Genomic DNA, 115,343 nt, shown 5'->3' on the forward strand with positions numbered 1-115,343 from the left:
AGGTCTCTAAAGTGCCCACACAGTTTGTCTTCTCTCTTCTTAATGAACCCGCCCCGAAGGCGTGCTGCGTATTCTACTGATTTCACCTGGTATGTCAAATACTTTTTTCATTTTTTTAAAAAAAATGATGACACTCTGTTTATTGTAAATGCAGCTTGGCAATTCTACGTTTGCCAACTTGTATTATATAGGTTTGGCCTGTAGGTAATACAAGAGTCCCGTCCTCAACCTTATCACCATTTATTTTAACCGCACCTTGCTTCACTAAACGAATTGCTTCTGAAGTACTTGGAGTTAAATTCATTTGCTTCAATAGTTGAACTAAAGAAAGTGGTTCTTTCAAAGTTAAGGTTTGTTCTTCTAAATCCTCAGGAATAATACCTTTCTGAAAGCGCTCTATGAATTCTTTGTGTGCTTGTTCTGCTTGTGTTTGATCATGGAAACGTGCCACGATTTCTTTAGCAAAATCAATTTTTATGTCTCTAGGATTTGCTCCCTGAATTACAGATTGCTTTAAAGTCTGTATTTCTTTTCCTGTTTTAAAACTAAGTAAATCAATATAGCGCCACATTAATTCATCGGATATTGACATAATTTTACCAAAAATATCAGCAGCAGGCTCATTGATGCCAATATAATTGTCCAATGACTTAGACATTTTTTTCACACCGTCCAAGCCCTCAATCAACGGCGTCATCATGACTACTTGTGGTTCGAGACCGTAATGCTTTTGTAATTCACGTCCCATTAACAAATTAAATTTCTGATCTGAACCACCCAGTTCAACATCCGCTTTGAGTGCAACAGAATCATAACCCTGAAGTAAAGGATACAAAAATTCATGAATTGCAATTGGCTGGCCTGTGGTATAGCGCTTATTGAAATCATCACGTTCTAGCATTCGTGCAACCGTATGCGTTGCCGCCAGGCGAATTAAATCTACTGCACTAAATTGGGCAAGCCATTGAGAATTAAACACCACTTTTGTTTTAAGCGGATCTAAAATTTTAAACACTTGTTCCTGATATGTTTTTGCATTTTCAAGAACCGTTTCTTGACTAAGAGGCAAGCGTGTTACGTTTTTTCCAGTTGGGTCACCAATCATTGCGGTAAAATCACCAATCAAAAAAATGACCTCATGTCCATATTGTTGGAATTGTCTTAGCTTATTAAGTAATACAGTATGCCCCAAATGCAGATCAGGTGCAGTTGGATCAAAACCTGCTTTTATTTTTAAAGATGTTCCCTTTTGTAATTTTTTTTCCAATTCTTGCTGCGGAAGTACCTCCTCACAGCCTCTTATTAGCTCGGAACATACTGAATCTTCGACTATCATGACATCAAAACCTTTATAAATGATTGACCTATCTTCTCACACCGAGTATCTTAGCCCGGTTGGCAATTTCCTGCCATACCTAAAAGGTGATTTAAGATAATTTGTCAGCCGAAATTTAATAAATGCACACAATAGCATGATTCTGGATGGCAATGTATAGGCAAACGATGGATAAGAAACCTTATATATATATCGAAAAAAGAAAAACGAATAAAAATAATAAATCTAAGCCATCTAAGGTATTAATGGGTTTTGCCTTGATTATTGCCTTTTCGCTGCCCTATTTCCTTGTAAAAAAATTTTCGCATAATCCTCAGCAGGGTCCCACAACTCAATCTGTTGCTCTGCCTGATTTGGATGAGGAGGGATCTGAAGAATATCAAGACGAAGCCTATCAAGAAAACACGTATCCAAATGAAGAAGAACAAGTTGCTGAAGAAGAATCTCCATCGGAACTTACTCAAGAAACAGCTAAAACAGTTGTAGAAAATGTTGTTAACACAGTAAAACCTGTCAAAAAAATCGTCAAGGACAATGAGTGGCAAACCATTAAGCCCAGATCTGGTGACTCTATGGCCACTATATTTAAACGTCTTGGCTTAACGGCACAAAATCTACATTTGGTTATGCAAAAAAATCCTTATGCAAAAGCACTTACTGCAATAAAACCAAGCCAGGAACTGAAATTTTTAATTAGTAAAAATAAGTTAGAAAAATTAGTTATTCCTATAAATACCATACAAACACTGACAGTTTATAGGGATGGAGCAGTTTATAAAACTAAAGTTGACTCCAAAAAAGTAAAAACTCAAGAGCGTTACATTACTGGGGTGGTCAAAGGTTCTTTATACACTACGGCCCAACATTTAGGGATCCCCAGAAAATTAATTCAACAAATGGTCATGATTTTACGCAAGGAAATCGATTTTTCCCGCTCCGTTCGCAGTGGTGATCGATTCTCAATCGCTTATGATACGTTGTATGTGGAAGACAAAATGGTAGGCATTGGTGATGTTGTTGCTGTGAGCTATACCAGTCAGGGCAAGACCGCCCAAGCAATACGTCATATTAGTAGAAATGGCGCTCGGGACTACTACACTCCTAAAGGAGAGAGCTTCAAAAAGGCTTTTTCACGCTATCCGATTAAATTTAGTCACATCAGTTCAACCTTTTCAAATTCCAGATATCATCCAATATTACACTATAAAAGAGCCCATAAAGGCATCGATCTCGCAGCGCCCATTGGCACCCCGATTCAATCAGTCGGTGATGGAACTATTGCCAACATTGGTAGGCATAATGGCTACGGTAATATGATTGAAATAAAACACGATAAAACTTATAGCACTCTTTATGGACATATGCTTCGATTTGCAAAAGGCCTATCAAAAGGCAGCAGAATAAAACGAGGCCAAGTGATTGGTTATGTAGGTCAGACAGGTCTTGCGACAGGTCCTCATTGTCATTATGAACTGCATGTTCATAATCAACCAAGAAATCCAACAACAACCTATTTGCCTACAGCATCTCCTGTTCCTGCGCGAGAAATGGCTCAGTTTAAGGCAAAAGTACGTAATGTATTTGCTCGTTTAAAATCACTTGAAAAAACAGGTTTTGCAGCTAAAGACAAGAGCAAGAAGAAAACAAAAGTTGGATAATCTATATACAACTCATTCTAAACCCTAATGTATTTTGACAGGGGTCGAGCAACTTGCAGAACCATCATTAGTATTGAACGTTGCCGCCTCTTGAATGTCTGAGACGGAGCAGGTAGAAGTGTATAATCCATCTCCGGTTTTGCATTTGTAACTGCCACTTGCTTTTATTGTCAAGAAAGGAACATTATCAAAATTATCTGAAGATCCATTGGCCGGAATAGTATAAGTAGTATGAGGTTTTTTTATCTGTACGCATACGAGCTCCGCTGGGTAAGTGTTTCTTATGCTATAGGCGTATGAAGTTGTCCCATATAAAATAATAGGAACTATGGTCATTAATTGTAGTTGTTTTTTCATTGGATACCTTTCTTGATAAATTGAACACTTATTATTTTGTGAATAACATCAGCCGAATAAATAACGACAAACAATTACTGAAGCAATAATTCCGGCAAGATCCGCAAACAAACCCGCAGGAATAGCATGTCGTGTACGTCGAATTCCTATAGAACCAAAATACACAGCAATGACGTAAAATGTTGTTTCTGTACTTCCCATCATAGTTGCTGCAATTTTGGAAATGAGAGAATCTCCGCCATATTGATGAACCAATTCTGCCATCATTCCTGTTGAGGCACTTCCTGAAAAAGGTCGGATTAAAGCCAATGGTAATACTTCTGGAGGCATGCCAATCATGGCTAGAAGCGGGGCAAGGAGATTTGCTATGAGACTAAAAAAACCCGAGGCACGCAGCATACCTATAGCAACTATCATTGCAATTAAATAAGGAACAATACTCAAAATTGTATCAAAACCTTGTTTCGCACCAACAATAAATGCATCAAACACATTAATTTTTTTAATTGCTCCATATAAAGGAATCCCTACAATAAAAACTATAAGCATCCAATTGGACAATTGGTTGGCGAATCCGATCATAAGCTGTCTTTCCTTCCAACACGAAACATCGGTAATTTTTCTAACTGTTTTACAGAAATAATGGCAACCAAAGTAGAAATAATTGTTGCGATCAAGGAGCTGACTATAACGCTGCTTGGGTTGGTACTGCCATTTGCCGCCAAATATGCAATAGCGGTAGCAGGAATTAACTGCACACTTGAAGTATTAATTGCTAGGAAAGTACACATGGAATTCGTTGCAATTTTTGCATGTTGATTCAGTGCTTGCAGCTCTTTCATCGCTTGGAGTCCAAATGGGGTTGCTGCATTGGCTAACCCTAACATATTCGCAGCAAGATTCATGGTTATAGCTCCCATTGCAGGATGTTCGGTAGGAATATCAGGGAATAGCCGTCTTAAAATCGGCTTAAGCAATTTTCCCAGCAAGTTAACCAAACCTGATTCATTCGCTATAGACATTATTCCTAGCCATAAAGTCATGATTCCTGCTAAACCAAGGGCGATTTCAAAGCCAAGCTTGGCTGATTCAGTGACAGCGCGTGCAACCTCGTCAATACGCCCCTCAATCACCCCAACTATGACAGAAATCAGTATCATCCCTAGCCAAATTAAATTAAGCATTCTTGCCTCCATACTCTGGAACGGGTTAAAATGTAGTTCTTTTTTGGCTTTAGATAGAAAAAACTGATGAAGTACACTCTTACTCCCTTAAAACATCTGGTTTTTATAACCTGTTTTTTCATTTCTTTTCAAAGCAATGCTTTTGATTCAAATAATACTGAAAAACAGGCTAACTCCTCAATAGAGGAACTATACCATAGACTAAGCAGCATGCCGAATAGTTCCATGCCCGACAGAATGGATTGGATCAGTAGCCAATTTTTAGGGGCGCCTTACCTTCTTGGCTCCCTCGGGGAAGGTTCATCAGCACGATACGATCAATTTCCAAAATATCGTGTTGATGCGTTCGACTGTGAGACGTATGTTGACACCGTTTTGTCCTTAGCTGTGACAAATTCCCTTTCATCATTTCAACAATGTATCAATAAAATACGCTATAAAAATGGAACTGTCTCTTACCTATATCGAAATCATTTTACTGGCTTGGATTGGAATCAAAATAACCAGCACAGTGGAATACTGAAAGACATTACTCTAACCATTAAAGACCAAAATAACCAACCGGTGGCCAAAATTGCTGATGCAGTCATTAATAAGCCTAATTGGTATGCCTTTAAAACTGTAGAAACAATTAGACTAGAAAACGCAGATAAAGCGAAAGAAGAGAAACGATTGGCCGAATTAAAAAGAAAAGGTGCCAAATTAGAAGTCACCTCAGAAAAAGTTCCTTATCTTCCTTTTACTGCGTTATTTTCCGAAAACAAACCAAATATGTATTTATTCGCACAAATTCCTCATGGTGCAATTATTGAAATCGTTAGACCAAACTGGGATTTAAGTCAAAAAATTGGCACTGCGTTAAATATTTCGCATTTAGGCTTTGCAATTAGAAATAAGGGGCAATTGTATTTTCGCGAAGCCTCGTCAGAATACGGTAAAGTGGTTGATGTTCCGTTAATTGATTACCTTAATAAAGCACAAAATAGTCCAACGATTAAAGGCATCAATGTGCAAATCATTGTGCCTAAAAATCCATTAATAGACTGTAAAATGCCTGTTTAAAATCAAATTGAGTTTGGGTAAACTACAAAACAAATGTAGCCTGGGTGAAGCGCAGCGTAACCCGGGTTTAATTGGACTAAAATTCCCGGGTTACGCTGCGCTTCACCCAGGCTACATCGGGCATTAGGAATCATTAAAATGAATTATGGATTGACACAAAAACCCTCATTATCGACCAGTGAATGTCTTGTTCTTGGGGTATTTTCTGATGCTGAGTTAACCGATTTTGCTTTGACTCTTGATAAAGAGCTTCATGGCCTAATCAGTAGGCTTATTAAGAAAACCTCTGAAACTGGCGATATACAATGGCATCATGATGTACATGGTAGTATATTCATCATTCAATGTGGCGAACAAACAAAATTTACCCCTTCTCAGCTAAAAAAGAGACTGGGAGAGATTACAGGCGCATTAATTAAACACCGCATCCGAACTGCAACTGTATGCTTACCATTAATAACTCAATATTCTGCGGATTGGCAATTGGAGCAAATGGTTATCCAAATAGATAATCAATGCTATCAATTACTGGATTTTAAAAAGAAAAAGGCAAAACCCCATCAATTAGAAGCCATAACTTTTTATTTGCCCAATGCCAGTGAAGAAGGACTAAAATCAGGCCGGGCAATTGCAGCAGGTGTTGAGTTGACGCGCCATCTGGCAAATATGCCTGCCAATATCTGCACCCCTACTTATTTGGGCGAACAAGCAATACAGCTAGCCAAAGAATTCACACAACATATGAGTTGCAAGGTGATGGGGCCCGATGAAATGCGCAAAATGGGTATGGAGACTTTATTAGCAGTTGCCCAAGGTTCAGCCCAGCCACCAAGACTTATAGACATCCATTACAAAGGGGCTGGTGATTTGCCGCCAATAATTTTGGTGGGTAAAGGAATTACTTTTGATTCAGGTGGATTATCCATCAAACCGGCAAATGCGATGGATGAAATGAAATATGATATGTCAGGTGCTGCCAGTGTATTAGGCGCCTTAAAAGCCTGTGCTTTATTAAAGCTTCCAATCAATGTTATAGGTTTAATCGCCAGTGCTGAAAATATGGTGAGTGGCACCGCAGTTAAATCGGGAGATATTGTCACCAGCATGTCAGGACAAACTGTCGAAATTATTAATACCGATGCCGAGGGCCGTCTGGTCTTAGCTGATGCACTAACTTATGCAGAACGATATCAACCCAAATTTGTCATCGATGTCGCAACACTTACTGGTGGAGTTATTGTCGCCTTAGGGACTGTAGCGTCCGGTTTCATGACCCAGGATGAAGAGTTGGCGCAACTGATTGAGAAAGCAGCTCAAGAAAGCAATGACAGAGTCTGGCGTATGCCTTTAGATGATGAATACCAAGATGCTCTTGATAGCCCTTTAGCAGATATGATCAATGCAGGTTTTGATCGCACTGCAAGCAGTGTCACTGCAGCGTGTTTCCTGTCTCGCTTTACAGAAAAGTATCGCTGGGCACATTTGGACATTGCCGGTACAGCCTGGATTTTTGGTAAAAATCGTAATGCCACAGGTAGACCGGTTCCCTTACTCACTCAAATAATACGCCATGCCGCCAATTCGCGTTGATTTTTATTTATTAGCGAGCGACCAGAATGATGCACGTTGGCTGGTTGCCTGCCGTCTTTTGGAAAAAGCTTATGCTAAAGGCCATAAGGTTTATGTCTTATGCAAGAATAAACAGGATGCAGAGCTTTTAGATGAGTTGTTATGGACTTTTAAAGAAGACAGCTTTATTCCACATCACATACAAGGCGAAGGCCCTATACCCCCGCCACCAATCCAAATTGGTTACGAATACGAGCCCAAAGGGTTTAATGATATTTTGTTGAATCTTTCCAATTCTATTCCATCTTTTTACACTAGATTTAAACGTATTATGGAGTTAGTAATCAATGTAGAAACTGAGAAAGAACAAAGCCGCGTACATTATAGAGACTATAGAGCAAAAGGTTGTGAGTTGCATACACATCAGATTGAGATGAAATAGTTCCAATTATTTGATTCAAATAGTAAATTGTAGCTTGGTAGCCTGGGTGCAGCGTAGCGAAACCCGGGATTAAGAAGTTAATTCATGCTCAGAGACCCCGGGTTCTGCTGCGCTGCACCCAGGCTACAAAAACAATAGCGATGTATTAATCCCAAAGAACATCTTTATCTTTTTTTATTGCTGCTTGGAGTAAGCTGATTAAAGGAACAGCACGTTTTACCAAACTGATTTCCTGTTCATTGTCTTCATCATCTTCGACAACTTGTGTTTCTTTTTTAAGACCAGCCTGCAACCTCTCTAATGCTTCAGGGAGATGTTCGGATTTAATCGCTCCAGGAATGGTACCGCTATGACCCATTAAAGAAAGCAGACGCTTGGCTACATCTGCAAAATAAGTAATATCTTCATAGGCATCTGTATGAAACGTTATTAACATCAAAATCTCCTTTTAAACTCGACATTTTATTACCCATAAACCTTTAGCAAATATTCTGCAACAGTATGTAATCCCATCGCTTCTCCCCCCTCAGGCTTTCCAGGCTTACTGCCTAAATTCCATGCCATAATGTCAAAATGCATCCATGGGATGGATTTTGTTACGAAACGTTGAAGAAATAACCCTGCAACAATTGCTCCTGCAAAGGGGTGATCACTGGAATTAGTTAAATCAGCAACACTTGAGCGAAGCAATTCTTCATAAGCAGCAAATAAAGGCAAACGCCAGACCGGATCGTCTGCTTTATGAGAAGCTGCCATCACTTCTGCAGCCAATTGATCATTATTGGTAAACAGAGCAGCAATTTCGGTACCTACTGAAACCCGAGCAGCTCCAGTTAACGTCGCAAAATCAATGAGTAATTCAGGCTGTTCCTCGCATGCCTTTACCAGAGCATCGGCCAAAACCAAACGTCCTTCTGCATCTGTATTATGCACTTCCACCGTTAAGCCATTACGCATTGTGAGGACATCACCGGGTCTAAATGCATCAGGTCCTATAGAGTTTTCAACTGCAGGAATAAGCATTTGTAAACGAACGGGTAAATTGCGAGTCATAATCCATTGCGCAAGACCTATTACATGTGCTGCGCCACCCATATCTTTTTTCATCAAACGCATACCCGATGCCGATTTAATATCTAGGCCTCCGCTATCAAAACAAACTCCTTTTCCTACCAAGGTAATATGAGGATTTTTCTCATCGCCCCAAGTTAATGACAACAAACGAGGCGCTGATTTGGCAGCACGTCCAACTGCATGAATTGCTGGAAAATTATCTTTTAGCAATTCATCGCCAACCCATTGCCTGAATTGTGCTTTATGTGTTTTAGCTAATTGCTCTACTACTTCAGCTAATTCTCTGGGGCCTAAATCACTTGTTGGTTTGTTGATTAAATCCCTCACCAGAAAATGAGCTTGAGTTAATGCCAAAAGAGAATTTAAATCATCTGGATGAATCATTAAAAGTCGGGGCTTCTGATCGTATTTTTTATATGCTTCAAAACGATATTGTGCCAAAGCCCACCCCATTGCTGCCTCCTGAGTGCACGTACCTTGCACTTGATAAATATTAGGAGGAAGTAATAGTGCTGCATTGGCTAAAGCCTGAACCTGATTCCCATCACCTGTACCAACATAAGCTTTATCAATTAATCCATCAGCGTTTTGAATAAAACAACAGTCACCTATTTTTCCTTTAAATTGATGCAAGGCAAGACAATTTTGTTCTGCTGAAGTAAGTATGCTTAGTCCTTCTTCCCATTGGCTTTGTGACATCAAATAAAGAGGAATAGCTCTATCACTCTGAGTTTCATAAAATAATTTTGCTTGCATATTTTTATTCCTTCACTTGGCCACGAAAATGAGCAGGTCTAAGTCCGGCTAATCCCAGGACTAATAAATAAATGATTACGGCAACTAATACGTGAACAGATAATAAGCCTAAACGCATACCTGGGGGAAAACTCAGCCAATAACTTACTGTACCACGCATGAAAATTAAATAAATACTAATTGCCGCGTTAGCAAAGAGTAATTGTATGCTGTATTTTAACCATCCCGGAGAGGGTTTGAATACCCCTCGTTTAATGAGTAAAAATAATAAAGCGCAGCAATTGACATAACCTGCCAATGCTGAAGCTAAAGTCAAGCCAGCATGAGCAAAATGCCCAACAAAAAGAAAACACAACAACGTATTAACCACCATAGAAATCGCCCCCACCTTAACTGGAGTACTGATATCTTGTCGTGCATAAAAACCAGAAGCCAATACTTTGACCATCATAAAAGCAGGTACGCCTGCAGCCAGAGTGATCAGGCTTTTTTGCGTCTGAATCACATCGTCGACAGTGAACTTGCCATAGGCAAAGCAACTTGCAATTAAAGGCATAGCAAACAAGCACAGCCCCAAACCCGCAGGAACTCCTATAAGTAAAATAGAACGCAATCCCCAATCCAACGCGCTTGAGTATTGGCTTATACTTTGTTCGGCATGTCTTCGAGATAAATGCGGCAGAATCACCGTTGCAATCGCTACGCCAAAAACTCCTAATGGGAAATCTGTTAGACGGTCTGTGTAATACAACCAAGAGACGCTGCCAATTTTTAAAAAGGAAGCAAAAATACTGTCCACCATTAAATTAAGTTGAGCAATAGAAACGCCAAATAAAGCCGGAATCATAAGCTTAAGCACTTTATTCACTCCAGCGTCATTTCTAACCAACTGAGGTTTTACCAATAAATTCCGTTGATGCAAAAAAGGAATTTGAAAAAGCAACTGCACAATACCAGCAATGAGAACCCCCCAAGCTAAACCGACTACGGGTTTTGGCAAGTGAGGACATAAATAGATCGCTGCAAGAATCATACTGATGTTCAGTAATACCGGTGTAAACGCGGGGATTGCGAAATAACCATAGGTATTTAATACAGCCCCAGCCATAGCAGTCAACGACACCAACATTAAAAAAGGAAAAGTAATGCGCAGCATTTCTGTAGCCAATACAGCACGACTACTGTCATGACTAAAACCAGGAGCAAATAAAAAGATGATCACAGGTGCAGCAAACATCCCTATTAACGTGACTACACTAAGAATAGAACCTAAATATCCGGCGATACGTGCAATAAAAACACGTACATCGTTTGGAGAGCGTGTTTTTTGATATTCAGCCAGGACAGGTACAAAAGCTTGAGCAAAAGCTCCTTCTGCAAAGAGACGACGCATAAAATTAGGAATGCGGAATGCGACAAAAAAAGCATCCATACCGGCTTGGGCACCAAAAAAATTGGCAAGAACCATATCGCGCAAAAAACCTACAATACGTGAAATAAAGGTCATTACTGAAACCAGTGTCGTTGAACGCAATAAGCTTTGCCGTTTAGGTACCATAATCTCTGAATCGGTTGTTGACATAATTTTCATGCACAAAGTAAAATACTTTATAATATACTAAATGAATCGGCTGTCATAATCTTAAATGCCCGTGTATCAGTCTTTACATTGAAATAACCCGAACTTGGTAGATATCCTATTCCCTAATGTTCATTTGAGCATAAATAATACATACCGCAATTGAGAGAATCAATTTATACTTTAGAAACAAAGAAGTCTATTGACAAATTCTAACTCATTGTGCATGATCATCATCTTTTTGTACCGTCTGAATGAGTGGAGATTTTTAAGTGGCAAATATTAAATCAGCGATCAAACGTGCTCGCCAAAACGTAAAATTACGTCAACACAACGCCAGTGCACGTTCTATGTTCCGCACTTACATCAAAAATGTAATTAAAGCTGTTGAATCAGGTGATAAAGAAGCCGCTCATGCTGCCTACACCAAAGCTCAACCTGTTATTGATAAGGCTGCTGGAAAAGGTTTAATTCATAAGAATAAAGCTTCTCGTATTAAAAGCCGCTTGGTGGCTCGTGTTAAGGCAATGACCGCTTAATTTTTCAATTCATAAACTTCGAACTGGCAGTGCCAGTTCGAAATCCTTTTTATATACTGATATAACAGTATTTATACTTAAAACTGACCGCAGCTTTTAAGCACATGCCCAAAACGACCTAGTAGCTCAACTCCTCAGTTAATGTTTATTCGAACGGTTGGGTTTGAGTTCAAGTTGTGAGCAAGGTTTTCTAAACAAGCGAAGCATACATTGGCATGTGGGCATTGATAAAATTTTCTCGCAAGATGTGCGCTAAATACAGCCCGTTCCGCCGGCTAGGGACTGAACGCTTAGATTTACCTGGGTTTACTTTGCGACCCCCAGGTTATGATGATTGCTCTTAAAAACGGCATGTAAATGACTGCTGCTTTCAGTTGTAGTCAGGCTAGCCGCCTGGAGAAAAGGACTCCTCACTCATTGCTATTAGCGTGGCTCTTGCATTTAATATCTCTTCCACTAATGATTCATGCAAATTGAATGATTCCAATATAGTGAGAAAATGTCTGTTTTTTTTCAGGACCTCAATAATTTGTTCACTCACTTGCTCGTCTTTTGGATAAGGTAATAATCGCTCTAAAGCGCCATTAAGTAGGTGATTTCTATTTTGGATTTCGTTCTCTATTTCATCAATAGTCTCTAACGAGGTAGCTTCGTGCAGGAGCTCTTTAAAATGATTTTGTTGACTTACAAGCAGCTCTGCAACAGGCTTAAGTTCTTTTAGCTTGTTAATGAAAACAAATAATTCTGTTTGTTGTGTCTCGGATAGATTGAATGATGCTTCCTGCAGGCTTAATAATTCTTTTTTGGCTATAATATTTTTTGTTGTAGTCTCTGTATAATTCAACAAAGTCATTACATTTTTGAACTTAGGAAGGTCAGCCATATATGCCTTCACTTTTGACATAGACTCTTCATTGGTTCCCTTTGTAAGCTCCAATAGAAAGCGATGAACTTTTCTTTCCTCGTTGATTATCATTTGAACAACGTTATCAAACTCGTCTCTATTATTTGCTGTATAGAGCTTATTTTGCAATACATTCAGCGCGTCACAAAAAGCATCAATTTTTATTTTATCCTCAGTAAAATTATCAATAATTTGCTGAGCATTTTTCTTTTTTGCCTGAAAAAGCCTACCCATTTTCTATTTCCTCAATGTAATTAGCATCATGCACTTAAACTGTTAATACTGACAGCACATCAGTTTGCCCCTTCACCTTCTGTGTACTTTCGTTTTCTCTTTGCAATTGACCCAGCAAAGTGGTGCTGCCATGCATACTTAATACCACTTCCAATTTTACTTTCGGCTCAGGAGAGTCTACATGCGTACTTAGTACTCCCACTTGGGGTTTACCTTTTTTAGGTTCCTTATCTTTAGCACTCGCTTTTTCAGGGTCATTGCTAATGCTCTTCGAGCCGCTACTATCAGGCAGCGCAATCTCTTCTTCAGTATCTGCCAATCTTTTTCTCGCATCCTCAAGCATAAATGCTCTTGCTTTCTCTACAGCAGATTGAACGCTGTGCGCCCATTTTGGAACGTCGGGTAATTCTTTTTTAAGTTTATCATCCCTACCCATGCTCCCTGGTTTAGCTAGATATCGTGTTCCTTTAATTTTACTCGGATCAGTTATCTCAGGAGTGAGTCCTCTGCTTCCGCCTGTACTTCTGAACGCCACGAATTCATTATACTCATTATCCACTTTCTCTAATAATGTACTTAGGCTTTCTGTTGTTAGGCCTTCTCTAACAATCCGTTCTATTTCCTTTCTAGCTGCTTGATAATCTACTTTGAGTTCTGTCATGTTAATTCGACAAGGTTCCTGTTGGTGGGCAAATAACTCCAACTCAATCACATCTTCTACTACTAGTTTTTGTGATGAAGAGCCCAAATATTCCTCTTCAAGAGAAGGCTTCGCTCCATCTTTTGCAACCCATTTTACGTAAAATTGCTCGAATTTTTTACAAAGATCTTCGATTTCACCAGCTTCAAAAAACTCTTGATAAACTTCAGTTTTGGCAAGAGCGAACATATGTTGATTAAAGTCTTTTGGTGTATACGCTTTATTATTCTTTAATCGGTAATGATTGTGATTATGTCCAAACTCTAATGGTAGATGATGCATTAACTTACCATGGAGGTCATCACTACCTCTAAGATATAAATCGCATCCATCATCAACTTCTTTATGAGCCGTCGCTGCAGCATTATATAATTTATCTCTGAATTCTTGAGGGTATTGATCCAATCCATCTGGAGCCCAAAAGTACCAAGTTAAAGTGAATCCTTTAACCTGGACAGCAACGCGAACTTCTATTTTTTCACCTTCATCCCTAATTTCATAAACAACTCCTTTGGTCAACCTAAATTTATACCCTTCTTCATTAAGTTCTTGCTCTCTTTTTCTGTATTGTGCTTTATTTCCAGATGCAACAAGCAATTGAAGCTCTTTAGTTTGTTCTGTATTTTGATATGAAGTAAATTTTTTAACGACATGTTTTTTATTTAAAAAAACAAAAAAAGGGTTTGGCATAATGACCACCATCAATTACAAAAAAAATCCCATAGTGGTCGGGAATTTTAACTTATGCTTAAAATATAATCAATGATTATTCATTAAAGACGCCAATAAACTATTGGACATTAACGAAATTTAAACAACGCAAAAGTAAAAAACACGAACTCAAAAGCTGTTGCAAGCAACTTTTTTTTCGCTTACCTCATCTTTGTTTGCCTCACGTCCTTTATCCATAATGCAGCCTTGGAAAAAAAGTTGTTTTTCGAGATTATTTCTTGTCAAAAAAAAACCGGGATCAACGGGAGAAGAATGTGGCTTTTCGCCCGTTTCAAGGAGTCGAGTCATTTCGGCTTGAGTCAAGGAATGAGCGTTTACTACTTTTTTTACAAAAACTAATTTTGGTTCGCCTTCTAAAGAAAATGACATTTCTACTGCTGATTTAGAAGAAGCCAATTTACTAATGGTATTCTGAAGCCTCGTTTCCAGAAATGAATTTTTATTATTACTCAATGCATTTATCAATAGCTGTAAAGGTGAAAGCGTATAATCACTTATAGTACTTTTTGGAGCCTGGTGAGTAAACGCAGCCCCTAAGTCTGCGGGATCACTTTTTATAAAATTATTTAAAAATTCGATAATGGGTGCTATTTGTAGTTGATGATCAATAGCGGCAGTCAATGCACGTACTATCATCATGATACCATTTAAATCAACATGATCACCAGTATGAATTGTTTGCGTTAATGCTAAATTAACTTTGTCATCAAAGTTGCTCTTCCATATCTGATGTACGGCATCAATCAAAGCGCTTAAAGTTTCTGAATTTTGATCAATATATGCAGCCGAAACCAGTGACGTAAGCAGAACATGCAGCGTATGCTCCCCTTTATAAGGACCTACCTCATGAATTTTGCATAAAGAATCAACCAGGCCAGCAGAGCACATCTTATTTACATCAATCAGAATGCGACTAAGAATTTGTACTACTTTAGGATTATCCCCTATTGCATTCTTTATTGCACCGATTAATACATAGATACCACTTTTACCTTTAAAAGAACTATACATAATTTCTTCAGTTAAGGCAGTACTTATAATTCCAGGAGATTTCCTAACAAAACTTCTTAAAAGCTCAGCAATTAATTCAGCTGTTGGCTGGTTATCAGATATTGAAGTAGCATTTGCCAAAGCACGTACAAGTACAAGGATTGCATTTTTTCCTTTTTCACTGCCTTCCTCTATATTTTTTGCAATTACAGAAGAAAGTTTATCACCTGTTTTCTCTAACAGTTGGCTGAAAATATAGTTAATTGCCACAATCGCTGAATTATTTTTGGAATCGAAGGTAGCAGTAAAGAGATTATCCATCCAAGCATAAGCTACAGTTTGTCCCTCAAAAACACCATCAAGAGTCTGAGAAAGGATTGAAACTAGAAGGTCTGGATTTTCATCATCGTATAAATTATATAAAAGTGCACAAATTTGCTGTGCTGCTTTCTCATTATATAGATTCAACGCACGTTGGAGGGCGTACGTTAGCCAGTAACCCAAATTACTTTCTGTTAAAGTTCCAGACGGAGTTTTCTTTATGAAATGATCGAGATGAGCAATCAACAACTCAAGTTCTTCGCTCGAAAGCTGAGGAGCCTTAGCACCTGGATATTGATCAAATGGGGTAGTTAGAAAACCTGTTGGGAAAAGGCTGCCTACGCCTAGAGAATCACCCATGTAAATTGTCCCAAAAAAAGTACAACATTATTTTTTCATTATGATACCAAATGAATTGATACACAAGAAATTTATTGGCATTAAACTAGGTGTTTACAGACCCTATTAATTTTAAAAATCGTAGTCTGGGTGCAGTGAAACAAACTCCAGCTCACTTTTTCGCCTCATCGTTCCCAGACCACTTTCTTTAAAAATTCTTGCTTGCAATCCAAGATACTAGGCCGGAGAGGTTACCAACGAAGTCTCATACGCTTCTTCACTTTCTATATAATTTCTTCCTATTATCTTACATAGATTTTTCTTATCTTCTTTCGACAAATAAGAAGCTACCGCCTCAAGAGGGTTATAATCCTCCGCATCTTCAGGAGCATAAGTCTCAGAAGGATAATCCTTATCGATAATCCATTCATCCACTATTGCCATGTAAATAGAATTGAACAGCATTTTTGCCTGATGAATTTTAGCTTGTAATTTTTTCTCTTCCTTACTTCGAGGTGCAGAAAATAAAGAAAGAGCAAAACCTTTCCAACCTGATATTTTAGTATCTTTTTTAGGCTCAATAGTGGCGAACTCTCTATAACATGTAACAATCAAATCAGCTAAATCATTTTTATATTTAGTGAAATAATCTTTGTCTTCATCTTCTTGGTATTTCTTAGACAAAGATGCATTTCTTATTGCCCATTCTAAACGCTGTAACTTACCGACAATATATTTCACCTCCGTGCGATACTCTGCATCTATGTTAAATAAATCTACGGTATCTTCTGCTAATTTATCAAAACTCTGTGGAGGTACGCTCCAATATAATTTAACATCTTTATCTTTCCAATTGCGAGAGAAAACCTGTTGACCTGATGATTTGGTATGTGGGCGTAATGTTCCTTCACTATGTAATAGAATAGGTTCTAAACCGGGAATAAATCGTGGTAAAGAGGAGTTTTTGAAGGGTGCAAGTTGCTCTTCAGTGAGGATGCCTTCTAAAAGAGAAACTGCCCTAGTTTTGCAGGTATTTGAATTTTCGAGACTGGGTACAGGTAGCCAAAAATCAAACCCTAAGAACCCTATCTTCCTATAACCCAATGATAAATGAAAATCAAAAGGTTTCAATCGAGATGGGCGTCCTTCAATTTTCGCTTTAATTTGCTCAATTTCATAAATTTGTCGGGAATAGACCTCTTCCTTATAAATTCTTCCTTTTTTTTCCGGATCTGTTGTGAAGTTGTTACCATCACCTACCACTTCGCTAATAGCAGCTTTTTGCCCTGCAACTGCTGTGGCACAGCGTCTTTGTACTTCTTCAAATTGCTCTTGAGTAAGCTCAAAAGTATATCCATGTAAACCATGTCCCAGATCCATATAACGAATTTCTTCATTAATTAACATACCGTGGTTACCTTGAAAATCAACATCTAAATGATTTTTGATTTTGAATTTCTCTAAACGACTGTTTTTATCTCCAGTACTGGTAACACCATAAAAGCCCCAAGTCTCAACGACTTCAAGCAACCGTTTGCTTTCATCCAGTTTTGATAGAAAAAAAGAACCATGCCAAAAAGGATTGCCGCCTATAGTATGATCAAATACGCAAAAAGTTACCGTATATTTCATCTCAACACCCCTGTTATTTAAATTAGACATTCCGTTGTATAACTAGATAAAACAGTAGATATTTTGAGTAAAAATTATAAAAGATGCAAGAATTTATCCCAAAAAAAAAGAATAAATCTAAATAAATTTTTTGATTTAGATTCAATAAATTATATTTGGTGGGGTTAATTATAGCGTGAACAATTATAGAGATATGTTGCCCGAGTTATGCGTTTCTTCACCCGGGCTATAGCTTATGATGAATTAATCATTAACCATAAATACTCCCGTTTTGTACCTGGTTCAATTGATAAAACGAACGTTTTGCCGGTACGAAATTAGGAAATTGGGTCACTAAACGTTGTAAAATCATGCGTGATAAAATTTCATCCCCCTGATTCCACTCATTTAATGCTTGCATATACATAAAATCAGCAGATTGTTCTGCAATAATAGGTACTTTATTTATCAATATAGGTTCAATAAAACTGACACGAGCTTGGGTTTGTGCTTCCATTCTTTGTAGGGCTTTTCGAGCCTGGAGACTACCATTGTCACTGGCTTGCTGCAATAATTCCTTGCCTTTAGAAAGAGAACGTTCACCCGCGGTACCTTCCAGATAATAAGTACCTAACTGATATTGTGCATAAGCATTTTGGCGTGCAGCCAGTTTTTCATAAAAACTTGCCGCCATTTTGGGGTTTTTCTCCACACCTAAGCCATAATGATACATTCGTGCTAAAGCCAACATCGCTTTCTCATTACCTTTATCTGCTGATTGCTGGTAGTATTTAAGCGCGCTATTAAAATCAAGTTTGGTGATAAAACCCGTTTCCGACAATAATCCTAATTGATAAAGGGCATTAGCGTTACCTAACTCTGCTGCCTTTTTATACCAAGATAAAGCTTGTTGTGTATCACGAGGCTGACCCAATCCATTGAAATAAATAGCTCCTAATTGATTCATTGCCTCATGAACCTGATGAGTTGCTGCTTCGATAAATAAATCTCTAGCTTTTTGATAATTGACAGGGGTTCCTTTACCGTATAAATACATTAACGCCAAGTCATATATCCCTAAAGCATCTCCTTTCATAGCAGCTTGTTCATAAGCTTTTAATGCCTGAACATAATTGTCGTTGACTGTTTCATCAATAAACCCTAATGCAACAGAAGCTTCAGGTAGGGTTACAGCTGCCTTCTCATACCATTGCTTCGCCAAATTATAATCAGGATCAGCATTATCACCCAACTGGTAAAACTGACCCAATTGATACTGTGCGAGAGGATTTCCTTGTTCTGCAGAAGCAGTATACCAACGTTGTGCACCTGCAAGATCAGGTTCAGACCCTAAACCTTTTTCTAACATATAAGCCAGTTTCAGTTGCGCATACTGATCCCCTTTTTCCGCCAAGCCAGTATAAATTTGTTTGGCTTCTTGCATTTTTTCCGGATCAGAGTTTTCTGCCAAGTAATAATCTGCTAAAACAATTCCAGCATGGCTGTTTCCTAACTTATATGAACGTATTAGATTAGGTAAAAAGTCTTGTCCAGCTTCTTTTTGTAATACCGCTATATTAAAATCTGCATAAGAGAATTGATCGTCCACGGATTGCTGCAATTGCTCCATCCCTTTTGTCTTGTCTTGGGCTACGCCTTTCCCTTCAGAAGCATAAGTTCCTAAAATAAAATTACTCACGGCATTTTGCCCCGCTTGCTGATACCAGGTAATTGCTTGTCCCGGGTCAGCTTTTACGCCAATGCCCCGATCATAGAGTAATCCCATCAATAATGCGGCATGTTCATTACCAGTCGCTGCTTCCTCTTTGGCGATCATGAAAGCTTGTGCCTGTCTTTGTTTATCTTGATCCATAGCATTGTAAAACGCGAGGGGTAGCAACGCTTGAGAAACGCCCCGATCTGCTGCTCCTTGGTACAATTGGCGAATCATAGCTATTTTGTGTTTTCTAACATTCACACTTAAGCCACTGTCATTTTGGCGCGCCAAACTATCTGCCAGCTCATATTCTGCAGGGCCATAATTATTGGCCGCAGCCAGGTATAACATAGAGGTTGCTTGTTCTTGATTGGGCTGAATATATACTGTGCCGTCTGGACCAGTTATCCCCTGTGAAAGAATTCTAGCCAAAACATACTGGGACTTTTTATTTCCTTTAAATGCCGCATCAGTTAAATCATTTAACGCCAACTGATAATCTTGTTTCTCTTTGGCATGCTGCAAATATAAAATACCCAAATTGTATTCTGCGCCCAGATGCTGCTGTTGCGCTGCATTTTGATAAAAAATAATGGCTGAAGAATCACTTTGCGCCACACCAATACCGTATTGAAACATTTGTCCTATTTGAAATTGTGATTGGGCATCACCTAATATTGCTCTAAAGTATAAATGATTAAATACAGACATATAGTTAAGCTGTGCTTGCCAACCCTGAGTCCACAAATCCATAACATGGGCTTGTGAATTATCATCATAATCATAAAAGCTGGCATCGATATAAGGAGTAGGTAAACTAATTCGCGAATATATAGGTGTGTTTATTCTCTCTAAGACTGATAACTGATGATCTAAAGGATAAAGAGGATATGTCCATTGATTCGCCTGGAAACCGGGAGTTTTACTTAAAATCGCATCATAATAACTGGTTATAGGAACATCATTCGGTTGAACTAATTCAAACTGCGGCTGAAAAATAGACTGGCGCACTATATTTTTCAGTTGAGGCCCCTGGTTGTAAGCAAAATCTCCTAATGCTGTGGGGTTATGCCAAGCACTTAATATCCCTTTCATTTGAAAATCAGTTTGCTCTAATTTGTCTGTTGCACCATTACTTAACCACAAGGCTGCCTGTGCCAAAGCTGCTTCCTGATTTTTAGCGCTTTCATCTTGCATCGCCTGACTTTGCCATTGCTTTGCCAAATCAGGATCAGCCTCAACACCTATCCCTTTTTGATACATTTCAGCTATCTCGCGTTTGGCTTGTGGCAATCCATTCTGAGCCGCTTTTAAAGTCCACATATATGCAGTTTTTGGATCGTAAACTGGACTTTTTTGCTGTGAATAAATATGAGCCAGATCCAAATACGCTTCATTATTCTGTTGATTGCTCGCTTTATTAAACCACTGCAAGGCTTGTTCTTTTTGGTTTCGCTCTAAAGCCAACTCTCCTAAAGCAACCATTGCTGGTGCAAAACCTTGAGCCGCAGCTTGGTTTAATAACTGCTCCCCTTTATTTTCGTCTTTATCTAACAGCTTTCCTTTAAGATAAAGCGCTCCTAACATGGTTATTGCTTGAGGGTTGTTATTGGCAACTGCTTTATTTAACCAAATAAGACCTAATTTCTGATTTGATCCATTACGGCTTTCAATAAAGTTTTTCGCTAAGGTAAATTGTGCTATGGCATTACCATTTTTTGCCGCATTAATGTAATAACGAGTTGCTGTATCTATATTTTTCTTTACCCCAACTCCATACATATAAGCCGCTGCCGTAAACATTTGAGCATCTACATCCCCTGCATCTGCCGCCTTTTTAAACCATATAAAGGCTTGTTGCGGATCTTTATCATGTAATAAGGTGTATTTGGCCATAAGCTGAATGGCGGGGAGATATCCTTTTTGTGCAGATTGAGTAAAATAGCGTATCGCTAACAAACTGTTTTTGAGTTGGCCATATCCATAAAGATAAATTCGCCCTAAGTAGTAATCGGCAACCGCATTTTTACCCGACTGATTCATTAAAGGTTCTATCGCTTTATTATAATTCCCTAATCGATAAGCACTGAAATCATCAGCAAAAACGTTTTGCCCAGCTGATGCAACAAATAAACATACCCAAGGTACTAGCGATTTCATGAAAATTCTCCCTCTTTGCATGCCAATTTAACCCGAATTTTTATTGTTATACGTTCAGACTTATGCCCCGGGTATTATGCCATAATGCACTACTTCATTGACGGCCCCATTTCTTGTAGTGCCATCTACTATCCAAAAGTTGCCTTTATTATTTAAACCAAACTTTACATTGACATATTCACATACTTTAATCGTATCAGCACAATCAATGATTTTTCCATAGGAGGTTTTGCCATCGCCTAAGGTGCAAATGAACTTGACTAATGGTTCTCCTGTAGCTAATGCTGCCCATTGACGCCCACCGATTGTATGATTGTATCGAGTAGTATATTGGCTCTCTTCATCACGCATGTGATACAAACTTACAGTTTGTTGTGATTTATTAAAGAAGAAATACAAAGATTGCAAAGCACCTTCTTTACCTGGAAAAAGAGACAAGACCTTTAAACTTTCCTTATATCCTACAGGCTTGCATCCTATTGGAAATCGAGCTTCTTCCTTTTCCGCCTTTTCCGCTTTAGCTTGCATATCCTTAGGATCATTCATTTTGGGTTTAGCTGCTTCAAGGTGCGTAGAGATTAGCCCTAAACAAAGCATCAATGAAATTGAAGTGATTTTTTTTATTGTATTCATCATATTTCTCACTCACTGTCATTTATTGGACGTACAATAACTGTTGTACCCATGAAATTATTTCGTTCGCTGGATAATTCAACAAAGCTCAGATTTAACCATTTAGCATCTTGAATAAACATTCGCACACATCCATGGCTTGCTCTGACTCCTGGAATGTCGTCAGAACCATGTAAGGCAAACCCTTTATGAAAAAACATGCAGAAAGGCATCTTTGCCCCACCTTTACCAATTGGAAATACATCTGATGTGCATTTTTCATTCTCTTTACTAAATACTCGATAAATTCCTGTTAAAGTGCGGCAAGAACGATTGGAATCAGAACATCGATCTCTTCCTGATGAAATTGGCCCCCATCTCACCAAATTACCTGCAGCATCATAAGCTGCAAAAGCGAGCTTATCTTGATCGACAATAATTTGTTTTTGATGTTCTGGAATTTTTAATGGAAAAGGAGCTACGTCAAAAACGGTGAGATAGGCAAGATTTTTTGGAACAGCAATAATCTTACCGGTCCATAAAGGATTATAAGTACGATTGACCCTTTGTACGATATCTCGTTGATTTTCATCCGGAAATAAGGTCTCCCAACTTTGCCCCGACTCTACTTTAATACAATCGTATTGTGGGTAACCACATAATCCCGTGCCATAAAAATTACTGGCATTCACTATGGCAGCCATGAGCATCATCAATACAGCTGAAAGTAATTTATACATATGCCCCCCTCTCACCTTACTTTTTATTTTTACATGCAAGATTTGTGCTTAAATATCAATTTATTTTAATTATTATTCGAGCATATCTAAAATAAGTTTAGTACGAATATTAGAATTTTTGCCAGGATTATGAATAATATTCTATCTGACTTATAAGTAGCGTGGGTGTAGCGCAGCGAAACCCGGGGTTTTTGAACAAGAATGAAGCTTAGTATTCCCGGGTTTCGTTACACTTCACCCAGGCTACAATAAGATACCTTTATGGCGATACGTTTTCACCATGAAAAAATTGAAAAATACGCTTTGCCAAATGTTCACTAATACCAGATACTTTAGCAATTTCCTCCACTGGAGCCTTCGCAAGTTCACGTATCCCGCCAAAACGATGCAGTAATGCTTGTCTGCGCTTTGCTCCTACTCCTTCAATATCCTCAAGAGTTGACTCCAATCTTTTTTTCTGTCTTTTCTTACGATGGGCAGTAATAGCGAAACGATGTGCTTCATCACGAATATGTTGAATCAGATGTAATGCTTTAGAGTCATCAGCTAAAGTCAATTCATCTGCTTCATTCACCAAAATCAATTTTTCCCATCCAGCTTTTCGTGAAGGCCCTTTAGCCACACCAAACAAGCTCACTGTAGAGACACTCAAGGACATCAGCACTTTCTGGGCTACAGCTACTTGTCCTTTACCTCCATCAATAATTAATACATCGGGTAAAGATTGCGTTTCGACTAAGCGCTTAAAGCGGCGGGTAAGCGCCTGTTCCATTGCGGCATAATCATCTCCAGGAGTAATACCTTCGATATTAAAACGCCGATATTCATTAGGGCAAGGACCCTCATGATCAAATACAACACATGATGCAACAGTTGCTTCACCTTGAGTGTGGCTGATATCAAAACATTCCATGCGTTCAATGGGTTTTTTCAATCTCAAAAATCGCTCTAACTCCTGGAAACGCGATCTCATTGTAGAATGTTTCGTAACATATTCAGCTACCGAAACACGTAAATTGTTTAAGGCAAAATCCATCCACCGGGATTTTATGCCGCGTGGATTCACTTGGATTTTACACGATTTGCCACGTCGTTGTGATAATGCTTCGTGTAATGATTGATGGTCCAATAAGTCATGGTTCGTAATAATTAAAGCGGGGATTTTTTCCGGGGTATCCAAATAATAGAACCCAACAAATGCATCAAAAGTTTGTTGCCATAGATCCTCCATACTGAGTTCATCTTCCAATCCTTTTTGCGGTACAGATGGAAAATAACTATGGCTTGCCAATACTTGACCTTCACGAATTGTCACACACTGAACACAGGCAAAACCAGGACTAACCTCAATTGCGATAGCATCTGCATCGCCACGTAATTGTAAAATCCCTTGTTGTTCTTGCACTAAGCGCAAACTTTTAATCTGATCGCGCAAAATTGCTGCTTCTTCAAAATTCAATTCACTTACCGCTTTATCCATCCGTTTGGCAAGCTCATCAAGAATTAATTGCGACTTACCTTGCAAAAAGCGCATAGCATCGTGTACTGAACGTTTGTAATCCTCAGGAGTTATATAGTTGACACAAGGGGCTGTACAGCGCTTGATTTGGTACTGCAAACACGGTCTTGAACGTGCATTAAAATAACTGTCGCGACAATTACGAAGTTTAAAAACTTTTTGAATAGTCACTATAGTTTCTTTTACTGCTGCACTGCTGGGATAAGGGCCGAAAAAGTCACCTGAAAGAGGTTTTTTCTTAGAGCGATAGCTCTCAATTCGTGGAAAGTCAGGATGATTGGAAAGATGGATATAAGGATACGATTTATCGTCTCGCAGCAAAACATTGTATTTTGGTTTTAACGTTTTAATCAGATTACTTTCCAATAGTAATGCTTCTGTTTCACTCCGCGTAACGGAAATTTCTATGGAGGCAATTTGACTCACCAAAGAACGAGTTTTAATTCCTGTATTTTGTTTATTAAAATAGCTCGTAACCCGTTTTTTTAGATTGGATGCTTTACCTACGTAAAGAAGATTACCCGCTTCATCCAACATACGATAAACACCGGGTTCATTAGGTAACTTAGTGAGGAACAACGCTAATTCAGTAGAAATATTCATGTAGTAATAATAGCAATAACTCTAGATTTACATAAAATCATATCCCGGGAATGTCGCTGCTGCATTAAACCCGGGTTTCGCTACGCTGCAGCCAGGCTACAACGCCTTTTAATCTTCTGATGCCAGATCGATAGGATTTTCTATAATTCCGTGTTTTAAAGCCAAATAAGTGAGCTCCACATCATTTTTAATGCCTAATTTTTCAAATGTTCGATAACGATAACCATTAATTGTTTTTGTGCTCAGGAAAAGCCTATCACTAATTTCCTGGACATTCATGCCGCTGGTAATCATCAACATCACTTGCATTTCACGCTCAGATAACACATCAAAAGGCGAACCTTGCACTTCTTCTAAACTATTAATCGCTACTTTTTGAGCGATTTCGGCACTAAGGTACTTTTCCCCTTTTGCAACTTTGCGGATTGCGGCAGCCATTTCTTCGGCACCCGATTCTTTCGTCAGATACCCCATAGCTCCTAATTGCAAAACACGAGTAGGCAACACATCAGAACACATCGCAGTTACAGCAATAACCTTAACGTGTGGATTTGATTTTTTCAGGCGACGCGTTACTTCCCACCCATCGATTCCGGGCATTTTCATATCTAAAAGAACAACATCTGGGGAATATTTTTTTACTAATGCTAAAGCTTGTTCACCACTTTCTGCATCAGCGACTACCTCAACATCTGACATATCTTCGAGTAATCGTCGAATTCCCATTCGAACCAATGCATGGTCATCAACAATTAGTACTTTAATCAAATAATGCTCCTTGACTTGAAACAGCCAATGAACAAACTAGGTTGCTCGATGTTAACAAGACTAGCTGTTCATTACAATATACCTAGATTAACACGCTCTAATATGGATATTAGGATTATTTGGATCCACCTTAAAAAATGGCGGAAACTCCCCAAGCTCCCGAGTTCGAGCTAAAAGTTTACCTATATCAGATAAAACAAAATCGTACAAAACCTGGTAATCAGTGATTACAAAATAAACTGGTTGCAACATATCAATACGGTAAGGCATACGAAACGCCGCGACTGGTTCAAAATTTACTCTAAGCGGAACATCGCTTTCTACACTATATACCGTTTCACTAATAGAAGACAGTATCCCACCACCATAAGCTCGCAGACCTTGTGCACTTTTAATTAAACCAAACTCAACTGTAAACCAAAACATACGTTGTAATAAAGGCCAATCTGACTCAGGAAAAGTTAACACGTTCCTAGCATAATCATAAACAAATTCTGCATATACCTTATCTGTCAACATGGGACAATGACCAAATACTTCATGAAAAATATCAGGTTCTTTTACATAATCCAACTCTTCTTCATTACGAATAAATGTAGCTACAGGAAAATGCTTTGTTGCCAACAACTCAAAAAATTCTCGAGCAGAAATTAATGCAGCAACCGCAGACACTTGCCAACCTGTCGCTGCTTTAAGCTTTTTATTTAGATCGGGAATCTGTGGAATTCCTTCAGATTTAATACCTAATGTTTTTAATCCTAATATGAATTCATCACAGGCTCGCCCAGGTATTAATTTTATTTGTCTTTCAAATAAAATATTCCAAATTCTGTTTTCTTCTTCAGTATAATTCACAAACCCTTGAGCGTCAGGAACATGCGCTACATAACGGCTTGAAAATTCCATAATTTCTCCTTCACATACAAATAATCGTAAAACTATAGATAGCAACAGTATATCTTAAAAAAAACCACCTTTTTTAGTTATTAGGCAATTTGGGAATAAATGTCAATAACTATTACAGATTTTTCAAATTATGCTATAAAATCAAGTGAATATTGACGCTTGGAAAACAGACAATGACGGTAGCCATTTTAGCAACCGGTGATGAAATAGTTCATGGCGATACCCTAAATACTAATGGTCGTGACATTGCCCATGCACTAAGTTCCGAAGGCTTGCCTTTAGGCGTGCATATGTCCTGCAGTGACAAAAAGGTTGATATCATTAATTGTTTGCGCTTTCTGACCAAAAAACATGACATCATCATTATCATTGGCGGACTTGGGCCAACTACTGATGATCTCACCCGTTTTGCCTTATCTCAATTTACTGGTGAGGCGTTAGTACAACACTCTGTAGCTCTTGAACATATTAAAAGCCGATTACACGATGCAAATCTAGCGCTCAATCCAGGAAACGTTCAGCAATGCCTTTTTCCCGAGCAAGCCCAGCCCTTACCCAATCCTGTAGGCAGTGCTTTGGGATGTTATTATCCATGGAATAATAGACATTTTTTTCTGTTACCAGGACCACCTCGTGAATGCTTGCCGATGTTTAATCAGTATGTAATGCCTCTATTACAGCAAACCACTCACAGCCAAAAACAAATACTCAAATGGCGAATTTTTGGTTTGGCAGAAAGTGAAATAGCCCAAAAATTGGAAGATGCGCTCCAGGATATTGATTGCCAAACAGGTTATCGCTGGGAGTCACCTTATATTGAATTTAAGGTCCGTTGTATTCCCAATCTGGCAGATAAAATAAAAACCATTGTTGGCCCTATCCTAGAGCCTCATATTATTAGTGATGTAGATAAAAAAGCGTCTGAAAACCTACGTGAACTAATTACACGTATCAATGAACCCATAACCATTATCGATGAAGCAACTGGAGGATTACTGCAATTACAGCTCAGTAAACCTAACATACATCATTTGTTACATTTTACAGAGTTGCATAAAAACACGCTAAATTTTCATATACGTGGTTTAGAAGAATATTGGCAGCAACAGCCATCACAAGGAACAACACAATTAATTATTGACTACAGCAATCACCATAAAGGCCGTGAAACCCATAATATACCTTACCGTAGTGCCTCAGTAATTGAATATGCTACAGAGTGGCTATGCTTCAGACTCTTTCATCTCATCAATCAATTGCATCAGTGAATAACACAATTGTTGCGTGCCTTCACTACTGATTGCTGAAATTGCAAAGACTTTGTCTTTCCAGTTCAAACCATTCACTATAGTTTTGATTCTTTCTTCTCGGCTTGCTGCATCGGGTAACATATCTATTTTGTTCAATACCAACCATCGAGGCTTTTGCAAAAGTTCAGGATTGTATTCTGCTAACTCATGAATAATTGCTTTGGCTGATTCAACAGGATCACTATCATCTAAAGGGGCCACATCAATTACATGGAGTAACACACACGTACGTGCAAGATGCTTTAAAAATCGGTGCCCAAGTCCAGCTCCTGTAGAGGCTCCTTCAATAAGACCTGGGATGTCTGCCATCACAAAACTCTTGTGCGACGAAACGCTTACAACGCCTAAACTCGGATGTAATGTTGTAAAAGGATAATCAGCTACTTTAGCTTTTGAGCTGGAAACCGCGCGAATTAAAGTAGATTTTCCTGCATTAGGCAATCCCAACAGACCTACATCAGCTAAAACGCGCAACTCCAAACGTAAATGTCGTGACTCCCCTGGACTTCCTGGAGTAGTTTGCCTTGGAGAACGGTTCACACTACTTTTATAGCGCGTATTTCCTAAACCATGAAATCCACCTTGAGCAATCAATACAGGAACACCTGGTTCCTTAATATCACCAAGCAATTCTCCAGTATCCACATCATAAACCATAGTACCAACAGGTACTTTTATTATTAAATCATCACCTTTTTTCCCAGTACAATTTCCTCCCATTCCGGATTGGCCATTGCCTGCTTTGTAATGACGCATATAACGAAAATCAACAAGGGTATTTAAATCGGTGCTGGCTTCAAAATAAACGCTGCCCCCATCACCCCCATCACCCCCATCAGGGCCACCTCGTGGTATGAACTTTTCGCGTCGGAAGCTTAAGCAACCATTTCCACCATGGCCTGCGTCTACTTTTATCACTGCCTCATCAACGAATTTCATGACCACCCTCAAAATAAAAAAAAACCCCGTTACCGGGGCTAATAACATTGTATTTAGGTATAAAATGTAGTCTGAATTAAGGTAATTCCAGAACACATCATAAATAGCCAATGCCACCATACGGTATTCTGGCTACTGTAATAATTAATTTGCAGCTTCTTCTTTTTGTTCTGCAACTATTGTTACATATTTACGATTTTTGTCACCTTTGACAACAAACTGTACCAGGCCTTCAACCAAGGCAAACAAGGTATGATCACGACCACAACCTACGCCAGGTCCTGGATGAAAACGTGTACCACGTTGTCTTACAATTATTTCACCCGCATTAACGAACTGACCGCCAAAACGCTTCACTCCAAGATACTTGGGATTCGAGTCGCGGCCGTTACGAGTACTACCACCTGCTTTCTTATGAGCCATTGCTATCCTCTCTTACTTGCTTATCGCAGTAATTTTAACTTGCGAATAATATTGTCTGTGCCCCATGTGTTTCATGTGGTGCTTACGACGACGAAACTTGATAATTTTAACTTTTTTGTGACGACCATGATCAAGCACTTCAGCTTTCACTGTTGCCTTGGCAACTAATGGAGAACCACAAACAATTTTATCACCATCAGCCAACATTAATACTTCTTTAAATTGTATTTCATTGCCAACATCTTCAGGCAGTAATTCAATTTTTAACACATCACCTTCCTTCACGGTGTATTGCTTACCGCCAGTTTTGATTACCGCATACATAATTTTTCTCCAATTCGCCTGATTGGCTATCACAAATTCATAAAGTCGCATATTCTATGAAATTATGACTATGACTTCAAGTTCATTTTAAAATATTGTATACTTCGCCACCCTTTCCGGATTTTTTAACTCATTATCCGGCGTTTAATCTGGTCGCGGATTAAACTTAGGGTCTGTTTCCAATTCGCTAGATTGAGCCGCAAAGCCTTGCGACCGAGATGGTGGAATAGTAAGCAAACCCTGAAGGAAACTTATATAAATTTTTGGAGTATATAATGTCAAATGTCCTTTTAGAAGCACAAACAAGAACGGATATGGGGAAAGGTGCGAGCCGCCGCCTACGTCGTCTTGAAAATAAAGTACCTGGTGTAATTTATGGCGGTGATAAAAAGCCAATGTCAATTCATTTTCAACATAATAAAGTAATTAAAGCTTTGGAAACTGAAAGTATCTATTCCAGTGTTTTTGATATAACTATTGATGGCAAAGTTGAACATGTTATTTTGAAGGCATTACAACGTCATCCTTATAAGCCTGTTGTAATGCATATCGATTTGCAACGCGTTTCTAAAACTGATGTTCTGGTTAAATTAGTACCGATTCACTTTATCAATGAAGATAAAGCTCCTGGTATTAAAGCTGGCGGTATTATTAACCACACCATGACTCAAGTAGAAGTCCGCTGCCAAGCAAAAGATTTGCCTGAGTTTATCGCAGTAGATATGGCAGACGTCAAAATGGACGATATTGTTCATTTATCTCACTTAAAATTACCTAAAGGGGTAAAACTTACTGTTGATGTTACAGATGGAAGTCATGATGCTCCTGTTGTAAGCATCCACATGCCTAGAGTAATTGCAACAGAAGAGGAAGAAACAATAGAAGCTGAAGCAGAAGTCCCAGCATCAGCTGTACCAACTGTTGACGCTGAGAAAAATGAAGAGTAATCATTCAAATTTGATTGAAAAAATGTAAACCGTAGCCTGGGGAAGCGAAGCATTGGGAATTTTGTGCAAACTAACCCGGGTTCCGCTGCGCTTCACCCAGGCTATAAAAGCGCCAAAATTACGCCCCCTATCTAAAAGAGCGATACCATGGCAATAAAACTTATCATTGGTTTACGCAACCCAGGATCAGCATACGAGCACACTCGCCATAATGCCGGTGGATGGTTAATCTCTGCCCTAGCACAGCGACACAGTGTCTTTTTCAAGCTGGAAAAAAAAATGCAGGCCGAATTGGCTGAGTTGGAGTTAAATCAGCATGCAGCTCAATTAGTTTTGCCCACATCTTTTATGAATCATAGTGGTCAACCGACCCGGCTTATCAGCCAATTTTATCGAATTCAACCCCAAGAAATACTGGTTGTACATGATGAATTGGATTTACCCCCAGGACGCATTAAACTTAAAACAGGTGGAGGTCATGGCGGTCATAATGGATTAAGAGATATAATAGCCCAATTAGGTAGCACAGAGTTTCACCGCTTACGCATTGGAATTGGTCATCCTGGGCATAGAGATTTAGTCCATCAATTTGTGCTCGGAAGACCCTCGGCACAAGACAGGCAACTCATTTATGATGCAATTGATAGAGGTATTGCAGCAATGCCTTTAGTCTTCTCGGGCGATTTAGCTAGGGCAATGAATCAATTGAACGTTTAGGGACTGCTTACCCCAATGAAAAAATTCTCGTTGGATTTGCACGCAGTTGATGCGGGTAACAGTTAGTTTAGTTTTAACAATTTAGAGGTACTACACATGGGATTTAAATGCGGCATTGTGGGCTTGCCCAATGTTGGTAAATCAACTCTGTTCAATGCACTCACCAAAGCAGGTATTGAAGCAGCAAACTATCCTTTTTGCACCATTGAACCCAATGTAGGGATAGTTACAGTTCCAGATCCTCGTCTCGATGCTTTGAGTGAGATAGTAAAACCACAACAAGTGCTCCCAGCCACCATGCAATTCGTTGATATTGCGGGTATTGTTAAAGGGGCATCCAAGGGTGAAGGTTTGGGTAACCAGTTTTTGGCCAATATTCGTGAAACCGATGCCATTGCTCATGTGGTACGTTGCTTTGAAAATACTGATGTGGTTCACGTGGAGGGTCATGTCAAACCGCTAAGTGACATTGAAGTTATTAATACTGAGCTTGCTTTAGCTGATATGGAAACGCTTGAAAAAGCCATACTAAAAACAGGAAAAAACACGCGTAGCGGTAATAAAGAAGCACTTTTTGAAATGAAGACCCTGGAAAAAATCAAGGCACATCTTGATGCAGGCCATCCTGTTCGCACACTTGAATTAAGCACAGAAGAAGAACCTATTGTACGCCGTCTTTTTTTACTCACTGCGAAACCGGTGCTTTATATTGCGAATGTCGATGATAATGGTTATGAAAACAATCCATTACTTGATCAAGTGCGTCACTTGGCCATCCAAGAAAAAGCCAGTATCGTTGCTCTATGCGCGGCAACTGAAGCGGAGTTAGTTGAACTGGATGAAGCAGATCGCCAAGAATTCATGGAAGATTTAGGGCTAAGTGAACCCGGATTGCATCGAGTGATCCGTGCAGGTTATGAATTGTTGGGGTTACAAACTTATTTTACTGCTGGAGTAAAAGAAGTAAGAGCCTGGACCATTCCTAAAGGAGCTACTGCACCGCAAGCTGCAGGTGTCATTCACACAGATTTTGAAAAGGGATTCATCCGCGCGGAAGTCATAGCCTATGATGCATTTATCACTTATAAAGGCGAGCAAGGAGCTAAAGAAGCCGGAAAATTGCGTCTGGAAGGTAAAGATTATGTCGTTTGCGATGGAGATGTAATGCATTTTCGATTTAATGTATAAGCTAGGGGCTGCTCGATTAAGACAAAATAATGAGATTTTTAGAGCACCAAAACGCAGTATATACGAAGTATGTGAGCATCGCAGCACATAAAATCTCATCATTTTGACCAAGGGAGTAGAATTGTCAATAGACCCTAAAGTTAAGCCTACTTTTACTTGACAATTGGCATGCCCAACCTTAGCATTTGTTGATTGAATCGTAGAGGAAAAACAATGGCGATTGACAGTATACGCGCGCTAGTTAGTGACGATTTTAATGCAGTTAATACTTTAATTGTTAATAAAATTGAATCGCAAATTGGCTTAATTGATGACATGTCTCACCATATAATAGAAAGTGGCGGCAAAAGACTACGACCATTGTTGGTTCTTTTAACAAGTAATGCATGCGGTTATCAAGGTAATGAGCATATTACTCTGGCTACCATGGTGGAATTTTTTCATACAGCTACATTACTTCACGATGACGTCATTGATGAATCCACTTTAAGAAGAGGACGTCAAACAGCAAATGACATTTGGGGTAGCAAAGCAAGTATTCTAGTTGGTGATTATCTCTTTACCCAATCAATCGAGTTAATTGTTGATTCCGGTAATTCAGAGGTACTTAAGCTTTTTGCCAAAACAGCACTTGAAATCAGCTGTGGGGAAGTCAAACAACTATCGAATCGCCATAACCCTGCATTAACCTTTGATGAGTACTTTGATGTAATTCGTGCAAAAACAGCTCTTTTATTTGCAGCTGCTGCGTGTATAGGCCCAATGATTTGCAACTCCTCCAAGGAAATGCAAGACAGTCTCTATTCCTATGGCCTGCACCTAGGTAATGCATTCCAACTCATAGACGATGCTTTAGACTATTGTTCTGATGCCAAAACTATTGGTAAAAATATAGGCGATGACTTAGCTGATGGAAAAGCTACATTACCTTTAATTTATGCATTACAACATGGCACTGAACTACAAAAGCAACAAATTATGGAAAGCCTTAAAAAAGGCAGTTTGGATTTTTTACCTGAGATCCTTGTATCTTTAGAAGAAACAAAAGCAATAGAATATACTAAAAACATAGCAGCACAAGAAATCGACAAAGCGTTGTCCTCTTTAACAATATTACCTGATTCAAAATATAAAGAAGCGCTTATCAATTTAGCTCAATTTGCTTTGCAAAGAAGCTATTAATTTTTTCGCTTTAAGTAGCCTTGGTAGAGTACAGCAAACTCTCACATTAAACTTAGTACACAACACGGAGTGTAGCTCAGCCTGGTAGAGCACTGCCTTCGGGAGGCAGGGGTCGCAAGTTCGATTCTTGTCACTCCGACCAATAACAGCAAGGGGCTCTGAAGCTTCACAAATTTTAAAAAACTTTATAGAGTGCATATAGAGCGCAAATTTAATGTGTTTTGGTGATTGAAAAGGAATTGGTAGGCAACAATATTAATTCCCATAATACTAACCTGCCCTTAATAATATATTTTAGAGATTGCATCTTATAAAACGATGCACATACTATCATTTGTTTATTCAGGAAATATTACGTATGTAGGGATGACTCAGACGAGTCCACGCAAGATAAGAAATAAATCATTATGTTGTTTTTCATTTGATTCCTTTACAGTTTTGAAAAATTTCTTTACGATTAACAAAATAATAGCTTATTTTTATAAGCTTTTGCGATGAAATCCAGTTACCGACTTAAAAAGGAGTTTTCAATGTTAATCAGACTAATGCTTGGAGTACGTCAATTTCAAAATGATTCCTTTAAACAAATGCAGGAAATTTTCAAAGAATTAAGTATCGGTCAAAAGCCTGAAATTTTATTTATTACCTGCTCCGATTCGCGCTTAATGCCAAATCTTTTAACACAAACAAAACCGGGAGAGTTATTTACTATTCGCAATGTAGGCAATATTATTCCCCCCTCACCTATTCCCTCCAGCGAAGGAGCAGGACTCGTATTCGCCCTAAATGAACTTGATAGTATAAAAGACATCATTATCTGTGGTCACTCACACTGTGGTGCTATGAAGGGATTATTAACGCCTAACTTAAAAGAACGCCTTCCAGAAGTAGCCTCATGGCTTACTCATTCTCATTCTGTCTTAAAACAAATGAATGACGCAAACATGCTTGATGATCGCGACTTTACCTTAAAAGTAAATCATGCCACCAAACTAAACATTTTGCTCCAGATAGAGCATTTAAAATCTTATCCTCTCATTGCCGAAAAACTGGCACGCAAAGAGTTAAATATCCATGGTTGGTTTTATGAGCTTGAAACTGGTGAAGTACTTATCTACGAACCTCAATATAAAAAATTTATTCCTATGGAAAAATCTTTTGCACTAGCTGTTACGGCGCGTAAAGAACAAGTTATTGAACAAGTAGCAATGAATTTCTTAAAACCATTCACTCATCCCCAAACAGTAAAAGAATATAGAAAGCTAATCCAGCTGTTTTCACTCCTTGAAAACAATTTACTCCCTATCTGGGAGGTAATAAAAATTGAAGTACGGCAAAAACTATGGGTCGAATTAGCTGGTTTATATTCCAGCATAGACGATGGTCAGTTTAATAATTTAATGAAAACAGGATATGAACTAAAACTGAATAATCTAAAAGATTTCCAAAAAAATATTATGGAGTCTCAAGGATATCAACAGTATATGAGGCAGATGATGCGCTATTCTCTCTTCTCTTCCCCACTACCACCTATAACTATGACTGAATCTTTAGACTATGAACCACTAAGCATTGTTCATTAGAGGTATAAAGTGGCAGAAATGAAGCGTCTGTTAGACAAAGAGGAAGTAGTGGATTTAGATTTTTTGAAAAATAGCGACGATTTGTATTGCACTGTGACTTTACAGCAATAAGCGTGGATTGATTATTTTCCCCAATTAACCTATCGATTTTATTGCGACTGCTAGTTAACCTTGCTGCCCCCAAGTGGAGCATGCTTACTAAATGACACCAACAAAAGACTTACCAATGGTCATTGAAAAATCACAAAGTGAGATTAGCAAATCATTGCATCGGTGCAATCATCAAACTTACCTAAGGGAACAAAACCCTTTGTCATTGGGTGTATTAACCTGGCCCCTTGGATTCCGAGGGCATTGGTCGAGCATAAAAATCACCGCCTCCAATTTAAAGTGACTTATCTTTGGCAAAAGCACATAGGGGTCAGGTCTTGCCTTTTGCCTTTTTTATAAAGCACATAGGGGTCAGGTCTTGCCTTTTGCCTTTTTTATATAAATAGGCAAAAGGCAAGACCTGACCCCTGAGGTGCTTCTGTATTTGATTTTCAGGATAATCAGACTTAGTGATTAAGGCGTCTGATAGCTTTTCTAATCACTTCAGGCCCCATCTTTCTAATCAGCAGCTTTTATTAGCAATTATTTTTCCAACTCATTAATCAAGTAAAACAATTTAATGAGTGCGTCATTTTTTGCTCTAAGACTGGCAAAGCTGACTTTTTCTTTGCTATCCGTGACATGGCTGACAAAACTAATTGCACGACCATTCTTTTCAATCCAGCCTAGAAACCATCCGTGTTGCAAGGGTAGTTTTTGACTTTTATCTGTTGTTAATTGTAAACCGGTTCCTGTTTTTCCATACAGTTTCCAACCGCCAGCTAATTCTTGGATGTAGAGAATGTCCTTGGTCATGTTTAAAGCCTTTTGACGTACAGGGAGTTTCTTATCGATTATTTTTTGTAAGAACTGAATTTGTTCCACTGGTGAGATAGCAAGAGAACTTGAAAGCCATGCATGAGTTAAGCCATTATTTTGACCTTTATCGCCTGATACATCTTGATTACCATAATGAAATGCATCAACATAATTTTTAAATCGCTTCATCCCTAATTGTTTGGTCAATACTTGGGAATACCAAACGCAAGAATCTCTTAGCCAGGTGCGAGGGGTATGAGAATGGCTGCATACATTGACGGTAGAGCGCTCATATTCTTTTTTGTATGGCCATTCAGGATGCTTCTCATCTTTTAGTATTCCTGAATCAAAGCCCATAAGGCTTAATGCAATTTTAAAAGTCGAAGCTGGCGCATAGCGCTGATTGCAACCACCACCTTCATGTTTTAATACAGTTTCATTTTCTTTTGCCAAAAAACATCTATCTTGAGCATAAGTTGTGGTACAAAATAATAGTCCCGTAAATAAAAATACAATTATTTTCTTCATAATAAATTCCAATATTTCATTTCATAGTGGTATAAGTGCAAAAGATGCCCTACCTATAATTTACTGAGTGATTATTCAGACCATTTCATCGCAACATTACGGAATACAGGCGCAGCCAACTCTCCACCGGAAGTCAAAGTCTTGCCATTTTTGCTTAAATGGCCGTCTTCAATTACGACCACCATGGCGTAGCGTGGCGCATTAATCGGTGCATACCCAGCAAACAAGGCGAGACGTTTACCCTGAGCAAAATTAATATTTTCTGCAACTGTTCCTGTTTTACCGGCTATGCGAACACCAGGAGTCGCAGCAAGTGCTCCAGTGCCATTTGTAATGACATTCTCAAGAATATGATTTATTGAGCGTGTTGTTGTTGCTGAAATAATAGGAGCTTCCCCTTCTTTGAATGAGCGCCCTTTGTTAGCAAGAATGGCATAGGATCTTGTTAATGAATCAATCGTGACCGGTATGTTCTCACCAAGTGAAGCCATAGCAAGTTGTAAGTCATCACTTTGATTTGCTTGCCACCAGGTGTTCATGTCAAAACCAAATTCAGTGAGTTTTTTGCGGATTACTGGTGCTCCGGCTTCCAGGGATACCTTAATAAGGCAGACATTAATCGACTTGGCAATAGCCTCTTCCAAAGAAGCATCACCTACATTGGGACTGTAGTTAGTAAATGATTTTCCTTTTATGAAATAAGGTGAATGGCAATCATAACTCTTTGTTTCAGAGCTGCTCCCAGAATCAATCGCTGCAGCTGCGATGAAAGGTTTTATCGTAGATCCAGGTGAAAAAATACGGGACTTCCAACTGTTGTGATTTTTACTCTTACCCGCCTCAGCAAATGCAATGAGATTACCTGTGGCAGGATCGACGATTGCAATAACACCTGATTTTGCATGATATTGTTTCACCGCAGTTTTAATTTCCTGTTCTGCAATGCTTTGCATTTTAGAATCTAAATGGGATGTATCGATTTCTCTTGCTTTAGAACTACTCAATGAACCTACTGCTGAATAGGCAACACATATTGGGGCCAAAACAGAAAACCCCGCAAAAACCATCCCTAGCAATAAGGATTTAGATGGTTTAACTGGATAAGCTGATAACATTGAAATTCTCCTAATAATAAAAGTACAGTCTTTGTTGTTTTTGCCAAAAGCCATACCTACCGTGCATGCAATTTCTCGGTTAGATGACAAAGTACATTGAGATACTGTCTGTACTACATCAAACAGACAGTGGCCGTAGTCATGTGTCGAAATTTTTGTCTGGCCTACCAATACTTCATCACATGAAAATTCTTGTAATTCGCTTAAAATACGGCTCCATCGACTAACACCTGGATTGCCAAAGAAAAGGATACGTAAAACCTCAATAAAATAGGCCCATAGACAATCACCATTACGATGGTGTTGGCCTTCATGAGCAATCGCAATGTTCACATTCTTGGAGGAAGAAAGTAAGGATACTGGCAATACGATATAAGCTTTGTTAAATAAAACTACTGAGAAAGGAATATGGCAGCGGTGAGATACTTTAATAACCAGTTTGCCGGAAGTTCTGTAAGGAGTTGCTTCAGCCAGCGTGGCGTTTAAGCGCCCCAAAGCCAATACTACTTTATAACCTCGGAACAAGATGAGCAAACAAAACACGATATAAAAAAGTTGAAAATAACTCGTATTGCCTATTGAAAAAGTGCTTTCTGATTCAAAGGCTTCTTGCGAAGGTTTAGCCTTTAAGATGGGTTGGTTGACATACTCTTGCAAGACATCAATAGATTCATAGTGATGACGCTCAGGTTTTTGTGTGGTGCTTACACAATGAACTACTAATGGAGAAACTACACAACTGACCAATAAAAGGCGGGCTAACTTAAGTTTAAACGAGGGTTGATTTGCAAGCCAACGACCTCCAATCATCCATGAGCTTACTAAAAGTAAGCAATGAATGCTCAATAAAATTTCCAGGAATAACATGACTAGTCCTCTATTTGTTGTTCGGAAGTTACCAATTGTTTCAGCGCTTTCTCAATTGCCTGAATGTCGTCATGTTGTAGCTTTTTTGCCGTCAAAAGTCTTTGCACAAGTGCACTTGGTTCCCCATCAAAAACGTTCGCTACCATCTGATCAATACATGTACTTTCATACTCAGCCTTTGTAACAACAGGGAGAAAAACATGAGCATAAGAGTTTTTTTGGCATCCCAGAAATCCCTTTTGCTCAAGCACTTTTACTACGGTTGCTACAGTGGTGTAAGCCAAAGGTCTTTCCTTGGGCAAATGTGAAACAATATCTTTAATCGTTACTTTATTAAGGCTCCAAATAATATTCATTAATTCAAGTTCTACCTCTGTAAGGAGGCGATCGTGAGCAAAAGTGTTTGACCCTCTTTTCATTGACATTTTCTCCAGAAACCAAATTAGCTACTATATCTTTAGTAGACTCTACTATAAAAATAGTAGACTTGAAATAGCTCAGAAGAAAAAAATAATTTTAAAAACTTTATAGGGTTAAAAATACTTATGAATGCTGCTAACAAATAATGGTACATAGCAAGGCTTTTGCTGATGAATTTGATCTGCTTATGAAGAGTGTTTGGAGTAAACAAAAAACAATAAAAAAATACTGCACGAAGCTCCATCGAAGATTGAATACATTACTCCAACTCCGATGTAAATTTTTAAAACAGATTGGTAATGTGGATTAGTTCCCTATAATTTATCCTCATTACTTTAATAAAGTCAAAGCCAAAACTTATCATTTGTAATTAACCATAGAAATTACTATAATTCAATTGTTCCTGCTCTGCTTTAGCATCAGACATTCGAGACTACACAAAGGCTCGCCCAGTGTAGCTGGCACAACAATAATGGAGACGACAATCCTTGTTGATGCCACATTCAAGGCTTCCTCGGAAGCCTTTGTCATTTATTACCCCAAAACATTCGTGGTGAAAGGATAAATCAACAATGCATATCTTAAAGGGTGCTTGTCATTGTGGTAATATCAAGCTGGAATTCAACACGCCAAATTCACCACAAGCGCTTTGGCTTAGAAAATGTTCATGTTCATTCTGTCATAAACAGGGCAATATTAATGTGGCAGATCCAGAAGGATTTTTAATAATTAAAATAGAAAATAAAGAAAATACTTTCTACTATCAAATGGGTCACAAAACCAGCGATCGCCTTTTTTGTGGTGCTTGCGGTGTTTATATTGGTGGGTTGATGACCCATGAAGGTAAGTCGCTCTGTGTTTTAAACGCCAATACGCTAGATCCCGATAACAACCTCAGTACACCAACAAAAATTAATGTATCGGCTCAAACTCCAGAGGAGCGAATTTCGGGGAGAATGAGAAGATGGATGCCTTTTGAAATAGATTAGAAAATTCAATGTGAGCACATGCTCAGACTGCTCGAACTTCTGCGAGTCGTTTAACGGCGAACTCGTCGTCCCAGCAGACGGCGGCTTCCCATGCGGCCGATGCTTGTGCGGCGTTATCAAGAGCGACCTCATCGAGACCAGCGGCATTGTGGGGTAGGACCAGGTCGAGGTCGGGAACATCGGCGTGTGCCTCATCCCAGTCGATCAGCCCGACCCGATCTCTGGTCATGCGGATATTGCCAGGGTTATGGTCACCGTGGACGACGCATGTCTGACGTCCGACTAACCGTGCCCAGGCTGCCCGGCATCGAGCAACACCCTCAGGTGGCATCGCGCGAAGATCGATCCTCGTCCCAGTCTCCGCGAGCAGGAGGTCGATCGATGATCGCCAGCCTGGGCGCTGTGGCCAGTCCTGCGTCAAGCGGTGCAACTGGCGGAGCGTATCGGCTGCGCGACGCCAGTCGGCTTGCGACTCAGGCGGCCCGCCCTCTACGTAAGTCATCACCACCAGACCTTCAGCGAATAGGCGGCCGTCCGCAGTCGGGATGGGAAGCGGCACGGTTAGACCTTCACGGTCAAGGTATTGGAGAAGCTCCATCTCCCACGCAAGATCCGCGTCACTCCTGGAACCGAGGCGAGCAACTGCGAGGTGCCCATTGACGCGCACACTCCACACATCATTAGCAACTCCTCCAGTAAGCCGCTCGATGCGAGCGACATTGTTACCCCATTGCTTGAGGGTCTCCCAACTCGGTCCAGTAGCTGGCATACGTTTAGTATCTTTCACTGTGTATCCTTTTAGTCTCGCTTATCAAACACATATGAAACACATATGGGTCAAAACACATATGGGTCAGGTCTTGCCTTTTGCTTTTTTATATAAATAGGCAAAAGGCAAGACCTGACCCCTGAGGTGCGAGCTCAGAGTCTGACCCCCATTGATCCATAGCTCACAGAATGAGCACAAAACAAAATACTAATATAAAGTCTAATTAGATAAGTAATCAGACTTATGACTTGTATGTTCTGGTGGATTCAACTCGCTGATGAGAACTCCCTTCCCCACTTAGGTTCTGATAATCAAAATTTATTATCTATAGGTCTTTTAATGCTTCTTTTGCTGTTGATCCAATATATCAGGTGATGAACTAACCTAGTCCTCATGGATATCTTTACCTTAATCAATTAAAAAATAGAGCACTTTTAATTTTTCCGAGAGAAACTATTTTCTTTTTCTTCAATTTGATCATTCCCAAAACATTTCTTCAGAAATGAAAAGAAAATTTCAAGGAAAATAAAATTTTCAAAAAAGGATGGTTTTTCTACAATATTAAAAGATGTCGTGTAATTCTGATTAGTCTTTTCACCAAACACCCGAAGTATGTTATGTAAATCACCATCTTTATAAATAGGACGACCATTAAGGATGCCTTGCAAATCCTCCATAACACTATCCATTCGTTGTCTATCCGGAGTAGATCGACAGCTTTTAGAATTAATAGTTGGGACAAAAATACTTCTTGATTCACCAAAATAAAAATCGGCTATCTCGTTCCCATAAGAAGTAAATGATTGTCGTGCATAGCGTTTCAACAAATAATCAGCATTCTGATAATCTTTAAGGAACCCGGCATCATCCCAAGCTTGTCGCCAATAATTTAAACCTTTTCCACTCATATTAAACAAATTGATCAATTAATATTGTTCTTGCATTGTATTGAAATTATAAATGGATTGTCAAACCTCACTTTAGTGTTATAAGTCCTTCGGGCATTTTAAGATAGCATTAAATTCTGAAGGGTCATACGGCATAGGGGTCAGGCATAGGGGTCAGGTCTTGCCTTTTGCTTTTTTCATATAAATAGGCAAAAGGCAAGACCTGACCCCTGAGGTGTGCTGAGGTGTGAACAGAAGCAAGAGATATTCCTTTCTGTAATGCAAGGGTTGCAAAAGAAAATTCCCACTTTGGGGTTAAGTAAGTTAGTCAATACGCCATTTTTATTAATTTCTTGTTTGGGTTTTATCTTTGCTATTATGGATTTATATTGAATAAGTTTTTTAGGAAGTTTATAAAGATTCCGAAGCAAAGTTATCAAATGCCAACGTACTGAAAAATTAAATCTTACTTTGAAGGTTAGCGTGTAGAACGGGTATGAAAAAATCTATTGCTCAAATTTTATTTTATACAATTTTTAGCGTTCTAATAATGCCAACCTGGGCTCAAACTATAGAAGCTGAAACGACTTCAATTTCTTTACCCTACCCTGTGATGACAGGTCCGCTTGTTGCTAATTCTAATCCCTTTGACATCGAAGCTGGTCCACTCGGAACAATTTACATCACCGGCATCCTAAGCGGTCTTGGCCTGAGGCAGAGTAACCCTGTAGCGGGGGATTCCAACTCACGACTCGATTTAGATAATGGCCAGCTGTTTGTCCAGAAAACCAAAGGTTTGTTGCAGTTTTACGTTCAGGCAGGCGCCTATTCGTTACCCTCTCTTGGTACTTCTTATCTGCGCGTGGACGATACGACCCGTGATTTTTTCGGTCCCGTTCCAGTAGCTTTTATCAAGCTTGCTCCTGGTGATAATTTTTCGGTAATCGCAGGCAAGTTATTCACGCTTATCGGCAGCGAAAATAGCTTTACCTTCCAAAATTTTAATATTGAGCGTGGATTGCTCTGGAATCAGACTAATGCTGTGAATCGTGGTGTGCAAATGAACTACAACCAGGGAGATTTTAGTGGTTCAGTTGCTTTAAGCGATGGCTTTTATTCTGGGCGACTTAACTGGCTTTCGGGACTAATGACTTACGTTATTAATTCAAAAAATAGCCTCAGCGTAGTTGCTTCCGGCAATATGAGACATGACAATAAATCCAGTCTCGTGACTCCTTTGGCGCAGAATAACAGTCAGATTTATGACTTAATTTATTCTTACACCTCAGGCCGGTTGACGGTTAGCCCCACATTACAATTTACCCATATTCCTAAGGATACGAGTATCGGGCTTCTAGACTCCGCATCAACTTATGGCGTTGCCTTGGTGATCAAATTTGCTTTTAGTACCCATTGGAGCATCACTGGTCGCACCGAGTATATTGTGACACTACAGGTGGGACCAATGTGGCTTACGGTCCTGGCAGTAATGCCTGGTCGCTAACGCTAACACCAACATACCAGAGAGGCATCTTTTTTGCGCGTGGCGAGGTATCCCTTGTGAAGGCAGACAATATTACTGCAGGTTCAGCCTTTGGTCAGAATGGTACAAACCACTCGCAAGGGCGATTGCTTATTGAAACAGGTGTATTGTTCTAGGGTCTGTTTACATTTCGCTAGATTGAGTCAAAATGGCCTGATTTTCGAGCATCGGAGCGCATAAAATCAGGCTATTTTGGCCAAGATAGTAGAAATGTAAACAGACCCTAAAGGAAGTATCGAAAAAAATTAGATAACAACACGTTAGTAATTATAGGAAGCTTGGAATTCAACCCAAATTCAAAAATAATCATAGCACCCATCATACATGAACATTTCCATATGATAGTTCGCCGGTATATTCTGGTGAATGGAGGCAAGCATAGGCGATCCATATAAAGAATAGGGCGACACAGATCAAGACGGCCCACCCAGGAATTAACCCCAAAGCCGCATTTTCCACAATCTTGCCCCAAGACATTGCCGCTCCTTGAAGAGCACCGCTGATTTGCAACTTTTTAGACGAGATTTTCAGGATCCATGCCGTCAGCAAAATGAGGAACATCCACACATAGTTTCTACGTAGCCTCCGCGACATTGCCGCGCTGAAGCTCATAAGGAAACGCGGCTCACGCAGGTCATGGCCAAGAACTCGAGCCCAATGTTCGTCAGTTACTCTGGCTGCCATAAATATAGGGGCGAAATAAAACCGTTCGATCAGACGCACCCGCCCCCTGTAGACGTCAAAAAAACGATATCGCCTCGACTCTATGAGGAGAAGGAGTAGAACAAGCAGCATCGCGAACAGCAGCACTCCGTGATGCGCAGAGGGCGTTGACAGAGACAGCGAAAGCATTGCGGCTACAGCGGTAATTGCCCAGTTAGTCGTCCGGTCTATTCGGTCCCGCCATCCAGCCATCCGCGCAATCTCGGCTCTATGATAATGTGCCAGCACCGTAATGAATTCAGATGATGTTCTCGGAAATGGAGGATTTTCAAAACCGTCACCCAATGGTTGTTTTTCGTGGTCCATCACACTACCTCCCAATAGGCAAAGGGTAGAATTATGCAGTATATCATGGTGTTTTTCAGGACAAAAGAAGTACTAAACTTGATTTTTTCTAAGTTATAGGTGCCTGATTTAAAGAATCCACATGATTGATTCTGATCATCTTGATAAGGTCCTCTTGACCAAATCTACATGCTATAATTCATTACTGAAACTAAAAAGAGATATTAAAAATGACAAAACGTATCTTCATCGTCGGCCATATGGGCGCAGGCAAGTTTGTATTTACCGAAGCGTTGGCTAAAAAATTAGGGTGGCAAATCGTCGATGCAAACCCAAGTATTGAACGCTATATTGGGCGGCAGACACGAGATATTCTGGGCGAGCAAGGTGAAGCAGCGTTTAATCGATGCCAAGCCGACATCATTTCTCATTGTACCGGAAAAGAAAATGTTGTTGTTTTATTGGAAGAGTGTGTTGTATCAAGCGAGCAATGCCGAAAATTGTTATCCTCTGAATTTGTTGTTTACTTGAAAGTCTCTATTCCAACTCAACTTGGCCGTATGAAAAATGGACGAGTCCCATCGCTTCCGATAGATGATATGAAGAACTTTTTGGAAAAACAACATCGCGAACGAGACACTTTTTATGAAGAAGTTGCTACCTTGATTGTTGAATCTGTTGGATATTCAGATCAAGTTTCAGAAATCAATAAAATAATTGAGGCAGATGTCGACAAAGTGATGAAGGCCTTGGAAATTTAGGAGAATAGAGTTCTAAAAGAGTTTTTATAGCATGGAAATAAACTAACCTGGTTTCATGGAAGGTGCAGCACTGTCAGCAAGTTTGTACTACTATATGATGGTGAATACTCAATTCAAGGAAAGATAATGTTAACAGGAGCTTTTGTATTTTTGGTAATAGCCATTCTCTCAGCTATTTATCGATTTACAGGAACAAATCCCACTCTAATCGTTATAGCAAAAATTATTTTCTATCTTTCCTTAGCTGCGTTTTGTATTCTATTAATTGTATATGTTCTTAATTCTGCGCCGCCTCTTCCTGAGGATAAGAACAATCTTCCATTATAAACCATAATATTTCCTTTCCCTTGGAGTTAAAAATGAATCGTACACTTTTCATATTATGAGAGTGATTTTTTGGCCAATCGATTTAAAATATGCTTAGGAAGCAATAACCAATAATGGCCTTCATTTTTCATATGTTCACCTAGAAATGTTGCAAGTTTTCCGGAACCCCAATAAATATCTCCTCGCATAAAACCACGAATCGCGCCACCGGTATCTTGTGCAATCATCAGGCGCTGAAATTGTTTTTCGTCTACTTGATTTTTGTCAGGCCGCTTCGTATCTAACCAGAGTGGAGCACCCAGGGGAATCCACTTTTTGTCTACAGCTAAAGAATAGCCTGGTGTAAGCGCCATACCTTGAGCTCCAAGCGCCATAGGCTCTCCTAAATCCTCAAAAAAAACAAAGGATTTATTCTTCTGGATAATTGTTTTTGCTTTTTCAGGATGATTCTCTAAATAGCGTATAATCGCTGCTTTAGATGCGTTATGTCGCGTCATGATCCCTTTATTAATCATTACCTTGGCAATTGAGGTGTAAGGAGCACCATTCTCACCTGCATAGCCTAAGTATATGTTTTCACCATTAGGCAGTTGAATAACACCCGAACCTTCTATCTCTAAAAAAAGACGTTCGGCAGGGCTATGGATCCAGGCAATCACCGGTGCTTTTTTCTTAAGGGCTCCATTATCAATTTGCTCACGAGTAAAGGAAGTTGAATATTTTCCCTTTGGCAATCCGTAAATTGGCGTATTGTACTTAGGACTTTTTGTTAAATTTCCTTTTATTTTTGGCATGTAATAGCCAGTAAATAAACCATGGACTGGTTTTTTTTGTGCAAACTCAATAGGACGAAACCACTTTTCAAAAAAAGCTTTTGCTGAATCTTCAGAAACTGAGTCTAGAGCTAAAGCCGCCTTGCACGCTGGATGCCAATCGCGGGCTTTTAGTTTGATGTGTTGTGTCCTGATCGTATGAGATGGTGACTGTTTCAAAAACGTCTCACACGACTTCTGAAATGCTAATAAAGATTTTTTAACATCTGCAGTGTCCCAACCTGGCAATTCCTCAAAAGATACTTTTGTCAAAGCAATATTTTTGCTTTTCATAATAACCTTTCTTGGGGTGTGCTTAGGCCGAGAGCTTTTTCTTATAGCCACTACTTTATGAGCACTCTTAGGTGCTATATTTGCTATTTTTTCAGCGCTCTTATGTGAGGTATCATTGTTTGCCGTAACGTTTCTTACACTTTCGGTTTTAATAACTTCTTTTGTGCTATTAATAATTTCTTTTTTAGGATGCAGCGGTTTTGTATGAACCGGGGCTTTCTTATAAAGCGACAGTCCAATCATGCCGAATGTAAGACAACTAATACCAATTATTGTGCAAATTAATTTCCTACTCATAGTTGCGCAAGGTTTACATAAGATGAAATTGAAATCAACACTTTTTAGTGTTTTTTATCCAAACTTAAATCAAATTAATAAAAATTAATTCTATTTTTATTAAAAAAGAACAAAAAAAGGCCCTTTCAAAGCAATATAAACAGTCGATTACATGCCATGAAAGGCACCATTATGATCTATTTATGCGCAAATTAATTACTTAAGAATTGCCCTTTTCTGTCACTGCCGCAAACCACAAATTAATACTTTCAACTAATGTAGGATGAGCAAACATAACATCTCGTAATTTCTGATAAGGCATATCCAACTCCATAGCCAATTGGATTACACCAAGGATTTCACCCGCCTCGGCACAAAAAATAGACACACCTAAAATTCGATCTGTTTTTGCATCAATAACAGCTTTCAGAACACCTGTTGTTTCACCTTGTGTTTTTGCCCTAGGAACAACTGCAGCTGGAATTTTTGCTATTTTTAGCGAATAACCTTGAGCAAGAGCTTGTGATTCTGTCATTCCAATACGGGCAAGTTCCGGGTCGAGAAATACGGTATAGGGAATAAGCCGCCCTTGTACTGAATGTTTGCCCTGTGGATTTTGTAGATTATGTTTGACTAAACGATAATCATCTAAAGATAAATGTGTAAATTGTGCCCCACCCTTTACATCTCCCAAAGCCCAAATACCTGGGATTGTGGTTTCCAAATGTTCATTTACTTTGATAAAACCACGTTCATCAAGCTCAACTCCTATTTTATCTAAATTTAATCCGGATGTGTTTGCAATACGTCCCACAGCAATAAGAAGATCGCTTCCACGAATAAGCCCGGATTTTCCATTTTGATTTGTATTGATAATTACCTCGCCTTGCGCTTCTTGAATACTATTGATTTTAGTATTAAGAGCGAAATGAATTCCTTCTTTAGTTAGCGTATCAAAAACCTGATCAGCAATATCTCCATCTTCACGGCCAATAAACTTGCTATCTGCTTCAATCACCGTGACATCCGCCCCCAAGCGACGAAATAACTGAGCAAACTCCAAACCTATATAGCCACCCCCAACTACAAGCAAATGCTTAGGAACACTATCAACATTCATTAAACTGCCATTAGTATAATATTTTACTTTGTCGAGCCCCGGAATTGGGGGTATAAAAGGTAAAGCTCCGGTATTAATAAAAATTTTATCCGCAGTAATTTCTAATACTTTTTGACCATCTCGTGGTGAGGATAAATTCACTTCAATCGTCTTAGGTCCTACAAAATGTCCACGACCCAGCATGAGATCCATCCCTGAATCTAAAAATTGTTTTAAATTCGCTTCACGCATCGCATGTACTATTGCGTCTTTACGAGCACGAACCGCTTTAAAATCAATGGGAGCAAGAGTCGCCTCTAAACCATATGCCGTTGCTGAGCGACAATAGTGGGCTATCTTAGCTGATTGTACGAGCGTTTTTGTTGGGATACATGCCACATTGATGCAAGTACCACCAATTTGGTTGTCTTCAACCAGAGCAACTCGCTGACCCGTTTTCGCTAAATCAACTGCCAGAGTTTTACCACCTTTACCGCCCCCTAAAACGATCACATCATATTTTAATGCCATGATTTTTCCCTAATTTTTATTAATTAAAGCCGCATACTTAAAACTATAGAAGCAAAATATCTTATTTTGAAACATTAAACTTAAATTTTGAAATATCTTTCTGAGATTTCATAGTGACCCAGGAGTGTGAATTCCCATATTGAGCATGTTCAAACGAAAATTATGCTACTCAACTGCTTGATTGAATGAGGAAATAGCATTGCTGTAATGGTTGAAACAGAATCTGAAATTTTTGGACCACTTTATGCCATGATAAAAAAACCTCATGGCATTTTATTTAAAATCACAAAAAGAGTTATTAGTCTGCCTTTGTAAGAGCAAAGTTAGCTGTGATGTTGATTGTACTTATACCAAAAGTATCATCGACTTCGTTCGTGGGATTATTTTTTTTGCTAAAACTAAGCGTAGAAACGTAACGAAAATCCAGGCCCAGGGTAGTAAAATCATCAAGATAATAGTAAAACCCTACAATCCCTTGGGCAGCAAATCCAGTGTTTGACGTATTGAAACTTTCGTTGATGATCGGCGCACAAGTACCCAAGCTAACACACTGCTCATTCGTTATGAAGGCAGCATGATGTTGGATAAACGCCCCACCAAAACCCGCCCCTAAATAAGGAACAAAATTCGAATTGTCACCGGAATCATTAGTGAATTGAAAATCATAATAGACATTGACCAGCCCATAAACACCTATCACGTTACCATTAAATCCTAGACCAGTATCCACAAAAGCAGCAGGACATACTCCTTCAGGACCTAGTACCTTAGGACTAATAAGCGTACAAGAACCCGCCTCGAGTGAACCGTAATTATTTATATTAAAAAGAAGCTCCGCTTCTGTTCGAAAATTTTTTATTTTATAGCCAAGAGCAGCTCCCACCCCACCGCCAACGGGGCCTAATTGGATTGTTCCTAAAGTAGCCAGGTTGTTAATTGTAAAATTAATATCAGGACTTGAGGCATGACTTATCTGCCCCAGTAAGTTCAAATAAAGTCCTTCAACAGGATCTGAACTAAAAGCACTAGTACTCGCCGTCAAACCCACTATAAATCCAAATTTAATTATCTGTCTCATTCTATATCCTATATCAATTCCAAAGGACAACGTGCAATGACTTCTGCACAAACACAGGCTATATGAAAACATATACCCGATGCAAATTTTTTAATAATTTAATCGACACGATATAGGTAGTATCCCTCTAAAGAATTCTTGATTTAAAGATTCAATTGATGAAAACCCCTGAACTCCAATATAAATTGTTATACCCTATTTATTTAACGATATTGTCATGAACTTCGAAAACTCTTCTTTGAGCAGAAAATTTATCTTTAAAGAGATTAAGTCCCTCCTCACGCATCTTGAGAGCAAACTCAGCGAAATATATGTTTAAAGACGCCCTATCTTCCAATTGGTATTGGACTGTTAATTTCTCCTGATCCTCTGTTCTCTCATTTTCAGGTTTTAAAATGCATGCTTGCATAAATCCAGGAAGCTGAAGCATTTCTTTGACATGCTTTTTTAACCATAATTGAAATTGAGGATAAACCGCTTCATCAATGGCTAAATTTACTTCGTATATAACCATACTCTTCCCTAAATTAAAATCAAAGGTAATAATCACTCCAATCACCTACGTGCCGCGGGACGTAGTCAGATGCAACCTATTACAAATCAAAGTTAAACCAACATAAATGCCATAGAAACATCGTATTGGCAATTACGAAGATTACAATTAAATTGGGTGTTAATCCAGTAGAGAAAACCGATAGGACATAAATTTTTTACACTCAAAAACAAAGAATTCAATCCCCATTTTATTTCACTGGGTCAAACCAGAGTATTGACGAACTGCCATGGATCCTGAACATCCAAGTTTTCTGAATACAACCATCCTCTGTTTTGTAATGGTGTCCAATCTGTATAATACCCATCTACAGTACCGAGAAAAGGTAAAGCAAACTTCAAAATCTCCTCATAATTCAGATCTTCAGGCTCAAGAATTCCTTGATTGGGATGTTCAATTGCCCAAACAATTCCGGCAAATAACCCTGCCACAACTTGCAAGCTTGTTGCATTATTATACGGAGCCAATGTACGTGCTTGCTCAATGGATAAGGTTGAGCCAAACCAATATGCTCCTTTGAGGTTCCCCATTAATAAAACCCCCAATTCATCTACACCTTGCGTCACTTCATCGACAATTAAGCGACTCTTTTTTTGAGGAATCCACTCGTTTCCATAAAGTTCATAAAGAGAAAGAATTGCATCAGGACACGGACAATAGGAATAAAGAACCGTGGGGCGATAGTGTAACTCTGCGCCCTCTTTCAAAGTCAAAAAATGCGTAATCGAAGTGGTTTCGGGATGAGTAATCAAAAAACCATGGTATGCACCGAAGCTTGGTGTCCATGAGCGGATTTTAATACTTGCACTTGGGCGCTCAAGGTAAATAGAACATTTAGGTCCAACAGTATGGGATTTCGCTCCTTCAGGTAGGTGACGTTCGTGGCTTCCCCAACCAATCTCTACAGGTTGTCTTATCTCCTCAATAAATCCTTTAATCGACCAGGTATTAACAAACTCGCCGACCGTCTTAAACGGTAAAGCAGTTTGAGTATCACGTTCAGCGATATGAATTACCTTAATACCCAATGTATATGCAAGCTTGGCCCAATCAGAACGTGTTTTGGGTATCTGAATCGTGATCTGATTATCTCGAGCTATATTTAATAGCGCTTGTTTTACAAAATGTGACACTAAACCAGGATTGGCGCCATGAGTTATAATCGCTGTCTTATTCGTTTTTCCTTTTAACTTCAGTACCTCTTCCCGTAGCAAATAATTAGTTCGAGACTCAGGAGGTATGTTTTCTAAAATAAATTCGTTACCCCATCGCTCCGTAGAAGCGTTAATGTATAAAGCTCCTTTTTGTTCACAAAGTGTTAACATGCAGTAACTGGAAAGAGTAATTGAAACATCAATTACAAAATCCCCGGGTTGTAATCGGTCCCCTATAATTTCGATATAATTCGTGCGTGTAATTGTTTTTACTTGAAAATTTATTCCAAATTTTTGAGCTATGCCAATCGATTCTTCACCATTGGTAATCACTGTAATGTGAGAAGGTTTAATATTCAATTTATCAATAAGCAAGGGCAATAATGCGCGACCAATACAGCCAAACCCAATCATAATAATTTGATTTTTATAATGATCCTTTGCTTTTTCCATGCAAGATTCCCTCATGCGTTACATTAATTATCTCAAAACTCTCTATCGATTTCTTAACGGGTTTAAAAGTACTATTTATTGTTACTTATATTAGGATGTATTAACAATATAGATCAAATAAAACCCGTTGTGCTTAAAATAGTTTCATCAAAAAAGCAACAAATCCGGACTAAAAGGGTGTTGAGCTTCTTCAACTACCTCGCACATAGAGGTAAGCTTTAATGCTCCTGGCCTTGGGATGATTTTATTTTCAGGAAAAATAACACGAAATCCGGGCTCCAAAATTTGTCCTAGAGGATTCAATGAAATTTCAGATGCACGAACCTCGGCACGTCTTTGCATCAATAAATGATACATCCTCACAACATGTTCGCTGTCTTGCAGTTTCGACTGGCATTGCAGAAGAAACCTTTTGGCTTTTCGCATATAGAATTCGACATTTTGTTGTGGGGAGCTAAGATTTTTAAGTAATTTTTTAGCAGCCCAATCCTGAGACTGCTCGAGTTTTTTCATAAAAGTTTCCCGCCACTTGGGAGTCGTTGTATTAGGTAGCAAACGCAAAAGACCACAACGTGCTGATGAGAATACTGGATTGGTTCTATCTACATCTAAAACATCCAATACAAACTTCTGATCAATTATCCCGTGTTGTATTAAATTATCTACTGCCAATTGATCTGATTTCGCCTTAACCGGTGTAAGCCAAGCATGATCTGCATCATTTAAATCAGTTTCAGGAAAATAACTACCTACTGCATTTAATGCGATAGTATAAAAAGTACGAGAAATCCTAATTGCTTGGTTTTCTTCGGCCTGCAAAAATCTTGGATCAAGGAAGAATTCAGCAGGAATACTTATTTCAGAGCGCAGTGCGTCATTAGGAAAAACGTCCGACATCAAATTTAATTCAACAGGACAAAATAAAGGTCGAAGTTGTTCTTGTAATGAACCTGATTGTTTTCGATACAATGTCTTGCTTTGGTTCAATTTTTTAAGGCCTATTATGACATTTTTAGCTAATTCTTCTGAAGAGACCAAGGTTTCTAAAATATCGTGTAACGAGGCATCAGGCCTTCTTCCTCCAAAATCTAACCCTCTAATGGGGTCCCACCAATCATTATGAGGTTGATCCAGCTCTTTCATAATAGGGCCTCCAGCACTATGACAGCCAGAACACCGGAGTCGCTTACCAAACTGAGGATGCTGTGGGTCAGGCTGGCGATGGAGCAATTCATTGTCAGCAAAAATATCCAATGAGTCTCCTCGGTAAATCCATTGACCTTGGGTACCATTACCACGCAGCTCATAGAAATTAAATGCTTCTTTCTTGGGATCCCAAGCAAACGCTTCGATCATCAGTGAATTTTTTTCTGGATTCTGATCAGCGATTAACTCACCTTCTGAATTGATTGCCGTAAAATGTCCAAAGAAAAAATCGCCCGCGTTAATGAGCAGATGATTATCTGGTGTTTTTAATGCGCCAAAAACCATCTCAAATAAACTAAAACTCCCTTCACCAGGATTATGAAACCCTCGATTTGCAACCCATGTAGTTTCCAATTGCAAGCCTGAGTTTTTGCAAAGCTGACGTAATTCAAAAACATTGTTTGGGCATGTGTTTTCAGATAAAAGTAATAACCCTAAAGCATCATGAGGTCGCTCAACAGTTTGACCCGACGAATCCATGAGAGCACAGGCTGCAAAAGTCTTTTGAGAAAAAGGCACTATGATATAGAAGATTAAAATTAAAAAATAAAAAAATCCATTTGTCACAATTACATTCCTATTTTGCTTTTCAAAAACACACGTTAAAAATAAAATTCCGTATCCGCTTCACTTAAAAAAGGGGTAATTGATTTTTAATCCATGTACCATTTTTAAATTTATATTCGGCTCTTGAACCTTTTAAAAAATCATTTTTATTAATTTCGAGAATTTGCCACAAAGTGGGTATGATTTGTATGACTCCAAAAGATAATGAAATCCCATCACATGTATTGGAGTTAGTTAAATAATAATTTCGCCAATATTTATCCAAATAATTTTGCCAATATAAACTGGCCAAAGGCAAATTGCTCTGACTTGTATGCAATATTGCTCTTCCCTCTACAATAATTTGGCCATGCTCCGGATTCGCTAAGCAAATTCCTACATTGGGACAATGATTTAAATGAGTCCATTTTGGTGAATGAGTATCAGTCAGAAAAATAAGAGAGCCATCGGGAGTGAAATGATAGAGAGCCATGGTTCTAATGTGCGGTTTTTGATGCATAGCCGTTGTTACTTGCGCAAATACTTTATCTTTTGGAAATGAAAACCAATGGCGTAAATAAAGTTCTACAGCATGAAGCAGCTCTGAAGAATCGATAAGCATAGTTTTTCTTGAAACAGAATAAAAACACATCATAAAAATAAATACGCATTGAGTCAAAAAATTACCTAACCCACTGAAAGACAATCAAAAAATCAACCAGACCAAAATAAATGCACATTTTGCAAAAACTACTATACTTTTAAAACTTGGACGAACAGGAATTGAGTGATATGGATGCCATTCAATTAGCTCTGGATGTACATTTAAAAAGGACTATTTATAATTCACAACGATTTTTTTTCAAACAACACGAATTATCCGAAGCAACTTACCCCTTGCTCATATCGTATCTCGCATGGCTTAGAAAAATTAATGCAACCCCCAATAAAATCGATGTGATGCATCAAAATGAACAAAAAAATCGTGAATTCAAATTTTTGTGCAAACGCAACTTATTATTTTTTCTGACCATTACAGGACAATTTAATGTCATTGAAAAATTATTTAAAACCCCATCGTTAACGACAAAATTACATCATTTGATCGCCTTAATTAAAAAAGAGCGCTATAAGATAAGACGAAAAAAGAGCACGCTCTTAAAAGCAACATGTTCCCCTAAAGCAAAGACTCGCAATCCGGAGCAAAAACATAATGCCTATTGCTTGCCAACAATGGGTCTATTCAAGCAGGATATAAAGAAACCTCTCCTATTATCATTTGAATACCCGGTTAGGAGAATAAACATTTTTTATTTGGCATACAGCAGCAAGATTGAGCTTTTAAGAAAAATTTTAAAAACAATCCAAACCAATCCAAATCTGCAATCTCATATTAAAAAAACCTTACTCCATCAAATAGCAACGGTTCATCGGCGTGCATTAAAAAATAAAGCACTATTCACAACACCCATCAATCAAAATGCCCCAACACCTAGAATTCTTGCACTCATACGTCAAGCCTGGAAGCAATTGAATGATGATGTTTTGGAAATAAATTCAATTTTTAATCAATGCAAATGCTTAAGCTCAGAATTAGAAAAAATCAATAGGGATGAGCTTACTGCTTCTATGAAGCATGTAGACGAACTGGAAAATTTAATGCAAGAGCACTATGAGTTACACGATGAGATCAACAAGGCGAGTGAAGTGCGAGGAGACGCGGAGCAGAGAGCCGAAGTGTACACGCAATCACATGAGGATTGGAGCACCGCAGTTGAGTTTGGAAAGAGTTCTACTATAAAAAACAGTCTCTTTGTAAGTCACCATCTCACTTTTTTTTCACCGCCACAAAAAAATGAAAAGTCAATGTCACTTGAACCAAACGTTAATTTCAATGAACAAAAAATAGAAAATAGCATTAGAGCAGGATTTTAAAAGAAATGATTTATTCTTGTTGCAGCAAAGCTGCAACAAAGATATTCGTTAACTAAATGTAAACAGACCCTGGAGTGTTCGGTTTTTTAAATGATACGTTGAATGCACTCCATTCCACCTAAGTAGGGTCTTAGGGCCGTTGGAATATGAATGTTTCCTTCTTTATCCTGATAATTTTCCATCAACGCAACCAATGTTCTGCCTACTGCAAGGCCAGAGCCATTTAAGGTATGAACCAATTCAATCTCACGTGAGTGTTCTTGTCTGTAGCGAGCTTTCATACGTCGTGCCTGGAACGATTCCATATTAGAACAGGATGAGATTTCTCGATAAGTATTTTGACTGGGTAACCAAACTTCTAAATCATAGGTCTTTGCTGAACTAGGACCCATATCACCGGTACAAAGGGTTACCACTCGATAAGGCAGTTCTAAACGCTGTAAAATTGTTTCAGCATGATTAACCAATTGCTCCAAAGCGAGATAAGAATCTTCAGGCTTGGTAATCCAAACCAGTTCTACTTTTTCAAACTGATGCTGCCTGATCATTCCTTTGGTATCTTTACCATATGAGCCTGCTTCACTACGAAAACAAGGCGTATGACAGACATAACGAATAGGCAAAACCTGTTCATTTAAAAGAGTATCACGGACTGTATTTGTGACAGGAATCTCTGCCGTAGGAATCAAATAATATCCATGCTCTCCCGTTAATTTAAACAGATCTTCTTCAAATTTAGGTAATTGTCCTGTCCCCAATAAGCTGTCTGCATTGACAATATAAGGCACATAAATTTCTTGATAACCATGCTGTTGGGTATGAATGTCCAACATAAATTGAATCAGGGCTCGATGTAATCTGGCCAATTGATTTTTCATAACCACAAAACGGCTGCCTGTAAGTTTCGCAGCCAAAGCAAAATCCATTTGACCTAAACTATCCCCCAACTCATCATGAGATTTAACCGGAAAATCAAAAGGAGTAACCTTGCCCCAACGCCTTACCTCTTGATTATGCTGTTCATCTTCACCAACAGGAACTGATTCATGGGGTATATTAGGCAATCTTAAAGCAATTGCTTCAATTTGCTGTAATAAACCCTCTAACTCAGCTTTTTTTTCTTCTAACTCCTTCGCAAGACGATTCATATCTTCACGCATTGGCTCTATATCTTCACCACGAGCTTTTGCCTCGCCAATGGCTTTGGAACGCAAATTACGTTCATTTTGCAATGCTTGTGTTGCAACTTGGAGTGCTTTACGTTTTTCTTCTAAAGCAGTAAAAGATGCAACATCAAACTTAAAACCTCGCTTTAACAACTGCGTAGCAACAAATTGCGGATCATCCCGTAATAATTGAATGTCTAGCATAGGATATCACTCTAATTAAATTTTTTTGTAATCAATTACCTAACAATTCCACGCGTGGATTGATTTAATGCATCAATCATTAAAACTACCTCAGGGCATTCATTTTGCATCAACTCCAATTCAGCAACTGCCTGTTGTACTGTTAACCCTTTGCGGAAAATTATTTTGTAAGCGCGTCGTAAGCCGTCGATTGCTTCAGATGAAAATCCTCGTCTGCGTAGCCCCACCGTATTAATGCCACATGCAGAAGTCGTATCACCAGAAATCATCAGATAAGGAAGTACGTCTTTACCTACATACGAAGCTCTAGAAATAAAGGCATAGGCGCCTATATGACAAAATTGATGAACTGCTGCATAACCGCCTATATTTGCATAATCACCGACAGTTACATGTCCTGATAAAGCAGCATAGCTTACCAAAATAATTTGATTGCCAATCATGCAATCATGTCCTACATGGGAATACGCCATTAAAAAGTTTTTATTTCCTATACGGGTTACTCCGCCCCCTTTAGCAGTTCCTCGACTAATCATGCAATATTCGCGAATGATATTATCATCACCTATTTCTAATCGAGTTGACTCACCTTTATAAGTAATATCTTGGGGCTCATCACCTACGGAAGCAAATTGGAAAATTTTATTATTTTTCCCAATAGTAGTTGGCCCTTCAATCACTGCATAAGGACCAATCCACGTATTTTCACCAATTTCTACATCAGCACCAATTACAGCGCCAGGACCTACTGATACCCCTTTTGCCAATTTTGCAGTGGGGTGAATTATCGCTCGTTCACTTATCACTTTTGAATTTCCTTTGCAGCACTTAATAAATCCGCGGAACAGGCCAGTTTATCACCCACATAAGCTTCGCCATGCACACGCCAAAACTCTCTTTTTCTTGCTAATATTTTTACTTCCAAGCGCAATTGATCTCCTGGAGTAACCACATGTTTAAATTTTGCATTATCTATACCTGCAAAAAAATGCAAAATACCATCAATTTCTTCTGGTGTTTGAGATAATCCCGCTAATAGTCCACTGGCTTGTGCCAACGCCTCCAGCATTAATACTCCTGGCATAATTGGATTTTCTGGGAAATGGCCACTAAAAAAATTTTCGTTGATAGTGACATTTTTTATAGCCGTCAAACAGTCAAATGGCTTGAAATCCAATACCCTGTCTATCAAAATCATAGGGTATCGGTGTGGCAATATACTAAAAATCTGTTTTATATCTACAGGTTCACTCATTGCAGTTTCTCGCTTAAATAAGTATGCTTAGCATGGTTCAAAAGTGAGGCTCAAAGGAAAAAACATTATCCTGATTTAGCTGGTTCAAATCAATTGTTAATGTTAAAAACTTATCCCTCTTATTAGTTCCTATTCAATATGACTTAACTTTTTCTCTAAAGCACCAAGCTTCACTATATAATCATCCAATCGCCTAAATCGCGCTACGTTACGACGCCAACGGCGATGTTCATGTACTAAAGTTCCAGATGAATAAATTCCTGATTTGGCAAGAGATTTACTTACTGTGGACATTCCAGTAATCACTACATCATCTGCCAAATGCACATGGGCTGCAATGCAACTGGCACCGCCAATAATACAATCTGCGCCGATTTGCGCATATGCGCCTAAAGCGGCACATCCTGCAATGACTGTATTTTGACCAACTAATACATCATGTGCAATCTGGACCAAATTATCAATACAAACTCCTTCTCCCAAGTAGGTATCGCTTAAAGAACCTCTATCAATCACAGTATTAGCACCTATTTGTACTTGATTTGCGATAATAACAGCACCAACACTATAACCCTGTTGCCAGTGCCCATGCTCTTTTAAATAATTAAAAGGGGAGGCACCAATAATACAGCCTGAGTTTATAACTACATAAGCGCCCAACTGACAACCTGCATGGATCACTACTTTATGTCCAATCTGACTGTTTTGACCAATGCGCACAGAAGATTCAATAACCGTATTTGCACCTATTGTAACTCCATCTGCAATTTGTGTATTTGCACCAATCACACTGTAAGCGCCTATAGATACACCTTGACCTAATTGAGCAGATTGATGAATTATGGCTGTGGAATCAACACCAGATCTTGGAGATACAGGTACGGATAAAAACTGGGCAGCCTGCATCATTGCTTGTAAAGGATTGGATACAACAATACAGTTTCCCTCATATAGATGATGATCTTTTGCTTTGAGTATCACTGCACCTGCTGATGTCGTATCCAGAGCTTGACGTAATGCTGAATTATCATAATAAGCGACATCCTTTGATGTAGCTCGGCTCAGAGAAGCAAAACAAAAAATGGCGTGATTGGCATTTCCATGCCACACGCCACCTAAATGTTCTGCCAGTTCTGCTAAAGTTAGCAACGCGACATCGCCAAAATTAATTAATTGCTTTTACAACTTTATCAGTTACATCAAGCGTTGTTGCACTGAAAGGAGCTGCATCTTTTTGTACAATAAGGTCGTACTTGTCATCTTTAGCTACTTTTGCAATCGCTGCACGAACTTTAGCATATAATGCTTCCATTGCTTCGTTATTTGCTGTACTTAATTCTTGTTGATATTGCTGTCCATCACGCTCAAATTGTTGTTGTGCGCCAACAATTTTCTTCTCCATCTCTTTCTTTTGAGAAGCACTTAGAATTGCACTATCACGCTTGAACTTTTCCATATCCGCTTTAATACCCGCTTCAACCGCAACGAGTTTATCACGACGTGGCTTAAATTCTTTCTCCAATTTTTTTTGGATTTCTTTTATTTGACTGGAAGTTTGCATGATCTTTTGTAGATCAACCACACCAATTTTTGCTGCATCAGCAAACGCGCTTGCGCCAAATACGCTGAAAACAAAGGCCACTAAGACCAGACCTAACCGTTTCATAACTAATCTCCTAAATTAAAGAGCATGATGCTAGCACAATTCCAAATAGGTTGCGATATATACAGCATGATTTTCGATAATTTTGTGATAAATAGAAGGGTCTATTTACATTTCTCCTTTCCCCCCTTAATCAGAGGAGAAAGGAATAAGTTAGAATCCTGAGGATAAAGCAAATTGGAAGAATTGCTTTTGATCAAATTGCTGAGGATTCAATGGCTTAGCCAAGCTAAATGACAAAGGTCCAAAAGGAGAGCGCCATTCAAGTGAAACCCCTGCTGAATATCTTAACGGACCTTCATACTTTCCAGTTAAAGTAGACAAAGTATTGACAGCAAATACGTTACCCGCATCAACAAAGGCTGTTGTTCGCATATTGTCTCGACTCAAAGGATAAGGCAGGATAATTCCGGCGGTTCCACTGAGTAATAAGTTACCTCCCACGGAGTTACGGAAATTATCCAATGGTCCTAAAGAGTAACTGTCATATCCGCGTACCTGGCCAGGTTGTGCGATACCCCCTGCATAGTAGTTCTCGAAAAATGGCAATCCGTTACTGTTAAAGGAATTTCCATAACCTGCAAACCCTTGCAAAGAGAAAATCCATCCTCGTGCTATAGGTTGGTACATACGTGCTTGATACGACCCTTTATAATAAGATAAAGAGTTCGAGCTCGCTGGTAAAGCAACTACAGCCGAAAGTTGTTGATTAATCCCTCTTGTAGGATATGGAAATTGATCATAACTGTTTCGATTCCATCCAGTAGATAACCGAATTTCCTGGAAATGTCTTCCATACATTTGCACAAAGTTCTTAATGACTATTACATTTCCAACGCTTTTGATATCTATATCTTGATAACCATAACCCAATTGCCATCGGCTCGTTTCACCCAGTGGTATACTGTAATTCACATCAGCACCAAAGCGGTTAGAGCTGTATGTACTTACATTGAGGTTTTTGGGGTCGACGCGAGCATAATAAAGATTTAGACCTCGTCCTATACCTGTTTCGGTATAAAAAGGATTATAGTAATTTATAGTATAGTCTTGCCCCCATTGACTCGCAGTAAATGCAGCACCCATCGAACGTCCAGTACCCATAAAGTTATGTTGATTTACTGAAGCATTCAATTGATAACCGTTAGTACCATAGCCAATGGAAGCACTCGCTTCAGCAGAAGGTGCTTCTTCTACTTGCACGTCTAAATCAACCTGATTATTTGCTTCTGGTACTGGATTCGTTTTAACATCCACATTTTTCAAATAGCCTAATAAGCGCAATTGTCTTTCAGATTCTTTAATGTTATGCAGAGATAACAACCCGCCTTCATCCTGACGAATGACACTTCTCAATACATAATCACTTGTTTTGGTATTGCCATGGAATTTAATACGACGAACGTATACATGCCTACCTGGCTGTACAATAAAAGTAATGAATACGGTTTTGTTTTCTTCATCGAGTTGAGGATCTGCATTAATTGCTGGGAAACCATAACCTACATCTCCTAAAGCCAAACCAATAGCAGAAATGGTATCAGTTACCTTTTTACGTGAAAAAACCGCACCTTTTTTAACTTGTACTAATGAATTAATTTTTTCCGGTGGTAATATCGGCTTTCCTACTACTTTGTAGCCTGAAAAGTGATATTGAGGCCCTTCTTCAATATGAACATTAATATAAACGTCTTTTCTGTCTGGAGACAGCAATACCTGTGACGATATGATCTTAAACTTTAAGTAACCTCTGTCCATATAAAAGGAACGTAATGCTTCTAAAGATGCATCCATACCCGACTTGGAGTATTGGTCTTTTTTAGTAAAGTAGGTAAAAATACCAGATTTTGATAAAGCGAATTCAGGTAACAATTCATTGGTAGAAAAATCGTGATTACCTATTATTTTGATTTGTTTAATTCGCGAGACACGACCCTCAGAAATTGTAACGGTAATGCCTACTCTATTATCAGTTAAAGGAGTTACTCGAGTTTCTATACGTGCATTATATTTGCCTCGGGCGTTATAGGCTTGCTTTAATTCTTTTTCCAAACGTTCCAAAGTAGATGTTTGAAAGACACGACCTTTGACCAAACCCATTTCTTTAAGGAAATCTTTCATTTTGTCACTAGGAATTTCTTTGTTTCCTACCACGGTGATTGAGCCTATAGTTGCCCTTTCAACTACATTGACAATTAAAACATTGCCTTGACGTTCCAATGAAACAGATTGAAAAAAACCAGTATCGTAAAGGGTTCGAATAATCTCAGCAGTTGATTCTGGACCTACCTCCTCTCCAACTTGAACAGGAATATAATTGAGTACCGTTCCCGTAGAAACACGCTGCAAACCGGTAACTTTAATACTTCGAACGACAAAAGTATCTGCTGCGATTGTTTGTGAAGACCAGGCGATGAGCGAGGAACAACAAACACTTAATATTAACTTACTGCTGATTTTTTTCATTATTATTTTACGCCCAATACTACGTGTACTTTTAAGTATCAAACTCTGTACACCTAAAATTGAAACACTTTTTATAGGAAGTAGAAACTACTGTCAAGTTTTTGTTCCCTGACTTTGCCAATACTTTGCGATTGTTGCCCGATTGATATCCCCGACTACCCTGCTAGTCTCGATAAATCATTAGTCAATGCGATAAACATTAGAGCAGCTAATAGCAATAAACCTAAATAGGCTCCTGCAGATTTTAAATTATCAGATAGAGGCTTGCGTCGAACGGCTTCCAATAAATAATACAGCAAATGCCCACCATCCAGCATAGGTATGGGTAACAAATTTAATGCACCTAAGCTGATGCTCACCAAAGCAAGAAAAAATAAATAGGAGGTTAACCCGTTGCGCCCAGAATCACCTGCTCCTTGAGCAATACCCACTGGACCACTAATACTATTTAATCCCAATTTTCCAGTAACCAACCTACCCATTAAAGTAAATGTAGTAGCGGTCAATTGCACAGTCTGATTTAATGCAGTCCCTACGGCAGTTAAAGGATCTTGTCTTTCCAAACGCAACCAATGTTCTGGCCAATTGACCTTTTGTGACCGTACGCCTAAAAACCCTTCTATTTTCCCCTTATTTTCCTGGCTACCAGTTAGTACTACAACCTTTTGTATCTTTCCTTTTCTATTAATAGATAAAGTCACTTGTTTCGCGGGGCGTTCCTGCACATAATTCACTAAAAACAACCAGTCGTTAAAAGGCGTTCCATCCACACTTAATATCTTGTCGCCATTTTCTAATCCTGCTTTTGCTGCTGGGGAATTGGGAACGACTTCACCAACTATAGGAGGAATCGAAGGAATAAAAGGCTCAATCCCTAAACTTTGGAGCGGATCTGGCTTTTTACTATCCAATTGCCAATCAGCCAAAGGCAAAGAAACTTGACGTCGATGCCCATCGACCATGGACTTCAGCGTTAATTGGATCGTTTCCTGAGAACCGACAAGAGGCATAATCGCATACTGAAAATCGCGCCAGCTGTTGATCTTAGTGTCATTCAGCGCAACAATTTCTTCTTTGCCGTTTACTCCAGCATGCGCCGCAATACTATTAGGCCTCACCGATTCAATCATAGGTGCTAAAGATTGCATTCCTATAACCAATACCCACCATAAAGCGACAAAAGCAAAAAGAAAATTAAAAAAAGGACCTGCAAGAACAATTGCAGTTCTTTTCCAAAGAGATTGATTATTAAAGGCTAAATGACGTTCGTTTTCGGCAACATTTCCTTCAGATTCGTCCAGCATTTTGACATAGCCGCCAAGAGGAAACAGAGACCACGCATATTCTGTTCCCTTTTTATCACGCCAATGCGCCAAAATAGGACCAAAGCCAAAAGAAAAACGTAGTACTTTAACACCGCACCAACGCGCCACTTGAAAATGACCATACTCATGGACTGTAACCAACAAGACTAGGGCCAAAAGAAAATACAGCAATGTTGAAAGCATAGTGCAATCCCAAATGAAGTATACTCGAGAATTACTCTCCTAAAATTCTCCGAGATTTAGGTAAAAGTTCTTTCCTGCTATTTCACACTCACAAATAAAGTGAGCCCGAAATAAAATAAAGGTAAAGCTGCAATTAAACTGTCCAAACGGTCTAAAATACCCCCATGACCAGGAATAATAGCGCCTGTATCTTTTAAATGACAACGACGCTTCAATATACTGATGAATAAATCACCAAAGATCGCAATAATTATAGTACATATAGCTAAAACGAACCAATGAACTGCGCTCGCTGGATTAAAATAACCATAACCAATCCAAGCAATCAACATGGAAAAAATAACGCCGCCCACAACCCCTTCCCAGGACTTTCCAGGGCTAACTCGCGGAATTAATTTATGTTTCCCCAGAAGCTTTCCACTAATATAAGCCCCTGTGTCTGAAACCCAAATTAAAAACAATAAATAAACAAGTAAGGCTTTACCATGAGGTAAATAATATAAGTGAACAAGACTTTGCACGAATAAAGGTAAGAGCAACAGACATACAGCGGCTACAATGACAGGATAGCCCCAATACTTCTGAGAGCTGGGGAACCAAAGAATAGCAAGAATATTGAAAGCCCAAACAATTAATCCAACATATAACCAATAAGAAAAAAGATAATTACATGCCCACAAACAAAAAAACATCAACACAAAAAATCCAGCTTGAAAAGTCCAATTTTTCAAAGGGATTAACTGAAGACACTCTCTAGTTGCAGCAAAAAAAACAAGCAAAACAATTCCTGCCAAAAGCCACTGATTGCCATAAAAAATAAGCCATAAAACCAAGGGCACTAAAATCAGTGTTGTAATTAAGCGCTGCAAGAACATAAATTTGCCCTTCTTAGTGTTAAAAAATGAATTAGGAAATTTGCCCAAATCTTCTTTTTCTTTTATTAAATGAAGCTAAAGCCAACTCAAGTTCATGTTCACCGAAGTCCGGCCAATGAACCTCGCTAAAATATAGCTCTGTATAAGCAAGCTGCCAGAGGAAAAAATTACTAATTCGCAATTCACCACTGGTGCGAATAAATAAATCAGGATCGGATAACCCTTCTGTATCCAAATAATGAGCAAAACTGGTTTCGTTGATCTCTTCTACAGACAGTTCACCATTCAATACGGATCGGGCTATTTTTTTTGCCGCATTGACCACATCCCATTTACCACCATAATTTACAACCACATTCAAAATTAATTGCTCATTATTTGCTGTCAAAAGCTCAGCTTCTCGCATTTGTTTTTGCAACACCGGTGAGAGTACACTGCGATCCCCAGTAAATCGCATGCGTATTCCATGCTGATTCAACTCAAAAATTTCCTTTCGTAAGGACTCCAGGAATAATTCCATTAAAAAATTAACCTCCTCTGCTGGTCTGCACCAGTTTTCAGAGCTAAAAGCAAATAAACTAAGACAAGGAATTCCTTTAGTCATACAGCAGCGAATCATTTTTTTTACAGACTCAACACCCGCTTTATGACCTTCAATACGCGGCAGCCCTCTACTTTCAGCCCAACGACCGTTTCCATCCATAATAATGGCAACATGCTGAGGAATTTTTTGTTCCAAACTACTCTTCCCAATCTAAATAAATGGTACATAGTCTAACCTTTTTAATACAAAAATGACACTATTCACCCTTGTAAGTTAACAATGTAATGCACTATTTTAGAAAAAAAACACTATATCACGATTTACTAAAAATGAGTGGACAAACATACCTTAAGTTTTGTAGATCAATGAACTATGAAAGGAACGAATACATTACGAAATACCTGCCAAATAATGTATAATCCACCCACCAAATTTGACTGTACTCTACGGAGAATTGCATGCAAAAAAAAGCAACCTTGTTGCTCATGATCTTAGACGGCTGGGGCTATAATGAAAATAACAAACATAATGCTATTGCCCAAGCCAACACCCCTCAATGGGATGAATGGTGGAAAAGTTGCCCCCATATTCTTTTGCAAGCATCTGGGTTTGCAGTTGGTTTACCTGATGCGCAAATGGGTAATTCAGAAGTAGGACATATGCATATTGGTGCAGGTAGAGTAATACAACAAGATTACACGCGCATTAACGAAAGCATAAAGAATGGCGAATTTGCCAATAACCCGGTTTTCCATGATGTAATTTCCACATTGCAGAAAACTGAAAAATCGTTGCACATCATGGGATTGTTTTCCCCAGGAGGAGTCCACAGTCACGAACAGCATTTATTTGCCCTACTCAACTTATGTGCCCAACAAAAATTTACTTCTGTCTATTTGCATTTATTTTTAGATGGGCGAGACACTCCGCCACAAAGCGTGTTACAAAGCTTGGCACGCCTCAATGCAGAGTTAAAAACACATCCGGTAGCTCAAGTGTGTTCAATTAGCGGGCGCTATTATGCTATGGACAGAGACAATCGTTGGGAAAGAATAGAGCCTGTTTATACTGTATTAACTCAAGGCAGCAGTGAGCATCATTTTGAGGATGCAGAAACAGCGATAAAATCTTATTATCAACAAAATCTGTCTGATGAATTCATACCTCCGACTCGTATAGGCAAAAAGAAAGCCATTGAAGATGGAGATGCCATTTTCTTCTTTAATTTTCGAGCTGACAGAGCCCGACAATTAACCACGGCTTTTATTGATCCAACATTTAAAAAATTTAACCGTGCTGTACAACCTCAATTATCCTATTTTGTCAGTATGACTCAATACGATAAAAAATTACCCACGACCCAAGCCTTTCCTCCTATTCTTTTAAATAATACCTTAGGGGAAGTTCTAGCAGTCCATGGCTTAAGTCAATTACGCATTGCTGAAACAGAAAAATATGCCCATGTAACTTTTTTCTTCAATGGCGGGAATGAAAATGTTTTTACTCACGAAGAAAGGATCTTAATTGCATCCCCCAAAGTTGCCACATATGATTTACAGCCTGAAATGAGCGCACCTCAATTAACAGAATGCTTGGTCGAGGCAATTAACAGTAATGCTTATGATGTCATTATTTGTAATTATGCCAATGCCGATATGGTAGGACATAGCGGGGATTTTAAAGCTACGATTCGCGCAATAGAATGCCTTGATCAATGCATGAGTAAAGTCTGGAATGCGCTGGAAAAACAAGGTGGGAAATTACTCATTACAGCGGATCATGGTAATGCAGAAGAAATGTTTGACGAAACAACACTTCAAGCACATACTGCTCATACTAGTGAACCTGTGCCATTAGTATATGTCGGAGGTCATTGGCATTTTTCCCGAAGCGAAGGCAGCTTAATTGATATCGCACCAACAATGCTTGCTTTACTAGGAATTACTCCTCCAGTGGAAATGACAGGTCATCAATTGTTAGAAAAAAATACTCATGAATAAACGGAATTACACTATTTCTTTTGCCGGATTGGTCTTTAGTATGCTGTTCTGTTTTGAAGTGCATGCAGAACCGACTTCCACCGTAGTGCAAACACAAAATAAGTTAAAGCAATTGGATGCGCAAATTAACAGCCTTCAACAAAACTTAAACTCAGCTCATGATAAACGAGGTGTTTTAAATAAGGAATTGTCAGAAACCGAAAAGCAAATTGGTGAAGGGGTTCATAAGCTACACTCCATTCAGGATGACATTAAGAATAAAGAAAATAGAATTACTGAATTACAAAATCAAGTAAATCAGTTAAATCAACAGCTGATTACCCAACAACAATTATTAGCCAATCATGTACGTGCTCGTTATCAAATGGGCGAATATCAGCCGCTTAAATTATTGCTTAATCAGGATGATCCCAATAAAGTGAGTCGGATTCTGACGTACTATCAATATATTGTTAAATCACGACAACAACTTATTGATAAAATTGATAAAACACGTGTAAGTCTCAGTGAAAGTAAAGAAAAACTTCGGGTAGAACTTATTGCGAACAAACAACTAAAAGCTGAGCTTACTCAGCATCAGCAGCAACTGCAAAAAAACAAAAGTTATCATACTGCTTTAATTCAATCACTGAATCATGAAATTCAAGATAATCAAAACACCTTGCGGGAGGTACGAAAAAATAAAGAGAATTTAGCACGCTTACTTAAGTCACTAGCGCAACAAAGTAGTACTCCAACAAGTAAACCTTTTAACCAAGCAAGTAAGCCCTTTAGTCAGATGCGCAAAAAATTGCCGCTTCCGATCCAGAGTCAGAACCATTCTCTACGCAAAATGAACCAAGGAGTGACATTTTTTGCCGAGGAAGGAACAGTAGTTACTGCCATTTATCCAGGGAAAGTAGTATTTAGCGATTGGCTTAAAGGATATGGTTTACTTCTTATCATTGATCACGGACAAGGTTTTATGACTTTATACGCTCATAACCAATCTTTATTTAAAAACAAAGGCCAATATGTACGTCAAAATGAACAAATTGCCAGTGTAGGGCATACCGGCGGAATTAAACAAAACGGTCTATACTTTGAAATAAGACTAAAGGGAAAAGCTATTCCACCACTTAATTGGTTGTCGTAGGTTAACCCTGGCACCTTAATTGCATTTCAAAATTATAATAAAGAAGATGGCTTATTTTGTAGCCTTGCATCTGAGGAGATCGCTATGTTGATAAGAAAACTTCCACGCTCGCTTGCGATAGTATATGCGTTTACTCTTATGTTACCTCTGACAAGTTTTGCAGATGATGAGGCTAATACAGATACTTCTACAAGCTCCAGTAGTACTAAAGCGGTTCCTTTAGAAGATGTACAACGATTTTCTAATGCCATAGGTGAAATTAAAAAATACTACGTCAAACCGATTGATGATAAAGAACTTTTTGATAATGCCATTCGTGGTATGCTGAGTGGCCTTGATCCACACTCCAGCTACTTGGATGAAGAAGAATTTAAAGAGCTGCAAACATCAACTAGCGGTGAATTTGGTGGTTTAGGTTTAGAAGTAACTATGGAAGATGGCGTGGTTAAAGTAGTTACTCCTCTGGTTGATACCCCAGCCTTTAAAGCAGGGATCAAATCTGGCGACTACATTATTAAATTAGGAAAAGAATCCGTTCAAGGTCTTTCTCTTAAAGACGCAGTCAACCTCATGCGTGGTAAAGCTGGAAGTACCATTCAATTGACTGTACTACGTAAAGGGGTAAACAAAGCACTTACTTTTGATTTAATACGAGAAATTATTCAAATTAAAAGTGTACAAAGCAAAATGCTTGCTCCAGGCTATGGTTACATTAGATTAACTCAATTCCAGGCATTGACTGGAAAAGATATGTTGCAAGCCATTGATCGATTAAAACAACAATCTGGAGGAGATTTAAAAGGTTTAATACTGGACTTACGTAACAACCCAGGAGGATTGCTCGATTCAGCAATTCAGGTTTCTGATGCTTTTCTTGGTAAAGACAAATCAGGTAAGCCAGAAACAATTGTCTCAACTAAAGGACGTTTGCCTGGCTCAGACTTTACTGCCATAGCTAAGGGAGTTGATATCTTACATAACGCCCCAATGGTTGTATTAATTAATAATGGCTCTGCATCTGCGGCCGAAATTGTAGCTGGCGCACTTAAAGACAATAAAAGAGCTGTTATTCTTGGTACAACAAGCTTTGGTAAAGGTTCAGTACAAACCGTATTACCGCTCGATGAAAAAACCGGGATTAAGTTAACCACCGCCCTTTATTACACTCCATCAGGAACATCAATTCAAGCCCAAGGAATTATACCTGATATCGTGGTTAATGAGGTCGAAATCCCTAAAACTGCTGCGAAACCTTCTGATCTCACTGGATTTAGTGAAGCAAGCCTTAATGGGCATTTAGTGAATAAGAATAATGCGGAAACAATTAAACCTAAAGACATCAAAGCACAAATAGATGAGTTAATGCATAATGATTATCAACTCTACGCTGCGTTAACCGTTTTGGAAGGTATGGCTTTAGCTAACAGATAATTAGTGTGTAAACGAGAAGAGGAGCCAAAGGGGTTGGATGCGGCTCCTCTTCTTTTTTATAGAGTAAAAATTGTAGCCTGGGTGCAGCGCGAAGCGGAACCCGGGTTTCGCTTCGCTGCATCCAGGCTACACGTCAAATTTGAGTAATTTAAATGAAATTAGACTGTAAGTATTTGCTTCTTATAAGAAACACCATTTTTATCTAAATTAAATCGTCCCATTACCCCTGTCCCAGATTCAAGCGCCAACAAATGTGTTGCAATTGCCTGACTGGAAAAGTCAGAATGAGTTTTCAAAGCAAGCAACGCACTACTATGAAGCAGATGGAATATATCAAAAGCATAACCCGCTTGACTGATAGGATGACTAAGATATTCTTGTTTATATTGAGCAATAAATTCTGGCTTCATTGATTGAGTCAAAACAGCAGACGGTTTGTGATTGGGGCTTTTTGCCTGAAAATTATTTTTTCCATCAGCAATTATGGTGTCATCAGTGAGACAAAAATGAATAATATTATTTTTTTTCGCTAAAGGTGCAACTAAAGCGCCACTTTCAGTTCCTTCCGTTAATAATACATTAATATGATGTGCCTCGATAAATTTTTGCACGGTTTTTGCTGCAGCATTACTTGGTATTTTATCCAGAGTATAAAACTCATAGTTAATCTCTGAGGATTGCAACTGATCACGCGCAATTTCCATTGCTCCCAGCATATTTCTACCAATAAAAGCAGACTCACTGGAAAAAGGAGCATAAATACCAACATGGATTGTCAGTTTGGTTTTATTTGTAGAGTCACTCATGCCAGATGCGGCATCACAAAAACTCACTGCCATTAGCGATACCAAAAAAGAACCTAAAACGGTATAAAATTTTGATAAAAAATGTTTCATATTCATCATCCTAATTGATTAGACTCTATTAATATTGCATTCAAATGAGTGTTGGCTTTTTTAAAATTATGTATCTATTCACCACAATTTCAAAATCTTGGTGAAAAGACACATTTGAGTGCATGCTTTTCGTTCGAGATGCGCCAAATATGGCTTTTCGCTGAACTGTGCTGAATAATTAAATTATTTTGCTATGAATAGAATCTAAATACAATGGTTGGGATTTAATTATAATTGTGCGATAATCCCCACAAAAGTGACATATTTTCGAATACAATGAACCATATTAAATCAATTTCATTCCTGACCGGCCTATTTTTTTTCTCTTTTGCTCAAGCTAATGTTCAATCCTATTTTGACCAAATAAAGAATGATCCCAATGCCTTATATGCTTTTTTTAAGAGCATGCCTAAAGGTGGGGAGCTACATTATCATTTAGCTGGTGGTGCATATCCAGAAATCATGCTGGAACTCGCATCTAAAAATAATTATTGTCTGAATCCAACCAATTGGGTAGTCAGTAAAAAACCTTCTGGATGTCATGGTGTAGATACAAAGGATCTGCTTAATCATCCTGAGCTCTATGCAAATACTGTCAGAGGCTGGTCTATGAAAGATTTTGTTCCAGGGAAAGAATCCGGGCATGATCATTTTTTCAGCTCATTCTACAAATTCAATGCAATAGTTGCTGATCATCAGCCTGAATTGGTCGCAGCAGTGCTGCAAAACGCAGCGCAACAAAATGAACACTACATGGAATTAATGATTTTGCCGGATAATGCTCATTCAGCAAGTTTCGGTGATATGCTTAAAGATACAACTTCGTTTAGCCAAAAAAGAAAACTTTTATTAGCTAACCAGGATTTTCAAGGTAATGTCAATTATACTGCAGTAGAATCCAATCGAATTATACACCAAGCACGCCAGGAATTAGGCTGTAAGACTAATTCAGAAAAAAAGGCCTGCCAAATCAAAGTTAAATTTTTGTATTATTCACTTAGAGAACAATCTTTAGATAACCTTTTTGCCCAAACACTGAATGCTTTTGAAGCAGCAAACCAATCCATAGAAAGCAACGGTGCGCTTGTTGGTGTTAATTTGGTACAACCTGAAGATGGTATTATTTCTTTACGTGACTACCGCAAACAGATGCAAATGTATCAGTACCTGCACGAGGTATATCCACAGGTCAATATTGCATTGCATGCAGGTGAGCTCACTCAGGAAATAGTTGCTCCCGAAGAATTGGATTATCACATTCATGATGCACTTTTTACCGGTCAAGCACAAAGAATTGGGCATGGGGTAGATATTGCCCATGAAAATAATGTGAAAAATACTTTAAATTACATGGCTAAAAATCATAAGCCTGTAGAAATTAATCTAATCAGTAACCTTAAAATATTAAAAGTTGCAGGTCGCGATCATCCGTTGAATTTTTATCTTAAGCATCATGTCCCTGTTGTTTTATCCACTGATGATGAAGGTATTTTGCGAACCAATTTAAGCCAGCAATATGTAGAAGCTGTATTGAATCATGATCTGGATTATCAAACCTTAAAACAAATCAATAGAAATGCGCTAACTTATGCATTTTTACCTGGAAACAGCATATGGTCTGATGCAGATAAAGCGCAATTGATTTCTGATTGCCAAGATTTAGAGAGTACAAGCTGCCAGCAGTTTATAAAAACAAACGAGAAAGCACAATTACAGTGGGATTTAGAGCAAAAATTACGTGTATTTGAAAATAAATTTTGAGATCTAAAATATGTAGCCTGGGTGCAGCGCAGCGTAACCCAGGAAAAATCTATAATCTAAAATAAAGAAACCCGGGTTACGCTGCGCTGCACCCAGGCTCTACATATTCATTTATGTAAACAAATACGCATTAAACTCTAAATGGATCACGCAAAACAATCGTCGAATCACGTTCTGGACCAGTCGATAATATATCAATAGGTACTTTGAGCAGATTTTCTATTCGTTTTAAATAGGCAAGCGCATTCGCAGGTAAATCATTTATATTTGTAATATCAGCAGTAGATTCTTGCCAACCTGGCATTTCTTCATAAACAGGCTCTAAACCTTGAAAATCAGCAGCTGATTGAGGAGGACGAGAAACTAAATTTCCTCTTTCGTCTTTATAAGCAACAGCAATGCGCAATACATCTAATTTATCCAGAACATCCAATTTGGTGATGCATAATGCCGTGATACTATTTAACTCAATGGAATGTTTTAATAAAACTGCATCAAACCATCCACAACGTCTGGGTCTTCCTGTAACAGCCCCAAATTCCTGCCCACGTTCAGCAATCCGTTTACCCACTTCATCAAAAAGCTCAGTTGGAAAAGGACCACCGCCAACTCGCGTAGTATAAGCTTTAGTAATCCCTAAAATATAGTCAATGTATTTTGGACCAAATCCCGCACCATTAACTACCGCGCCGACACAAGTATTTGATGAAGTAACAAAAGGATACGTGCCATGATCAATGTCCAGATAGACCCCTTGCGCTCCTTCAAATAAAATATTGTCTCCTTGTTCTCTATGCTCGTGCAAACACGCAGAAACGTCACAAACCATCGGGCGTAATTCTTTAGCCCATTGTATAGCAGAATCCAATAAAGGGTTAAGATCCACTGCTGGCTGCTTGAAATATTGCGTTAAAATAAAGTTATAGTAATCCAAAAGGTCGATCAATTTTTTTTCAAAACGCTCTGGATGAAATAAATCGCTGACCTTTAACGCACGGCGGGCAATTTTGTCTTCATACGCAGGACCTATACCACGTCCGGTTGTACCAATTGCTGAGTCTCCCATATGTGCTTCACGCGCTTTATCCATAGCAACATGACAAGGGAGGATCAATGGACAAGCCATACTAATACGTAAGCGGGAACGGACATCAATTCCACTTTGTTCTAACTCTTTAATTTCTCCCAATAGAGCATCGGGCGAAAGAACTACACCATTTGCAATGTAGCATGTAACGTGAGGTCTTAACATGCCAGAGGGGATAAGACGAAGAACTGTTTTCACCCCATTAATTTTTAAGGTATGACCTGCATTATGACCGCCTTGATAACGGACAACAACCTGCGCATCGTGGGTTAATAAATCGACTATTTTACCCTTGCCTTCATCGCCCCACTGCGTTCCTAAAACAACAACGTTTTTACCCATGATCTACCTTAATTTGCACAATGCTTGTTCGTCGCTCTAAATTGCGAATCACTAAACCCAATTTCAATAAATAGTCACTACTCAACCCCATGTAGGGTTCTACTTAAAAGAAAAAATTCCGAAAATACGGACACCTATCCATTGATGTGATGTATTTTCAGAATATTTTTCACTCAACCTGCATTCAAATCTGGACGCTCGCCACGATTTTAGTACAGGGATGAATAGTTACCAAAATCCGACATTATAGTTACTTTTTAACAGGTACACCATCATTTTTTGGTGTGGCCGTTTTAAAAAAATCAAAAAACGCACTGCTTTGATCCAGTACCAAAATATCTTTTCTACTCTTAAAACTCTCTTCGTATGCGAGCAAGCTGCGATATAAAGCAAAAAAATTCTTATCTTTATTGTACGCCTCTGCATAAATTTCTGCTGCGCGCGCTTGTCCAATAGCCCTTACCTTTTGCGCATTACTGCGGGTTTTTGCTAACAAGACCATGACATCAGCGTCAGCCTTTGCTTTTATTTCTTCGGCAGCTGCCTGACCATCAGCGCGATGCCTATTCGCAATCTTTTGCATGTCTGCGCGCATGCGTTGATAAATTGCATTACTGGTATTGGCTGGCAACTCGATTCCTTTAATACGTACATCAACAACAATAAGGCCTAACCCTCCCGCTTGCTTTTGGGCAGCTTGTCGCAGCAAATCTGTTAAATCGTCACGACCGCCTGATACTACTTCGGGAATAGTACGTTTACCGAACTGAGCACGCAATAATGTGTTTAATTGTTGTTCCAATAATGTTTCTGCTTTAAATTCACTGCCGCCAGTTGATTTAAAATACTGGGCCAAATCAGTAATTTGCCATTTAACATAATAATCAACCATTACGTCCTTTTTTTCCTTGGTAACAATACGGGTTGATTTAATATCCATTGTCTGAATACGAGTATCAAAAATACGCACATTTTCGATAAACGGTACTTTAAAATGCAATCCAGGATTTAAGACTTTAACTTTATTAGTCGACTCATCAATGACCAGGCGACCTAAACGCAAAAGAATACCTTGCTGTCCTTGTGTTATAGTAAATGCACTGGTCAATAAAAAGAGAAGTATTAAAAAGAGCAAAATGCCAAGGGTTCTACCCATCGTTTTCATTATTCATTTCTCCCTTGTCGATAAATAGGTCTAGTAAATTCACGACCATCGACCAAATTCTCTGTCTCACTGGTTTCATCACCCTCTACGTTGCTATTTTTTGCGGTTTCATGCGGGAAACCTGAGGATTTATCAAACAACTTGTCCAAAGGTAGGTACAGCAAATTACCTGATTTGCTATCAACAATGATCTTACTGGTCTGACTTAATACTTGTTGCATTGTTTCCAAATACATACGTTCTGCTGTAACTATTGGAGCAGCAGTATATTGAGGAAGCAAGGCTAAGAATTCAGCAACCTGACCTTGGGCATTCAGCACAACCTGTTTGGAATAAGCTTCTGCCTCTTGCTGGATACGACTCGCCCTCCCTTCAGCAATCGGTACTACTTTCGCTGCATAGGCATAGGCTTGTTCTTTAAAGCGTTTCTCATCTTCCTGTGCCTTAATCGCATCATCAAAAGCATCTTGCACACTTTCAGGTGCACGAGCTGGTTGGGGTGCTACATTAACAATGAAAATACCTGTTTTATATAAATCCAATGTTTTTATCAAAGTATCTTGTACTTTGTTACCCCATACTTCACGTCCTTCAGTAATCATTTGATCTAACGTAGTTGTGCCGACTACCTGTCTTAAAGCACTTGAAGTGGCTTGTTGCAAACTTTCTTCGGGATTAGCTACATTAAATAAATAATCCTCAAGATCACCAATACGATATTGTACCGCTAAAGACACAGAAACCAGATTTTCATCACTGGTAAGCATTTGTCCAGAGTAAGAATAATCCAACACTCTGTCTACATTCATGATGATTTTGGAAGAAATAATCCTTGGTATCCAATGTGGTCCTGGCCCCACAGTTTCAACATATTTGCCAAAACGAAGAATAACCGCCTGCTCTGCGGGATCAACAATAAAGATGCCAGAAAGTACCCAAAGGATAAAAGCAATTAAGATAACTACTAGAGTCACCAAACCACCATTTGATTTTTTGGACGGCTCATTACTTGTTTTAGAAGTACCGCCACCAAAGAACTTCTTCAATTTGTCATGAACACGTTTTAGAGCTTCATCCAAATCTGGAGGCTGATTTTTACCCTTCCAGGGATCTTTGCCTTTATCTGGCTCATTCCACCCCATGTACTACTCTCCTGGCAAATTCTATGAAAACTAGAATTCTATGGGGTATATGAAGTTTAAGCAAGTTCTCCGGATGTAATTAGCTGAATATGGATTCTAAATTTTTTCTCAGAACATGAATTTCTTTAGAGCAGCAAAGGAATTAGATCCTGAGGCTCCTATTGACATTTGCCTCTAAGATCAATATCCCAAATATCCACTACAATATCATTTTCAGTAATAAAAAATTGATTAAATAAGTTAATAGTCGGATCACAATGTGGAACAATAAGTTCTAAAACCTCGCCATATTCTGGTAATTGAGCACCTTTCACAGCAGTAACTTTGCCATGCTCATCTCCGAATCCACCCCAATCATATTCCAATCCACGATGACTGATAATCTGGGGCTTTTGTTGATCTACATAAATGGATTTTGTACCTGCATCTACGGTAACATGTTCTGTTCTATTGTTGCTGATGACCGTGGTCAAAAGAGTCATTGCCGGTTTAAATAGGTTAAATTGCTTCTCATTGCTTTTTGAACCAATAGTTGCATATTGAACATCCATAACCGTATAAGAACCTGGTTGAATTTCAGTTACTTCCCCCGCATCAACATCAATATCATAAGTTCCTGTACCACTTCCTGTTAATATAGGGCAGGTAAGACCATTTTCTCTAAATCTTTTTACAAGATTGCTTGCCATTTGCATCGTTTGCAATGATTTTCTTTTTCGCTCACTAAAGGAAGAAATATGCTGTAAATTACCCGCATAACATTGAATTCCCATCAAGCTTAACCAGGGTAATTGCTCAATTTCCAAAGCAAAATTTAAAGCAATTTCGGGTTTAATACCGGTGCGCCCTATTCCTGGATCTACATCCACTAACACGTGAATCATTTTTTTATTGTGTGCTCCAGCTTCATTTAAAGCAATGATATTTTCTTTATTATCCACGACTATCAACGTAGAAGGAGCCTTTTCCAGGCAGGAAATAAGTCTGGAAATTTTATTTTTTGTGACAATGGGAGAAGTAATCAATACGTTAGGTATTTCATTCTGAATCAAAACCTCTGCTTCTGAGATTTTCGCGACACTCACACCTATTGCACCGTATTCAATCTGTAAACGAGCTAGTTTGGAGCACTTATGCGTTTTACAATGAGGCCTAACATGTACATTATTTTCAATAGAATGTTTACGCATGACCTCTAGGTTGGCTTTCAAAATATTTTTATCAATTAATAAACAAGGAGTGTCCAACTCTGTTTTTCTTAGACCTAAGACTACCTTTGACATTCTATTCCTCATGAAAAACTAGAGTCTATTTACATTTCGCTAGATTGAGTCCAATTTGACCAAGATAGTAGAAATGGACCCTAATCTGCACTCAACATCACTCGAATTCCTATATATACTAACAAACCACCAAACACACGACCCAATACAGCTTGAAAACGAGTAAATACTTTTCGAACATTATCTGATTGCAAGAATAAAACGAGTAAAGGCCAATAAAGCGCAGACTCAGAAACAAATACACCGGCAACTAAAGCTTTATCACCAATTGATGCGTGTATTGATACAAACTGAGTAAATAAGCTAAGTAAAAAAACTGCAAGTTTGGGATTTAAAGCATTACACAAGACGCCTTCAATATAAGCTTTTGAAACGGTTATATTTTTAACTAAAGAAAAGTCCTGATTTATTTTCAGAGATTGTTTGAATTTTAAGCCTTTTAATCCAAGATAAATTAAATAACATGCACCCGCATATTTTATCGTGGTATAAAGAACAATGCTTTGAGTAATAATTAACGCCAATCCCAAAATACAATAAGTAGCATGAAAAAGACATCCGGTGACAATACCTAAGGCTGTGGCTAAAGCCTGACGTTTGGGGTACAAAAGTGCGTTTTTTGTAACTAGTATAAAATCTGGTCCCGGGCTAATCATGCCAATAAAACAAATCATGATTAAAAGTAACATGCTAATATTCATAATCACCACTTCTCAACAAAATTGACTCGATCTCCATCAATTTTAATTCAATGTTCCCATAATATCCATCCAATAGAGATGACCCCCTTAAACACTATTTAAGGTATTTCCATCTCTATCATAGAAGGTATGCAAACAGCTATGAACCTTAACTTATAACGTAGCTTCGCTATTAAGAGTAGGTTCTCCAGTAGAATTTTCAATCGCCTCATGTACCTTCATTTTAGGCAATGTTTTAAACATATCATCATAGATAATCTGTGTCCTGGTTCCTGGATGACTACGAGCGTACTCTTTTACTGTTTCCCAATTACATTTTCCCTCAGCAATCATCCAACGCATAGTGCTCCAAGGGTTGGTAATTCTTTGATTTGCATAAGCTTCATTATAGCGTCGTACAAACTCTGCATAGAGCTTTAATGGAGGTTCATCGCCTTTTAATGGGACCGCAGCGGCTGTTGGCAATACAGAACCATCAAAACTCCCTTCTGAACGGCGACTGTACTTGCGGGTAACTAACCTTTCTACAGCAAAGGCAGCGTCACTTGGTCTACCAAAAAGCTGACGCAAAGTACTGCCCCAGGAATGATCCACATAAATTATGTTATACAATGCACTGTTCGCTAAATGGCATCGGTTCACAAAAGGATCGACCAGCTCAGGTCTAGTATCCATATATGCATCAATTTCTTTGAGCAACTCCCTACGTTTATCTGCTAATACCTGACACAGTACCTCAGGTCGTGGTGGTTCAGCGCCACGACAAAGCAACATGGCAGCACCGCGAAGCAAATCTTTGTCGTTTGGGTTATTAGCCAACTTTTTACAAAGTACTTCAATTGCATTTTCGCCTGTTTTGTTATCTTGCCAAAAATTTTTATTTCTCGCCTCAAGCTTCAATTGTTCTACCGGAGACTCGTCTAATAAAGCTTCGAGTGCCTTTATCTTACTGTGTTGTGCCGCCAACAGTAGAGGAGTATCTTTCATTTCCCCTAAAGGATTTGCCACATCCGCCCCAGATCTGACCAAATTGATCACTCCGGAAGTAAAATCCATCACTATAGCTTGGTGTAACGGTTGAAAAGGAATACGTTCTTCGTTAAGACGCGTTGCTGCGTTTACGTCGGGTTTAAAGGCTAAGATTTTTACCAGTAATTGACGATTTCTGGTAGGTAAAGCCAATGACAACAAAGATCGACCCTCTTCATCACGTTTATTGACATCAAAAACATTATTCTCTAAAAGATGAAGAGCCAGTTGAGTTTTATTGGCAGCAATGGCTTGATGCAAGGGCAAGCCAACATTTTTATCTCGAACTTTGTTTAAGACTACATCAATAAAACCGGTCAAATCAGAAGCACTCTCTTGATGAACAGAGTTTTTATTTTTTTCCTGGTGTTGTTGAATCAGATAATTCAAAACGGTCATTTGAACGCCGCCTTCCGTCCAGTATGGACGTTCAAGATATTCCGCTTCTTTTTGCAACTTCTGCTCAATAAATAGATTAAATCCTTCTAGTCCTGATTCTACAGCTGCATTTATTTCAGTGATAAATTCCATGTTACGTCCCCTGTAATATCCTTCCAGATTTATATTACACATTGGACAATTGAAGATCAAAGAATAGTTAAATTTTATACACCCAAAAAGCTCAAATATTCCATGTATGCTGTTTCGATACTCAAAACCTCACCATTTTGGCTCAGCTAGACAGTCCTAATTTCAAGAATTTGATCTCTGGACATAGCCATTTAAGCTATGCGTCCAATTTAGTAAAAATCAAATCCCAAACTCCATGTCCTAAACGTTCACCACGTTGTTCAAATTTAGTAAGTGGTCGCGATAAAGGTCTGGGTGAATACCCTCCTTCTTTCTGCGTATTCTTTAGGGTTGGCTCTGTAGATAAAACATCTAATATGTGCTCAGCATAATCTTGCCAATCGGTTGCGCAATGAATAAACCCACCCGGTTTAATTTTTTTTGCCAATAATTGAATAAATTCTTTCTGAATCAAGCGTCTTTTATGATGACGTTTCTTATGCCATGGATCCGGGAAAAAAATTTGTACTCCAGCAAGTGAGTTATCCAACAATTGAGTTCGAAATACTTCAACTGCATCATGAGCAACAATACGCACATTGGATATTTGATATTCATGTAAATCAGCAGCCAAGCTCCCTACACCAGCCTGATGCACTTCTATTCCTATGTAATTAAGTTCAGGGTTATTTTTAGCCATGGCCAACAGGGATGCCCCCATACCAAAACCTATTTCAACCACTGTATCTGCAGTACGGACAAACTCTTCTGACAAACTCCATGGACTTCCATCTACAGTAAGTTCATAATCTTTAAGCCAAAAATCTAACCCCTGACGCTGTCGATTGCTCACCCGACCAGCACGTAAGACATAACTTTTTATCTTGCGCTGCATAAATCACACTCATATTTTGTTAAAGCCGGAATTATATGTCCTTACAAAAATCTTGCAACTAATGCATTTTTTTGATATAAAACCGCTCTTGTATTTCACATCCGGCTATTTGCCCAGAATTTTACAAAGACCAATAGGGTCTGTTTGTATTTAAAGTAAACAGAACCTAAATTAAAACCTATTTTGGAGTAACACAATGTCTAGAGTATGTCAGGTAACTGGCAAGCGACCCATGACTGGTCATAAAGTGTCGCACGCTAACAACAAAACCAAAAGACGCTTTCTGCCGAATATTCAGAATCACAGTTTCTGGGTTGAAGAAGAGAAACGATTTGTCACATTAAAGCTCAGTACCAAAGGTATGCGTATTGTAGACAAGTTAGGTATAAAAGCAGTTCTGGATAAACTCAGAGCTAAAGGCGAAAAAGTATAACTAAGGGGATAAACCATGGCAGCCGTCACTATTAAAGTGAAAATGGAATCCACAGCGGGAACTGGATACTATAAAACTACAACTAAAAACCCAAGAAACCATCCTGAAAAGATGGAGCTTATGATGTACGATCCTAAAGTACGTAAGCACGTTCTTTTCAAAGAGAAAAAAGTAAAATAATCGTTTAAGCCTCATACCGATGGGGCTTTGCGCTTTATTATTATTTACTTTTTAAACCAAAATTTCTTCTCTCCTCTAAAATCTAAAATTCAGTTTCTCTTACAGACTTTATGACAAACACCTTGGTTTGTATTTGACCTACTTATTCTAAAAAGCCAATCGGTGTCATGCATTTTTTCAGAGGAATCCTAAATTAACGCCCGTAGATACTGGATAATCCTTACGAATCGTTTAAACTGATAGTAAATAGCAATGAATAAATACAAAGAGGATTTGCATGAAACCATCATTGCAACTAAGTATTGGCCAGCATTTGACGCTGACACCACAGTTACAACAAGCAATAAGACTGTTGCAATTATCAACGATTGATTTACAGCAAGAAATTCAACTTATTGTTGAGTCCAATCCTATGCTTGAGGCCACTCCAAATGAAGATAAAGAAGAGTTTGGAGCCAATGAAGCAAAGCAGCAAAATAATGATGAGCCTTATGATTTTCAATGGTCAGAACTATATCAAAGCTCAAACAAACGCACCTCTTTTGAGGATAATGAGTATAATTTCGACAATTTGCATTGCACAACAACTAATTTAAAAGACCATCTAAGATGGCAACTTGAACTTTCCCCCATGAGCGACGTAGACAGAGCAATAGCAACCACGATTATTGATGCAGTGAATAGTGATGGTTTCCTCACGATGAGTATTACGGAATTGCATGCAATTCTTACAAGTGATGAACATCCACTCGATTTAGATGAAATAAATGCAGTGCGTCATCGCTTGCAATTATTTGATCCTGTAGGCTGTGCCTCCACAAGCCTCGCTGAGACACTACTTGTACAACTAGAGCAGCTTTCTTTGGATGCAGAACATTTGGCATTAACTAAAAAGATTATTGCCGAAGACATTGAATTACTGGCTCAGCATAATTACAAACAATTAATGAAAAATCATCAGATTACGGAAAAAACAATTAATGAAGTATTAAAAACAATTCAAGGCCTAAACCCCAAACCAGGCAACTTAATACATGAAGACATTACGGAATACATTATTCCGGATTTAACTGTTAAAAAAATTAATAATAAATGGCGGGTTCAACTGAATCAAAATGTGCTCCCTCATTTAAGTATTAATAGCCAATATGCATCACTGATTCAACGAGCAGATAATAGTGCAGACAATCAGTTCTTGAAAAATAACCTGCAAGAAGCACGTTGGTTTTTAAAAAGTATTCAAAGTCGCCAGGAAACCCTGCTTAAAGTAGCTACGTGCATCATGGAATACCAGCAAGGATTTCTGGAGTATGGTGAAGAAGCGATGAAGCCATTGATTCTCAATGATGTTGCTTCCGCTCTGGATATGCATGAATCAACCATTTCTCGTGTCACCACACAAAAATTTATCCATACCCCTCGAGGAGTATTTGAGCTCAAATACTTCTTTTCAAGTCATGTCAACACAAATGCTGGCGATGAATGCTCCTCTACAGCGATACGTGCCGTCATAAAAAAATTAATTTCTGCGGAGAATAGAAAAAAACCATTAAGCGACAGTAAAATTACCCAACTATTGGAAGAGCAGGGTATTAAAGTAGCAAGACGAACCGTAGCAAAATATCGTGAAGCAATGGGAATTGCTCCATCCAATGAAAGAAAAATAATTTGTAATTAATTTGGCGGTCTGTGACAATTCGCTAGATTGAGCCAAAATGGTGTGATTTCAGCATACATGAAGAATGTGAATATCAAAACACATAAAATCGCACCATTTCGGTCAAGATAGTAGAATTATCAAACAGACCCTATGTAACTGGAGATTTTCATGCAAATTAACATCACTGGACATCATATTGATGTTACTCCTGCCCTCAGAGCATTTACCGAAGAAAAATTCGATAAGCTGGAGCGTCACTTTGATCAAATTAAATCCATTAACGTGGTATTGAATGTAGAAAAATTACGTCAGATTGCTGAAGCAACCGTTCATGTAACCAAAGGTGAGCTGCATGCAAGCTCAGAATCTGAAGATTTATATGCTGCAATTGATACGTTGATTGATAAGTTGGAACGTCAACTAACCAAACATAAAGAGAAAAACCAGAAGCATCACGATTAAGGAATAATCGCTTACGGTAGTTTTGCAAACAGCAAAGTGAAAGCCTATTTTTATCTGGACTCCACTTTGCTGAGCTTAACTACACTTATTACCTATTTCATGATACATTTGTAGCGCTATGATTAAAACTAAAATTAAAATAATTAATAAATTGGGCTTACATGCGCGAGCTTCGGCAAAGTTTGTTTCTACCGCTGCAAAATACCAAAGCCAAATTGATGTAACCAGTAATTCACAAACCGTTAATGGGAAGAGCATTATGGGTGTTATGATGCTTGCAGCCAATAAAGGGACTGAACTCATTATGGAAATAGATGGCCCTGATGAAGTGCAAATGAATGAAGCCTTAACTCATTTGATCAATAATTATTTTGGTGAAGGTGAATAGGGTCTGTTTACATTTCTACTAATTATTCTCTTTGAAAATTCATTGAATCCTCTTTATTCACCGTACTGCTTTCATTTATCAGAGTGCTTTCTTTGCTTCCTCACTTTGTGCAAAGCAAATAAAGTCATTAACAATCCCGATAATGCATATACAGTAAAACCTACAAATAAAACCACTGAAGGATTAGCTGCAATAGCTACAAATAAAACAATCATTACTAAAACATAAAGAAATGGAACTTTGCCCTTAAAATCCACTTCCTTGAAACTGTAATAGCGAAAGTTAGAAACCATTAAACCTGAAGTAGTTAATGATAAGATCGCAGTTAATACAGCGACAAACATATTCTGCCACTCATTTTGATAGCATAACCAGGCAAAAGAGGCCATTACTGCAGCAGATGGTGGGCAAGGTAACCCTTGAAAATATCGTTTATCTGCTGTTTCAATTTGAGTATTAAAGCGAGCTAAGCGCAAAGCAACTGCAGCTGTATAAACAAAAGCGACAAGCCAACCTACTTTACCTAACTGACTTAAAATTAAATTATATACTAATAATGATGGTGCAACGCCAAAGGTGACCATATCGGATAAACTATCATATTCAGCACCAAATTCTGTTTGTGTATGAGTTAAACGAGCAATTCGCCCATCGAGCCCATCAGCAATCATACCAATAAATATAGCGATGATAGCGGCTTCAAATTGCCCTTTCATCGATGCAACAAGAGAGTAAAATGCGGCGAATAAGCTGGCCGTTGTAAATAAATTAGGCAATAAATAAATACCAGAATGACTTTCTTTTTCCATTCCTAATAACCTTCAAAAAAATGCCAAATACAATATGTTGACATAATAGGGATAAAAATTGCTTTTGAAAACCAAATTTAACACAAATTTATTTTTGTAAAATGAATAAATTTCAGTACAGCACTCACTATATGATGGTATAATTAACATACTGTATTTATATTACATAAAAAATATGGCTGCATCTGAAAAGAAAACCATCATTATAGAAGGAATAACTTCTCAAGGTAAAACGTTTCGACCCAGTGACTGGGCAGAGCGTATGAGTGGCTCATTGGCAAGCTTTAAGAACAGTCGTATTCATTATTCTCCTCTATTACGACCAAGTGTAAATAGTGAGGGATACCAATGTATTTTACTTGATCCAAAGCTTAAAGAATCAAGCCCGTTACTTTATCAATCCATTATTGATTTCGCTAAGGCAAATAACCTCAGAATCTGTGGGGAAGAAAACTAAGAAGAGTGTGGTTGTTAGTACCCTTGACTCGTTTTAATTGCCATAGTCCAGGTAGTGAGCGAATTCATTACATAATTCAGCATCGCGATGCTGTTATCAAAATTCATTGCAAATACCCCTGCAATCATAAATGCTAAACCTTTAGGCCCATGTTGAGTTCCTGGCTGACTGGCCTGTGCAACCAATACACATCCACGCACAAACCATAAGACCCCCGCAGTTTGGACCACTAGCCCCATAGAACTGAATATATTTGATGAATTGTATGAGGTATAAGTTAAAATATTGCCTGCACCAAAGGTGGTATTGGCCATAATGTCTAACGCGGTAGGCAAATAAAGTAATGCAGCCCCCATCAATAAATACATCATTGGGCTAAACATCTTTTCTTGCGACGATGAACCTGACCGATGATCCGCAATTTTTCTGAATTTGGAAATAGCAGTCATAAAAAATAAAATGCCAAGCAAATATGCTCCCCCGGTAATTAAATGCTGTACCGGGTATAAAGAATGGCTGAGATTGCCAATCATTGTAATGAGATCTGGTGTATTCATAATTTAATTATATGCTGTTAAAACTTATATTGCATAATTTTTTGCTTATATTAAGCCTCATTCGGAGTTATAATCTCAAATTTTTACAGTAAAGTTGAATATTCGTCATGCAAATAAACACATTTCCCATCACGTTAAAAGAATCATTTATGATTTCTCCTAAAGTAAAGCACTTCATTTTTACTTGTGAAGTAGCCCCATATTTTAATTATTTACCTGGTCAATTTATTACCATTCATTTTGAACATCAAGGCAAATTACTAAAGCGTAGTTATAGTATAGCAAATGCACCACAACAAGATAATCAAATTGAGCTTGCAGCGGGCTATTTTGAAAATGGACCAGGTACTGAATTGCTGTATAATTTAAAATCTGGCGATACGATTCAGGTCAGTGGCCCATATGGTCGATTGGTTATCAAAGATGAAATAATCCCTCGTCGATTTATCTTAGTCGCTACCAGTACAGGTGTTACCCCATATCGAGCAATGCTTCAAGAACTAGGCGTACTTATGGAGCAACACTCAGAACTCGAGGTAGTCATATTACAAGGAGTGCAACGACGAGAAGAAATTCTCTATGCCAATGAGTTCCAAGCATTTTCTCAAAAATACCCTAAGGTCATGTTCAGACCCTATTTAAGCAGACAGCCCGTGCATGAATTAAATGAAAATGAGTACAGCGGCTATGTACAACATGCCTTTCCTACATTAAATCTAAATCCTCAGCACGATGTTGTTTATTTATGTGGAAATCCCGGTATGATTGACGAAGCTTTTAACTCTTTAAAAGAGCAAGGTTTTGCCATGCAACAAATTATTCGTGAAAAATATATATCTAGATAACGTAAACAATCAGGAGCAAATACACTATGAGTTATGATGAATTATCCAATACTATGGGACTAATGCTGCAAGAGGGCAAAGGAATTTTAGCCGCAGATGAAAGCAATTCAACTATAGGTAAGCGATTTACTTCAATTGGCATTGAAAACACAGAAGAAAATCGCAGAGATTATAGATTACTGCTCGCCACGACCACTGATTTAGAACAATATATCAACGGGGTTATTTTATTTGAAGAGACCTTTAGCCAAACTGATGAACATGGAACCCCTATCCCTCAATTATTTGCTGATAAAGGTATCGTTCCTGGCATTAAAGTAGATAAAGGATTAATTCATCTCGCCAATACTGAAAATGAACAAGTAACTCAAGGCTTGGATGGATTAGCTGAGCGTTTACAGCATTTTAAAAAATTAGGCGCAAAATTTGCTAAATGGCGTAATGTCTATTCAATTTCTGAATTTGCTCCCAGTTTAACCGCAGTTAAAACAGGCGCAGAAAATCTGGCACGTTATGCCGCAGCGTGCCAAGAAGCAGGGATTGTTCCTATTGTGGAACCTGAAGTACTCATGGATGGAGAGCACACTATAGAACATTGTGCAGAAGTATGTGAAATTGTACTGCACGAACTATTTCATGCCTTATTTATTCACCAAATTGAGTTAGAACATATTATTTTAAAACCGAGTATGGTTACTTGTGGTAAAGCACATGCTCCTTTCAGTGAGCCTGATGAAATTGCTGACTACACAATCAGTGTGTTCCGTAATAACGTACCTGCTGCAGTACCTACAATTAATTTCCTCTCTGGTGGTCAAACCCCACAACAAGCTACAGCAAATTTAAATGCAATCAACAGCATCGACCATCAACCTTGGCTACTCAGCTTTTCGTTTGGCAGAGCATTACAGGAAGATTGTTTAGCTGCCTGGGGTGGAAATAAAGCGAATATCGCCAAAGCACAAGAAGCTTTATTAAAACGTGCCCGTTTGAATAGCTTAGCCTGTGTGGGTGAATACAACAGCAATATGGAATAATCATTTTCTATTGTGTACCCTGGGTGAAGCGCAGCGAAACCCAGGCTACAGTTAAGTTAATCTAGGGTTTAGTCAATTCAAAACGAGCATAAAGCGGCAAATGGTCAGAAAGCATTCGCCAAGGCTTGCCATGTAAACACGCTACCTCTTGCACTTTCATGCCACGAAAATAGACGCGATCAATGCAAAGTGCCGGTCTTATGGCAGGGAATGAGCGTGCATGCTGTCCCTCCACTGAAACAAAAGCCTCTTCTATATTTAAGTTCTCAGCCAGAGGCTTGGAAATAACAGTGCGCCAATCATTGAAATCCCCAGCCATCAATAGAGGTTCATCTTGTGGAACTACATCCTTTATGCGTTGCATTAAAGCATTACATTGCACCATCCGCTCTGTTTTAAAAAGGCCTAAGTGTACGCATAATAAATGAATGGTGACCTTATCCAGTTTCAATTGTGCATGCAATATTCCCCTCGAGGCCCTACGTATATTTGCAAGATTAATATTTTCAAATCGCTCAAAAGCATATTTACTTAAAATTGCATTTCCATGATGTCCCGACTCATATACAGCATTTTTTGCATAAACATAGTGGGGCCATATGTTTTCAGCAATATACTCAAATTGAGGAGAATCAGGCCAAGCATTGATCCGTTTTTGTCGTTTTCTATGTTCGCCTTGCACTTCTTGTAAAAAAACAAAATCAGGAGTTAAGCTGGTAATTGCATCGCGCATTTTAGGAAGCAAAAAACGAACAGCGCCGCCCACACCAAACCCTTTATGAATATTATAAGTAATTAATGAAACGCTCTGTACTTCTTGTTGCATAGTTTACTCTTTTCAAGTTCTCGTATTAAGCATAACACTAAATGTCATAAAAAAATTGCACTGTCCTCTCGCTGTAGATCGTTTGGAAGAATTACTGGGACATGTAATTGTAATCATTGAAACGAGGAGGCAAAAAATCATTATTCAATTTATAATGAATTATAGCCCTCCTGTTTGCAGTATGGATATAATGATTATTTATATTAATTAAAAAAATAGTAAATAAAATGAAAACATTAAATCTCACCATTCCAGGCTTTTCTATAGCCTGCACGATTTGGGGAAACCCTGATAAACCTACAATCCTTGCATTGCATGGTTGGTTAGATAATGCAAACAGTTTTGCTCCTCTTGCTTCATACTTAGAGAATGACTTTCATTTTATAGCTGTTGATTTGCCTGGGCATGGTCATTCATCACATCTTCCCGAAGGATGTCATTATCATTTTTTTGATGGCATTTTTGTTGTTATTGAACTAATCAATGCGTTAAAACTTGATAAAGTCCATCTATTGGGACATTCCATGGGAGCTTGTCTGGCAAGTTTGGTTGGAGGCGTAGTCCCCGAACGTTTTCTCTCTCTCAGCCTGATTGAGGGATTAGGGCCATTTTCTCATCCGGCAGAAACCGCATGCCAACAATTAAGAGAATTCGCACATTTTCTTGCTCAAAAAAACAAAAAATCCAAGGGGTATGACAGCATAAATAGTGCAGCTCTTGCACGCGCCTTTAAAGGATATGTTTCTTTAGACATTGCAAAAATTCTTTGTGAGCGAAGTTTAATAGAAAAGCAAGGCCAATATTATTGGCGGCATGATCAACGCTTACTGGCACGCTCCCCTTTACGGATGACAGAAACTCAAATACTCTCTTGTCTGCAAGAAATTACTGCAAAAACTTATTTACTTCTCTCCAGCAGAGGATTTTCTTTTGAACCTGAAATGATGAATAACCGGATTAAAGCGGTGAAAAATTTGACACTAAAAAAAATGGATGGGGGACATCATATTCATATGGAACAGCCAGAAGTTATAAGTAAACTTCTGGCTGAATTTATTACCACATAGATTAATTAGGCACAGCCTTCCATGTTGGTAATGATTTTCACTTCATTTAATGACTTTTTAACATCACATACAGCAGTAGAAGGATACTTCTCATGGTTCGGATCACCCGCGATTAGGTCATTAATTGCACTTACCACACCTTCACCACCCTCGTCAAAGTTTGAATAAGGTGTCCAATAATCCATGTTGGCTTTAACCATAACATCGAATGCTGTTCGGGTATTCCAATTAGGTTGATTGGCCAAAATGTAGAATAAATGGTTGTACACTCCGCTTGAATAATGAACATCTAGACCACCATAATATTCATCAGCAGTATCAATAGACTCACCATCACGACTTGGTTTATCCATATAGCGTAATGCATCCCAGCCGCTGTCTTCTTTCATGATCTCGCCGCCAATTTGCCAAGTGCTTTTACCTACAGAATAATATTCAGCTGCCTGAGCGGCCATATCAGAAAAAGACTCATTCATACCACCAGATTGGCCATAATATTCAAGATTAGAATGTTGCTCTGTAAAACCGTGGCTAATTTCATGGGCGCCCACTCCAAGAGATACTAATGGATACATCATGGTATCACCATCACCAAAAGTCATCTGGCGGCCGTCCCAATATGCATTCTCATAACCTTCGCCATAATGAACTCGCATGACTATCAACATTGGGGAGCCATCAGGATTACTCAGTGCGTTAGTATCATACCAATCTTTGTACATATGCCTAATCACATGACCAGCATACAATGCATCATTTGTTGGAGAAGCGGCTCCATTGTCTCGGTCATAACCATCGCCTTTATAACCAGTTAGGTATACGTTGGAGTCATTGGTTGGACAATTAAACTTCATTGCTTTATTTCTTGAACTGTATCGGTGATCCATGTCAACTACTTTGACATCGGTATTTTCCATAAAGCAAACTTCGGTACTCATATCACGAGTTAAATTAAGATAAGGCAAATCAGCTCCGAATCGATAGAAACCTGTTTTATTATTTCCACCAAAACCTGCTCCATTTACCGAATCTCTTTTTGTTTTTATATCATTCCATTGTACAAAGGGTTTATTGGTTTTTGCGTCAATTATTGCGGTTGGGCGCTCTGGAATTTGATCTCTATGAACAACAAGAACACTTACTTTATAAGCCCAGTGTGCTTTATGCTGAGCATCGATATAAACCATAGGTGTGGCTTTTTCATCACTTACTTCTTTACCAGCATACTTAGCTTTAAATTGTTGTAGCGCCAGATCAGCATTTTTCACAAAAGAAGCATCAGGTTGACCCAATTCAGTCGGTAGGCCTTGATAAATAACACCATTCATAGCCACGTTTGACTGTGCTTTAGCTAATGATTTTGCTGTATGCATGCTGTGCATAATCGCATAACCACCATAAACAGGGAATCCTACATATTGTTGCTGCATACGCACGTGAGTGACTTTATTACTGTCAGTATGCTCACTTACAAAACTTAAACTATCTTTAGCAACAGTGATGCCTTGTGTCGTCAAAACAAATTTTTGTTTTACTTGCTCAAGAGACGCCTTCTGTAAAGGCATAGGTTCTGCGGCTCTCGCAGAAGATGCTATTCCCAAGGCCAGAGCAACAGCTAAGGGAGATAAATAGTAATTATGATGCATGGAAACCCTCTCCTTATTTGCAACTTAACTAAATTGAAAGCAACTCATCTCCTGCCAAACCACTAATCCTTAAAATCAAGCTATAGAATAACCTGATTGGTTTTAACAGTGAGTCACACCTGTGAACACAACCAATAACTCTAAAAACTTATCCAAGCTAGCATAGTTTTAGCATTTTTGAAATTATTATTTCATGCTTGGTAATAACCCACATAAAAAATACAGAAATGAAGAGATAAAATGTGACTCAAGAATGAAACCCAGTGTCTGCTTACATTTCGCTAGCTTGAGTCAAAATGGTCTGATTTTTGAGTACCGAAGCACACCATACATGAAGTATGTGAGCATCGGAACGCAGAAAATCAGGACAGTTTGGCCAAGATAGTAGAAATGTAAGCAGACCCTACTTTATCGGGTTATTGATTCTTGATAATACCATGCAGCCAATGCACTTAAACCAAGTACAAGTAATATTACAGCCAACGAGAGTTGACCTTGTATCTTGGCCACTGCGATGATGCCGCTTGTCAATGCAGAGGTTAAATCTTGCATACTGACATATAATGCCGCCACTGTTCCTGCAATTTGTGGAAATGGATGGAAAACTCCTGCAAAAGCATTAATAAAAGTAAAACCTGCTCCCATACTAAATAATGCAATTGGAATCATGATTGTCGGTACATTCATTATTCCTGCAAGCGCAAAACGGAGCATAATCCCCCCTCCGCCAATCATCAACAGAACCCCTATAAACAACATATAAGATACCCCTTTAGACATGACCAATTGGCTGTTAATTATTCCGCTAAGACAAATAGCACCGGCAATAAAAATTGACAGTTGACCATATTCTAAAGGGCTGAGTCCCAATACATTTTGAAATAAAAAAGGCGCAATAGTAAGATAAGCAACTAAACCAGCACATGCAAAACATGCGCATAGAGTGTACCCTAAAAAAATTTTAGATTTTAATAAAGCACAATAATTTTGCTGTATTACCCTTATTTTAGTTGCATCAGGATTAAGATTTTTATTGGTTTCAGGTAAAGCCAAGAGAATAAAAACCCAAAATGCAAAACCCACAATAAAAATAAATAAAAAATTCGCCCTCCATCCAAAATGCTCTTGAATGAATCCACCCCAAATTGGTGAAGCAACCAGAAGAAAGGTACTTGACACACCGACATAAGAACCAATTTTTGATAGATATTTGTCAGAAAAAAGATCACGAATCAAAGAGCGTCCTACTGAACTGCATGAGCCAATACCAAATCCCTGTAAAAACCGTCCTAACGTTAATACCATGACAGAGGGGGCAAATAAACAAAAAAGACAACCTATGACACTGATTCCAATACCATAAATCAATGGTCGCCTACGGCCAATTTTATCGGACCAAGGCCCAAAAAAAATATGAGAAATTCCCAGCCCAAACATAAAAAGAAATAGAGTGAATTGGATTGATGATTCAGTAGTTTTAAAGGCTTTCGTAATAGCAGGTAATGATGGAACATATTGATCAATGGAGATTTGCACCAATATCATCATCATAAAAATAACAAAATAGATTACCGGTTGTACCTTTTGTATCCCCGGCTGTTGCTCAAGCCTCTCCTGCATCAAAAATTCCTTTCTCTGGGAAGAGTTGAATAGAATGCCATTTTAATCCTTAAAATGATTGCATCATGAATTAGCTCAATAGTCTAGGGTCTGCTTACATTTCTACTATTTTGGCAGCCATTTTGGCTCAAGCTAGCGAAATGTAAGCAGACCCTTGTTTACTGCAATAAAGCCAGCAAATTTTCACTCAATATCGTTCAACAAAAAATATAAAAAAAGTGGAGAACATGCAGATATCCTCGGAGATATATAGACAATTTTAGGAAGATCAGGCAAAATCTGCCAAAATTGCTCGATACTAACTAAAACATGAAAAAAATTCTGGTTTTACATGGACCAAATTTGAACCTCTTGGGAACTCGAGAACCTTCAATTTATGGAGCCACTACGCTCGATCATATCAACATTCGTTTAATCAAAGAAGCAACACAAGCCGGATTTGCATTAAGCTGTTATCAAAGCAATTCTGAGGCAGATTTAATCCAAGCAATTCACCAGGCCAGTATCGACAAAGTAGATTATATAATTTTTAATCCCGCAGGATTTACACATACCAGTGTGGCTTTAAGGGATGCGTTATGTGCTGTTGCCATCCCGTTTATTGAAGTACATATTAGTAATATTTATTCCCGTGAGCCTTTTCGTCACCATTCTTATTTTTCTGATATAGCAAAAGGAACGATTAGTGGCTTGGGTGCGCAAGGGTATTCATTAGCATTAACATCAATTATTGAAAGAGAATCAAACAATGGACATTCGTAAAATCAGAAAATTAATCGAATTGCTGGAAGAAACCGGCATTTCTGAAATTGAAATTAAAGAAGGTGAAGAGTCACTTAGATTGAGTCGTCATAGCAGTGTACCTGCAGCAGAACCACCTCAAGTTCACTATATTTCTGCTCCTGCTGCACCACGTCAGGAGTCTTATCCTGCTGTAAATAATACGTCTTCGCATGCAATGACCTCTCCGCACCACGAAAGTAAGTCTGCTGTACCGACCACTTCAGGCCACAACATTCGTTCCCCTATGGTGGGTACAATGTACACTTCTCCATCACCAGAAAGTCCTCCTTTTGTGACTGTTGGTCAAACAGTTAAAGCCGGTGATGTTTTATGTATTGTTGAAGCAATGAAAATGTTTAATGAAATTGAAGCGGATCGCGCCGGTAAAATCGTAGAAATACTCGTCGCTAATGGTGAGCCTGTTGAATACGATCAGGTCCTGTTTGTTATAGAATAGAGGGTGCATCCATGCTCAGTAAAATTGTTATTGCCAACAGAGGTGAAATCGCGCTTCGTATTTTACGTGCGTGTAAAGAACTCGGCATTCAGACTGTAGCCGTACATTCAGATGTAGATAAAGATTTATTGCATGTTCGTCTTGCCGATGAAACGGTATGTATAGGTCCTGCTCCAGCACAAAAAAGTTACCTTAATATCCCAGCCATTATTTCTGCTGCCGAAATTACTGATGCCGTAGCGATTCACCCTGGTTATGGATTTCTTTCTGAAAATGCTGATTTTGCGGAAATTGTAGAACAAAGCGGGTTTCGTTTTATCGGCCCCCGGGGTGACACCATTCGTCTTATGGGTGACAAAGTATCTGCTATCAACGCGATGAAAGCAGCCGGAGTTCCTTGTGTTCCTGGATCAGATGGCCCCTTGTCAGATGATGATCGCCTCAACTTAGAAATGGCCCGAAAAATTGGCTATCCCGTTATTATTAAAGCAGCGGGTGGCGGTGGTGGACGTGGTATGCGTGTTGTTAACGGCGAAGCCAATTTACTGAATGCCATAGCACTTACCAGTAGCGAAGCAAAAGCTGCATTTAATAATCCTATTGTTTACATGGAGAAATTCCTAGAAAATCCTCGCCATATTGAATTCCAAGTACTTGGAGATGGTAAAGGTAAAGCCATTCATCTCGGTGAACGTGACTGCTCCATGCAAAGACGCCATCAAAAAGTAGTGGAAGAAGCACCTGCCCCAGGAATTAGTCCTGAACTGAGAAAACAAATTGGTGCCTCTGTAGTCAAAGCGTGTCAAGACTTGCAATATCGTGGCGCAGGAACTTTTGAGTTCTTATATCAGGATGGATGTTTTTATTTTATTGAAATGAATACGCGAATCCAGGTTGAGCATCCCGTAACTGAAATGATCACTGGAATCGATTTAATTAAAGAACAAATCAAAATTGCTAGTGATATTCCGATGACGCTTACCCAAGAAGATATAAAACTGCACGGTCATGCAATTGAATGCCGAATCAATGCCGAAGATGCCAAAACCTTCATGCCCTCACCAGGAATGATAAAGTTATTGCATCAACCCGGAGGACCAGGTATTCGCTTTGACTCTCATATTTACAGCAGTTATACGGTTCCACCCAATTACGATTCCATGATAGGCAAGCTGATTAGTTATGGGGAAACACGTGCTGAGGCCATCGCAAGAATGCGAAATGCGCTTGATGAAATCATTATAGATGGTATAAAAACCAATATTGAATTACATCAACGTATTTTCCATGATCAATCTTTTATCGCTGGTGGTACTAATATCCACTACCTGGAAAAAATGTTGAAGGGCTAATGCTGTGTGGTTTCAATTAAAAGTAGAACATTGTCCAAGCAAAGAAATAGAACTACTTAGTGATGAGTTGGAAGAATTCGGTGCGCTGTCAGTTATGCTCACCGATAAAAATGACAACCCTGTTCTTGAGCCCGAACCGGGAACAACACCATTATGGCCTGAAGTTGTTATTCAGGCTTTATTTTCAGAAGTTTTTCAGGCGCAATATACCCGTGATCATTTATTGCAAGCGTACCCCGAATTAATCTGCTCCCTGGAGGTTCTGGAAGATAAAGATTGGGAAAGAGCTTGGATGGATGATTTTAAACCACACCGTTTTGGCCAACGCCTATGGATTTGCCCCACTTGGTCAACTCCTCCTGAACCCGATGCAGTCAATCTCATGCTCGATCCTGGGTTAGCTTTTGGCACCGGGACCCATCCTACGACTGCTTTATGCTTAACCTGGCTGGAACAGGCTGATTTAAAAAACAAATCGGTTATTGATTACGGTTGTGGCTCAGGAATACTTTCTTTGGCTGCATTAAAATTAGACGCAGGGGAAGTACATGCGGTAGATATTGACACGCAAGCCCTGCAAGCGACTCGGAATAACGCGTTAACCAATGGACTTGATGAACGCAAATTGTCAATTAGTATGCCCGAAGTAGTACACAAACCAGTCGATTTGATTATCGCAAACATTTTGTTGGCACCATTAATGAGCCTGAAAGAACGCTTTCAGCAATTGCTCAATCCTAAAGGAATGCTCATTGTCTCAGGCATCCTCGAAGAACAAGCTCTTGAGCTTATTGAAACGTACAGTTCAATATTCACTGCAATTCATCAGGAAAAGCTTAATGGATGGTCCTTATTGGCTTTTAAACATAAAACAGATTAAATTGTCATAACTTAGTGTAAGTACAAAGCATATCTTAAGAGTTTCGCTTCGCCGCACTCAGCCACGTTAGTTAAGGAAGTTATAATGGTCCAAGAACATACATTCTCTACGTTTAAACCTCAAAGAGCCCTGCTTAGTGTTTCCGATAAAAAAGGCATAGTAGAGCTAGGAAAAGTGCTCCACGAAATGGGCGTTGAACTGATTGCCACAGGAAATACTGCTGCATTACTTAAAGAAAATAAATTGCCTGTCCTTGATGTGAGTGAATGTACAGGTTTTCCCGAAATGATGGATGGTAGAGTTAAAACACTGCACCCAGCCATTCATGCAGGGTTATTAGCACGTAAAAAAAAGGATGAAAAAACGTTAAAAGAGCACTCCATTAAGCCCATCGATTTGCTGGTAATTAATTTATACCCATTTGAGCAAACCATTAGTAGGCCGGACTGTAATTTCAACGAGGCTATAGAGAATATCGATATTGGCGGACCAGCAATGATTCGATCAGCGGCAAAAAACCATGCAAATACGTTTGTGGTGGTAAAACCGGACGATTACCCGGAGCTTATTCACTATCTAAAAACACAAAAAACTCCTTCTGACTGGGGATTTACCTTAGCCAAAAAAGCCTTTGCACACACCGCCGCTTATGATGCCGCCATCACAAATTATCTGACTACATTAGATAAACAGTGTACTCCTTGTGGCTTTCCAGAGGTTCTAACCTGTCAATTTAATAAAATAACTGACTTGCGTTATGGAGAGAATCCACATCAAGAAGCTGCTTTTTATGTAGATAAAAATAGCTCATCCGGCTCTCTAGGTGCTGCGCAATTGCTCCAGGGTAAGCAATTGTCTTATAACAATATTCTAGACGCTGATGCTGCATTGGATTGTGTTAAATCGTTTTCTTGTGACAAACCTACTTGTGTTATTGTCAAGCATGCTAATCCTTGTGGAATTGCCATAAGTGATTCTCCTCTAAATGCTTATCTTAAAGCATTCCAATGTGATCCGACATCTGCCTACGGTGGGATCATTGCATTGAACCAAAAATTAGATGGAAATACAGCAAAAACGATTCTTGAAAAACAATTTGTAGAGGTTATTGTAGCACCTGAAGTCAGTAATGAAGCCAGAGAAATTCTTGCCAGCAAAGAAAATATTCGCGTCTTGATGACTGGATCTTGGAAGCCGGATGATGCATTTCGCTTGAATATGAAAAAAGTCGATGGAGGGTTATTGGTGCAAGAGCACGACTCACTTTCTCTAGGAAGTTATGAATTAAAAACCGTAACTCAAAAAAAACCATCCGAACAGCAAATGAATGATTTAATGTTTGCCTGGCTCGCCGCAAAACATGTCAAATCCAATGCAATTGTTTATGCTAAAGATGCAGTAACGATTGGTTTGGGAGGCGGCCAAACCAGTCGGGTTATGAGCGCTCGTATTGGTCTATGGCAGGCAGAGCTCATGGGATTTGATACTCATGGAGCAGTCATGGCTTCAGATGCATTTATTCCTTTTCCCGATACTGTGGATATTGCTGCAAAAGCAGGTATCTCTGCGATTATTCAACCAGGAGGTTCAATCAGAGACACACAAATTATCGCGTGTGCTGAAGAACACGGAATAATTATGGTGTTTACCGGAGTTCGCCACTTTAAACATTAGGAAAAATCTGGGTAAAAACGTAGTTTAGCCTGGGTGCAGCGAAGCGTAACCCAGGTTTGAGTGACCATCCAATTTCCCGGGTTACGCTTCGCTGCACCCAGGCTACGCATATTATGGAGAAATAAACTGTGAATACTCTTGTAATTACAGGGATTAGCCGGGGGATAGGATTAGAAACAGCAAAAATCTTCTTAAAAAATGACTGGCTCGTTATTGGAACCTCAACGAATGGGCGTACTTCTTTAAAACACCAGAACCTAAAAATCCATCCACTTAATTTAATCGATTCAGAACAAATTAATCACTTTGCGAAACAATTACCAAAAATTGACGTGTTAATTAACAATGCCGCTGTACTCCTGGAAGATTGGCGAGAAGAGAAAATTAACATGAGTCAACTAAGAGATACATTCAATATAAATGTATTTGGAACGATTGAATTAACCGAACAATGCATATCCAAGTTAAATCCTAATGCCCAAATCATTAATATTTCTTCAGGATGGGGTACTTTCAGTTCCAATGACTCTGCCTCAGTCCCGCACTACAAAATGTCAAAGTCATGCTTGAACATGTATACCCTGCTTCTGGCAAAAAGATTATCTGGAATTACTGTCTCCAGTTTCGATCCAGGTTGGGTCAAAACAGATATGGGAACTAACAATGCTCTTAAACTTCCTTCTGAAACGGCACAGGAGATTTATGATTTAGTTCAGATGAAGAAGAAAAGCGGTTGCCTGTGGCATGAAGGAAAAATTAGAAATTGGTAAATTTACTTAAATAAGCAAGAATTTCAAAAACACCACATAATGCTTACTTAATAATCATATCGTATAATTCTGTATAGTAATTATTTTATTTCAGAAATGGTATTATTATGACTGTTAAAGTTGATTTTCGTTGTGCTTTTTTGGAGTATTTACTCGATCCTTCCTGGAAAAATAAAAAAGAGCTTAGAAGAGTAAGTATAGAATTATATTATTCCGCGGCAAAAACAGCAAAAGAGAAGAAACAAGATGCTGATATAGACGATATAAATACAGAAATATCAACCTCTATCAATGAAGCAATTAAAAATATATATATATCACAAAAGCAATTAGATGCTCTGTTGAGTATTAACTTGAATCTTCCCAAGATAGAGGCGGCTTTTGGTACGGTATTATCAGCTCTTACAGGTACATTACAAGGAATAGCAGATGATGACGAGGAAGGGATAAAACAAGAAGAAAATAGTCGCATAGTTAACGACAAGCACTATAAAGCATTCGCTGCTATCTATCCTATTGAGCTGGATGGACATCGGATAACAAAAGAGGACTCAACGGCTGGGCAAGCAGCTTTAACCCTTAGCGAAACTCTTTTATCTATAACAGCAAAAATTCATAATGCCGATAAATTAGAAGAAAGTGATACACGCGATATTAATCAAGCTTATGAGAAAGCGAAAGGCCAAGGTATTGAAAACCATCGCGGATTTAATTTTAAAGAAAAGTTCTATAATTTTTGTCGAGCTGTAAGCTGCATTTTTATTTTACCTATTGGCTACTATGTGCACCAGGGTTCTCTTTGGACTACAGTAAAAACAAAAACTCAAGAAGATGTTGATAAGTCTCAAGAAGCAATTGGTGAATATCAACAATCTTTAAAAAAACAATAGAGCTTGCTAAACATCAATAAAAAAACCAAAATATACTCCTGTTAATTTGTCTAACAGGAGTTAGGATGACCCATGACAAAGAACTTGCCGAGTTATTGCACGCAATAGCCGAAAAAAGTCTGCAAATTATTTCTGAGATAAAGGAAACTCCTTTACAAGTTCCCGTGATAATCAACCAGTACATTGAGTTGACGGAGCACTTCCAAAATGTAATGAGTATTCTTTTACAGAATCCGGAAAAAATCTGGGAAATGCAACTTGCATACTGGCAGGATGCATTTAATTTAGCACAAACCCAATTGCAACATTGGTTAAATGGGACATCTATGCCCATAAATGACCCCCGTTTTCATGAAGAAGACTGGTTACATAATCCGTTTTTTAATATGTTAACCCAGCACTACCTTTTAGCCAGTCAGCATATGAATGCTTTATTTGAAAATCTGGAATATCCTGACCCAAATACAGCAAAACGCCTGCAATTTTTTACCAAACAATATTTAGATGCATTATCCCCTGCTAATTTTCTGCATACGAATCCCCAAATCATGGATGAAACATTGAAAAGTCATGGCAAAAATTTATTGCAGGGACTTCATAATTTACTTTCCGATCTGGAAGTAGGCTCTCCACGCCTCATGATCAAAATGACGGATACACAGGCATTTGAGCTCGGTAAAAATATCGCCATTACTCCCGGAAAAGTAGTCTTTCGCAACAACATGATGGAGCTTATCCAATACACACCTCAAACTGCGAAAGTAAAATCGACTCCTCTTCTTATGATTCCACCCTGGATAAATAAATACTATATTCTTGACTTAAGCCCACATAACTCACTTATTCTCTGGCTAGTGAAACAAGGGATTACTGTATTTATCATTTCCTGGATTAATCCAGATTCAAATTTCTCTCATAAAAGTTTGTATGATTATTTGAATGAAGGACCATTAACTGCGATTAGTACAATTCAAAAACAACTCCATGTAAAGCAAGTGAATACCATGGGATTTTGTATCGGTGGAACACTTCTATCCATGTTGCTTGCATATAATAAAGCACATCAAGACAACTCCATTCGTAGTGCAACCTTTTTGGCTTCAATGATTGATTTCAGTGACCCTGGCGATATTGCTGTTTTCATTGATGAGCAACAAATTGCAAAACTGGAAGATGAAATGAAGTCTAAAGGCTATCTTGCTGGGAAATTTATGGCTTCAAGTTTTAACTCACTACGGGCAAATGACTTAATTTGGTCTTTTTTTATTAAAAACTATTTACGAGGCAAAAACCCGGTTCCTTTTGATATATTGTACTGGAATTCAGACTCTACCAACATGCCAGCAACAATGCATTCTCAATATTTAAGATGGATGTATTTGCATAATGATCTGGTAAAACCGGGCAAGATCCATCTTAATCATACTCCAATTGATGTCAGTACAATTGATATACCTACCTTTTTTCTCTCAACAGAAAAAGATCATATAGCCCCATGGAAAACCACCTACTTGGGCTTCCAACTTATGAATGGACCTAAACGCTTTGTGCTTGGTGGATCAGGGCATATCGCAGGAATTATCAACGCCCCTGATGCCAAAAAATACGGCTATAAAGTCAATCATCATGTTCCTGCTCATGCAGAGCAATGGCTAGAACAAGCAACAGAACATCCCGGCTCATGGTGGCCAGAATGGCTAAAATGGTTAAAAACTCATTCAGGGAAACTGATACCTGCTCCTGACTTGAATCAACTGCCATTAAAACCTTTAATGGATGCACCAGGTAGTTATGTGATGAAAAAATAATTGTAGCCTGGGTGAAGCGAAGCGAAACCCGGGTTTTCCTGCCACAGACCTCCCGGGTTACGCACCCAAGCTACGTTTCAACTAATTCTTTTTCAATTGTTACGTAATCAATTTTTCCCGAAGGTAAAACAGGAATTTTGCTTCCTGAAAAAATTTTATGAGGAATAAGTAATTCCGAATAAGCCAATTCTTGTATTTTCTTAACAAAACTCACTTTATCTGCATTGGCAGCCTCGCTGTAGAGTATAATCTGCTCTCCTTTTTTGGGACTTTTCTTGCTCACTGCAGCATGCAATAATTCAGGCCAAATTGAGGCAGCAACCCCCTCCACGGCAGTAAGGGAAACCATTTCTCCAGCAATCTTTGCAAAACGTTTTGCTCGGCCAGCTATAGTAATGAATCCTTCTTCATTCATAGTGATTATATCTCCAGTATCATGCCATCCATCTTCTGGAGCAATAATCGTCCCAAGTTGTTCAGACGAGAGGTACCCTTTCATAATATTAGGGCCACTCACTATAAAACGCCCTCCTTCAGCGATACCATCTACCGGTTGAACTCGACCCTCCATAAAAGGGAGTAATATCCCCACGCTGCCAGGAAAAGAAGCTAAAGGACAATTCATGGAAATCACTGGTGAAGCTTCTGTAGCACCATATCCTTCATAAATCTTTACCCCGAAGGTATCTATCCAATGTCGAATCGTTTCCGGCTTTACTTTCTCAGCACCAGCAAAAATGTAACGTACACTGCTGAAGTCATGTCGTTCGGCGGCTCGAGCATACCCCGTTAAAAAAGTATCAGTCCCGAGGACAATGGTCGCGCCAGTTTGATAAATCAAGCCAGGGATTATTTTATAATGCAAGGGAGATGGATAAAAAAAGCAATTAATTCCATGTATTAGAGGAAGGATTGAACCCGTAGTCAATCCAAAACAATGAAATATGGGCAAGGCATTAAAGAATTTATCACGAGAAGAAAAATCCACTCGCGAAGTGAGTTGGTAACAATTCGCCACTAAATTAGAATGGGATAAAACAACCCCTTTTGGAACTCCTTCAGAACCTGAAGTAAATAATATAACACCTGCCTTTTCAGGAGAAACCGGCTTTCCAATTAATTGATAAGCTCGAGATGGAAACACCCCCTTAAGTAACCCAGAAAGTTTATGACCTAATTTGATAGAAGATTTAAAATCCTCTAAGAAATAAACGTTTAGCCCTGCTTTCTGTAATTCCTCGACTAAACTTTCCAGTTTTGCAGTAGTTACAAATTGTCGTGCTGTATAAATAGTTTTTACTTCTGCAACCTTACACGTGCCCAATAAATTATGAAGTCCCAAGCTAAAATTCAACATGGCTGGAATACGTCGATAGGCATGCAAAGCAAAAAAAGTAACCATACCCGCAATCGTTGTAGGTAACATAATCCCTACATGTTCTCCCACTTGCGTTTGTTTTTTAATTTGTCTGCCTAAAATAAAACAACGTGCAAGAAATTGCTTAGGAGTTAATGGCGCTCGGTTTGTGTCTTCAATTTTTGCCTTATTTTTTGTTCCTAATGCAACTCCGTGAATAAGTGCTTCAAACATTGTCATTGGTTGAAAACTGTTTGCAAAAGCGAGTTCACTAATCAAACGAAACAAACGAGTACTCATAGCATTTCGATTCAGAGGCTTATCTACGTCCTGTATGAAGGATTGTGTGGGCAAAACATGTAAAATAACTTTAGGGAATAAACGAATAAGATGTTTATCCTTACTTATAGAAAAAATACTGTGCTGCGCTCCATCAATTCGTATCGGGATAACTGAAGCCCCCGCCTTTTGTAACACCACTCCAGGAGCATCAAAAACTTTCAAGCTTTCCTCCTGTAATCCAATTCCCTGAGGAAAAATAACACAACGCTTTCCTTCCCGTATTGCTTTTACTAAAGCTCTTGCCGCAAAAGCATTTGTAGAGTCAATGACAATGACATCGGCAAAAAGCATCATTACCTTCATCCAAAGTTTACCTGATGAGCGTGGAGGGAACGCTACAGTCAATTGCTCCGGTAAAAAAGCAGCGAGCAAAAGCAAATCAATTTTTGAGGTTCTATTGGCAATAATCACCGAGTTAGGCTCAGGTCGATAATTTCCACGCAATTCTACTTTAAACCAGTGAGCCAATATTGCTCTAATCCATCTACGAGCGCGCTGCTTTTGTCGTTCCTTTCGCGTAACGTGTTCCATGTTTTTGTTTCTCTTATAAAAATTCGCTTTGGTTATACCCAATGAATCATTTTTTTTCAAGATTGCAACGGATATCCAGGTGTAATAGACTTCTTAATCAATTGATTGTAAAGGGACAGTAGCGATACTAGGGTTTGACCCTAATATCGATTTATCCTACACAAAAATAAATCCTATGAAATACCGAATCATTCATCCAGTTAAATCACTCTTCATTGTTTTAACCTTGGTGTCCCTAATTACTGCTGCCTTCTTTTTTCAAAAATACTCACGTGAAATTATTAACTGGATTGATCATCTTGGTTGGCTTGCCCCTATTTTCTTTTTAATTATCTATTGTCTTGCAACCATTATGTTCTTGCCAACTATGGTGATTACTTTAGCAGGAGGAGCACTTTTTGGCCCTTTCTTTGGTACCCTGCTCAATTTATTAGGTGCAACAAGCGGCGCTGCGTTCTCTTTTTTAATTACAAGGCACTTGATTTATAACTGGTTTTCTCAAAGAAAAGGAGAAAAGCTAAGCAAATTAATCTCCGCTGTAGAACAAAAAGGATGGGTGATTGTCGCCCTTTTGCGATTAGTTCCAATTATTCCTTTTAATATCGTCAATTATGGTTTAGGGATAACAGCAATAAAATTTCGCTCTTATCTGATCATTACGTTCATTTTTCTTATTCCAGCTGAAATTGTTTATACTTATTTTGGTTATGCTGGAATGGAGTTCTTATTAAAACAAGGCGCATTTTATAAAAATACTGAAATTTTAATCGCTTCCCTAGTACTCTTATTGTTATGTGTTATTAAGTTTTTGCATCTTAATAATTTTCGTTGCAAACATTCAGAGAAGAAGACAACTGATTGAGCAATGGATGATCGACCGTAAAAACAAGGTCATCTAAAGAAAACACGGAACGAATACCCTGCAATGAATTCGTTATAAAAAGACCATCCGCGCCCTTAAGCATTGCTTTTGTGATAGAAACTTCCGTGCAGCTTATACCTTGTTGTTTAGAAAGCTGAAGTACTCTTGAGCGAGTAATACCGGGAAGTACACCATCAGTCAAAGGAGGAGTCAGCAAACTCTTATCCTTTAGCAAAAATAAATTAGCACAGGTAGTTTCAGTTGCAACATGCCGCAGGTTAAAAAACAAAGCATCATCAGCACCTAAAGCAATTGCTTGCCGACGGGCTAGTATCGCTTCCAAATAATTGACCGACTTAACTTGATATATAGGATTAGTACCATCTCTTAGCCATGGCACACTAACTAATTTCAGTGGATAGGTTTCCACAGAATAATTAAAAGTTTGGAAGATAAGTTGACTTATCTGTCCTCGCGCTGCTAATCCTCTAGGTGCAGAACCACCGCTTAATATCGCCTTGATACCACCATGATATAAATTATCTTGCTTAATTTTGCTCAGCAGATGTTCTAACCAATGCTCAAAAGAAAGATCAAAGGGGATATCTAATTTTTGCGCGGAGTCACCTAACCTCTGCCAATGCAAATAAGCACAGCATGGCGTGGAGGCCTCCACTCGAAGCGTTTCAAACAAGCCCTCGCCTAAAAAGATGCGATCATCTATTGGAAACGCAAAACTGCTTTCCCTCTCTGTGAGTACTCGTGTCCGGCTCATAAACTCTAGTTAAACCTTAATTGTCAGTTGAATCTACTACGAGTTTTATTAGATTTCGTTTCCAAACCGTCGCAAAAGACTAATCGGTTTAGTAGTCTCCAAAATCATCCAGTTCATCGCGCAAACGTTTTTCATCTAACATATTTTCCAACCTCCTACGTGCATCCAAACCACGAGGAACCGTTTCCATAACCTCCGCTTCAACATCCAATTCACTATCAACATCGACGAAGTCTTCTCCGACCTCTACAACAGCATCTTCATCATCTTCAAACAAATCACTCATACCATTCTCTCAATGAGTTATACTGTACTAGACCCTATCCAAAAGGATCATAAAAAACCAGGACGGCTTATATACCTTATTTTTACACTCTTGACTAGTTTTTTAAAAAAAAATAGCATTTCCTTAGGATTTCAGAGTGACAAATTTTTTAGAGCATTGCAATACCTTGAATTTTTACCATAAAAAATCGATAATTTAATATGAGCAATACACTGATACTTGTATGACAGATCAAGTCAAGAAAGCTTTAAGAGACACGATGAAAGAAATACGATCCAAGATATCTATTTCATATCGTGCTACTGCTTCAAATCAAATTTGCACGCGCATCCGTTTGCTAGAGCAATATCGACATGCCAAGCACATAGCATTTTATTTTTCAGTCAATGGTGAAATTGATTTAGATGAGCTCTGGAAGAATGCACTCTTACAAGGAAAACTCTGTTACTTCCCAGTTCTCAATGAGGATTTAACCCTGTCTTTTTTGCCTGCAACATCAGATACCTCTTTCCAAAAGAATCGCTACGGAATTGCCGAACCTGATGTTAATCCCGATTTAGCCATTCCTGTACAAGAATTGGATTTGGTTTTAGTTCCATTAGTTGCTTTTGATGTACGCTGTAATCGCCTCGGTATGGGTGCTGGTTATTACGACCGTACCTTTAAAGGGAAAGAGAATTGTCCATTACTTGGCGTAGCTTATCAATTCCAGCGTGTAGATGATTATCTTGAGCCAGAACCCTGGGATATTCAACTCAACGCCGTCATTACCCAACGTGCCATTTATTGGTATGGCGGATAATTCACGAAGCGTTCGCGCCCTATTTACCGAAAGGGTGTATTTGGCACATCTTTCGCGAAACAATACTTCGAAAGCATCACATACTGATGTATGCTATGTTTCCTCAATATCATTTTCGCGAAACCTGCGCGCAAATCAATCTTTACCCAAGATACCTGAATAAATAATTCAAGTTTTTAAACTAAATCTAGAAAAAACAAGCTCAACTGCTTTTCTACGTTAAAGCATCAGCATTAATTTCGCCGGTGCGCACACGGATTACTTGTTGCAGCTCATAAACAAAAATTTTGCCATCTCCAATTTTACCGGTATAAGCCGACTTGCAAATTGCTTCAATTGCGGCTTCAACCATATCATCAGGCAAAGCGAGTTCAATTTTAATTTTAGGAAGAAAATCCACTACATATTCAGCACCACGATACAACTCAGTATGACCTTTTTGTCTACCAAAGCCACGCGTCTCAGAAATGGTTATTCCGGGTACCCCTATTTCCATTAAAGCCTCATGAACATCATCTAATTTAAAAGGCTTAATAATTGCCATAATCATTTTCATAAAATATTCCGCTGTGATTATACTTTTGTTAGACTCTTTGCAAGCAATAGCTCAAGCAAAACTAAAAGGAGTGATTATGTTCGACCCCAAACAATTTGACGATTTAGCAAAAAAACTTTTTGCCGCTCTCCCCCCCAGTCTACAAAACATTGAAAAAGACATCCAACAAAAATTTAAAGATGTACTCCAAGCTGCTTTTGCTCATATGGATCTTATTACCCGCGAAGAATTTGATGTGCAAACCAAAGTTTTGGCTCGAACTCGAGAAAAGGTGGATCATCTTCAAAAGCAACTCGATGTTTTAATAGCCCAGCTCAATAAAGAACAAAAGTAATTACAGTGTAAACTTAAGGTCTATTTTACAATTCCCCCGGACTTGATCCAGGGCAAAATGCTGCGATTTTAGAGCACCGAAACGGAGCATACACGAAGTATGTGAGTATCGGAGCGCAGAAAATCGCGGCATTTTGGCCAAGAAAGTAGAATTGTAAATAGACCCTAGGCGACAATAGAGCTCTTGCAGGTTATGCACGAACCCTAATAGGAAATTTTGTCGCTCATTTTGTCCAACATTAAAGGAATAGCAATGAATCTTTCGTTTACTAAAACGCGTAGTACAATTGGGATATTGGCACAACCCGTGTCAGTAGAAGTACATTTATCGAATGGATTGCCGAGCTTTACAATAGTAGGCCTCGCTGAAACCGCAGTGAAAGAAAGTAAGGATCGCGTACGCTCTGCTATTATTAATAGCCAATTTGAATTTCCTTGCCGTAAAATTACAGTAAATTTGGGTCCTGCTGATTTACCTAAAACTGGAAGCGGTTTTGATTTACCAATCGCTCTTGGTATTCTGGCCGCTTCCCACCAAATTCCCCAAAACCAATTAGCCAACCATGAGTTTATAGCAGAACTTGCTTTAAGCGGTGAGCTTCGAGGCATTTCTGCAATTATTCCCGCAGTATTGGCAGCACATAACGACCAAAGTTTACTTATTATCGCTACTGCGAACGCTCATGAAGCATCTTTAACCGGTTATCAAAACATCTATAGCGCAAACAATTTGCGTGAAGTATGCAGCTATCTTTGCCAAGGAACTTCATTATACTCCTTACCACCCAAGCCAGAATCTTGTTCAGCACAATACACAATGGACTGGTCCGATATCAAAGGACAGTTTCACGCGAAAAAAGCAATGGAAATTGCCGCTTGTGGTGGACACAGTATTCTACTAAGTGGTGCTCCTGGAAGCGGTAAGACCATGTTAGCAAAACGGTTTAATACACTCTTACCTCAATTATCTGAAAAAGAGGCTTTAGAATGTGTCGTCATCAATTCCATACGCGGTAAATTACCTGATTTTAGTGAATGGCGCTCCCCGCCTTTCCGCTCCCCACATCATACTGCCTCACCTGTATCTTTAGTTGGTGGAGGTAATCCCCCGAAACCAGGAGAAATCTCTCTGGCGCATCATGGAGTTTTGTTTCTTGATGAATTACCTGAATTTAGCCGGCAAGTCCTAGAGACGTTAAGACAACCACTTGAAGCAGGAACAATATGCATTTCAAGAGCTGCTGCACAAACAGAATTCCCAGCTAAATTCCAGCTCATTGCAGCAATGAATCCCTGTCCGTGCGGGCAATGGGGTAATCCTCAAGCGAACTGTTTATGCAGCCCCGATCAAATTAAGCGTTATCATGCCAAGATTTCAGCCCCCTTATTAGATCGTATGGACATGCATATTTCGGTACACGCGTTAACTCAGGAAGAATTAATTACCCCTAACATTAATCCTAATAAACAAAGTGATCTTATTCGGGAAAAGGTAATCAAAGTACGAACCCTTCAATTAGAGCGACAAAAGTGTCTTAATGCTTCGTTAAGTGCCGATAATTGTGAAAAAATTTGTGCATTAGGCATCCAAGAACAAAATTTTTTACGTCAGTCTACACTGCAACTCAAACTGTCTGCTCGAGGATATCATCGCTTATTGAAGGTTGCGCGAACTATAGCGGATATGAGCGAAAGCAGTCAGGTTTTTCAAACTCATTTACAACAGGCATTGTCTTTTAGACATATTTTGCGCACGTCTGGGAGCTTATAATGAACAGAAACCGTTGCACTTTTTTGCGCTTGAATTAGGGTCTGTTTGCAATTCCCCTGGACTTGATCCGGGGTAAAATGCTGAGATTTTAGAGCACCGAAACGGAGCATGCACGAAGTATGTGAGTATCGGAGCGCATAAAATCGCAGCATTTTGGCTAAAAAAGTAGAATTGTAAACAGCCCCTAAGGTAACCCTAAATTCAAATGTAAATTTAATAAGCGTATAAGGTAATATATTATCGGGACAAACACGCCGAGTGTTAAAATAATGATGATTACAGATATTGAATAATGTTTCGTTCCATCACCCAGAATTTCATTATTGCCATAGATTTTTTTTCTTTTGCTCAAAAGATAAATTAAAAGAATTAAACCATAAAAAAAACTGGAGAAGAAACTGATTCGCACCAATAAATCAGGCATATCTTGGCTGTTCAAATAATCAATGGGGAAGTTGATGAGAAAAAGACATAAAAGCCAAATAAACATTGTTTTCGCAGATTTTTTTTGCTCCTCCAAAGCGACGAACCAAGTAAGCATCATGGGAAAAATTAGCAAAGAAAAATAATACATCCAGCCAAAAGGACTCATAAATAACATCATAGCCAATGTGATGCAAAAGGGCTGGTGATTGACGGGTTTGCTTTCAGTTGGCCCCATTTTTCTCCAATACCAAAGAAGCAAAATAACAAAGAGCACACCATAAAATAAATTAATTGGTATTAAATAAGACATATTAGGGAGTTTCTCTCCACCAAAAAAAAGACGAAAAATGAAACCATAAATTGAGGCATTCCAATCATCGCCATACCAAAATACATTATTCATCATGTTGAAATAGTGTTTATAAATCATTGGACCATGGGACAGGACAGGAAGAAATACAGCGATTAAGAGGGTAACGATCATCGTCACAAGAACTCTCTTCCGCCCTTGTTTTAAGGCATAGAAAAATAACAATGCGGGGAATAATTTAATCGCAATAATAATGCCCCATAATATACCTGCAAAATAGTCGCGTTGATTCAAATAAAAATAATAACCCAACATGATGAAAAACAATAAAATGCAGCCAAATTGTTGCGTTGCAAAATTCATTAATGTCGGAAAAAATGCGAAATAAAGAAGATATAAACTTATATAGTTTTTCTGCAAAAATTGATTAGAAAAAGCGTAACGAAATGTAATGGTTATACCAATTATTCCCAAAACAAGAGAAAAACAAAACCAAACAATTAATGCATTGGAAAAACTTAATCGTGCCAAAAAAACAAAGCTCCACAAAACAAAGGGTGGATTTAAATTGGCAGGTAGTATTTTTATGGATGGCGAGTATGTTGTAAAAAAATTTCTATAAGGATTTTCGCCTTGCAGAAATGCCTGAGTCGAATAATAGAATGAAGAAAGATCAATCCGTTGATAATGTTTAAAAATGAAAAAAGAAAGCACGCAATAGAAACTCAGAAGCACGAGAATGCATATTTGCTGATAGCGATGACTCATGAAAGTATCCTTAAGTCTTTTCCTGTTTCCTTTGTGGGTATTAGAACAGGGGCGGTTTACCTTTTACTAGTCTTGAGTCAAAATGGCCTGATTTTCGAGTACCGAAGCGCAGCATACACAAAGTATGTGAGCATAGCAGCGCAGAAAATCAGGACAGTTTGGCCAAGATAGTAGAAATGTAAACCGACCCTACTATCTTTGGTTACATAAAGCATCAAAAATTGCCATACGCACAAAAACACCGTTAGTAACTTGCTGCAATATAAAAGAGTTTGCGCCATCTGCCACATCGCTGTCTATTTCAACACCACGATTTATAGGCCCTGGATGCATCACCATCGCATCGGAGTTAGCATAAGCCAAGTTTTCTTTTGTTAAAGCAAAATCACGGCGATAAGAATCTAAATCCAAATGATCCGATTCCAATAAGCGCTCGTGTTGTACCCGCAAACAAATCACTACATCTGCATCAGTTAATCCATCACGTAAATCATGAGTTACCCGTCCATAATGCACTGTTTTCGGCTGCCAAAGTTCTGGCGCTACTAAAACAAGCTCACCTACCCCCAATTGTGCGCAAATGCATTGAAATGAATTGGCTACTCGCGAATGCCTGATGTTTCCTAGAATTGCTATTTTTAATTGATCCAACTGCGGTTTTTGTTCAAGAATTGTCATCATATCCAGCAAAGCTTGGCTAGGATGTGCATGGGTACCATCACCTGCATTAATGATATGAGCACTCGCCCCAATTTGATTCGCTAAACTTTGCTGTAAGCCCTCTTGCTTATGACGAATCACAAAATGTTGAATTCCCATGGCAGCAAGGTTACGGATTGTATCTTCAATAACTTCTCCTTTAGTTTCTGAAGAGCTTTGCAGATTCAAATTAATTACCGGCATAGACAAACGATTTGCAGCCAACTCAAAACTCACTCGAGTGCGAGTACTGTTTTCATAAAACAAAGTCGCAACAGGATGTTGTGCATAGGAAGGATAGTGATTATGGTGTTTGAAATAGACTGCACGCTGCAGTAAGGACTCAATCTGTTGTCGTGATAATTGACTAATCTCTAAAAAATGATTCATAAAACCCTTATTTTTAACTTAACCGCCAGGAATTTTGGGTCTGGTTCCATTCGCTAGCTTGAGCCAAAATGACTTGATTTTCGAGTACCGAAGCGCATTATACATGAAGTATGTGAGGCATCGAAGTACAGAAAGTCAGGCCATTTGGACCAAGATAGTAGAAATAGAAACATATCCTACTCAGGATGTTGCAGCCATTGCTCCAGTATAACACACGCCGCTATACTATCTACCTCAGACTGTTTGATTTTACGATATCCACCTTGTGCAAACAATTGCTCTCTAGCTTCTACAGTTGAGAGTCGTTCGTCAACTAAATGTACTGGCAGAGAAAATCGTTTACGTAATTCTTTAGCAAATCGTCGTGCGGCAGAAGTTGTATACAATTCACTGCCATCGATACAGGTGGGAATACCAACTATTAATGCTTGAGGCGACCATTCAGCAATAACTTTAGCCACTGCATCCCAATCAGGAATACCCAAACGTGCACTAAGAGTTGCAAGAGGAGAAGCACTGCATGTGAGTTGCTGACCTACTGCAACACCAATGCGTTTATAACCAAAATCAAAACCTATATAAACAGGACTAGGCATGGCCAATATTTGAACTAAGTTGACTCATTTTGATCCCCAAAGTGGATCCCGCATATTCCCAACGATCTTCGAAGGGCACCTCATACAGAATCTCTGAGCGATATGGGCAAATTAACCAAGTATTTTCGAGAAGTTCTTTTTCTAATTGATTCTCTACCCATCCAGCATAACCTAAAGTAATTAAAACATCTTTAGGTCCTTTATCTTCTGCAATGGCGCGAATAATATCATTTGAGGTGGTAACCGTCACCTCATCTTGCAAAAACAAGCTGGAACGCCAACCGCCAAATTGTTTATGAATAACAAATCCCCTCTCAGGTTGTACAGGGCCACCAAACATTAAAGGCATGTGGCTTTGCTCCATACGAACTGGCTCAATATGGAGTTGCTCAAAAACAATTGCTAAAGGAAATTGCATTGGACGATTTATAATTAAGCCTACTGAACCTTGCTCATGGTGTTCGCAAATATAAATAACGGTTCGTTCAAAATTAGGATCATTGAGGGAAGGCATTGCAATCAGTAAGTGGTTAGCCAATGAGCTTATAATTGCCATGAGCCCTCCTGAAAGGTCAGTTTATTTAATTAGTATCTCTATATTAATTATATACCATAAACAAATTGTTTAATTTTTATTCTACTATTAAAGATCACGTTCAACTGAAACCTTTACATAAAGTGTTGCTTGCTGAGAGAATGGTCTTCCTGCTGTATAAGATACAGACGTAGAATCAGTATCCTGTGTTCCCTCAGCAGTTCCTAGAGAAACCCACTTATTCAATGGAACCATTACAGTGGTATCTATATTTTGGTTATCAAATTGTTGCCCTCCCGCAGGATCTTGCTGTTCGCGTACTCGACGCAGCTTTAATTCGACCTTTGAACCACGCATGATCGGTTGTACCAGTAAACCATTTTTGATCTGATGCTGTTGGTAAGCGATTCCTGTTGTAAAAAATCCTGCACCTACTGAAGTGATAATGGGTACTTCTTCATCGGTAGATACGAAAGCAGATTCGCCACTCATTACATTAACGGATTGTGAGCGCTTTACTTCAGCTGGAGATTTTGAGCTGTAGCTTACGGAATTTTCATTTTGTGCACTAAGCCAATCCGGATCACCTTGATAAATAGAAATTTTAAATGTTACAGGGGGTACATCAAGTTGGTGTATTACGGTTCTGATTTGGGTAAGTGTTTCCGGTGAAACCTGAACCACTAAAGTTTCCCCAGAACCGCTTATTTTTTCTCCAGTTTGCAATAAGGGTTGTACTAATTGGATAACTTTTTGGACTGGAACATAGTGTAATTCAATGACTTTTGTGATTGTTTGGGAAAATACATTACTTGCTAACAACAATAATCCTATTAGGCAAAATCGTTGCATCCTGAGCTCCTTGTTCCTGTTCCCTAGACAATGAGAAAAATTTATAGTGGTAAACCCTAGTATTTTCAATTGTAGACCAATATGAAGGATTCATGGGGAAAATTGAAAATATTTTTATTTTTAACCCCGAAAGATTAAAGAATAAAATGAAAAAATCTTCGAACTCTGATTCAATAGTTTTGTTCCTGAAAAAGTTTGGGTATACTTCTCAAAAATTTGCTTAAGAGATGCAAACATGGGTAGCATATTTAACATATTTGGTCCTTCGCCGATAAGGCCCATAGAACAACACATGCGTAAAGTACATCAATGTGCCAAACAGCTCTACCCATTTTTTGAAGTGGTCCTAAAAAAAGATTGGACTAATGCCAATAAGATAGCTGAAAAAATAATTTCTCTAAAAAAAGAAGCCGATTTAATCAAGCGAGATCTACGTCTTCATTTGCCTACCGGCCTCTTTCTTCCTGTTTCTCGCACTGACTTGCTGGAAGTGCTTAGCGCCCAGAATCTCATTGCAAAAAAAACTAAAGGCATCGTAAAACTCATTACAAGCAGACAAATGATCATTCCAGAGTCACTTGTCCCTGTTTTTATGCCTTTTTTAAGTCGTTGCCTTGATGCCTCAAAGCAAGCATGTAAAGCAATCAATGAATTGGATGAGTTGCTTGAAGCAGGCTTCAGGGGATCTGAAGTTAAAATCGTTGAAGAAATGATTGTAACCCTTTCTGAGATTGAACATGACAGCGATGAGCGCCTGGCAGATATCAGACATCGTATTTTTGAAATCGAAAAAGATTTACCTGCAATTGATGCAATTTTCCTCTACGAATTGGTCCAATTAATTGATGATTTAGCCGATAGTGCTCAGCGCGTAGGCAATCTTCTTCAAATACTAATAGCTCGGTAGTCACGTTTTATGGATTATTCAATTACATATCTTCTTGCGGCAGTCATTTTGTGTTTTCTGATGACTTGGGGGGTTGGCGCTAATGATTTAGCCAATGTCATGAGCACGACTATGGGCTCAAAAGCAGTTACTGCGAGACAAGCAATGCTGATCGCCATAATTTTTGAATTTGCTGGCGCATTTTTAGGCGGAACTGGTGTTACAGAAACAATGCGCGATGGGATTATTAATTCCAGTGAGCTCTCTGGACAACCACTTATTCTTATTGAAGGAATGTTGGGTGTTTTATTAGCTTGTACTATCTGGATGAATCTTGCAAGTTACCTTGGTGTTCCTGTTTCTATTACTAATGCTTTAGTAGGTTCAATGGTAGGTTTTGGCACCATAGTACTCGGCCCACAAGCAATTCATTGGAATCAAGTAAGTCGCATTGCTGTTAGCTGGGTTACCTCACCCATGATTTCAGGGATCACTGCTTACATCTTATTTATCAGTATTCAACAAACCATTTTTGTCAAAAGTAATCCACTAACCAAAGCGAAATTGTATATCCCGATTTACCTTTTTCTCATTGGCTCTATTTTGTCATTTATCACTGTATTTAAGGGACTCCATCATTTTCACATTCATCTCAATTTCAAACAGAATCTGGCAGTTACTCTGGCAACCAGTATTATTATCACAATTATAGGAATGGTAATTATCAAGCGAATCCCAGAACCCCATAGAATAAGACGCAGAGAACGATTTATCCAGGTTGAAAAATATTTTGCTGTACTCATGGCGATGACCGCATGCGCCATGGCTTTTGCACATGGTTCGAATGACGTAGCCTTAGCCGTGGGACCGCTCTCAATTATTTACAGCTTGATTATGAGCTCCCATCAAGTGTTTGATGCCAATAATTATCCAGCCTGGATCATCTTATTAGGCTGTGTTGGCGTAGTAACCGGCTTGCTGATGTACGGTAGAAAAGTAATTGAAACGGTAGGGAGCGCCATCACTGCACTTACCCCTAGCCGCGCCTTCGCTGCAACTCTTTCTGCCGCAACAACTGTTGTTGTAGCAACAAGTATAGGTATTCCAGTTTCAGCAACACAAACATTAGTTGGCGCAGTTCTTGGGGTAGGTTTAGCACGAGGTATTGGCGCATTAAATCTGATTGTAATTCGCAACATCTTTATGTCTTGGATACTGACATTACCTGCTGCTTCTCTCCTTACGATTTTAGCTTACAAATTACTGCATTATTTTATAGGGTAGATCTTTGCCCATGCGGGTCTAGCATTGTAGCCTGGGTGCAGCGCAGCGAAACCCGGGTTCCGCTGCGCTGCACCCAGGCTACACCAATATTTAAAACTCTTCCCAGATTTCACCTTTTTTGTTTTCATAATCTTTATTATCGCGCATTAAAAAAATACGCTTGTGCTTGTTAATTTCTTTTATTTGAGATGCGGATTTATTATGAGTTGCATCAAATTCAAATAAAAATTTATCATAG

At 38.7% G+C, this 115,343-nt stretch carries 108 protein-coding genes and 1 tRNA gene (1 of these 109 running past the window's edge); 45 read left to right on the forward strand and 64 right to left on the reverse strand.

Annotated features, from left to right (window positions below; translation table 11 throughout):
• Positions 1 to 139: 139 nt before the first annotated feature.
• Positions 140 to 1,336 (reverse strand): tyrosine--tRNA ligase, encoded by a 1,197-nt coding sequence (tyrS, locus tag Lani_RS04220; protein ID WP_019233634.1) that lies wholly within the window; start codon positions 1,334 to 1,336, stop codon positions 140 to 142.
• A 167-nt stretch (positions 1,337 to 1,503) separates the two neighbouring features.
• On the opposite strand from tyrS, the gene Lani_RS04225 reads away from it, so the two are divergent.
• Positions 1,504 to 2,994 (forward strand): peptidoglycan DD-metalloendopeptidase family protein, encoded by a 1,491-nt coding sequence (locus tag Lani_RS04225; RefSeq protein WP_058388460.1) that lies wholly within the window; start codon positions 1,504 to 1,506, stop codon positions 2,992 to 2,994.
• Between the two features lie 405 nt (positions 2,995 to 3,399).
• On the opposite strand, the gene Lani_RS04235 is transcribed toward Lani_RS04225, so the two are convergent.
• A complete protein-coding gene (locus Lani_RS04235; RefSeq protein WP_019233632.1) occupies positions 3,400 to 3,933 on the reverse strand; it encodes a spore maturation protein in 534 nt (177 codons plus the stop codon).
• Positions 3,930 to 4,535 (reverse strand): nucleoside recognition domain-containing protein, encoded by a 606-nt coding sequence (locus Lani_RS04240; protein WP_019233631.1) that lies wholly within the window; start codon positions 4,533 to 4,535, stop codon positions 3,930 to 3,932. Before Lani_RS04240 ends, Lani_RS04235 begins: the two co-directional genes overlap by 4 nt.
• A gap of 66 nt (positions 4,536 to 4,601) precedes the next feature.
• Here Lani_RS04240 and Lani_RS04245 point away from each other — a divergent pair, with 66 nt between their 5' ends.
• The 3 genes from Lani_RS04245 (at position 4,602) to Lani_RS04255 (ending at position 7,608) form a co-directional block, all read left to right on the forward strand.
• Positions 4,602 to 5,597, forward strand: coding sequence for an N-acetylmuramoyl-L-alanine amidase-like domain-containing protein (locus tag Lani_RS04245; RefSeq protein WP_058388411.1), 996 nt, complete (start codon positions 4,602 to 4,604; stop codon positions 5,595 to 5,597).
• Between the two features lie 138 nt (positions 5,598 to 5,735).
• Positions 5,736 to 7,187 (forward strand): leucyl aminopeptidase, encoded by a 1,452-nt coding sequence (locus Lani_RS04250; RefSeq protein ID WP_019233629.1) that lies wholly within the window; start codon positions 5,736 to 5,738, stop codon positions 7,185 to 7,187.
• Positions 7,168 to 7,608: a DNA polymerase III subunit chi gene (locus Lani_RS04255; RefSeq protein ID WP_019233628.1), complete on the forward strand. Its 441-nt coding sequence runs from the start codon at positions 7,168 to 7,170 to the stop codon at positions 7,606 to 7,608. Before Lani_RS04250 ends, Lani_RS04255 begins: the two co-directional genes overlap by 20 nt.
• A gap of 145 nt (positions 7,609 to 7,753) precedes the next feature.
• On the opposite strand, the gene Lani_RS04260 is transcribed toward Lani_RS04255, so the two are convergent.
• From Lani_RS04260 to murJ, 3 genes are read right to left on the reverse strand one after another with little or no spacing between them, the layout of a single operon-like run.
• On the reverse strand, positions 7,754 to 8,044 hold the full coding sequence (locus tag Lani_RS04260; RefSeq protein ID WP_019233627.1) for a DUF1840 domain-containing protein: 291 nt from the start codon (positions 8,042 to 8,044) through the stop codon (positions 7,754 to 7,756).
• A gap of 29 nt (positions 8,045 to 8,073) precedes the next feature.
• Positions 8,074 to 9,438 (reverse strand): leucyl aminopeptidase family protein, encoded by a 1,365-nt coding sequence (locus Lani_RS04265; protein WP_019233626.1) that lies wholly within the window; start codon positions 9,436 to 9,438, stop codon positions 8,074 to 8,076.
• A 4-nt stretch (positions 9,439 to 9,442) separates the two neighbouring features.
• Positions 9,443 to 11,020, reverse strand: a complete 1,578-nt coding sequence (gene murJ, locus Lani_RS04270) for a murein biosynthesis integral membrane protein MurJ (RefSeq protein WP_019233625.1) — start codon at positions 11,018 to 11,020, stop codon at positions 9,443 to 9,445.
• 269 nt (positions 11,021 to 11,289) lie between these two features.
• Between murJ and rpsT the strand changes: the two genes are divergently transcribed.
• Positions 11,290 to 11,556 (forward strand): 30S ribosomal protein S20, encoded by a 267-nt coding sequence (rpsT, locus tag Lani_RS04275; protein ID WP_019233624.1) that lies wholly within the window; start codon positions 11,290 to 11,292, stop codon positions 11,554 to 11,556.
• Positions 11,557 to 11,941: 385 nt separating this feature from the next.
• Here the strand turns inward: rpsT and Lani_RS04280 are convergent, their stop codons facing one another.
• The 10 genes from Lani_RS04280 to phhA all read right to left on the reverse strand — a co-directional run bounded on the left by Lani_RS04280 (position 11,942) and on the right by phhA (position 26,412).
• Positions 11,942 to 12,694, reverse strand: coding sequence for a hypothetical protein (locus tag Lani_RS04280; protein ID WP_019233623.1), 753 nt, complete (start codon positions 12,692 to 12,694; stop codon positions 11,942 to 11,944).
• Between the two features lie 34 nt (positions 12,695 to 12,728).
• Positions 12,729 to 14,084 carry a hypothetical protein gene (locus Lani_RS04285; protein WP_019233622.1) on the reverse strand — a complete coding sequence of 452 codons (1,356 nt, stop codon included), beginning with the start codon at positions 14,082 to 14,084 and terminating at the stop codon, positions 12,729 to 12,731.
• 150 nt (positions 14,085 to 14,234) lie between these two features.
• Positions 14,235 to 15,797 carry a hypothetical protein gene (locus Lani_RS04290; RefSeq protein ID WP_019233621.1) on the reverse strand — a complete coding sequence of 521 codons (1,563 nt, stop codon included), beginning with the start codon at positions 15,795 to 15,797 and terminating at the stop codon, positions 14,235 to 14,237.
• Positions 15,798 to 16,013: 216 nt separating this feature from the next.
• Complete coding sequence (locus Lani_RS04295; RefSeq protein WP_019233620.1) at positions 16,014 to 17,408, reverse strand: hypothetical protein; 1,395 nt, start codon at positions 17,406 to 17,408, stop codon at positions 16,014 to 16,016.
• 250 nt (positions 17,409 to 17,658) lie between these two features.
• Complete coding sequence (locus Lani_RS04300) at positions 17,659 to 21,264, reverse strand: tetratricopeptide repeat protein (protein WP_019233619.1); 3,606 nt, start codon at positions 21,262 to 21,264, stop codon at positions 17,659 to 17,661.
• Positions 21,265 to 21,324: 60 nt separating this feature from the next.
• Entirely contained in the window at positions 21,325 to 21,897 is a 573-nt protein-coding gene (locus Lani_RS04305) for a hypothetical protein (protein ID WP_058388412.1), read from the reverse strand.
• A gap of 8 nt (positions 21,898 to 21,905) precedes the next feature.
• Positions 21,906 to 22,616, reverse strand: coding sequence for a L,D-transpeptidase (locus tag Lani_RS04310; protein ID WP_019233617.1), 711 nt, complete (start codon positions 22,614 to 22,616; stop codon positions 21,906 to 21,908).
• A gap of 259 nt (positions 22,617 to 22,875) precedes the next feature.
• Entirely contained in the window at positions 22,876 to 24,738 is a 1,863-nt protein-coding gene (uvrC, locus tag Lani_RS04315) for an excinuclease ABC subunit UvrC (RefSeq protein WP_058388413.1), read from the reverse strand.
• A 108-nt stretch (positions 24,739 to 24,846) separates the two neighbouring features.
• On the reverse strand, positions 24,847 to 25,506 hold the full coding sequence (gene letA / locus Lani_RS04320) for a two-component system response regulator LetA (RefSeq protein WP_019233615.1): 660 nt from the start codon (positions 25,504 to 25,506) through the stop codon (positions 24,847 to 24,849).
• 87 nt (positions 25,507 to 25,593) lie between these two features.
• Positions 25,594 to 26,412, reverse strand: a complete 819-nt coding sequence (phhA, locus tag Lani_RS04325) for a phenylalanine 4-monooxygenase (protein ID WP_019233614.1) — start codon at positions 26,410 to 26,412, stop codon at positions 25,594 to 25,596.
• 173 nt (positions 26,413 to 26,585) lie between these two features.
• On the opposite strand from phhA, the gene Lani_RS04330 reads away from it, so the two are divergent.
• A complete protein-coding gene (locus Lani_RS04330) occupies positions 26,586 to 27,680 on the forward strand; it encodes a competence/damage-inducible protein A (RefSeq protein WP_058388414.1) in 1,095 nt (364 codons plus the stop codon).
• Here the strand turns inward: Lani_RS04330 and cgtA are convergent.
• From cgtA to rplU, 3 genes are all read right to left on the reverse strand, one after another.
• A complete protein-coding gene (gene cgtA / locus Lani_RS04335) occupies positions 27,636 to 28,661 on the reverse strand; it encodes an Obg family GTPase CgtA (protein ID WP_058388415.1) in 1,026 nt (341 codons plus the stop codon). The genes Lani_RS04330 and cgtA overlap by 45 nt on opposite strands.
• Positions 28,662 to 28,805: 144 nt before the next feature.
• Positions 28,806 to 29,084: a 50S ribosomal protein L27 gene (gene rpmA, locus Lani_RS04340; protein ID WP_019233611.1), complete on the reverse strand. Its 279-nt coding sequence runs from the start codon at positions 29,082 to 29,084 to the stop codon at positions 28,806 to 28,808.
• A 12-nt stretch (positions 29,085 to 29,096) separates the two neighbouring features.
• Positions 29,097 to 29,408: a 50S ribosomal protein L21 gene (rplU, locus tag Lani_RS04345; protein ID WP_019233610.1), complete on the reverse strand. Its 312-nt coding sequence runs from the start codon at positions 29,406 to 29,408 to the stop codon at positions 29,097 to 29,099.
• Between the two features lie 275 nt (positions 29,409 to 29,683).
• Between rplU and Lani_RS04350 the strand changes: the two genes are divergently transcribed.
• The 6 genes from Lani_RS04350 to Lani_RS04375 all read left to right on the forward strand — a co-directional run bounded on the left by Lani_RS04350 (position 29,684) and on the right by Lani_RS04375 (position 35,025).
• The gene (locus Lani_RS04350; protein WP_058388416.1) at positions 29,684 to 30,355 is read left to right on the forward strand and encodes a 50S ribosomal protein L25/general stress protein Ctc; all 672 of its coding nucleotides are present in this window, start codon (positions 29,684 to 29,686) and stop codon (positions 30,353 to 30,355) included.
• A 147-nt stretch (positions 30,356 to 30,502) separates the two neighbouring features.
• The gene (gene pth / locus Lani_RS04355; protein WP_019233608.1) at positions 30,503 to 31,072 is read left to right on the forward strand and encodes an aminoacyl-tRNA hydrolase; all 570 of its coding nucleotides are present in this window, start codon (positions 30,503 to 30,505) and stop codon (positions 31,070 to 31,072) included.
• Positions 31,073 to 31,168: 96 nt separating this feature from the next.
• Positions 31,169 to 32,260 (forward strand): redox-regulated ATPase YchF, encoded by a 1,092-nt coding sequence (ychF, locus tag Lani_RS04360; protein ID WP_019233607.1) that lies wholly within the window; start codon positions 31,169 to 31,171, stop codon positions 32,258 to 32,260.
• Between the two features lie 213 nt (positions 32,261 to 32,473).
• Entirely contained in the window at positions 32,474 to 33,442 is a 969-nt protein-coding gene (locus tag Lani_RS04365; RefSeq protein ID WP_019233606.1) for a polyprenyl synthetase family protein, read from the forward strand.
• 65 nt (positions 33,443 to 33,507) lie between these two features.
• Positions 33,508 to 33,584 (forward strand) — tRNA-Pro (locus Lani_RS04370).
• Positions 33,585 to 33,972: 388 nt separating this feature from the next.
• Positions 33,973 to 35,025, forward strand: a complete 1,053-nt coding sequence (locus tag Lani_RS04375) for a carbonic anhydrase (protein WP_019233605.1) — start codon at positions 33,973 to 33,975, stop codon at positions 35,023 to 35,025.
• A gap of 633 nt (positions 35,026 to 35,658) precedes the next feature.
• Here the strand turns inward: Lani_RS04375 and blaOXA are convergent.
• From blaOXA to Lani_RS04390, 3 genes are all read right to left on the reverse strand, one after another.
• Positions 35,659 to 36,462 carry a class D beta-lactamase gene (gene blaOXA, locus Lani_RS04380; protein ID WP_019233604.1) on the reverse strand — a complete coding sequence of 268 codons (804 nt, stop codon included), beginning with the start codon at positions 36,460 to 36,462 and terminating at the stop codon, positions 35,659 to 35,661.
• Between the two features lie 71 nt (positions 36,463 to 36,533).
• Positions 36,534 to 38,444 carry a M56 family metallopeptidase gene (locus Lani_RS04385; protein WP_019233603.1) on the reverse strand — a complete coding sequence of 637 codons (1,911 nt, stop codon included), beginning with the start codon at positions 38,442 to 38,444 and terminating at the stop codon, positions 36,534 to 36,536.
• 2 nt (positions 38,445 to 38,446) lie between these two features.
• Complete coding sequence (locus tag Lani_RS04390; protein WP_040522520.1) at positions 38,447 to 38,869, reverse strand: BlaI/MecI/CopY family transcriptional regulator; 423 nt, start codon at positions 38,867 to 38,869, stop codon at positions 38,447 to 38,449.
• Positions 38,870 to 39,436: 567 nt separating this feature from the next.
• Here Lani_RS04390 and Lani_RS04395 point away from each other — a divergent pair.
• A complete protein-coding gene (locus Lani_RS04395) occupies positions 39,437 to 39,853 on the forward strand; it encodes a GFA family protein (protein WP_019233600.1) in 417 nt (138 codons plus the stop codon).
• Between the two features lie 22 nt (positions 39,854 to 39,875).
• On the opposite strand, the gene Lani_RS04400 is transcribed toward Lani_RS04395, so the two are convergent.
• Positions 39,876 to 40,622 (reverse strand): phosphotransferase enzyme family protein, encoded by a 747-nt coding sequence (locus Lani_RS04400; protein ID WP_040522556.1) that lies wholly within the window; start codon positions 40,620 to 40,622, stop codon positions 39,876 to 39,878.
• Between the two features lie 434 nt (positions 40,623 to 41,056).
• Positions 41,057 to 41,530 (reverse strand): hypothetical protein, encoded by a 474-nt coding sequence (locus Lani_RS04405; protein ID WP_019233598.1) that lies wholly within the window; start codon positions 41,528 to 41,530, stop codon positions 41,057 to 41,059.
• Positions 41,531 to 42,005: 475 nt separating this feature from the next.
• Between Lani_RS04405 and Lani_RS04410 the strand changes: the two genes are divergently transcribed.
• Together Lani_RS04410 and Lani_RS21150 are read left to right on the forward strand one after the other, a co-directional pair.
• On the forward strand, positions 42,006 to 43,013 hold the full coding sequence (locus tag Lani_RS04410; RefSeq protein WP_085956440.1) for an outer membrane beta-barrel protein: 1,008 nt from the start codon (positions 42,006 to 42,008) through the stop codon (positions 43,011 to 43,013).
• Positions 42,977 to 43,168, forward strand: a complete 192-nt coding sequence (locus Lani_RS21150; RefSeq protein ID WP_160163607.1) for an outer membrane beta-barrel protein — start codon at positions 42,977 to 42,979, stop codon at positions 43,166 to 43,168. Before Lani_RS04410 ends, Lani_RS21150 begins: the two co-directional genes overlap by 37 nt.
• 202 nt (positions 43,169 to 43,370) lie before the next feature.
• On the opposite strand, the gene Lani_RS04415 is transcribed toward Lani_RS21150, so the two are convergent.
• Positions 43,371 to 44,081: a DUF2270 domain-containing protein gene (locus Lani_RS04415; RefSeq protein ID WP_019233597.1), complete on the reverse strand. Its 711-nt coding sequence runs from the start codon at positions 44,079 to 44,081 to the stop codon at positions 43,371 to 43,373.
• Between the two features lie 209 nt (positions 44,082 to 44,290).
• Between Lani_RS04415 and Lani_RS04420 the strand changes: the two genes are divergently transcribed.
• Both Lani_RS04420 and Lani_RS04425 read left to right on the forward strand, forming a co-directional pair.
• Positions 44,291 to 44,821 (forward strand): shikimate kinase, encoded by a 531-nt coding sequence (locus tag Lani_RS04420; RefSeq protein WP_019233596.1) that lies wholly within the window; start codon positions 44,291 to 44,293, stop codon positions 44,819 to 44,821.
• 126 nt (positions 44,822 to 44,947) lie between these two features.
• Positions 44,948 to 45,148 carry a DUF1328 domain-containing protein gene (locus tag Lani_RS04425; protein WP_019233595.1) on the forward strand — a complete coding sequence of 67 codons (201 nt, stop codon included), beginning with the start codon at positions 44,948 to 44,950 and terminating at the stop codon, positions 45,146 to 45,148.
• A gap of 53 nt (positions 45,149 to 45,201) precedes the next feature.
• Here the strand turns inward: Lani_RS04425 and mltA are convergent, their stop codons facing one another.
• The 7 genes from mltA to Lani_RS04460 all read right to left on the reverse strand — a co-directional run bounded on the left by mltA (position 45,202) and on the right by Lani_RS04460 (position 53,772).
• Positions 45,202 to 46,497: a murein transglycosylase A gene (gene mltA, locus Lani_RS04430; protein WP_019233594.1), complete on the reverse strand. Its 1,296-nt coding sequence runs from the start codon at positions 46,495 to 46,497 to the stop codon at positions 45,202 to 45,204.
• Positions 46,498 to 46,750: 253 nt separating this feature from the next.
• The gene (locus Lani_RS04435) at positions 46,751 to 48,160 is read right to left on the reverse strand and encodes a mercuric reductase (RefSeq protein ID WP_019233593.1); all 1,410 of its coding nucleotides are present in this window, start codon (positions 48,158 to 48,160) and stop codon (positions 46,751 to 46,753) included.
• 298 nt (positions 48,161 to 48,458) lie between these two features.
• Complete coding sequence (locus tag Lani_RS04440) at positions 48,459 to 49,238, reverse strand: outer membrane protein (protein ID WP_019233591.1); 780 nt, start codon at positions 49,236 to 49,238, stop codon at positions 48,459 to 48,461.
• Positions 49,239 to 49,437: 199 nt separating this feature from the next.
• On the reverse strand, positions 49,438 to 49,788 hold the full coding sequence (locus Lani_RS04445) for a DUF4286 family protein (RefSeq protein ID WP_223499500.1): 351 nt from the start codon (positions 49,786 to 49,788) through the stop codon (positions 49,438 to 49,440).
• A gap of 206 nt (positions 49,789 to 49,994) precedes the next feature.
• A complete protein-coding gene (locus tag Lani_RS04450) occupies positions 49,995 to 51,398 on the reverse strand; it encodes a saccharopine dehydrogenase C-terminal domain-containing protein (RefSeq protein WP_019233589.1) in 1,404 nt (467 codons plus the stop codon).
• Positions 51,399 to 51,545: 147 nt separating this feature from the next.
• Entirely contained in the window at positions 51,546 to 53,171 is a 1,626-nt protein-coding gene (locus Lani_RS04455; protein ID WP_019233588.1) for a hypothetical protein, read from the reverse strand.
• 64 nt (positions 53,172 to 53,235) lie between these two features.
• Positions 53,236 to 53,772, reverse strand: coding sequence for a pyridoxamine 5'-phosphate oxidase family protein (locus Lani_RS04460; RefSeq protein WP_019233587.1), 537 nt, complete (start codon positions 53,770 to 53,772; stop codon positions 53,236 to 53,238).
• Between the two features lie 170 nt (positions 53,773 to 53,942).
• Here Lani_RS04460 and Lani_RS04465 point away from each other — a divergent pair, with 170 nt between their 5' ends.
• Complete coding sequence (locus Lani_RS04465; protein WP_058388417.1) at positions 53,943 to 55,085, forward strand: hypothetical protein; 1,143 nt, start codon at positions 53,943 to 53,945, stop codon at positions 55,083 to 55,085.
• Positions 55,086 to 55,171: 86 nt separating this feature from the next.
• Here Lani_RS04465 and serS read toward each other — a convergent pair whose 3' ends face one another.
• The 9 genes from serS to Lani_RS04510 form a co-directional block, all read right to left on the reverse strand.
• On the reverse strand, positions 55,172 to 56,455 hold the full coding sequence (gene serS, locus Lani_RS04470) for a serine--tRNA ligase (RefSeq protein WP_019233585.1): 1,284 nt from the start codon (positions 56,453 to 56,455) through the stop codon (positions 55,172 to 55,174).
• A 35-nt stretch (positions 56,456 to 56,490) separates the two neighbouring features.
• Complete coding sequence (lpxA, locus tag Lani_RS04475; RefSeq protein WP_019233584.1) at positions 56,491 to 57,261, reverse strand: acyl-ACP--UDP-N-acetylglucosamine O-acyltransferase; 771 nt, start codon at positions 57,259 to 57,261, stop codon at positions 56,491 to 56,493.
• Positions 57,258 to 57,710 (reverse strand): 3-hydroxyacyl-ACP dehydratase FabZ, encoded by a 453-nt coding sequence (gene fabZ, locus Lani_RS04480; protein WP_040522516.1) that lies wholly within the window; start codon positions 57,708 to 57,710, stop codon positions 57,258 to 57,260. Before fabZ ends, lpxA begins: the two co-directional genes overlap by 4 nt.
• Before the next feature lie 129 nt (positions 57,711 to 57,839).
• A complete protein-coding gene (gene lpxD / locus Lani_RS04485) occupies positions 57,840 to 58,859 on the reverse strand; it encodes a UDP-3-O-(3-hydroxymyristoyl)glucosamine N-acyltransferase (protein WP_019233582.1) in 1,020 nt (339 codons plus the stop codon).
• 16 nt (positions 58,860 to 58,875) lie between these two features.
• Positions 58,876 to 59,376, reverse strand: a complete 501-nt coding sequence (locus Lani_RS04490) for an OmpH/Skp family outer membrane protein (protein WP_019233581.1) — start codon at positions 59,374 to 59,376, stop codon at positions 58,876 to 58,878.
• A 150-nt stretch (positions 59,377 to 59,526) separates the two neighbouring features.
• Entirely contained in the window at positions 59,527 to 61,839 is a 2,313-nt protein-coding gene (gene bamA, locus Lani_RS04495) for an outer membrane protein assembly factor BamA (RefSeq protein WP_019233580.1), read from the reverse strand.
• 155 nt (positions 61,840 to 61,994) lie between these two features.
• The gene (gene rseP / locus Lani_RS04500) at positions 61,995 to 63,347 is read right to left on the reverse strand and encodes an RIP metalloprotease RseP (RefSeq protein WP_019233579.1); all 1,353 of its coding nucleotides are present in this window, start codon (positions 63,345 to 63,347) and stop codon (positions 61,995 to 61,997) included.
• A gap of 77 nt (positions 63,348 to 63,424) precedes the next feature.
• Positions 63,425 to 64,222, reverse strand: a complete 798-nt coding sequence (locus Lani_RS04505; RefSeq protein ID WP_019233578.1) for a phosphatidate cytidylyltransferase — start codon at positions 64,220 to 64,222, stop codon at positions 63,425 to 63,427.
• 31 nt (positions 64,223 to 64,253) lie between these two features.
• Positions 64,254 to 64,961, reverse strand: coding sequence for an isoprenyl transferase (locus Lani_RS04510; RefSeq protein WP_019233577.1), 708 nt, complete (start codon positions 64,959 to 64,961; stop codon positions 64,254 to 64,256).
• Between the two features lie 263 nt (positions 64,962 to 65,224).
• Between Lani_RS04510 and gpmI the strand changes: the two genes are divergently transcribed.
• The 3 genes from gpmI to Lani_RS04525 all read left to right on the forward strand — a co-directional run bounded on the left by gpmI (position 65,225) and on the right by Lani_RS04525 (position 69,332).
• On the forward strand, positions 65,225 to 66,766 hold the full coding sequence (gpmI, locus tag Lani_RS04515) for a 2,3-bisphosphoglycerate-independent phosphoglycerate mutase (RefSeq protein WP_019233576.1): 1,542 nt from the start codon (positions 65,225 to 65,227) through the stop codon (positions 66,764 to 66,766).
• The gene (locus Lani_RS04520; protein ID WP_019233575.1) at positions 66,759 to 67,901 is read left to right on the forward strand and encodes a murein hydrolase activator EnvC family protein; all 1,143 of its coding nucleotides are present in this window, start codon (positions 66,759 to 66,761) and stop codon (positions 67,899 to 67,901) included. Before gpmI ends, Lani_RS04520 begins: the two co-directional genes overlap by 8 nt.
• Positions 67,902 to 67,985: 84 nt before the next feature.
• On the forward strand, positions 67,986 to 69,332 hold the full coding sequence (locus Lani_RS04525; protein WP_019233574.1) for a S41 family peptidase: 1,347 nt from the start codon (positions 67,986 to 67,988) through the stop codon (positions 69,330 to 69,332).
• Positions 69,333 to 69,490: 158 nt separating this feature from the next.
• Here the strand turns inward: Lani_RS04525 and Lani_RS04530 are convergent, their stop codons facing one another.
• Positions 69,491 to 70,228, reverse strand: coding sequence for a branched-chain amino acid ABC transporter substrate-binding protein (locus tag Lani_RS04530; RefSeq protein WP_019233573.1), 738 nt, complete (start codon positions 70,226 to 70,228; stop codon positions 69,491 to 69,493).
• 276 nt (positions 70,229 to 70,504) lie between these two features.
• On the opposite strand from Lani_RS04530, the gene Lani_RS04535 reads away from it, so the two are divergent.
• Positions 70,505 to 71,989 (forward strand): adenosine deaminase family protein, encoded by a 1,485-nt coding sequence (locus Lani_RS04535; RefSeq protein ID WP_019233572.1) that lies wholly within the window; start codon positions 70,505 to 70,507, stop codon positions 71,987 to 71,989.
• 130 nt (positions 71,990 to 72,119) lie between these two features.
• On the opposite strand, the gene Lani_RS04540 is transcribed toward Lani_RS04535, so the two are convergent.
• The 7 genes from Lani_RS04540 to trmB form a co-directional block, all read right to left on the reverse strand.
• Positions 72,120 to 73,418, reverse strand: a complete 1,299-nt coding sequence (locus tag Lani_RS04540; protein WP_019233571.1) for an adenylosuccinate synthase — start codon at positions 73,416 to 73,418, stop codon at positions 72,120 to 72,122.
• Positions 73,419 to 73,668: 250 nt separating this feature from the next.
• A complete protein-coding gene (gene hflC / locus Lani_RS04545) occupies positions 73,669 to 74,583 on the reverse strand; it encodes a protease modulator HflC (RefSeq protein WP_019233570.1) in 915 nt (304 codons plus the stop codon).
• The gene (gene hflK / locus Lani_RS04550; protein WP_019233569.1) at positions 74,583 to 75,725 is read right to left on the reverse strand and encodes an FtsH protease activity modulator HflK; all 1,143 of its coding nucleotides are present in this window, start codon (positions 75,723 to 75,725) and stop codon (positions 74,583 to 74,585) included. Before hflK ends, hflC begins: the two co-directional genes overlap by 1 nt.
• A 158-nt stretch (positions 75,726 to 75,883) precedes the next feature.
• Positions 75,884 to 77,008, reverse strand: coding sequence for a DSD1 family PLP-dependent enzyme (locus Lani_RS04555; protein ID WP_019233568.1), 1,125 nt, complete (start codon positions 77,006 to 77,008; stop codon positions 75,884 to 75,886).
• Positions 77,009 to 77,088: 80 nt separating this feature from the next.
• Complete coding sequence (locus Lani_RS04560) at positions 77,089 to 77,709, reverse strand: LysE family translocator (protein ID WP_019233567.1); 621 nt, start codon at positions 77,707 to 77,709, stop codon at positions 77,089 to 77,091.
• A gap of 153 nt (positions 77,710 to 77,862) precedes the next feature.
• Positions 77,863 to 79,269, reverse strand: a complete 1,407-nt coding sequence (gene ankC, locus Lani_RS04565; RefSeq protein ID WP_019233566.1) for a Dot/Icm T4SS effector AnkC/LegA12 — start codon at positions 79,267 to 79,269, stop codon at positions 77,863 to 77,865.
• 196 nt (positions 79,270 to 79,465) lie between these two features.
• Positions 79,466 to 80,143 (reverse strand): tRNA (guanosine(46)-N7)-methyltransferase TrmB, encoded by a 678-nt coding sequence (gene trmB / locus Lani_RS04570; protein WP_019233565.1) that lies wholly within the window; start codon positions 80,141 to 80,143, stop codon positions 79,466 to 79,468.
• Between the two features lie 196 nt (positions 80,144 to 80,339).
• Between trmB and rpmB the strand changes: the two genes are divergently transcribed.
• From rpmB to Lani_RS04595, 5 genes are all read left to right on the forward strand, one after another.
• Complete coding sequence (gene rpmB / locus Lani_RS04575) at positions 80,340 to 80,576, forward strand: 50S ribosomal protein L28 (protein WP_019233564.1); 237 nt, start codon at positions 80,340 to 80,342, stop codon at positions 80,574 to 80,576.
• Positions 80,577 to 80,591: 15 nt separating this feature from the next.
• Complete coding sequence (rpmG, locus tag Lani_RS04580) at positions 80,592 to 80,756, forward strand: 50S ribosomal protein L33 (RefSeq protein ID WP_003635328.1); 165 nt, start codon at positions 80,592 to 80,594, stop codon at positions 80,754 to 80,756.
• Between the two features lie 277 nt (positions 80,757 to 81,033).
• Entirely contained in the window at positions 81,034 to 82,434 is a 1,401-nt protein-coding gene (locus Lani_RS04585) for an RNA polymerase factor sigma-54 (RefSeq protein WP_058388418.1), read from the forward strand.
• 150 nt (positions 82,435 to 82,584) lie between these two features.
• Positions 82,585 to 82,878 carry a ribosome hibernation promoting factor gene (gene hpf, locus Lani_RS04590; protein WP_019233562.1) on the forward strand — a complete coding sequence of 98 codons (294 nt, stop codon included), beginning with the start codon at positions 82,585 to 82,587 and terminating at the stop codon, positions 82,876 to 82,878.
• 118 nt (positions 82,879 to 82,996) lie between these two features.
• Positions 82,997 to 83,266, forward strand: a complete 270-nt coding sequence (locus tag Lani_RS04595) for an HPr family phosphocarrier protein (protein ID WP_019233561.1) — start codon at positions 82,997 to 82,999, stop codon at positions 83,264 to 83,266.
• A gap of 71 nt (positions 83,267 to 83,337) precedes the next feature.
• On the opposite strand, the gene pssA is transcribed toward Lani_RS04595, so the two are convergent.
• A complete protein-coding gene (gene pssA, locus Lani_RS04600) occupies positions 83,338 to 84,075 on the reverse strand; it encodes a CDP-diacylglycerol--serine O-phosphatidyltransferase (protein ID WP_019233560.1) in 738 nt (245 codons plus the stop codon).
• Between the two features lie 175 nt (positions 84,076 to 84,250).
• On the opposite strand from pssA, the gene Lani_RS04605 reads away from it, so the two are divergent.
• Positions 84,251 to 84,532 (forward strand): DUF3579 domain-containing protein, encoded by a 282-nt coding sequence (locus tag Lani_RS04605; RefSeq protein ID WP_019233559.1) that lies wholly within the window; start codon positions 84,251 to 84,253, stop codon positions 84,530 to 84,532.
• A gap of 14 nt (positions 84,533 to 84,546) precedes the next feature.
• Here Lani_RS04605 and Lani_RS04610 read toward each other — a convergent pair whose 3' ends face one another.
• Positions 84,547 to 85,089, reverse strand: coding sequence for a hypothetical protein (locus tag Lani_RS04610; RefSeq protein ID WP_040522509.1), 543 nt, complete (start codon positions 85,087 to 85,089; stop codon positions 84,547 to 84,549).
• Between the two features lie 107 nt (positions 85,090 to 85,196).
• On the opposite strand from Lani_RS04610, the gene Lani_RS04615 reads away from it, so the two are divergent.
• Together Lani_RS04615 and Lani_RS04620 are read left to right on the forward strand one after the other, a co-directional pair.
• Positions 85,197 to 85,934, forward strand: coding sequence for a ferredoxin--NADP reductase (locus tag Lani_RS04615; RefSeq protein WP_040522506.1), 738 nt, complete (start codon positions 85,197 to 85,199; stop codon positions 85,932 to 85,934).
• A gap of 26 nt (positions 85,935 to 85,960) precedes the next feature.
• Positions 85,961 to 86,971 (forward strand): class I fructose-bisphosphate aldolase, encoded by a 1,011-nt coding sequence (locus tag Lani_RS04620; protein WP_019233556.1) that lies wholly within the window; start codon positions 85,961 to 85,963, stop codon positions 86,969 to 86,971.
• A gap of 61 nt (positions 86,972 to 87,032) precedes the next feature.
• Here Lani_RS04620 and Lani_RS04625 read toward each other — a convergent pair whose 3' ends face one another.
• Positions 87,033 to 87,797, reverse strand: a complete 765-nt coding sequence (locus tag Lani_RS04625; RefSeq protein ID WP_019233555.1) for an endonuclease/exonuclease/phosphatase family protein — start codon at positions 87,795 to 87,797, stop codon at positions 87,033 to 87,035.
• Positions 87,798 to 88,024: 227 nt separating this feature from the next.
• Between Lani_RS04625 and Lani_RS04630 the strand changes: the two genes are divergently transcribed.
• Positions 88,025 to 88,864, forward strand: coding sequence for an alpha/beta fold hydrolase (locus Lani_RS04630; RefSeq protein WP_019233554.1), 840 nt, complete (start codon positions 88,025 to 88,027; stop codon positions 88,862 to 88,864).
• A gap of 5 nt (positions 88,865 to 88,869) precedes the next feature.
• Here the strand turns inward: Lani_RS04630 and proA are convergent, their stop codons facing one another.
• Both proA and Lani_RS04640 read right to left on the reverse strand, forming a co-directional pair.
• A complete protein-coding gene (gene proA / locus Lani_RS04635) occupies positions 88,870 to 90,510 on the reverse strand; it encodes a zinc metalloprotease ProA (protein WP_019233553.1) in 1,641 nt (546 codons plus the stop codon).
• Between the two features lie 408 nt (positions 90,511 to 90,918).
• Entirely contained in the window at positions 90,919 to 92,130 is a 1,212-nt protein-coding gene (locus tag Lani_RS04640) for a multidrug effflux MFS transporter (protein WP_019233552.1), read from the reverse strand.
• 309 nt (positions 92,131 to 92,439) lie between these two features.
• Between Lani_RS04640 and aroQ the strand changes: the two genes are divergently transcribed.
• From aroQ to Lani_RS04680, 8 genes are all read left to right on the forward strand, one after another.
• A complete protein-coding gene (gene aroQ / locus Lani_RS04645) occupies positions 92,440 to 92,892 on the forward strand; it encodes a type II 3-dehydroquinate dehydratase (protein ID WP_019233551.1) in 453 nt (150 codons plus the stop codon).
• Positions 92,879 to 93,370, forward strand: coding sequence for an acetyl-CoA carboxylase biotin carboxyl carrier protein (gene accB, locus Lani_RS04650; protein WP_019233550.1), 492 nt, complete (start codon positions 92,879 to 92,881; stop codon positions 93,368 to 93,370). Before aroQ ends, accB begins: the two co-directional genes overlap by 14 nt.
• Positions 93,371 to 93,381: 11 nt before the next feature.
• Positions 93,382 to 94,722 (forward strand): acetyl-CoA carboxylase biotin carboxylase subunit, encoded by a 1,341-nt coding sequence (gene accC / locus Lani_RS04655; RefSeq protein ID WP_019233549.1) that lies wholly within the window; start codon positions 93,382 to 93,384, stop codon positions 94,720 to 94,722.
• Positions 94,723 to 94,726: 4 nt separating this feature from the next.
• Positions 94,727 to 95,602, forward strand: coding sequence for a 50S ribosomal protein L11 methyltransferase (prmA, locus tag Lani_RS04660; RefSeq protein WP_019233548.1), 876 nt, complete (start codon positions 94,727 to 94,729; stop codon positions 95,600 to 95,602).
• Between the two features lie 84 nt (positions 95,603 to 95,686).
• Complete coding sequence (gene purH / locus Lani_RS04665; RefSeq protein ID WP_019233547.1) at positions 95,687 to 97,276, forward strand: bifunctional phosphoribosylaminoimidazolecarboxamide formyltransferase/IMP cyclohydrolase; 1,590 nt, start codon at positions 95,687 to 95,689, stop codon at positions 97,274 to 97,276.
• A 128-nt stretch (positions 97,277 to 97,404) separates the two neighbouring features.
• Complete coding sequence (locus tag Lani_RS04670; protein ID WP_019233546.1) at positions 97,405 to 98,046, forward strand: SDR family NAD(P)-dependent oxidoreductase; 642 nt, start codon at positions 97,405 to 97,407, stop codon at positions 98,044 to 98,046.
• 107 nt (positions 98,047 to 98,153) lie between these two features.
• Positions 98,154 to 98,936, forward strand: a complete 783-nt coding sequence (locus tag Lani_RS04675; RefSeq protein WP_019233545.1) for a hypothetical protein — start codon at positions 98,154 to 98,156, stop codon at positions 98,934 to 98,936.
• 65 nt (positions 98,937 to 99,001) lie between these two features.
• Positions 99,002 to 100,744, forward strand: a complete 1,743-nt coding sequence (locus tag Lani_RS04680) for a PHA/PHB synthase family protein (RefSeq protein WP_019233544.1) — start codon at positions 99,002 to 99,004, stop codon at positions 100,742 to 100,744.
• A gap of 70 nt (positions 100,745 to 100,814) precedes the next feature.
• Here the strand turns inward: Lani_RS04680 and Lani_RS04685 are convergent, their stop codons facing one another.
• Positions 100,815 to 102,974: an AMP-binding protein gene (locus Lani_RS04685; protein WP_019233543.1), complete on the reverse strand. Its 2,160-nt coding sequence runs from the start codon at positions 102,972 to 102,974 to the stop codon at positions 100,815 to 100,817.
• Between the two features lie 175 nt (positions 102,975 to 103,149).
• Between Lani_RS04685 and Lani_RS04690 the strand changes: the two genes are divergently transcribed.
• On the forward strand, positions 103,150 to 103,836 hold the full coding sequence (locus Lani_RS04690) for a TVP38/TMEM64 family protein (RefSeq protein WP_019233542.1): 687 nt from the start codon (positions 103,150 to 103,152) through the stop codon (positions 103,834 to 103,836).
• Here the strand turns inward: Lani_RS04690 and Lani_RS04695 are convergent.
• Together Lani_RS04695 and Lani_RS04700 are read right to left on the reverse strand one after the other, a co-directional pair.
• Complete coding sequence (locus tag Lani_RS04695) at positions 103,790 to 104,611, reverse strand: aminotransferase class IV (protein ID WP_019233541.1); 822 nt, start codon at positions 104,609 to 104,611, stop codon at positions 103,790 to 103,792. The genes Lani_RS04690 and Lani_RS04695 overlap by 47 nt on opposite strands.
• An 88-nt stretch (positions 104,612 to 104,699) precedes the next feature.
• Positions 104,700 to 104,897 (reverse strand): PA3496 family putative envelope integrity protein, encoded by a 198-nt coding sequence (locus Lani_RS04700; RefSeq protein ID WP_019233540.1) that lies wholly within the window; start codon positions 104,895 to 104,897, stop codon positions 104,700 to 104,702.
• Positions 104,898 to 105,120: 223 nt separating this feature from the next.
• Here Lani_RS04700 and Lani_RS04705 point away from each other — a divergent pair, with 223 nt between their 5' ends.
• On the forward strand, positions 105,121 to 105,699 hold the full coding sequence (locus Lani_RS04705; protein ID WP_040522501.1) for a 5-formyltetrahydrofolate cyclo-ligase: 579 nt from the start codon (positions 105,121 to 105,123) through the stop codon (positions 105,697 to 105,699).
• 214 nt (positions 105,700 to 105,913) lie between these two features.
• Here Lani_RS04705 and Lani_RS04710 read toward each other — a convergent pair whose 3' ends face one another.
• Positions 105,914 to 106,255 carry a P-II family nitrogen regulator gene (locus Lani_RS04710; protein WP_019233538.1) on the reverse strand — a complete coding sequence of 114 codons (342 nt, stop codon included), beginning with the start codon at positions 106,253 to 106,255 and terminating at the stop codon, positions 105,914 to 105,916.
• A 76-nt stretch (positions 106,256 to 106,331) separates the two neighbouring features.
• Here Lani_RS04710 and ubiK point away from each other — a divergent pair, with 76 nt between their 5' ends.
• The gene (ubiK, locus tag Lani_RS04715) at positions 106,332 to 106,589 is read left to right on the forward strand and encodes a ubiquinone biosynthesis accessory factor UbiK (protein ID WP_019233537.1); all 258 of its coding nucleotides are present in this window, start codon (positions 106,332 to 106,334) and stop codon (positions 106,587 to 106,589) included.
• A 252-nt stretch (positions 106,590 to 106,841) separates the two neighbouring features.
• Positions 106,842 to 108,359 (forward strand): YifB family Mg chelatase-like AAA ATPase, encoded by a 1,518-nt coding sequence (locus Lani_RS04720; protein ID WP_019233536.1) that lies wholly within the window; start codon positions 106,842 to 106,844, stop codon positions 108,357 to 108,359.
• A gap of 184 nt (positions 108,360 to 108,543) precedes the next feature.
• Here Lani_RS04720 and Lani_RS04725 read toward each other — a convergent pair whose 3' ends face one another.
• From Lani_RS04725 to Lani_RS04745, 5 genes are all read right to left on the reverse strand, one after another.
• Complete coding sequence (locus Lani_RS04725) at positions 108,544 to 109,863, reverse strand: glycosyltransferase family 87 protein (protein WP_040522498.1); 1,320 nt, start codon at positions 109,861 to 109,863, stop codon at positions 108,544 to 108,546.
• A 192-nt stretch (positions 109,864 to 110,055) separates the two neighbouring features.
• Complete coding sequence (locus tag Lani_RS04730; RefSeq protein WP_019233533.1) at positions 110,056 to 110,952, reverse strand: aspartate carbamoyltransferase catalytic subunit; 897 nt, start codon at positions 110,950 to 110,952, stop codon at positions 110,056 to 110,058.
• A gap of 176 nt (positions 110,953 to 111,128) precedes the next feature.
• Positions 111,129 to 111,548, reverse strand: coding sequence for a Holliday junction resolvase RuvX (gene ruvX / locus Lani_RS04735; protein ID WP_019233532.1), 420 nt, complete (start codon positions 111,546 to 111,548; stop codon positions 111,129 to 111,131).
• Positions 111,541 to 112,104, reverse strand: a complete 564-nt coding sequence (locus tag Lani_RS04740; RefSeq protein WP_019233531.1) for a YqgE/AlgH family protein — start codon at positions 112,102 to 112,104, stop codon at positions 111,541 to 111,543. The genes ruvX and Lani_RS04740 overlap by 8 nt, the downstream gene beginning before the upstream one ends.
• An 87-nt stretch (positions 112,105 to 112,191) precedes the next feature.
• The gene (locus Lani_RS04745) at positions 112,192 to 112,935 is read right to left on the reverse strand and encodes a type II/III secretion system protein (protein ID WP_019233530.1); all 744 of its coding nucleotides are present in this window, start codon (positions 112,933 to 112,935) and stop codon (positions 112,192 to 112,194) included.
• A 235-nt stretch (positions 112,936 to 113,170) separates the two neighbouring features.
• Between Lani_RS04745 and Lani_RS04750 the strand changes: the two genes are divergently transcribed.
• A complete protein-coding gene (locus Lani_RS04750; protein WP_040522496.1) occupies positions 113,171 to 113,842 on the forward strand; it encodes a TIGR00153 family protein in 672 nt (223 codons plus the stop codon).
• A gap of 9 nt (positions 113,843 to 113,851) precedes the next feature.
• On the forward strand, positions 113,852 to 115,105 hold the full coding sequence (locus tag Lani_RS04755; protein WP_019233527.1) for an inorganic phosphate transporter: 1,254 nt from the start codon (positions 113,852 to 113,854) through the stop codon (positions 115,103 to 115,105).
• Between the two features lie 90 nt (positions 115,106 to 115,195).
• On the opposite strand, the gene Lani_RS04760 is transcribed toward Lani_RS04755, so the two are convergent.
• Positions 115,196 to 115,343, reverse strand: the 3' portion of a protein-coding gene (locus tag Lani_RS04760; RefSeq protein ID WP_019233526.1) for a CBU_0585 family protein. Its footprint extends 38 nt past the window's final position; only the last 148 of its 186 coding nucleotides appear in the window; its start codon lies beyond the right edge, outside the window; the stop codon is at positions 115,196 to 115,198.

This window comes from Legionella anisa (assembly GCF_001467525.1).
Taxonomy (GTDB): domain Bacteria; phylum Pseudomonadota; class Gammaproteobacteria; order Legionellales; family Legionellaceae; genus Legionella; species Legionella anisa.

Coding starts and splice junctions, on each gene's coding strand:
- tyrS (WP_019233634.1), bottom strand. CDS start 1,336: ATGATAGTCGAAGATTCAGTATGTTCCGAGCTAATAAGAGGCTGTGAG.
- Lani_RS04225 (WP_058388460.1), top strand. CDS start 1,504: ATGGATAAGAAACCTTATATATATATCGAAAAAAGAAAAACGAATAAA.
- Lani_RS04235 (WP_019233632.1), bottom strand. CDS start 3,933: ATGATCGGATTCGCCAACCAATTGTCCAATTGGATGCTTATAGTTTTT.
- Lani_RS04240 (WP_019233631.1), bottom strand. CDS start 4,535: ATGCTTAATTTAATTTGGCTAGGGATGATACTGATTTCTGTCATAGTT.
- Lani_RS04245 (WP_058388411.1), top strand. CDS start 4,602: ATGAAGTACACTCTTACTCCCTTAAAACATCTGGTTTTTATAACCTGT.
- Lani_RS04250 (WP_019233629.1), top strand. CDS start 5,736: ATGAATTATGGATTGACACAAAAACCCTCATTATCGACCAGTGAATGT.
- Lani_RS04255 (WP_019233628.1), top strand. CDS start 7,168: ATGCCGCCAATTCGCGTTGATTTTTATTTATTAGCGAGCGACCAGAAT.
- Lani_RS04260 (WP_019233627.1), bottom strand. CDS start 8,044: ATGTTAATAACGTTTCATACAGATGCCTATGAAGATATTACTTATTTT.
- Lani_RS04265 (WP_019233626.1), bottom strand. CDS start 9,438: ATGCAAGCAAAATTATTTTATGAAACTCAGAGTGATAGAGCTATTCCT.
- murJ (WP_019233625.1), bottom strand. CDS start 11,020: ATGTCAACAACCGATTCAGAGATTATGGTACCTAAACGGCAAAGCTTA.
- Lani_RS04280 (WP_019233623.1), bottom strand. CDS start 12,694: ATGGGTAGGCTTTTTCAGGCAAAAAAGAAAAATGCTCAGCAAATTATT.
- Lani_RS04285 (WP_019233622.1), bottom strand. CDS start 14,084: ATGCCAAACCCTTTTTTTGTTTTTTTAAATAAAAAACATGTCGTTAAA.
- Lani_RS04290 (WP_019233621.1), bottom strand. CDS start 15,797: ATGGGTGATTCTCTAGGCGTAGGCAGCCTTTTCCCAACAGGTTTTCTA.
- Lani_RS04295 (WP_019233620.1), bottom strand. CDS start 17,408: ATGAAATATACGGTAACTTTTTGCGTATTTGATCATACTATAGGCGGC.
- Lani_RS04300 (WP_019233619.1), bottom strand. CDS start 21,264: ATGAAATCGCTAGTACCTTGGGTATGTTTATTTGTTGCATCAGCTGGG.
- Lani_RS04305 (WP_058388412.1), bottom strand. CDS start 21,897: ATGAATACAATAAAAAAAATCACTTCAATTTCATTGATGCTTTGTTTA.
- Lani_RS04310 (WP_019233617.1), bottom strand. CDS start 22,616: ATGTATAAATTACTTTCAGCTGTATTGATGATGCTCATGGCTGCCATA.
- uvrC (WP_058388413.1), bottom strand. CDS start 24,738: ATGAATATTTCTACTGAATTAGCGTTGTTCCTCACTAAGTTACCTAAT.
- phhA (WP_019233614.1), bottom strand. CDS start 26,412: ATGGAATTTTCAAGCCGTTATGTAGCGCATGTTCCTGACGCTCAAGGG.
- Lani_RS04330 (WP_058388414.1), top strand. CDS start 26,586: ATGACGGTAGCCATTTTAGCAACCGGTGATGAAATAGTTCATGGCGAT.
- cgtA (WP_058388415.1), bottom strand. CDS start 28,661: ATGAAATTCGTTGATGAGGCAGTGATAAAAGTAGACGCAGGCCATGGT.
- rpmA (WP_019233611.1), bottom strand. CDS start 29,084: ATGGCTCATAAGAAAGCAGGTGGTAGTACTCGTAACGGCCGCGACTCG.
- rplU (WP_019233610.1), bottom strand. CDS start 29,408: ATGTATGCGGTAATCAAAACTGGCGGTAAGCAATACACCGTGAAGGAA.
- Lani_RS04350 (WP_058388416.1), top strand. CDS start 29,684: ATGTCAAATGTCCTTTTAGAAGCACAAACAAGAACGGATATGGGGAAA.
- pth (WP_019233608.1), top strand. CDS start 30,503: ATGGCAATAAAACTTATCATTGGTTTACGCAACCCAGGATCAGCATAC.
- ychF (WP_019233607.1), top strand. CDS start 31,169: ATGGGATTTAAATGCGGCATTGTGGGCTTGCCCAATGTTGGTAAATCA.
- Lani_RS04365 (WP_019233606.1), top strand. CDS start 32,474: ATGGCGATTGACAGTATACGCGCGCTAGTTAGTGACGATTTTAATGCA.
- Lani_RS04375 (WP_019233605.1), top strand. CDS start 33,973: ATGTTAATCAGACTAATGCTTGGAGTACGTCAATTTCAAAATGATTCC.
- blaOXA (WP_019233604.1), bottom strand. CDS start 36,462: ATGAAGAAAATAATTGTATTTTTATTTACGGGACTATTATTTTGTACC.
- Lani_RS04385 (WP_019233603.1), bottom strand. CDS start 38,444: ATGTTATTCCTGGAAATTTTATTGAGCATTCATTGCTTACTTTTAGTA.
- Lani_RS04390 (WP_040522520.1), bottom strand. CDS start 38,869: ATGTCAATGAAAAGAGGGTCAAACACTTTTGCTCACGATCGCCTCCTT.
- Lani_RS04395 (WP_019233600.1), top strand. CDS start 39,437: ATGCATATCTTAAAGGGTGCTTGTCATTGTGGTAATATCAAGCTGGAA.
- Lani_RS04400 (WP_040522556.1), bottom strand. CDS start 40,622: ATGCCAGCTACTGGACCGAGTTGGGAGACCCTCAAGCAATGGGGTAAC.
- Lani_RS04405 (WP_019233598.1), bottom strand. CDS start 41,530: ATGAGTGGAAAAGGTTTAAATTATTGGCGACAAGCTTGGGATGATGCC.
- Lani_RS04410 (WP_085956440.1), top strand. CDS start 42,006: ATGAAAAAATCTATTGCTCAAATTTTATTTTATACAATTTTTAGCGTT.
- Lani_RS04415 (WP_019233597.1), bottom strand. CDS start 44,081: ATGGACCACGAAAAACAACCATTGGGTGACGGTTTTGAAAATCCTCCA.
- Lani_RS04420 (WP_019233596.1), top strand. CDS start 44,291: ATGACAAAACGTATCTTCATCGTCGGCCATATGGGCGCAGGCAAGTTT.
- Lani_RS04425 (WP_019233595.1), top strand. CDS start 44,948: ATGTTAACAGGAGCTTTTGTATTTTTGGTAATAGCCATTCTCTCAGCT.
- mltA (WP_019233594.1), bottom strand. CDS start 46,497: ATGATTGGACTGTCGCTTTATAAGAAAGCCCCGGTTCATACAAAACCG.
- Lani_RS04435 (WP_019233593.1), bottom strand. CDS start 48,160: ATGGCATTAAAATATGATGTGATCGTTTTAGGGGGCGGTAAAGGTGGT.
- Lani_RS04440 (WP_019233591.1), bottom strand. CDS start 49,238: ATGAGACAGATAATTAAATTTGGATTTATAGTGGGTTTGACGGCGAGT.
- Lani_RS04450 (WP_019233589.1), bottom strand. CDS start 51,398: ATGGAAAAAGCAAAGGATCATTATAAAAATCAAATTATTATGATTGGG.
- Lani_RS04460 (WP_019233587.1), bottom strand. CDS start 53,772: ATGCTTATCGATTCTTCAGAGCTGCTTCATGCTGTAGAACTTTATTTA.
- Lani_RS04465 (WP_058388417.1), top strand. CDS start 53,943: ATGGATGCCATTCAATTAGCTCTGGATGTACATTTAAAAAGGACTATT.
- serS (WP_019233585.1), bottom strand. CDS start 56,455: ATGCTAGACATTCAATTATTACGGGATGATCCGCAATTTGTTGCTACG.
- fabZ (WP_040522516.1), bottom strand. CDS start 57,710: ATGAGTGAACCTGTAGATATAAAACAGATTTTTAGTATATTGCCACAC.
- Lani_RS04490 (WP_019233581.1), bottom strand. CDS start 59,376: ATGAAACGGTTAGGTCTGGTCTTAGTGGCCTTTGTTTTCAGCGTATTT.
- bamA (WP_019233580.1), bottom strand. CDS start 61,839: ATGAAAAAAATCAGCAGTAAGTTAATATTAAGTGTTTGTTGTTCCTCG.
- rseP (WP_019233579.1), bottom strand. CDS start 63,347: ATGCTTTCAACATTGCTGTATTTTCTTTTGGCCCTAGTCTTGTTGGTT.
- Lani_RS04505 (WP_019233578.1), bottom strand. CDS start 64,222: ATGTTCTTGCAGCGCTTAATTACAACACTGATTTTAGTGCCCTTGGTT.
- gpmI (WP_019233576.1), top strand. CDS start 65,225: ATGCAAAAAAAAGCAACCTTGTTGCTCATGATCTTAGACGGCTGGGGC.
- Lani_RS04520 (WP_019233575.1), top strand. CDS start 66,759: ATGAATAAACGGAATTACACTATTTCTTTTGCCGGATTGGTCTTTAGT.
- Lani_RS04525 (WP_019233574.1), top strand. CDS start 67,986: ATGTTGATAAGAAAACTTCCACGCTCGCTTGCGATAGTATATGCGTTT.
- Lani_RS04530 (WP_019233573.1), bottom strand. CDS start 70,228: ATGAAACATTTTTTATCAAAATTTTATACCGTTTTAGGTTCTTTTTTG.
- Lani_RS04535 (WP_019233572.1), top strand. CDS start 70,505: ATGAACCATATTAAATCAATTTCATTCCTGACCGGCCTATTTTTTTTC.
- Lani_RS04540 (WP_019233571.1), bottom strand. CDS start 73,418: ATGGGTAAAAACGTTGTTGTTTTAGGAACGCAGTGGGGCGATGAAGGC.
- hflC (WP_019233570.1), bottom strand. CDS start 74,583: ATGAAAACGATGGGTAGAACCCTTGGCATTTTGCTCTTTTTAATACTT.
- hflK (WP_019233569.1), bottom strand. CDS start 75,725: ATGGGGTGGAATGAGCCAGATAAAGGCAAAGATCCCTGGAAGGGTAAA.
- Lani_RS04555 (WP_019233568.1), bottom strand. CDS start 77,008: ATGTCAAAGGTAGTCTTAGGTCTAAGAAAAACAGAGTTGGACACTCCT.
- Lani_RS04560 (WP_019233567.1), bottom strand. CDS start 77,709: ATGAATATTAGCATGTTACTTTTAATCATGATTTGTTTTATTGGCATG.
- ankC (WP_019233566.1), bottom strand. CDS start 79,269: ATGGAATTTATCACTGAAATAAATGCAGCTGTAGAATCAGGACTAGAA.
- trmB (WP_019233565.1), bottom strand. CDS start 80,143: ATGCAGCGCAAGATAAAAAGTTATGTCTTACGTGCTGGTCGGGTGAGC.
- rpmB (WP_019233564.1), top strand. CDS start 80,340: ATGTCTAGAGTATGTCAGGTAACTGGCAAGCGACCCATGACTGGTCAT.
- rpmG (WP_003635328.1), top strand. CDS start 80,592: ATGGCAGCCGTCACTATTAAAGTGAAAATGGAATCCACAGCGGGAACT.
- Lani_RS04585 (WP_058388418.1), top strand. CDS start 81,034: ATGAAACCATCATTGCAACTAAGTATTGGCCAGCATTTGACGCTGACA.
- hpf (WP_019233562.1), top strand. CDS start 82,585: ATGCAAATTAACATCACTGGACATCATATTGATGTTACTCCTGCCCTC.
- Lani_RS04595 (WP_019233561.1), top strand. CDS start 82,997: ATGATTAAAACTAAAATTAAAATAATTAATAAATTGGGCTTACATGCG.
- pssA (WP_019233560.1), bottom strand. CDS start 84,075: ATGGAAAAAGAAAGTCATTCTGGTATTTATTTATTGCCTAATTTATTT.
- Lani_RS04605 (WP_019233559.1), top strand. CDS start 84,251: ATGGCTGCATCTGAAAAGAAAACCATCATTATAGAAGGAATAACTTCT.
- Lani_RS04610 (WP_040522509.1), bottom strand. CDS start 85,089: ATGAATACACCAGATCTCATTACAATGATTGGCAATCTCAGCCATTCT.
- Lani_RS04615 (WP_040522506.1), top strand. CDS start 85,197: ATGCAAATAAACACATTTCCCATCACGTTAAAAGAATCATTTATGATT.
- Lani_RS04620 (WP_019233556.1), top strand. CDS start 85,961: ATGAGTTATGATGAATTATCCAATACTATGGGACTAATGCTGCAAGAG.
- Lani_RS04625 (WP_019233555.1), bottom strand. CDS start 87,797: ATGCAACAAGAAGTACAGAGCGTTTCATTAATTACTTATAATATTCAT.
- Lani_RS04630 (WP_019233554.1), top strand. CDS start 88,025: ATGAAAACATTAAATCTCACCATTCCAGGCTTTTCTATAGCCTGCACG.
- proA (WP_019233553.1), bottom strand. CDS start 90,510: ATGCATCATAATTACTATTTATCTCCCTTAGCTGTTGCTCTGGCCTTG.
- Lani_RS04640 (WP_019233552.1), bottom strand. CDS start 92,130: ATGCAGGAGAGGCTTGAGCAACAGCCGGGGATACAAAAGGTACAACCG.
- aroQ (WP_019233551.1), top strand. CDS start 92,440: ATGAAAAAAATTCTGGTTTTACATGGACCAAATTTGAACCTCTTGGGA.
- accB (WP_019233550.1), top strand. CDS start 92,879: ATGGACATTCGTAAAATCAGAAAATTAATCGAATTGCTGGAAGAAACC.
- accC (WP_019233549.1), top strand. CDS start 93,382: ATGCTCAGTAAAATTGTTATTGCCAACAGAGGTGAAATCGCGCTTCGT.
- purH (WP_019233547.1), top strand. CDS start 95,687: ATGGTCCAAGAACATACATTCTCTACGTTTAAACCTCAAAGAGCCCTG.
- Lani_RS04675 (WP_019233545.1), top strand. CDS start 98,154: ATGACTGTTAAAGTTGATTTTCGTTGTGCTTTTTTGGAGTATTTACTC.
- Lani_RS04680 (WP_019233544.1), top strand. CDS start 99,002: ATGACCCATGACAAAGAACTTGCCGAGTTATTGCACGCAATAGCCGAA.
- Lani_RS04685 (WP_019233543.1), bottom strand. CDS start 102,974: ATGGAACACGTTACGCGAAAGGAACGACAAAAGCAGCGCGCTCGTAGA.
- Lani_RS04690 (WP_019233542.1), top strand. CDS start 103,150: ATGAAATACCGAATCATTCATCCAGTTAAATCACTCTTCATTGTTTTA.
- Lani_RS04695 (WP_019233541.1), bottom strand. CDS start 104,611: ATGAGCCGGACACGAGTACTCACAGAGAGGGAAAGCAGTTTTGCGTTT.
- Lani_RS04700 (WP_019233540.1), bottom strand. CDS start 104,897: ATGAGTGATTTGTTTGAAGATGATGAAGATGCTGTTGTAGAGGTCGGA.
- Lani_RS04705 (WP_040522501.1), top strand. CDS start 105,121: ATGACAGATCAAGTCAAGAAAGCTTTAAGAGACACGATGAAAGAAATA.
- Lani_RS04710 (WP_019233538.1), bottom strand. CDS start 106,255: ATGAAAATGATTATGGCAATTATTAAGCCTTTTAAATTAGATGATGTT.
- ubiK (WP_019233537.1), top strand. CDS start 106,332: ATGTTCGACCCCAAACAATTTGACGATTTAGCAAAAAAACTTTTTGCC.
- Lani_RS04720 (WP_019233536.1), top strand. CDS start 106,842: ATGAATCTTTCGTTTACTAAAACGCGTAGTACAATTGGGATATTGGCA.
- Lani_RS04725 (WP_040522498.1), bottom strand. CDS start 109,863: ATGAGTCATCGCTATCAGCAAATATGCATTCTCGTGCTTCTGAGTTTC.
- Lani_RS04730 (WP_019233533.1), bottom strand. CDS start 110,952: ATGAATCATTTTTTAGAGATTAGTCAATTATCACGACAACAGATTGAG.
- ruvX (WP_019233532.1), bottom strand. CDS start 111,548: ATGCCTAGTCCTGTTTATATAGGTTTTGATTTTGGTTATAAACGCATT.
- Lani_RS04740 (WP_019233531.1), bottom strand. CDS start 112,104: ATGGCAATTATAAGCTCATTGGCTAACCACTTACTGATTGCAATGCCT.
- Lani_RS04745 (WP_019233530.1), bottom strand. CDS start 112,935: ATGCAACGATTTTGCCTAATAGGATTATTGTTGTTAGCAAGTAATGTA.
- Lani_RS04750 (WP_040522496.1), top strand. CDS start 113,171: ATGGGTAGCATATTTAACATATTTGGTCCTTCGCCGATAAGGCCCATA.
- Lani_RS04755 (WP_019233527.1), top strand. CDS start 113,852: ATGGATTATTCAATTACATATCTTCTTGCGGCAGTCATTTTGTGTTTT.